Source organism: Bacillus songklensis, assembly GCF_042649685.1.
In the GTDB taxonomy this organism is placed as follows: Bacteria; Bacillota; Bacilli; order Bacillales; family Bacillaceae_H; genus Bacillus_BA; species Bacillus_BA songklensis.
Genome location: NZ_JBHRZT010000052.1, coordinates 421,874 through 513,279, shown reverse-complemented (window position 1 = coordinate 513,279; position 91,406 = coordinate 421,874). Strand labels below are relative to the sequence as shown.

The window sequence follows — 91,406 nt, the reverse complement described above, 5'->3', positions numbered from 1 at the left end:
CCCCCCCCCCGCAACATGGACCGTTATATAAATCCAGTAATACCAAGGGTTTTGATTGACGGTCCATATTGCATAAAACATAAAATCCAGCATTTTTTGAACTTATGGGTCAGCCCCTCCTGAAAATGAACCGTCATGACCATCCCGTGAAATCAAGGATTTCGTTGACGGTTCATTTCAGTTTTAAAGCAAGGTTATCATCTTTTCTGAGCTTTTTACTTATCCTTCTCTCGAAATATTTCAAATGCATGTTGGATGTCAGACCTGCTTTTTTTATATTGACGATTCTTTTCATTCTGTGATTTAATAGCAATAAATGTTAACCATTAAATAAAAAAAGTTAACAATAGGAGGTTCTCATGAAAAAATGGACAACCTACGATCTTGCGCAGATTGCCTTACTTGCTAGCTTTATAGCCATTACGGGTGCTATTAAAGTCCCTACCGGTATTCCGGGATCTGAATTTCAGCTGTCCGCCCCCATTGCAGTAGCCATCGCAGCCGTGTTCGGATTCAAGCGATACATAACCGCAGGCATCATCGCAAGCCTCATCCTTTTTCTTCTTGGAATGCACAATCTATTAAACATCGAAATAGCCATGGTGTTTCGAATCGTTGCCGGCGGTCTTGTTGCTTTATTGGGACCTTCCCTTCCTGTTTTAATGCTGGCGGGTCCGATTGGTTCTGTCGCCGCTCGCTGGGCGCTCGCCTTAAGCCTTAGCATTCCCGCCGGTCCTCTTCTTCTGGCCGCTCTTCCAGGTATGGTGTTTACCGCTTTAACCGTTTGGCCGTTAAAACAGCTTTTTGAAAAAATCAGTGAAAAAACGGAGGTTCGTCGTCATGTTAAACGAGTTTTATAGCGTAAGAATGAGAGCAGCCGAAGGAGGCGCACACGAACAGGGCGGCCGGCATATATCGGGTGGAGAGCGCCTCGGCCAAAAAGGAGATCTTCATGAGCTGGCAGCAGAGCTGCTTGCTAAATCCTTAAATCATTCACGCGGTGATTGTGATTTCATTCAAGTAGTGATCGAAAAGCTCCATGGCCAGGAAATGAAAACAATCAGCCCTCTTCCTGTTTCCACTGAGCATGTACGGAATGTTGCTGAAGGAAGAGAAAAAGCTGCATTCCTTCTTTCAACCCTTGGAATTTCCGATGAAGCCATCAAGCGAGGGCTTAACCTCCTTAAGCGGTCTACCCGCCAGAGAGGGGCCATGATTATAGACAGCCAAACAGGGCAGCGGCTTGATGAGAGGGAATTGAAGGGAGTAAGAGTATCCCGAATGGATTGGGAGGCAAAAGGCTGGGAAAAGTGGTCTGCCTCTTACCGAACTCTTAGCTCTTCACGCATCAGGGAAGCCCTTGCTCTCGCTTCAAAAGTTGCCTCTTCCCCTTATACACTAGCTGAATTATGCTGGTCGGATGATCCTGATTATGTAACGGGATATGTCGCGAGCCCTTCTATCGGCTATAGACGGATCACTCATCTTAAGGAAATCGGAGATAGCTGCGGAGGACGCATCTTCTTTGCCGAGCGAGGCTGCAATATATCAGCCTATATTGCATATTTAGAAAAAACACCTGTATGGCTTCAATACGAACCGACTAATCTCATTTCTGAAGGAGGGCAAGGGTATGAAGGATTGGGTCGATCAGGAGTTACAGCAAATCCATGAAAAAGGATTGCTTCGAACACTCCGTCGAATAGATGGAACAAATGGGGCGCAAATCAACCTTGAAGGAAGGCCTGTTCTTTTATTTTCTACTAACAATTATCTAGGTTTGGCCAATGACCCGCGCATGAAGAAAAAAGCGATTGAAGCAATCGGACAGTTCGGCACAGGGAGCGGAGGTTCCCGTTTAACGACCGGGAATTTTTCTTTACATGAAGAGCTCGAACGCACCATCGCCTCTTTTAAAGGAAAAGAGGATGCAATCGTGTTTAGCAGTGGTTTTCTTGCTAATGTCGGCACCATCTCTTCCCTGATGGGACGCGGCGATGTCATTTTAAGCGATGCCTTAAATCATGCCAGCATCATTGACGGCTGCCGTTTAAGCAAAGCCGATACACTTATTTATGATCATGTAGACATGGACGATTTAGAAAAAAAGTTACGAAATGCTGCCTCTTATCGCCGAAAGCTAATTGTAACAGATGGAGTGTTCAGTATGGATGGAAATATCGCTCCTCTTCCCGCTATCGTGTCGCTTGCGAAACAGTACGGTGCAATGGTGATGGTCGATGATGCCCATGCCACAGGCGTACTGGGATCAACAGGAGCCGGTACAGCTGAGTACTTCGGATTGACTGACCAGATTGACCTGTTAATGGGCACTCTCAGCAAATCGGTTGGGGCTGAGGGAGGATATGTTGCCGCTTCCCACTCTATTATTCAGTATTTACGCAATAGAGCTCGTTCTTTTATTTTCCAAACTTCTCTGTCCCCTGCCGTTGTCGCAGCCAGTATAGAGGGGATTCGCATCATTCGTACAGAAGGAGAACGAAGAACGCGGCTGCTCGAAAATGCTCAATTTTTACGGAAAGGATTAGCAAAAGCGGGCTTTTCTCTTGTAGATGGTTCTACCCCTATTATTGCGGTTCTGATTGGCTGTGCACATGACGCTGTCCGGTTTGCAAAAAGGTTAGAAGAAGAAGGGGTTTATGCGCCTGCCATCCGCCCCCCTACTGTACCTGAGGGAATGAGCCGCATTCGTGTGACCGTAATGGCTACCCATCAGCAAGAGCAGCTTGAATACGCCTTACATACCTTTTTGAAGATTGGAAACGAGATGGGTCTGATTTATGCAAACATTTAACCTAACTAAAAGAGCCAGCCGAACTCAAATCGGCTGGCTTTTTTAGTGAACTTGAATATGGTTCTTTTATCATTTTTCTGAAAGAAGACTCCCACTTCAAACAAAGTTAAATGGGGGTAGTTAAAATATTTCACTGTTTTTCTAGGTTATCCTGAATCAATTCCTTGTCGAGGACGATTTAGACTTACAACCGTATCTCCCGGCTCTCCTTCTAACTCTCCTTCATTCGTGAAAAATTCAATTTCACCTGAAGGTTTTAAAAGAAAGAGCAATAGTGCACCTTTATCCAGCTCTCCCACAAATTCCTTATAGTCGTACTGCTCAGTCAACTTTGTTGTTTGAAAAACATATCCGCTCTCTACTTTTGCATTTAACTCTTCCCACGAGGCATCTTCATCAAATAAGATTCGCCCTCCAATCGTAGGACCCAGGTTTTCAACGTCGTCCCACTCCGTGTGGTGGAGGCTAAGCTGGAACAAATTATTTCTACCAAACTCATGAATGAACGTTGTACAAACAAGCGCGTTATAAGAGTCTGTTTGCGTCGCCCCTAATGTGTACTTATAGGGTGTCATATCAAGACGATACTCCGTTTGTTCGGAGAGGATTTCTCCCCGATAAAAAGGAATCCCCTCCTCCCGCGCTTTAAGAAGCCGATAGAAGGAAGAATCCGTCATTTGCCGTTTTTTATTGAGAGGATTCTATACCGCTCTGGCTCATAACACTCTTGTTATTCAGGCGGTTACAAGCTATTTGGAAGCACGGAGAAAAATTTCCGAAGGAGAAGCAGGCTCCTACAGACTTTGTGTTGGCCGTATGGCTGTTATGGGTGTTCTGTCCAGAATTGAAACTGCCATTTTGGGAAATATTGTTTACCCCCGGGTTATGAATGTTGATTAAGAGCTTCATTAAGAAATCACCACCTTCGTTCCTTACTATTTTATTTATAGCTTTTCATTATGTTTGGACATATATTGACAATGGATTGCTAACTTCCGGAAAGAATTCTTTTATCTCTCCTTTATTTACAAAGATTGGTCCTCTGTTAACGCAAAGTTTTCTTTAATCCTAGTCTTACCTCGTATATAATTTACTGTGTGATGTTTTACGGTAAGTATTGATTTTATGAATATTGGCCCGCTTTAAAAGGCAGGTTTAAAACGATAAATGGAAAGGTGTAGAAACATGAGTATTTTAACAGTCAAAAACTTAAGCCACGGTTTTGGGGACCGCGCCATTTTCAACGATGTTTCATTCCGCCTTCTAAAGGGCGAACACATAGGCCTGATTGGAGCGAACGGTGAAGGTAAATCAACGTTCATGAACATTATTACCGGACAGCTGGAGCCGGATGAAGGGAAAGTGGAATGGTCGAAAAAAGTACGGGTTGGTTACCTTGATCAGCATGCCGTGCTGGAAAGAGGCATGACAATCCGTGATGTGTTGAAAGGTGCCTTTCAGTATTTATTTGATATGGAATCAGAAATGAACCAAATCTATGAGAAAATGGCAGAAGCAACACCGGAAGAATTGGAAGAAATGCTTGAAGAAGTGGGAACCATCCAAGATTCATTAACCAATAACGATTTTTACGTGATCGATTCCAAAGTGGAAGAAATTGCACGCGGCCTCGGATTGGATGATGTGGGTCTTGATCGCGATGTCCAGGATTTAAGCGGCGGGCAAAGAACAAAGGTTCTTCTCGCGAAGCTGTTGTTGGAAAAACCGGATATCCTTCTTTTGGACGAGCCGACCAACTACCTTGATGAGCAGCATATCGAATGGTTGAAGCGTTATTTACAAGAATATGAAAATGCCTTTATTTTAATCTCGCATGACATTCCATTTTTAAATAGCGTTATCAATCTAATTTATCATATGGAAAACCAGGAATTGAATCGTTATGTCGGTGACTATGATAACTTCATGCAAGTATATGAGGTTAAAAAACAGCAGCTTGAGGCGGCTTACAAAAAGCAGCAGCAAGAAATTGCTGATCTAAAAGACTTCGTGGCAAGAAACAAAGCGCGCGTTTCTACCCGAAACATGGCCATGTCCCGCCAGAAAAAGCTTGATAAGATGGAAGTGATCGAGCTGGCACAAGAAAAACCGAAGCCGGAGTTCAACTTTAAAGAAGCTAGAACATCCAGCAAATTGATTTTCCAAACAAATGATTTAGTCATCGGGTATGATGAGCCTCTTTCAAAACCATTGAACCTTCGCATGGAACGCGGCCAAAAAATCGCCCTTGTCGGTGCCAATGGAATCGGAAAAACAACGTTATTAAAGAGCATTCTAGGCGAAATCAAACCGATTTCAGGATCTGTTGAACGCGGTGAGTATCAACATATCGGTTATTTTGAGCAAGAAGTAAAAACGGCAAACTACAATACATGTATTGAGGAAGTATGGAATGAATTCCCTGGATTTAACCAAGCTGAAGTTCGTGCGGCTCTTGCTAAATGCGGTTTAACGACAAAGCATATTGAAAGCAAAGTCGAAGTATTGAGCGGAGGCGAAAAAGCGAAGGTTCGTTTATGTAAATTAATCAACAACGAAACGAACATCCTTGTTCTGGATGAGCCGACAAACCACTTGGATGTCGATGCAAAAGATGAATTAAAACGTGCTTTAAAAGCATACAAAGGCACTGTTCTCATCATTTGCCATGAACCTGAATTTTATCGTGATGTGGTAACAGACGTTTGGAATTGTGAAACGTGGACAACTAAAGTATTTTAATGAAACATCCCTCCGTTAAACGGAGGGATGTTTCATTAAAAAAACCTTCCAGTCAATGATTGGAAGGTCAAACAGGTTACAAACTGGAAGGTTGAAGGTTACATTTACATTATGGTTGCATGTTTTCATGAATAGAAGATTGTGAACATTTGATAGTGGCGGTTGATCCCTTTCATCGAGTCAACTATATAAATCCTGATATTACGAAATGGTACGGGCTTCTTCTTTATTTAATTGTTTTTCCAATTGAGCGATGCGTCCATCGATCGTACTGCGATGATAAGAAGAATTCACTTGATGTTCAAGGCGATCTAAGTATGCCTCCATGTCGTCAAAGCGAGCAAATGGTTGTGTATAGCCGTTTGTGTCTATCACTTGGTTCATACGGTGATGAGCACGGGCGACGTTCTCGCGTCCCATTAACTCCATGCGTCTAATATGCATATCTTTTAGCTTATGCTTCATTTCTTCATATTTACGCTCAAGCTCCTCTAATTGCTGCATCGCTTTTTGAAGCAAATCGTTTAATTTTGCTGCACGCTCTTCGTATTGGGCTTGCTCATTCACGGCAAATTGATAAAGCTCTGTCTCCCCTGCCTGTGAAGCAATTTCTGCCTGATGTTTGCGCTTTTGAGCCATCTCGTTGGCGTTACGGTATTCACGCGTAAACTCTTCTTTCAATAAATATTGGCGTTCAACCAGTTTCCGTACTTTTTCTGTTTCATGCTCGCATTGGCGTAAATATTGATTCAATAGTGCGATAGGATTCTTTTGTTCTTTTTGATCCAGCATGTCATGAAAATCGGCAGCGATAGAGTTTTTGATACGTGTAAATAAGTTACTCATTGTATACTCTCTCCTCTTTATTAATTTCGTTTTAACTCTGCCCATTGTTTCTCAAAATTCACAAATGGATCAGATTCTTCTTTCACGATCTCTTTATTGTCGTTCCACTTTTTATACACGATGTACAGAATGTATGCTGCTGCAACTCCAATGATCGCTGGAACGTTAGAGGCTGTAGCCATCAATGCGATGAAACCGATGACGGACCATAACACTTTACGAAACGTCGTTTCCGCTTTGAAAAATTGTTTGATCGCAAAGTATAGAACGACTAACCCAATCGCTAAGGCGATCATCGGTGCAAGATGGGTGAACAAAACAGCCGCTGCAATTCCTCCCAATAAAAGCAATCCAAATTTTTTCATCTTCGTTTTCCTCCTTTCGTATTTCCTATGTCTCTATCCTACCTATTTTTCAAAGGCGTCATAACGAGCCCCGGCTTTATTTTCATCTAAGACCTGAGCCGTATTTGGTTACAAGACCTATATAAATCCGCATAAACCTTTGTAAGTTTATTCAAGATGAAAAAACAGAAAGGCGTGAACAGAAGCAGGAATGGTAATAACTGAAAAAAAACTAAATTAGGATTATATAAAAAAATAAGGCATTCACCCGCTACTTTAGGTGAATGCCTGTGTTTTCGAATGCATATTATTTTTCGTTTAACAGTTTCTCCAGCTCGTCTAATGTTTGCTTGAAGACAGCCATGGTTTCTTCAATCGGTTGGGCAGTGGACATATCGACACCTGCCGCCTTTAAGACGCTGATAGGATCGCTGGAGTTTCCGGCTGCCAAGAAGTTGTCACGCACTCTCTCAAACGCCGGTTGGCCTTGATCAAGAATTTGTTTGGCCAACGCAGTTGAAGCTGCAAAACTAGTGGCATATTGATAGACATAGAAGTTGTAATAGAAATGGGGAATACGTGCCCATTCCATGGAGATTTCTTCATCGGAAATCATGGCAGGCCCGTAGTATTTTTGGTTGATTTCTTTATAAAGAGCTTTCAGCGCTTCGGCATTCAATGATTCGCCCTTTTGTTCTTTTTCATGAATGACTTTCTCGAATTCCGCGAATTGAGTTTGGCGGAATAACGTCGTACGGAAGTTCTCCAAACGTTGATTTAACAAGTACATTTTCTCTTCTTTTGTTTTAGCATTTTTATATTCACTTTCCCATAGCAAATGCTCATTCATCGTTGACGCGACTTCTGCCGTGAAGATTGGATAGTTGGATGAAATATACGGCTGCTTTTTATTTGTATAATAAGATTGCATCGCATGGCCAAGTTCATGGGCAATTGTCGCAACATCATCTTTTGTTCCTTCATAGTTTAATAGGACATACGGGTGGGTATCATAAGCTCCCCATTGATAAGCGCCGCTGCGTTTATCGTCTGTCGGATACACGTCAACCCATCCGCCGTTGAAGGCTTCTTCCAACAGCTTTCCATATTGTTCACCAAGCGGCTTCAACCCTGTAAGAACCATTTCTTTCGCTTGATCGTAAGGGATATAGCTGTCATTTGCCTGGACAATTGGTGTATAAATATCATACATATGTAATTCGCTTACACCAAGCATTTTCTTTTTCAATTCCATATAACGATGCATCAGCGGCAAGCTTTTATCGACTGTATCTATTAACTCGTCATATACTTTTGTCGGTACATTATTCGGAGTTAAGCTTGCCTCCATCGCCGTATCATACTTTCGCGCTTTAGCGTAAAGGTTATTTGCCTTTACTTTCCCGCCAAGCGTCTGGGCGAATGTATCTTGATATTGAGCAAGTGTTTGATAATAAGCCTCATATGCCTGCTTTCGAACTTCCCGATTCTTGCTCTCCATATAAGAAATAAAATTGGACCGTGTTAATTGTACCTCTTGTCCATTTTCATCTTTAATTTTAGGAAACTTAATATCCTTCGATAGCATTCCATATATTCCTTCAGGATTATCTGCCAAAGGAGTGGACTGTGCCAATAGCTCCTCCAAGTCTTTTGAAAGCGTATGATTTTTTGTGCGCAGTATATCCTTCACAAAATATCTGTAAGGCGCCAGTCCTTCATTTCTCAAGAAGGCCGTTATCCTAAGGGGAGCAATTGCGACGATTTCCGGCCCCAGCCACGATGTCTTCTCTTTTACCGCAACGGACATTTTTTCAGCACGATCCGCCAAGTCTTGTAATTCAGCATTCGACGTATTTACATCCAATGCCATGCTTGCATACACGTATGCCTTATCATGAATACGCATCAATGTACTGTAATCATCTAGAGCGGCTTTTAAGGATTTGGCAGATGTACTTAATTTTCCTTGATGCAAGGTAAACTGATTGGCCAAATCGGTTGCTTTTTTAATATCCGCTTCCCAGGCAGCCTTAGTCGGATAGATGTGTTCCAGCTTCCACTTGTACTGTTCAGGAATTTCGGCACGATTTTTATAAACTGGTTTGACTGATTCAGCCCTTGCCTGTACAGCCTCCATGCTGAGTACGTTAATCGGAGCCGCTACAGCTGAAAAAGTGATAGCCATTGCAGTCATGGATTTTAAAATTGTTTTTTTCATAGATTTTCCCCTTCCATCCTGTATTCACTCTATCTCGATAACTTCCATGAAGAATGGAGCTGTTATCAGGAGAAGTTCCCTGAATCTTTATTCCCGCTAATAGAGAAACACCTCTTATATTCGTCGTGAAAAGAGAAATCCCCTGTTAATTTTCAGATAATTATAATTATATCTTTACATCCTTTTAGGAAATTTACCACAACACCAGCGATGATCTTTCCGTTTCTCTCTACTTTATTCTTTTCACAGAGCCGTCATGATTACATCCGTATAACGATAGTGCTGCTTAATATACCGCAGTAACTCCAACCCGTTCATATCAGGAAAATATAAATCCAGGAGCACTAAATCCGGACGAAGAACTTCCAATTGCTCCTTTGCCTCCTGTTCGTCCATTGCCACCCCTATGACTTGGTATCCCGTTACTTTCTCCATAAACCGTCGATTAATTTCTGCAATCCTCTCATCATCTTCTATAATGAGAACCGAAATCAGTTGATTAACTTGTTTGTACACCATGTTTCTCCCCCTGTTTCACTTCTCCCCTATGCTTAGGAACCACCACTTTGACTGCTCCCACAGCAGTGGGATTCCCACCCCTAAAGGGGGTGCTATCGCACCGTAGTGGGCTTTCTCGTTCGGAAAATCTGTAATTCCTCTTGATGTCAAAAAGAAAGCTAACTGTTTCGGGTCAATGGATTGAATTTTATGGGCAATTCTGTTTAATGCCTCGTCCCAAGATAGGCGGGTAAACCGTTTTTCACCACGCTTATGTGAAAGCGGGTATGGAACCCTTCCAATCTTTCTCAACTCCGTGCTGTTCAATCTTCGCAACCCATTTATATCGCTAAATGGAGATTAACGGAAACTAATAATAAATATTCTATCTTTTTCTGTGAAAACCCATTTGTTGCAAATCACCTCTTCCCCTTGATAAATTACACTAAAATTCATTTAACTTCAGATGTTGGACCCGGCCCAATACTTCTCGCGGGAAGTCGTCTCATAAATACATATAAAATAATACTTATTTCTTTCAAAAAAAGACTTATGGCCTATTTTGATAAATGGTAATAAAAGCATATTTATTTCCTTTTTTTAACATAAGATAATGGTTTGGGGAGGGATTTACATAGTGAAAAAGAAATTGGTACAATTAACTACAGCCTTTTTACTTATTTGGGGGCTCATGGCTCCAACCAGCACAAGTGCAGCAAGCAATTTTTCTGATGTTCCATCAAATTTCTGGGCTTATAAAGAGATTCAATATTTAGTTGGGAAAGAGGTTATTAGAGGCTATCCTAATGGAACTTTTGGTCCCAATAACTCTATTAAACGTATTCAAGCCGCTTCCATGCTCGTTAAAGCGCTTGGCCTAAGCACGACTAATCATCCAAATCCCGGTTTCAAGGATTTGAAACCGGGAGATTACGGATATGAAATCGCCGCCGCGGTTGCCGATGAAGGAATATTGACCGGCAGCAATGGCTATTTCAATCCGAACGGAACACTGACAAGAGCACAGATGGCCAAGATTTTATCTGAAGCATACGGGCTTGGATATGTATTTGAAACCACTTTTAGAGACGTGACGAAATCTCACTGGGCTTTCAGATATGTCAATGCCCTTTATGGAAATGGTATTACAACAGGATATGCGGATTTCACATTCCGCCCTAATGAAAATGTCAGCCGCGCCCAATTCTCCGTCTTTATGGCCAGAGCATTAAATCCAGACTTCAAACCGGGCATTATTTTTAAGGCTGACCAGGCAAAGGCGGAATGGAAAAATGAAACAACGCTTGTGATAGAGATTCCGATGCGTAACAATTATCCTTATACCGTGACAAATATTAAATCTCAATTTGTGCTGGCAGTTGGCGAAACCATGATCGCTGAAAAATCATTCAATTTTGGTTCCGGAATCACTTTAAAATCCGGGGAAACCAAAACTGTCACTTTAGAGTTCACGACCAAAAATATGAATGAAGTAGAAGAAGGCCTGCTCTATCTGTATTGGCAATCCAACGGAGTAAGAAAATAGTCGATGGAAAACGCCGGCGTTGTAACCTGCCGGCGCTTTTTATTCCTAAACTCTTATCTTAGTTATCTCTTGGAACGGAACTCTTCTTTCACCCTTTCCAATAGCTCGGAGTTGATCAATATATCATAACCTGTCAACGCCATTGTCTTTGCTCCTAAAATCATGGCTTCGCGGCCTTGATCGCTCATGGCCGCCTCGCGAAATTCATGCGTATGGCAGGCGTATGGTTCCGAGCAAATTTGAACATATGGATGGATGGCGGGAACAACCTGGCTGACATTCCCCATATCCAATGAACCATGATCGCCCTCATCTTCATAAATATCTCCCGGGCTGACTCCTAACGCAATTAGATTGTTGTTAAATACAGTAGAGAGTTCTTCGTTTGTTACCATATCATCATATGAAAATTCGTAATTAGATATTTCCAAACGAGCTCCTGTCGCTAATGCCGCTGCCTCGGCGCAGGCTTTTACCTTTTTCACCACTTCATTTACATAGCGGCGAGTAGAGGCCCTTACATAAAATTGAGCCACTGCATATTCCGGAACGATATTGGCTGCTTTTCCCCCTTCAGGGATAATACCGTGAATACGAACATCTGATTTGACGTGCTGTCTTAATGCATTAATGCCATTAAACGTTTGAATGACCGCATCCAACGCATTGATTCCCTCGTGCGGTGCAGCTGCAGCATGAGCGGGTTTACCGAAAAACTCAAACTGAAGGGCATCCATCGCAAGGGACGTCCCGCTTTTTTGATGGATATAATACGGGTGAACCATCATGGCAACATCCAAATGATCAAAAACTCCTTCTTCTGCCATCGTCACTTTTCCGCCGCGCGTTTCCTCCGCAGGCGTTCCGTACACATACACCTTGCCTCCGCAGTGTTCCAATACGCTGCTTAATCCGATCCCTGCTGCAACAGCCATTGTTCCAATCAAATTATGTCCGCAGGCATGGCCTAATTCTGGAAGAGCGTCATATTCCGCCATAAACCCTATGGACGGACCTGGTTTCCCGCTGTCATATACGGCTGTAAAAGCAGTCGGCAAACCACACGTGCCGATTGTAACGGAAAACCCGTGTTCTTTTAACTTTTCCGATAAAATTTTACACGCTTTTACTTCCTCATGCCCCAACTCCGGGTTCTCCCCAATAAATTTACTAATCTCATAAAATTCATTTTGCAGCTCATCTATCTTCGAAATGACGATCTCTTTCATCATGCTTGTCCCCCTTTATCTCTATCGAAAATGTCATTTTTATCTTCATTTTATCCGATATAACAGAAAAAAAACCATCTTTTTATAGAAGAAGAGAGTAATAGATTTGCCTATAATCATTTTGTGCTAATAAAACTATTTTTATCTTGTAAACTATTTGTAATATAAATAGCAATAAATTGAAACATATCTGTTACATAAAACTGGTATTGTATCCTTAAGATACTATTAAAAGGAGATAACAATCTTGAAAAAAATTATTTTATCTATCAGTACAGCTATGTTGTTATCATTCGGATTTTCAGGAGCAGCCCTAGCAAATACATATACATATCAAGTAAAAAGCGGAGATACATTATGGAGCATCGCGAAAAAGAATAACGTGACAGTAGCTCAAATCAAGAGCTGGAACAAGCTTTCTTCCGATCGAATCGTTCCAAAACAGACCCTTAAGCTTTCTCCACAGAAAGCAACAGCTGCGGCAGCAAAACCCGCATCAAGCGTGAAAGGCGTGACATTTTCCAAAGAGCTTACTGTGACAGCTACAGCCTATTCGGCTGACTGTAAAGGGTGCAGCGGCATTACGGCAACGGGATTGAATTTAAAGAAGAACCCAAATGCAAAAGCCATTTCTGTCGATCCTAAAGTCATTCCTCTAGGAACAAAAGTATATGTAGAAGGCTATGGATACGCTGTAGCCGCAGATAAGGGAAGCGCGGTAAAAGGAAACAAAATTGACGTTTTCTTCCCAACTAAAAAACAAGCCTTACAATGGGGCGTTAAAAAAATAAAAGTAAAAATCGTAAAATAATAGATGTGTACTTATACAAACAGTCAGCTTTCTATCAATGAAGGCTGACTGTTTCGTGTTATAGAAAGTAGTTGCCATTGCTATATCTTCAGCCAGACACTACTAATTAAAAATAGCATCAATCAGTTTTTTATAATCCGAACGTAATTGACTGATTTTGGGACTCTGTTCCATGTTTGCAGTGGATTCATAGATAGAGTGGTGATACCAACTTTGCTTTTCTTTTCCTCTCTTGAACTTCTCCCACACTGCTTCTCCCTGTTCCTGTAAATCAAGAAGCAACGTTCGCAAATTATGGGTTTTATCGGCCAAAGTAATAATGATCGTATCCTCGCCCGCCTTCTGAAGTGATTCAATTGTGTGCGCCTTTCGTTCTTCCCACGGTAAAGTCTTATCGGGCTCACTGACGGATAAAACGAGTAATGCTACCCTTTCTCCAAACTCACGTTTAATGTCTTCCAATTCAATATCTGTATCTTCAACCGTATCATGTAAGATACCTGCTGCAATCACTTCTTCTTCGCAGCCGATTTTCTGCAGAAGAAAACCGACCGAAACGGGGTGAATAATATAAGGAATCATTGTTCCCTTCCGATATTGTCCCTCATGGGCGACCGCAGCAAATTGAATGGCTTTATCTATTAGCATTTCACTCTTCCTCTCCTTATCGGTATATTTACTATACAATAATTGGATGTTTTATATATATTCATTTTTCTGCTTTTCTTTATTTTTTACACATATTAAAACCTTTGAAAGTATTGGATAGGAATTAATCGAATCTCTCAACTTCTCTTAGCTCCAGATGTTTAATCTTTGATTTCACCTATCGATAATTATGTTAAATTAAAGTTATAACATTTCATTTTTCAAGGAAATATAGACGGGTATTCATGAACAAGGGGAGAAAAACAATGAAAAAGAATAAAATAGCAGGAAAAACAATGGAAGCCTGGAAAGAAGAATATCCTTTGCTAGATAAGCTTGTTTCAACAAAGGAAGTCTTCTGGGTAAATCCTGAATACGAATCGTTTCAAACAGCCAGTCAGCAAATCTCACTTAACGAAAACGACGTAAAAGAAGCAGAAGAGCGACTAAAGCGATTTGCCCCGTATATCGCAAAGGTGTTCCCGGAAACAAAAGAGATGGATGGCATTATTGAGTCTCCGATTGTATATATTCCTTCGATGCGGCAACAGTTGGAACAAGTGTATGAACAAAAGCTGCCGGGAGACTTTTTATTAAAGTGTGACAGCCATCTCCCTATTTCGGGGTCCATTAAAGCAAGGGGCGGTATTTATGAAGTTCTTAAACACGCTGAAGAATTAGCTTCACAGCACCAACTATTAAAAAGAGGCGATGATTATGTTATCTTGGACAGTGAGAAATTTCGAAGCCTCTTCTCGCAATACTCGATTGCAGTAGGGTCTACGGGCAATTTGGGCCTTAGCATCGGCATTATGAGTGCCAAAATGGGCTTTAACGTAACCGTTCATATGTCCGCCGATGCGAAGCAATGGAAAAAGGATTTGCTAAGAAGCAAGGGAGTAACGGTTGTTGAATACGCAGATGATTACAGCAAAGCCGTAGAAGAAGGCCGTAAACAGGCAGAGAAAGACCCGAATTGTTATTTCATTGATGATGAGAATTCCCGTGATTTATTTTTAGGCTATGCGGTTGCGGCTTCTCGTTTAAAGCAGCAATTAGAAGATTTAAAAATTACAATTGATCAAGACCATCCCCTATTTGTTTATCTGCCATGCGGGGTCGGCGGAGGGCCGGGTGGAGTTGCATTTGGATTAAAATTGATTTTCCGGGATCACGTCCATTGCTTCTTTGCAGAACCTACCCATTCACCATGTATGCTGATTGGTATGATGACAGGTTTGCATGACAAAGTCTCTGTACAAGATTTCGAAATCGACAATATCACAGCAGCAGACGGGCTTGCAGTCGGAAGGCCATCCGGCTTTGTCGGCAAAGTCATGGAGCCTTTGTTAAGCGGCAGCTATACGGTGAGTGATGATAAAATGTACAGGCTTTTGCGTTCCCTGGCAGATACAGAGAATATTTATCTGGAACCTTCTGCTTTAGCAGGCATGGCAGGGCCCGTTCATTTATGGAAGAGCACAGAAGGACAATCCTATTTAAATCATCACCAATTAACAGACAAAATGAAGAAGGCCGTTCACATCGTGTGGGCAACAGGCGGCAGCATGGTACCGAAGGAAATCATGGAAGAGTACTATAGAAAAGGACTATAGGCAAAGCCGCCTCTCAAATGAAGAAAAGCGGCCCTTACTATATGGATCTTACTTAATTTTTCAACATCAATCCTTGCCTTCGATCTTTTTCATGTTCATGTTCCTTCTGTCTCTTATCTTGAATGAGCTTACAAAGGTCTTCGTATAAGCGGCTGGCAAGAGCCCGCAAGGGAGCTTGTCAGCCGCTTATGCGTAAATAATTTAACATGAGCAAAAAACGCTCATGTTAAATTATTTATGTGGATTTATATTAGCAACAGCGGGATACTTTTCCTCCTTTTGCGTTAAAACGCGCTTCTTGCGCTTCACAAAAGAATGCTTGCCTCGATTTAATCGGTTCTTGCGGATGGTGAGATTTCATATGCTCTACGTACTTCTCATAGCTCGGTACACCAACAAGCAAACTGATGAATTGCTTGCGATATTTCATGATACTGGAAATCGTTTTAAGCATAATGTTTGAACTCTCCTTCATTACGAGGGATATAAGGAGCCTCATGAAGCTTCACGTCTTCATTTTTGATGACTTTAATCCAAATACGGGTGGCTGATATTAAAACCGCCACTACCACTAACATAAAAATTCCACAAAGAGCTGCGTCAACATAGTCATTCATGATGATTTGCTTCATTTGCTCTTTATTGGCAGCAGGAGCAAGCACTTTTCCTTCATCCAATGCTCCTTTAAATACGTTCGCATGGGCTAAAAAGCCAATTTTCGGATTTTCATGAAATAGCTTTTGCCATCCTGCCGTCATCGTAACAATTAAAATCCAAGTTGTTGGGACGAGCGTAACCCATACGTACGCCTTCTTCCCCATTTTGAACAAAATGGTCGTACCAAGCAATAACGCAATTCCCGCCAGCATCTGGTTGGCGATACCAAACAGCGGCCATAATGTGTTGATGCCTCCAAGCGGATCGATAACTCCTTGATACAAGAAGTAACCCCAGCTGAGAACACATAGAGCTGTAGCAATCATGTTGGCAGAAAGGGACTCCGTTTTTCCTAACGGCTTGTATACATGGCCCAAGATGTCCTGAATCATGAAGCGCCCTACACGTGTTCCAGCATCAATGGTCGTTAAGATAAACAGCGCTTCAAACAGAATGGCAAAATGATACCAGAAAGCCATGAGGGCTTTCCCTCCGATTACTTTTGCGAAAATGAACGCCATCCCAATCGCTAGAGTTGGTGCCCCTCCTGTACGGGATAAAATGGTTTCTTCACCGACATGATCTGCGAGCTGCGTCAGATCATCAGGAGAAACGGTAAATCCCCAGCCGGAAATCACCTGGGCGGCTTGCACCGCATCTTGGCCGATTATTGCAGGAGGACTGTTGATCGCAAAGTACGTACCCGGTGTAAGTACGCATGCTGCAATCATTGCCATAACGGCTACAAATGATTCCGTGAGCATTGCTCCGTACCCAATTGGACGCGCATGCGTTTCCCGCTCGATCATTTTCGGTGTTGTGCCCGAGGACACAAGCGCGTGGAAACCAGACACAGAACCGCAGGCAATGGTGATAAATAAGAATGGAAATAAGTTTCCTGCAAATACAGGACCTGTTCCGTCTACAAACTGTGTTACAGCCGGCATTTCCAGGTTCGGTGCAACGACTAAGATTCCTAAAGCGAGCCCTACAATCGTTCCAACTTTTAAGAAGGTACTTAAGTAATCACGAGGCGCTAAAAGCAGCCAGACAGGTAATACCGAAGCAATAAACCCGTATACAATCATCATGATGGCAATCGCTTCCCCTTTAAAGGTAAACATGCTTGCCAATGCAGGATTTTCTGCCACATATTGTCCGCCCATGATGGAAAGAAGCAATAAGATGACTCCAATGGCAGATCCTTCCCCCACTCGCCCAGGACGAATATAACGCATATAAATTCCCATGAATACAGCAATCGGAATGGTTGCTGCGATAGTAAACATTCCCCAAGGACTTCCTACAAGCGCTTTCACAACTACGAGTGCCAAAACGGCTAATAAAATAATCATAATGCCCAAAATGCCAACCATTGAGATAAGCCCTGTAACAGGTCCGATTTCTTCCTTAATGATTTCTCCAAGTGACTTACCTTTTCGGCGCATCGATCCGAATAAAATAATGAAATCTTGAACTGCACCAGCCAATACAACTCCAACCACAATCCAGATCGTCCCCGGTAAATAGCCCATCTGAGCTGCTAGAATCGGTCCTACAAGCGGCCCTGCCCCAGCGATAGCGGCGAAATGGTGACCGAACAACACCCATTTGTTTGTGGGAACATAGTCTTTTCCGTCATTGTAAGTTTCAGCAGGTGTTTGACGTTGGTCATCTAATTGAAAGACTTTTTGGGCAATGAATTTGCTGTAAAAACGATACGCAACCGCATAGACGCAGACAGCCGCCGTCAACAGCCAAATGGCGTTAATGGTTTCTCCTCTGTTCAACGCCAGTACGGCAAAACAGACAGCACCCAGAGCTGAAATCACTCCCCAAATCAAAATGGATTTCAACGCTTTCATCTGTATTCCCCCTTAATGATGTTTCTTAGGGGTAATTGTACTTAATTTTCTGAATTTTTTGTTAACAAAATCCCATGATGAACATTTTAGACCCTAACATGCTTAATTACTAGGACAACATGTCAGATTTCCAGACAATGACGTAAGCGCTTTACATAATTTCGGCTGACAGGAATCGGCTCGTTTTGACAGCCCTCTACATAAAGGTTGTACGTGCCATTGTAAAATGTTTTTAGTTCCGTTATATATCTCAGATTAACCAAATAACTTTTATGGACACGTACAAACAAATAAGTATTCAGTTTCTCTTCCAAGTATTGCAATGTGTAAGATGAAGTATAACAGTGATCCGCTGTATAAATGGAAACCATTTTATCTTCTTTATTCTTCACAATATATCGAATATCTGCAGGATTGATATATATAATAGAATCTTTACATTCAATGTGCAGCTTACGTACCCATTTGTTCGTTTGCTCTTTTTGAAATCTGGTCAATACGGCAGAAAGCTCCTGCCAGCAAAGAGGCTTTAATAGAAAATAAAAAGACTTCAACCGAAACGCAGCAACAGCGTGCTCCAGCTCACTGCTTGTTATGATCACCTTCAATTTTCTGTCAAATGACCGAATCAATTCAACTGTTTCCAACCCGCACACATCTGGTAATTGCCCATCGATAATCAGCAGATCGGGCTGAAATGCTTTCACAAGTTTAATCGTGTCTATTCCTGCTTCTGTTTCCTCGACATCGCATATTTTCGTTTCTTCTCTTATTACTTGAAGAAGCTGTTGACGTTCTTCTTTATTGCCGTTAGCAATGATTATTTTCACTAATTTGTTCTCCACCTTCCTGTCGGCCCTCATAGATTGAAATAATGGCAGTAATAATATAATTCTACTTTCCTTGGTGATGCTCCTCTTCGGTTCTGATGCAAATATTAGGGGATAGGAAAATAGTAGGATGATATGAAGTATTTGGAGGCGGTTGCCCCTTATTTTTATCAACTTCGGGGAAGATTGGTGCATCGGAAGTGCTTATAAAAGGCAAAGGCTGCAAAACCATTAGCAGCCTTTAGTTGTATTTTTCATTCAAATGTGTACAATTATTCTACCGCGTGCTTGCCCTTTTAAGATAGCAGGTAAGTTTTCAGGTAATTCTTCAAGTGTAATTTCTTTTTGAATAGAATCTAAAATGTTACCCGGTTTTAGGTCTGTTGCCATGCGATTCCAAAGCTCTTTTCGTAGTTCCATCGGGCAATAAACAGAATCAATGCCAAGTAAATTGATACCACGAAGAATAAATGGAAACACCGTGGTCGGTACGTCTGTTCCACCGGTTAATCCACTCACGGCAACAGACCCATTATAATCTATTTTACTTAAAATGGAAGCAAGCGTATCTCCTCCAACGGGATCAATCGCACCTGCCCATTGTTGTTTATCTAATGGTCTAATTTTTCCACTATAAACATCTTCCCTGGAGATGATGTCTTTTGCACCGAGCTTGTGTAAATAATCGTGCTCCGATGCTTTTCCAGTGCTTGCGACAACATGATACCCTCGTTTTGATAGCATAGAAACAGCTAAACTTCCTACTCCTCCAGTAGCCCCTGTTACAAGAACCTTACCTTTATCGGGTGATAATCCATTATCTTCCAATCTCTGAATTGATAATGCTGCTGTAAATCCTGCTGTTCCTAATGCCATAGCTTCTTTTAATGTTAAATTTTCTGGTAAAGGAACAATCCAATCTGCAGGAATTCGAGCATATTCACTATAACCGCCATAATGAGAAACACCTATTTCATAACTTGTTGCAATTACTTCATCACCTTCATGGAAGCGAGGATCTTGAGAAGAAACCACCACTCCCGCTAAATCAATTCCAGGTATAAAGGGATAAGATTTTACAATTTTACCATTAGGAATACTTGCTAAACCATCTTTGTAGTTAATACTAGAATAAGAAACTTTAATTAAAACCTCGCCATGAGGTAAATCATTTAAAGAAATATTCTTGATGTCAACCAAAAATTCACTTTCGGTTTTATCTACGATTAATGCTTTAAATCGTTCTCTCATTAAAATAGCCCCTCTACAATTATTTAGGTTAGCTTCATCAGCTATATAAATAACCCGGTCATCGTCGCTCAATTCAGGCGCATCCGCTCCCCAAGTTTTCGATCCATCCTGCCCATCTTTAAGAGCAAATTCGATTTAAGTTGTAACGTAGAAATTCTTTTGCGGGAGGAAGCCCATTTTGGTTGCGTCAAAGACAAGCTGTTCTCTAAATTTCGGATGGGCGATGTTAATCAGAGCTTCGGTGCGTTCCTGAATGGTTTTGCCTTTTAGTTCGGCTTTTCCGTACTCGGTTACGATAATATCGACATCATTTTTGGATGTGGTAACCACCGCACCCTGCGGCAGCTGTGGAACGATTTTGGAAATCGTGTCATTCTTCGCCGTGGAATACAGGCAAATAATTCCGCGTCCACTCTTCGTTAACCGCACACCCTTAGTGAAGTCCCCTTGGCCGCCCGATGAAGAATAATATTTTCCGTTGATGGTTTCTGAGTTACACTGGCCAATGAAGTCGACCTCAACGGTAGAATTCACGGATACAAGGTTATCAATTTGTGCAATATTTCGTACATCGTTGCATACGTCGCACGGGAGCATGAGAATGTCTTCATTTTCGTGAATAAAATCATACAATCGTTGCGTTCCCAGCGCAAAGGTAGCAGTGGTTTTTCCTTTGTAAAGCGTCTTGTTTTGGTTCGTAATGGCTCCTGATTCATATAAATCTACAATTTTATCGGGAAGCATTTCCGTATAGACGCCGAGGTCGCGATGATTCTCCAGAAATTCCATCACCGCGTTCGGCATCGAACCAAAACCGATTTGCAGGGTATCACCGTTTTTGATAATATCAGCAATCGTTTGTCCAATCTTATAGTCCTTTTCATTTAATTTTGGATTCGGCATCACCGGAATATTGACGTGGTTCTCAATTAGCGCCGTCACCTGACTAATGTGGATTTGGTTCTGCTCACCGAATGTACGCGGCATGTTTTCGTTCACTTCCAGAATAATCGTTTTCGCTTTGTCGATCAAGGGGCCGACGTAGGATAGGCTTGTTCCCAGCGAAAAATACCCGTTTTCATCCATTGTTGAAACCGTTGCCATAATCACGCGATTTGTTGTCGCCTGCAACAGTAAGGACGGAATGTCAGAAAAATGGTTGGGAAGCAAATCGATGGTTCCTTGCTGAAAGCCCGGACGGTCTTGACCGCTCAGAAATATGGAGACTTGCCTAATTCGTTCTTGTCCAATGTCGAAAGCCGGATGGAAAGGAAGCATTTGATAAATTCGATTTCCAGCCAGTTTTGTATGACCCGATAGCGCATTCAGCAATGCCGGAGGTCCACCGGGGGAAACGGGAGCAATAATGTCATCCCCTGGTTCAATAAAATGGATTGCTTGTTCCGCAGTAAGACACTTTGTTTGATATTCTGTATAAAAGCTCATTGTTTTTCCTCCTCTTCCCTGTTTATAAAAATAGATAAGATTGTAAGATTACAAGACCTCAACTACTACAGTTATGTCTTGCTCACCTTCTTAATTGATAGACTACCGTTACTTTCCTTGAAAGATACATGTCCGCTTTTCAAGAAATGCGGACATCCCTGCTTTTTGATCTTCGGTCGCAAAAAGCGTTCCAAACATCTCCGCTTCTAAGGACAGGGCACGTTCAAGATCCAGACCGATTCCCTCATTCACCGCTTTTTTACTGAATTGAACCCCAAGCGGTGAATTGGCCGCAATGTTATTAGCGATTTCTTTCGCTTTTGTTAATAACTCGGTTGGTTCAACCACATGGTTGACAAGGCCTATTTCGCGCGCTCTCTCTGCTGTAATTAGCTCCCCTGTAAACAGCAATTCTTTCGCTATCCCTGGACCGACAATACGTGGCAGCCGTTGGGACCCGCCGAAGCCCGCCATTATACCCAATTTGACTTCTGGCTGGCCAAACTTGGCCCGCGTACTTGCAATACGAAAGTCACATGCCATTGCCAACTCGCAGCCACCTCCAAGCGCAAATCCATTAACGGCGGCAATAATCGGCTGCGGCAAATTTTCTAATTTTGAAAAAACTTCATTGCCGAAGTGTGAGAATTCACGACCTTCTAGGACATTTTTATGTTTCATTTCACTGATATCCGCTCCCGCGACAAATGCCTTTTCACCTGCACCGGTCAGGATAACAGCGCGTATTGATGTGTCGCTCCCAATATGATCTGCCAAATCGGATAGTTCCTTTAACAATTGTGAATTGAGCGCGTTTAAATACTTCGGTCGATTAATCGTAATGATAGCTACATAATCTTCAACGGTATAAATGAGATGCTCGAATTTACTCATGGAATCCTCCTTTAATTGTACTCGTAGAACCCGCGTCCTGTTTTTAGGCCCAACCAGCCGGCCTTTACGTATTTTTTCAGCAATGGGCATGGACGGTATTTAGAATCGCCGTACCCTTCATAAAGTACTTCCATCACCGCCAGGCACACATCGAGGCCAATATAATCAGCAAGGGTGAGCGGTCCCATTGGATGATTGGCACCAAGTTTCATGACCTCATCGATGTCTTTCGGGGAAGCTATACCCTCATAAACGCAATAAATAGCTTCATTGATCATCGGAATGAGAATACGGTTCGCCGCAAAACCAGGGAAGTCTTTCACATCCACCGGAACCTTATTCATTTTTTTGGCCAAATCTACAATAACTTGGAACGTTTCGTCAGATGATGACAGACCGCGGATAACTTCCACAAGCTTCATCACTGGAACAGGATTAAAGAAATGCATGCCGATGAACTTTTCCGGTCTTCCTGTCACTGCCGCCAGCTCCGTAATTGACAATGACGATGTATTGGTGGCCAAAATCGCTTCTTTCGGCGCTATTTGATCTATTTGGCGAAAAACCTCAAGCTTAATTTCTTTATTTTCAGTCGCCGCTTCAATCACCAATTGAACATCTTTCGCATCGGCCAAATCAACGGAAACTTGAATTCGTGAAAGGATCTCTGTTTTTTCCGCTTCTGTTTTACGTCCTTTTTCCACATCGCGGCTAAGCTGCTTGGCAATTCTCTCGATTCCTTTTTGGACAAATTCTTCTTTTATATCATTTAACACAACCTGAATACCGGATTGTGCTAACACATGGGCGATACCGCTTCCCATCTGACCCGCGCCAATCACCATTCCTTTTTGAATATGCATCATCGTTGTTATTCCCCCATCTCTGTTGTTTTTAAAATAAAAACGCTTACAAAATTCGAGTGAAAAATATCTTACGGTACCATGCCCTTAAGATCACACACAAAATCATATGTCATTGGATTCCACGGCTTCACGACCGCGGATTAATTTCATTATAAGGAGAAAAAGATATCTATAATTTCAAAATCTTCCGCTCTTTCCTTTTGTTTTTTTGCTTTCATTTTCAGATTTTTCATTCAAATCTTCTGGTAACCAGATTTTTCAAAAAAAATAGCCGTTCGCTCATCCACGATCCGGCCATTTGGTAAGGTTAGAAAGCATGCTTCTGTATTCGCTGGGGGTCTGCCCTTCCTTGCGTTTAAAGGTCGTTGAAAAATAGGCTGCACTGGAAAAGCCGGTATGGCTGGCAATCACTTCTATTGGCAGCGACGTCATCTTCAGCAAATTTTTTGATTTTTCCAGCCGATAATCTGCCAGAAACTCTACAAAGGTCACTCCCGTTTCTTCCTTAAACATTCGACTGAAATGTGAAGGACTCAAGTATACAAAATTTGCTACTTCCTTTAGCGTGATTGGTTCATGATATTTTAATTTGATATAGTTCATCGCAGTTTCAATTGGATTTCCGAGGTCCGCTTCCAATGCTTTCTCCGATGACCCCTTCTGATTTTTCAAGATGGGTGCAGTTTGGTGAAGTTGCTGCGCAGTAATCAGCCGTTTAAAGGTTTGGATTAGCTCACTTTTTACGATGGGCTTTAACAAGTAAGCCGAAAAGCCCGCATTAATGCTAGCTTGTACCGTTTGAAACATTTGCAAATGCGTCACCACAACCACATGGGTGTTCGGATGGCTTTGTAACGCTTTTTTCCCGAACTCGATGCCATCCATATCAGGTAGTGACAGATCGGTCAGCAAAACAACAGGTTGTTTGTTTTTAAGCAAAGTCAACCCCTTCTCGGCTGTGTCCGCTTCCCATATAGAAAAATTCTGATAAGGGCTGTCTTTTAAGATAGAACGCATCACTTGGCGGTTTTCAACATCGTCATCCACGATCAAAATGTCATCCAAGAGAACCCTCCTTTCTAACAACTTTCAACATTTTTCTATTATAATAAAAAAGTTAACATGATGTCAGTTCCGTATAATTTCCTTCACGCAAATCACGACGTAAAACCTTGCCGGCTGAATTTCTTGGAACATCTGAAATGAACACATACTTTCTCGGCCGCTTGTAATTCGGCAATCGTTTGTGAGCTTTGCAAAAATAATCAAGCATCTGAGGCGTCAACCCCTTGCTTTCTGGAACTATAAAGGCAGTCACAATCTGCCCCCATCGCTTATCGTCTTCGCCGACAACTACCGCTTCACAAACAAGCGGATGCTCAGCAAGAACTTTTTCTACTTCCTGAGGATAGATGTTTTCTCCGCCGGAAAGAATCATATCGTCCACACGTCCGATAACATAAAGGTCGCCGTCGTCATCGATAAAGCCAGCATCCCCTGTGAAATACCATCCTTGTTTGATTGCTTTTTTAGTAGCCTCCGGACAATTCCAATAGCCTCTAAAAGCTTCCGCCGAGTTCATTTCTACAATAATTTCCCCGATTTCACCTTTCACCGGGATGGAAGTCGACAGGTTATTTCGCTTCCGACTCGGCTCAAGCAGGCTGATGCGCTGATGGATTCCAGGTTTCCCTACACAGCCCGGCTTCTTTCTCACATCTGAACAGAAGGTAAAAGTATAGATTTCCGTGCTACCGTAGTGATTATAAAAATATTGAGGTTTCAGGACCTCATCGCATTTTTGAATCAATTCCTCCGACATCGGTGCCCCAGAATAAACAATGGAATGGAGCGCTGAAAAGTCAATCTGTTTTACATTTGGATGTGAAACAAGATCATGATACATGGTCGGCGTCAAAAATAGGCAACTGATGTTTTCCTTAGCCATGGCCTTTAACCATTCATCAGAATCAAAATCGGGCAGAGCAATATAAGCTCCGTTGAGGAATGTCATCGTTAGCAGGGAACGCAACCCAATCGTATGGGATAATGCGGGAATACCAAGTGTTCGATCAAGTAGTTGATAACGATACTGTATGATGTGAGCCATGGATGAAGCGTATTCATTTCTATGAGTGCGCGGTACACCTTTTGGCTTGCCCGTAGTACCCGACGTATACAAAATGACGGCCAGATCATCATCCAAAATAGGGCAGGGTTCCACTTCAGCGGTTCCCGACTTCAACAGTTCTGCGTAGCTAATATCACCAGTTCCCTCTTCCAGACCAATTAAAAGCGGGCGCTCATTAAATTTTTGCTTCATCACCAAGTGTTTTCCAGCTTCTTCAAATACAATCAATTTTGCTTCCAGATCATTCACGCAATACTGAATATCCTCGGCCGATAAGCGTAAATTGATTGGTGAAAAAACTGCACCTACTCGTTGAACGGCCCAGAACATCACGACCATTTCAATCCGGTTTTTCAAAAGAACCATAACCCTGTCGTGTGCCTTCACTCCCAACTTTTGAAGGGAAAAAGCGACTTGGTTGACTTCCTCAGCGAGCTGAGAGTAGGTGTATTGTCTGTCTCCTTGTATCAGTGCCTTTTGATTAGGAAAGCGCTCTGCCGCAAATGAAAACATCTTATATAAATTCAAATTGGTCAGCTCCTTTAATTAGATTATCAAATTTAGTGGCAAACCGTACACAATTCCTCTTCCTCCTGCCAAATGGCAATTTATTTACCTTTAATTCACAATTGATTTCACTTATATAAATCTATTTTCTTTTTTAACATCAGCTTTGGCATTTTAGTCCGTCTTTGCACCTTAAACAGGCTGAAAAGGTAAAAATCTGACATGAATGCTTTTTGCCATGTCGGATTTCAATGTCGATTTATATAATTAAAATATTATCAATTATATAGATTTTCAAAAAAATTAATTTAAAATCCTTATCCACTTCACTTTCATTTTCTTACTTGTAATAATTCCTGAATTTTTTACCATTCCAGTGTATCAAATATAGCCAATGGACATTTATTTAAGCTAAAAAATGACCAACCAGAAATCATCTTGTTAGGGGTAAGATGGTACCTGCATTTTCTTGATTTGGTGGTGATGATGAAGGAACGTGGTCTGTTGAAAAGCCTCCTTCCAGATGGATGTCCATAATAAAAAATAAAATCAATTAAGTAATCTTTTTGAACCTCATTGAGCGTTATCTTTCTGTTTCATCTCTGTAAATCCTGTTGCTTTTACCTCTGCTTGTTTTTTCCAATTGCGGAAATCCAGCATCAGCATTTGTCCCACTTTTTCTTCTAGGGTCATATCATCCACTATTTGTTCAACTGTCGGAACCGTTGATTCTTCTGCAGAGGCTTGCCCTGTGGTAAGACTCAATAATAAGGCTTCATAAATGCGGGTCACAACACTGCTGTATTTTCCAGTATTGAACGAATCTCCGGCAAAGGTATTAGGAGCATTTATTGGATCTACAACCGGGGAATGCTTTTTATTGGTCAGCAAAGCAATACCTAAATTTTGTTCGAAGTCAATAATCGTCACTGTACCTGTCCAGCCTGTATGTCCAACAGCTGTCTCGCTTGCGTGAGGACCAAACATCCATGTCATGCTGCTGTTTCCATTTCTTCTCCAGCCAAGCCCGTATGTTGGATTTGTTTCGGACGGCCTGATGAAAGCATTAATTGTTGGCTGATCGAATATTTTCTCTTCCCCGTATCCGCCTCCGTTTAACATCACTTGCAATAATAAAGCTACATCGTCTGTGTCAGAGAAAAGACCCGCATGTCCTGAAACCCCGCCCATGGAATAAAAGGCTTTTTCATCGTGCACTTCCCCTTGCAATGTGTATGATCGGATATTCGGAAAATTTATCACTCCATCGCGAGTATTTCCCATTAACTCGGTTGCAGCAAAATCCTTTGTTTTAAAACCTTTTTGAAGAGGATTGTACATTGTATGGTTAAGGCCTAATGGTTTGTATATATTATTTTCAACATAATCGTCAAGCTTCTGTCCGGTTACTTTTTCAACGATATAACCTAACAGCATGTAATCTACATCGCTGTATATATTCTTTGTACCCGGTTTATACTGAAGTGGGGTTTTCGCCAGCATTGCCAGTGTCTTTTCACGTTCCTGCGAGTAAAGCTTACCGGCTACGGCAGGATTGTGATGTTGCGGATCAGCCGGAAAGCCTGCACTATGATGCAGGATGTCGATAATGCGCATCATGTCCTTTCCTTTAATCTCGTCTGTTGGCTCATCTTTAAATTCAGGGACATACTGCTGTACCCGGGCATTTAAATTGATCTTTCCTTCACTGACAAGCTTTTGCAGGGCATAATTTGTTGCATACATTTTTGTGTTTGAAGCAAGATCAAACATCGTATGTCTTTTTACTTTTTCTGGATTATTTAATAGATCCAACCCATCATATTTTTTGGCATAGCCGTAGGCCGTATTTTTGACAACTTTCCCGTCTTTCACAATGACGAGAGCTGCTCCTGGGAATCCACTTTTGATATCGGTCTCAATGAGTTCATCTACTTTATGAAGTTTTTCTGAGGAAAATCCAGCTTCTTCTGGTGTGTGTGCTTTTAATAAGGTTGGATATGGAATCATAATCTCCAATGATGCTCCTTTTGGTTGGATGTTTCGGACCTCGATTGTATTTTTGCCATTTACCGTGAAATGTCCGATATTGACCTTAATTGGGTTCCTGTGATGTTGGTGGAATAGCCGCGGAATCGATACGTCTTTACCATTTATGTATAATTCTGCGCTTTTCACCTCGAAGTTAGTAAAGTAAAGGGTTCCTTGCCGCTCATAAGCTTTAAAAGTACGTATATCATTCTCTATGAACTTTGGTTCAATCTGACTGTTGTTCATCATTTTATTCGTTTCATTTTCCTCCCATTTTATCTGTACATCAAGGGGTTCCTCCCCTGCCATTTCATCTTTAAATCCGAATAAGTACGTAAAGGCAAACCCAGCCGCATACGCAACGAACAAGCCGAGCAAATATAAAAGAATTTGATGGGCATGAACAAGGAAGGTCAATGGCAATCCGGAAACACCCACCGCGATTGTCGCGATCTTAAAATAGGCCTGAAACGCACCGCCAATTCCCGCTCCAAGACACGCCGTTAAAAATGGCCGGCCAAGCGGCAATGTAACGCCGAAAATTAACGGTTCACCGATGCCAAGCATTCCAGAAGGAAGCGCACCGCCAATTGCCCTTTTTAAGCGTACTTTTTTCGTTTTCATATAAATAGCAAATGCAGCACCAACTTGGCCCGCACCACCCATCGCTAAAATGGGAAGAAGCGGATCATCGCCAATTGAGTTAATGAGCTCAAGATGCACCGGTGTCAAACCTTGATGCAGTCCAGTTACAACAAGCGGCAAGAAGGTTGCCCCCAGCACAAAGCCTGCAAAAATGCCTCCGATGTCTAAAACAGCAAGCAGCCCTTTTGTAATTCCACCTGAAATCAATCCGCCGATCGGCATAAATACGACGTAGGTGACGATACCTGTAATTAATAGAGTAATAGTTGGTGTAATGATAATATCAAGCAACTGAGGAACAAAACGACGCACACGCTTTTCAACCAATGCTATGAAAATAGCCGAAAATAAAACGCCAATTAAACCGCCCCGCCCCGGCAATAACGCTTCGCCAAAAAGCTTGATGTCGGCCACAGCCGGATTGATGACCAAAATACCAGCCAGACCGCCTAATGCCGGAGAACCGCCAAACTCCTTTGCTGCATTTACCCCGACTAGTACTCCAAGGTAGGCAAACACCCCTCCTCCGATAACGGATAAGATAGTAGCAATTTGCGAGTTCACCGGCATCCATCCCGCCTGAATAACCGCCTTTGTAATACCTGTAATCAATCCTGATGCAACAAGAGCTGGAATAAGCGGAATAAAAATACTCGCAATTCGACGCAAAAACATCTTAAATGGAGTTGCATTTTTTTGTTTCAACTCTGATTTTTTCTGTGCGGCACGTTCCTCTAAACATATACCTTCAGATGCTTCTATTAACTGGCCGAACTCCTCTGTTACCTTATTTACCTTGCCAGGTCCCAAGATGATCTGCATCGTCTCTTCCTCGACAAGCCCTAATACTCCATCAATCTTTTTAATTGCCTCCCTATCAACAATCGTTGCATCTTTCGGAGTTACCCGAAGCCGAGTCATACAGTTAGTATAAGATGCAACGTTTTGAGGTCCGCCAAGCTGCTCTAATATCTTCTCTGCTAAAATACGATTTTCCCCATACATGTAAACTCCCCCTCTATGACTTATAGAAACCGTTTTTGGCAGCGTTTTCAAATATTCATAAGATTAACAACCCAGTGAGAGTGAGCGCTGTTAGAAGATTTTATATGAAGTCAGGACTATGAGGACCGGCAAACAAACTTCTCAATTACTTGCTTTCCTTTAAAAATTGTATGGCTTCTCGAGTTTTATCAATATCATCAATCGTTTCTCCATACTGCTTTGTTGCCATCCTTATTCCCCTTTACTTCTTACTGAGCTCAATTGCTTTTCTTACATAACCATGTGCCTGCTGCAGAAGTGCTGTAGATGCTTCATAATCTTGCTCTGTTCCGAGCATCACGATGGCTGTTTTGACTTCATTATTTGCTGTTTCTAATGCTTCTTTTGCTGTTTCATATGAAACACCCGTAACTTTATGAATGATGTTAATGGCGCGTTCCTTTAATTTATGATTGCTCACATGTACATCCACCATTAAATTCTCATATACCTTTCCGAGATGAACCATTGACGTTGTTGAAATCATATTTAAAATCATTTTATGTGCGGTTGCTGCTTTTAGTCTTGTTGATCCTGTCAATACTTCCGGTCCGACAACAACTTCAATGCTGTGGTCTGCAACCTGGCTAATCAGCGAGTTTTCATTGCAAGATAACGCTACGGCTTTGGATCCAACGCTGCGTGCATATTTAAGTGCACCTATTACATACGGTGTACGGCCGCTTGCCGCTATCCCGATAACCGTATCATCTGCCGTGAGATGAATAGCTTTTAAGTCTTGCTCGCCAAGCTCTTCTTTATCTTCAGCCCCCTCAACTGCTTTGACAAATGCTTTCTCCCCTCCAGCCATAATACCCTGAACCATGTGGGAAGGTGTACTAAAGGTGGGCGGGCATTCAACTGCATCTAACACTCCCAGCCTCCCGCTTGTACCAGCACCAATATAGATGACGCGCCCCCCTTTTTTTAATGACTCATAAGCAAACTTAACCGCAACTTCAACATCTGGAAGTACTTGTTGAACAGCCAAAGCAATTTTTTGATCTTCTTCGTTCATGATTCTCAAGATTTCCATCGTATCTGCAGTGTCTATATGCATTGTTCGCTCATTGCGGGATTCCGTTGTCAATGAAGGGAGTTTTTTATCCATTGATTAGTCCTCCAATTCCCAATATTATTTCAAATCCAACTGATTTATAATTAAAAAAGCATTCGTTTTTTAATTACCATATGCGTAAATAAACGGGCATGAATAAGGATTCATGCCCGTTTATTTACGTGGATTTATATTAATGGCCGCCAAGATAGGCCATCTTCACCTGATCACTTGCATTCAATTCTTCTGCTGTACCGGATAGCACGACGCGGCCTGTTTCGATAACATAAGCCCGATTGGCCACAGAAAGTGCCATATTGGCGTTTTGTTCCACTAATAAAATCGTGGTGCCTGTGGCATTGATTTCTTCGATAATCCGAAAAATCGTTTTAACAAGGAGAGGAGCGAGTCCCATGGACGGCTCGTCTAATAAAAGAAGACGAGGGCGTGCCATCAATGCCCGACCTATCGCCAGCATTTGCTGTTCCCCTCCCGACAGTGTTCCTGCCTGCTGCTTACGGCGCTCAAGAAGGCGCGGAAACAGTTGATAGACTTTCTCGAAGTCCTGACGAATTCCATCTTTGTCTTTTCGCAAAAAAGCACCCAATTCGAGGTTTTCTTCTACGCTCATATTGGCAAACACACGGCGGCCCTCCGGTACATGAGAAATCCCCTGTTTTACAATCCACTGCGCCGCTTTGCCGGCAATGGACTTATCTTCATATGAAATATCTCCTTGTTTCGGTTTCAATAATCCCGAAATAGCCTTAAGCAATGTACTCTTGCCAGCACCGTTCACACCAATTAAGGTCACGATTTCTCCCTGGTTAATTTCAAGGGAAACCTCTTTTAATGCCTGAATATTTCCATAGTATACATTGATTCCATCTACCTTTAGCATTATGAAACCTCCTCGCCCAGATACGCTTCAATTACTTTTGGATTGTTTCTGATTTCTGCAGGCGTTCCCTGTGCGATCAGCTGTCCGTGATCGAGTACGTAAATTCGTTCGCATACTCCCATCACGAGCGGCATATCATGCTCGATCAGTAAAACGGTCAAATCAAACTTTTCTCGAATAAAGGCAATTAAATTCATCAACTCATGCGTTTCTTGAGGATTCATACCTGCCGCCGGCTCATCAAGAAGCAGCAGCTTCGGATGCGCCGCCAATGCCCGTGCAATTTCTAACCGACGCTGCTGACCGTATGGCAAGTTTTTTGCCTTTTCATGGATAAAGGAATCAAGCTTGAAAATCTTCAAGAATTCAATCGCCTTATCCTCCATTTCTTTCTCCCCGGAGAAGTGCTTCGGCAAGCGGAAAATGGAGCTTAAGATAGAGTGCCTGGCGAGAGAATGATACGCGACTTTTACATTATCAAGCACGGAAAGTTCACCGAACAACCTAATATTTTGAAAGGTACGGCTAATTCCTTTTCTTGTGATTTGATACGGAGCAAGCCTATTCATTTTTTCTCCGTTTAATGCGATGCTTCCTTCTGTCGGGACATATACACCTGTCAGCAAGTTAAAGAATGTCGTCTTTCCAGCCCCGTTCGGTCCAATCAATCCCACTAATTCTCCTTTATTCAGTTCCACATTCACACCCGATACAGCCTTCAAGCCCCCGAATTGAATGCTGACGTTATCTACTTTAAGCAACGGTATGTTTGTCATTTTCCGCTCCCCCCTCAACTGCTCTTTGTCTCTTGAAGAATGATGTTAACTCTTTCGTGCCCATCAATCCCTGCGGACGATACAGCATCATCACTACGAGTACAAGGCTGTATATAATCATACGAGTCTCAGGATATTCCTGAAGGAACGTAGAAACGATTGTCAGCAAAATGGCGGCAATGACAGAACCGGACATGCTTCCCAATCCACCTAGCACTACGAAAATCAAAATATCAAAGGATTTTAGAAAGCCAAAATTTGTCGGCTGAATAATATAGAAGTTATGGGCATACAAACCGCCTGCAACCCCAGCAAAAAAAGCACCAATCGCAAAAGCTATCACTTTGTAATAAGTTGTATTGATTCCCATCGCATCCGCGGCAATTTCATCTTCCCTGATCGAAATGCAGGCACGCCCATGAGTCGAGTTGGTAAAGTTCACAATCACGATGAGAGTGATCAGCAGGAAAGTAAATACCCATGGCCATGTCGTCAGGTGGGATACCTGCATACCGCTGGCTCCGCCAACATACTCAACATTCAGCAACATGATTCTCACAATCTCTCCAAATCCGAGCGTCGCAATAGCTAAATAGTCGCCTTTTAGCCGAAGACTTGGAATACCGATAATAAGCCCTGCAATAGCTGCCGTAAGGCCGCCGACCAGCAATGCAACCGAGAATGGCATCTGCATTTTCATGGTAATAATGGCAGAGGCATAAGCACCAACCGCAAGAAAGCCGGCATGTCCAATCGAAAATTGTCCTGTAATGCCGATAATAAGATGCAGGCTTACAGCAAGAATAATATTAATGGCCATAAAAAACAACGTGTTCACATAAAAGGAATTCAGAATGCCTCCTGTGATTAAAAATTGGATTACTACAAAAACAGCAAGTGATGCTACAATAGAGAGCCAAAATCCTTTTTTCCGTTTGATTGTTGTCATCGCCCCTAGCCCTCCTTACACTTTTTCCCTTATGTTCTTTCCGAACAGGCCAGACGGTCGGAAAATCAAAATAAGAATGAGAACAATAAACGCTACCCCGTCACGCCATAGAGAATAGCCCAGAGCACTTACAAGAGATTCAATGACACCTAGAACAAGTCCCCCTACCATCGCTCCAGGGATAATGCCGATTCCGCCTAATACGGCTGCGACGAAAGCTTTCAATCCCGGGATAATCCCCATAAGCGGGTCAATTTTTACATAATAAGTACCGAAAATGACCCCTGCAGCACCTGCTAAGGCTGAACCAATCGCAAATGTCGCAGAGATGGTATTATCTACGTTAATGCCCATTAACCGCGCTGCTTCTGCATCATATGATACAGCACGCATCGCTTTTCCAATTTTGGTTTTGTGGACAATAAACTGAAGCAAAATCATTAATGCAATGGAAATGCCAAGAATGAATAACGACTGACTGCTGATGGTCACACCGAATATTTCAACACTTTTGGAGGGGAGTACATCACCCGGGTAAGCCTCGGGCTGCGCACCTCGTACATAAATGGTTCCATATTCAATGAACAGCGAGACCCCAATTGCAGTAATAAGAGCCGCAATTCTTGTGGCATTTCTTAGCGGTTTGTAAGCAATGCGCTCAATCAGCACCCCGAACAGGGCACATACTGCCATCGCCAAAATCAGCGCTGGGAAAAAGCTCAATTCTAAAAATTTAATGGAATAAAACCCTACAAATGCTCCTACCATAAATACGTCACCGTGAGCGAAGTTGATTAGCTTAACAATACCGTACACCATCGTATAACCGAGCGCGATCAACGCATATATACTGCCGAGAGATATTCCATTGACTAATTGCTGTATTAGTTCCATTTTCGCCCCTCCCTTTGGAAGTACTTTTTTGCAATAACGCAATAAAAAGTCCTATAAACTTCGAATAGGGGGACATGCCCCCTATTCGAATGATTTCACTATTCTCTTATGGATTCACTTTTGTTTTAAACTGCTGCTGGCCATCTTTATACTCGAGGATAGCGGCAGATTTTACAGGATCATGCTTCTCATCCAGAGTCAAGTTACCTGATACTAAAGCAAGATCTTTTGTTTCAGCAAGTGCTTTTTTGATTTTTTCCGGGCTTGTATCTCCTGCACGCTTGATTGCATCCGCAAGGAAGTACGCCGTATCGTAACCAAGGGCGTTAAATGCATCAGGGGATTTGTCGCTGTATTTCGCTTTAAATGCTTTCACGAATTCCTGAACCTTTGGATCTTTATCTCCAGATGAATAATGATTTGTAATATAAGTATTGTTTAATGCTTCTGCTCCTCCGATTTCAACAAGTTTCGGAGAATCCCAGCCGTCCCCGCCCATGAACGGAACGTTTAGGCCAAGTTCACGTGCCTGTTTCAAAATAAGGCCTGCTTCTTCATAGTATCCAGGCAAGAAGACAAATTCAGGATTAGAAGATTTAATACGTGTTAAAGTCGCACGAAAATCTGTATCTTTCGCAACATATGCTTCTTCTGATACAATTTTCCCTCCATTTTTCTCAAAAGAGTCTTTAAACGCAGCGGCAAGGCCTTTTGCATAATCGCTGGAACTGTCAATAAGGACGGCCGCATTTTTTACTTTCAAGTCACTTGTCGCAAAGTTTGCCGCTACTGTACCCTGAAACGGATCGATAAAGCATGTACGGAAGACAAAATCGTTTACCTTGCCGTCTTTGTTTGTAATATCAGGGTTTGTGCCTGTTGGTGTAATTAATGGCACTTTGTTATCTTGAGCCACTTGCACTTGTGCTAACGTGTTTGTACTTGTCGCTGCCCCTACGATGGCTGCCACTTGATCTTGGCTCACCAGTTTGATGGCACCGCTTGTCGCCTCTGCTGCTTCCGATTTATTATCTACTTTTACAAGCTCCAGTTTCTTACCGTTGATACCTTCTTTATTGATTTCATCAAGAGCAAGCTCCAATCCTTCAGCAATCGATTGGCCGTATGAAGCCACACCGCCGGACAGCTCAAGGTTAGCACCAATCTTGATGGTATCACCACCACCGCCTCCGGATGAACTTGTTTCAGTACTCTTCGCTCCGCCGCAACCCGCCATTACGCCGGCAGACAACATAAGCGACATAAAAACGCCTGCCAATTTTCTTTTTTTCATAAGTAATCCCCCTGTTTTGTTAAATTTGTCCGCTCTCCCACTCCTCTAATCCGTTTCCCCCTATCTAACTCCCTCCCATGTATTCCATATTCGACAAAGAAATAAACTATTTAGAATAAAAATAATATTCTGAAAACATTGTACAAGATTCCCTTATCTTCGTCTAGTCATATGTTATCGTTTTTTTTCTATAAAATTCTTATACAAATTTATTCCTTCCGATCCCCCTGAAAGGCTCCGGCACGTGAAATCCCATAAAACCAAGGACTTTTCTACCGGTTCCTTTCAGTAAAAACGTTTCTATCTATTCTTAACTTATGGGACAAGTCCTTCTCGCAAAATTAATCCTTTATCCTTGCTGCAGCGGTTTCTTGAATGGATTCATACAATTCGTGAAATTCATCCGCAGTGAGAGGCTTGCTAAACAAATATCCTTGCGCTTCGTTACAACGACGCCTGATTAAAAAATTAAGCTGTTCTGTCGTTTCTACTCCCTCCGCTATGACCTTTAGTTTCATATTGCGTGCCATCGCAATGATGGTAGAACAGATTTCTGCACTTTCTGAATCCATTCCTTTAATATCGCTAATAAAGGACCGATCAATTTTCAATGTATCAATCGGGAATTTTTTAAGATAGCTTAATGAAGAATAACCTGTACCGAAATCATCCATGGCAATGTTAATGCCAATATCTTTAAGTGCATTAAGCTTTGTAATGACATACTCCTCATTATGCATCGCAATGCTCTCCGTTATTTCCAACTCCAAGTATTTAGGATCAAGTCCGGTTTGTTCAATAATTTGAGTCACATTCTCTATCAAATTCTTTTGCTGGAATTGACGTGCCGATAAGTTAACCGAGACTCGAATTGGAGGATATCCAGCTTGCTGCCACAACACATTATGTTCGCATGCTTTACGTAAAATCCATTGTCCCATTTGAACAATTAAACCTGTCTCTTCAGCAATTGGGATGAATTCAGCCGGGGAAATCATTCCTGCCTCCGGATGCTTCCAACGTACCAATGCCTCACTCCCCACCAACTTACCCGTTTGCAAATCAATCTGCGGTTGATAGCACAGCATCAATTCATTGTATTCTAATGCCTTCCTTAATCCTTTCTCCATCTGGACTCTTTTCAAGATTGACTGATTCATCTCAACTGTAAATAATTGAAAATTGTTACGTCCTTGCTCTTTGGCACGATACATGGCTATATCCGCATTTTTGACGAGGGTTTCTGCATCCTCCCCATCCGTAGGATAAAAACTGACTCCAATGCTCGGAGTGACAAATAGTTCGTTCCCCTCAAAAATGAAAGGTGCCGATAATTCCTCAAGGATTCTTTGGGCTTTTTGAATAGCAGCTTCATGGCTGCAATCGGAAAACAACAGTACAAACTCATCTCCCCCTACCCGGGACACAACATCATGCTCTGTTGCATTTTCCAAAATTCGCTGCGCCACAGCCTTGAGTAAGTAATCCCCGACCGAGTGTCCAAACATATCATTAATTAATTTAAAACGATCTAAGTCAAGAAACATAACCGCAATTGGCTTCCTCTTACACTCTGAAAAGGCTAGTTCTCGGTTAAACCGGCGGGTAAAGGAACGAAGGTTAGGCAATCCCGTTAAAAAGTCATGATTTGCTTGATATTCAATTTCAGCATTTTTCTTCTTCAACTCTTGTGTATAGCATTTTAAGTTACGAGACATGGTGTTCACTTGCTGAGATAATAAACCAAGTTCATCCTTTCGATCAATATCCACTTGGGCCCCAAAATTCCCTTTTGCTATGTCACTCACTTTATTCAATATGTGATGGAGCGGTCTAACGATATAAACGGCTAAAAAATAGCTTATGCACATAACTAAAAGAAGAACAATAATTGAGATAATGATATTGTTAACAAGCTGTTTCTTCAATACCCCTTTGATGGTTTCATAATCGGACACCACTCCAATCACATAAGGCTTGGCGTCATTGATAGGAATGAAGCTTTTTAATATTTTTTTACTCTTTACTTTTGTTTCAAAGCTGACTGATTTCCCCGTTTTCATTGCTTTGTTTACAGCCGCTATATCTTTCTTTTTATCTTGGTAGGAGTAGTTACCGAATTGAATTTCTTGTTTCTCAAAATCAATATACTTTTGACCATTGGTTTCGGTATAGATAGGCGGCCTCCCAAACGTTTTAGGATTGAATCCTGTAATTTCGAGAATAACGTTCTGTTTCTCTAGAGCCTTTTTTACGATTGCTTCCGGACCCACCTTATGCTGGAAGTGCATGATTTGGTTATCTCTCACATAAGGATTGATAATATAATTGGTTGTTCCGTCATGGTAATATCCCCATTTATCTATATAATTGGGATTTGTATAGGAAGTATTCATCGGTCCTGACCAATAATGAGGAAGTTTTTGTCCTTGGGGAATTGTTACATGTTTTTCTTGAAACAATTGCTTAAAAGCGACAAACCAATATCCCCAATCCTTTGTACTCATGTCCCTCTCTTTCGGGTCGGACGATTTAACTCCCTTAATATCATTGCCTACAGTCTGCAATAGCGTAATGTAAGATACCTCTATCTTTTCAGCTACCTCTTTCAATTGTTCGTCTGTGACTTTCGCAATATCCGGGTCGAGAGCATATTGAGCCGCAACAGCTGCTGTTCGTAAATTTTCACCAACCAGGTCTTCTGCATACTCAGTACTGTACTGGGAGTGCTCAATCGCTATCGCAGTGACTTTCCCCAGTAATTCCATTTGTTCCTCCTGATCTTTTCTCAGCAAGCTTTCCGTGAAGAAATAGTACAGGGCATTATTTAACACAAGGATGGTTGTAACAACCAAGGCGATTATGTAGGATAATTTTTTCTGAAGCGACAAAGCACCATTCCACCTTAACTATATAGCTTGATTAGGGCCATAGTATTCAAAGTAATTTTTCTCTGTTTCCCAAAGACCGATTTTATATAATCCGGACAAGTAAGGAGAAAACATCTCCCATATGACTTTAACCATATTGTCAGAAGTGGGATTCATGTTCTTGAATTCCTCCGTATCGAGATTGAGGTGTTTATGATCAAATTTCTCTATAACAATTTGATTGACCGTCTCGTCCAATTCAGCTACCAAGTTTTCCGTTGTCGGTACCCGTTCTTGAAAGTAAGGATGTTCATGATTTAGGAACTTCCCGTTGAACTCTTCCTGGATCAACCCTTTTACCACCCTATCGATTTCTGTCGTGTTAACGACAATCCCTGACTGCTCATTTATATGTCCTCTTGCCATGACCTCCAGTACATAGTCATGTCCATGCCCATTCGGGTTACTGCATAATCCGAAAACTCGTTTATTCTCTTCTTCGCTCCAATCGGCCTTCCGATACAAATGAGCGGCGGAGAAATAAACTTTTCGAGATAAATAAATCATCCGTTCTCTCCCCCCGCTTTAAAATATCCAGGTAAACCCAAATAGGCTCTCTGCTTTTTTACAGAACCCCCTTTGGAGGAGTAAAAAGGTTCTTGTGGATTCATATAATAATCCTTTATTTATTTTTCGGTAAACAACTTTCATATATAAAGACCTATTTTCCCCCCACGCAATATTTAAGTCTAAATAACTATTAATTTCCAATAAATTGGTTATTGTCGCTTTTCTCCGGATTTGCTTCATTATTCTTTTTCTAGTAGAATGGAAAACTGTGTGTTATTTGAAGGCTTTCTATCTTCATCAAAGGCCGCACAACCTTTTCCATGCATCATAATCGGTTAAGGATCTGTCATTTCTATTCCTTATCCTTTGATTATGGAATCCAAAACCAAAACATAAGAGAGGAGTTTAAGAAAATGTTATTTAGCAGATTGAGAATGGAAGAAGAAGAGAAAAAAGATCCAATCGAATTAAAGAAAGATCTTGAAGACCTTGAATTCCAGCTCTTTCGCATGCAGGATAATTTAAAAGAAATTGCCAAAAAGGGGCAGGTAATTGGGATTGACCAATCCAAGGAGGATAAGTGGGTCATCGTATATGCAGTAGATGATGGAAACTCATGTAAAGTTATGTTGAATGAATGCGAGAGTGCATACAAGGGCGTTTGGGATTTCTCCATTCATGCCGTCTATTTCGACGACAACGCCATCCACATTGGAGATATTAAAGGTCCTGCCAACAAAGGATACGGTTCCATCTGTATGAACTACCTAAAGGATATTGCCAAAGAACAAAACATCCCATTCATTACAGGCGACATTGCCGAGAGAGACTGGGATCACCTCGATCGCCTCATTCACTTTTATGAGAAGCATCATTTCCGCGTGTCTGTCGATCGTGAAACAAAATCTGGTGAAATTAAATGGAATGATTTCTATCAATAGGCTGCAACAAGGAAATTAATTCTTGCACAGGATTAATCCGCCTATATTTTTTCTAATCAAAAGTCATTCGATTTGATTTCTATAAATCAGAAAGAACGCCTTCTTATCAGAACCTCCGGAAAATCAGGCCTAGTATCGATAGAGGGAGATGGCAGTGAAAATATTGTTTTCACTGCCATCTCCCTCTATTTTTTACCCTTCACGATCAAGAATTTCCCATCTATATTCTTTCATTTAATGTGAGAAAATGAGATGCATTCACTGCCTCCTACTGCATTCATTAACTATTTTTATAAAATCCATCATCATAAAACAGGAATTTACATATTTCGCGGGAAATTAAAATAACAATAACTTTTATAGGTGGTAAGTATGCATATCAATAAATTTGTTACTCCTGAAATTATTTTTGGCAAGAATGCCATTAAACAGGCTGGCGATGCTTGTCTCCGGCTTGGTGCAAAAAAAGTATTGATCGTAAGCGATTATGGAGTTGCAGCTGCAGGTTGGCTGGAAAAAGTCATTTCTATTTGCAAAGAGTCCCATCTGCCTTTCGCAACGTTCATTGATGTGACAACAAATCCAAAAGACGCGGAAGTTGCGAATGGGTGCCGTACTTTTATCGAAAACGAATGCGATGCCATTATCGGCGTGGGAGGCGGCAGTGCATTAGATGTGGCAAAAGCCATTGCCGTCCTTGCTGCTAACGGCGGAAAGATCAGTGATTATGAGGGTGTGGATAAAATCGAAAAACCTCTTCCTCCTATGATTATGATTATGACGACCGCCGGTTCCGGCTCTGAAGTCTCCCAATTCTCTGTTATTGTTGATTCTAATCGCCAAAAAAAAATGACTATCATTTCTAAGACATTGGTTCCTGATATTGCCATTATTGACCCTTATACACTGGTGACAAAAGAAAGCGCCTTAACCGCCGCAACAGGCATGGATGTTCTCACACATGCGGTGGAATCGTATGTCAGTATTGCCGCTACACCGCTTACAGATGTCCAGGCAAAAAATGCACTTTCCCTCGTGTCTACCTATTTACGTCCGTCAGTCGCTTCCAAAACAAACGAAGAAGCGAAAGAAGCGATGGCCATGGCAAGTTTACAGGCTGGCCTTGCTTTTTCAAATGCTATTTTAGGTGCTGCCCATGCGATTTCACATGCAATCGGCGGAAGATTTCCAATGGCCCATGGGGAAATCAACGCCATTTTGCTTCCATATGTAATGGACTTTAATTTTATCGCTGCACCTCGACGTTTTACAGAAATGGCTGAGTTTATGGGAATTGATACGAGAGGATTGACACAGCGCGAAGCCGGGAATGCAGCGATTCAATTTGTAAAGGAACTATCCCTTGATATTGGAACACCACAGCGGTTAAGTGATGTAGGAATTACGGAAGAAATGATTGATTGGACAAGTCAAACGGCACTCGAAGATGCATGTATGATTACCAATCCTCGTGACGTGACTCTTGAACATGTAAAAAGTCTATTAAAAAATGCGTTATAAGGCGGTGAACCATCATGTTAGAGGATAAACACGAGATGATAGCGCTGTTAACCGGTGTAAAGTCTTCAAAGAAAAATTATTATACCGAATTAAAGAAAACGGTCGAGCAATTGAAAAGGAAAAACATGCAGCTAGAAATCATCAATGATGTGATGAAAAGCATTAAAATTGATATGTCCTTAGAAGACATTTTGAAAAATGTTGTTGATAAATTGAGAGTGCTTGTTCACTGTGATCGTCTCAGTCTCTTATTGTTACGCAATCAGAACCTTACTTTAACGAATGTTTATCCAGAAGACAGGCATCACATTGAAATTGGATCCGTTATTCCAAATGAACACTCTCTCTATTGGTCAGCATTAAAAAACAGGCAAATCATTTTCCAACAGTTAAATGACTCTTATGCCAGCTTTTATGAAAAGGAATATTTGATAGGCCTTGATCTGCAAAGCATTTTGATATTGCCCATTTATATTAAAAATAAAGGAATCGGAATTCTAAGCCTCGGGCGTCATGATGCATCTGAGTGGAGCCTCGATGATCTTGCTTTCCTGGAACAGCTTACGGACCACCTGGCAGTCAGCATTGAAAATGCACAGTTATACAATGAAGTTTTGCGCGGAAAGCAGCAATGGGAGGATACCTTTAAAGCCGTTGATGACATGATCATTGTTTTTGATAAAGATTTAAATGTGCTTCAGTTTAATGATTCTGTCAAAGCTTTTTTTGACTTGAACGAACAATCCTCCGGCTTTCCCATCCTGGAGAAATCCTGCAAAACTCTTGTTCAAGAAACGTTTTATTCCCAAAAACCAGGATATAAGGAGATGTATTTCCAAAACAGCTCTACATGTGAAATGTATACATATCCTATAGAAAATAGCGAACAGCAAGTGTACGGGGTCATTGCCTATATCAAGGATGTAACAGAAAAGCGGAAAATGGAAGTACAACTGCTTCATTCCGGAAAACTGGCAGCCATAGGGGAAATGGCTGCGGGCATTGCACATGAATTAAACAGCCCTTTAACCGCTATTTTAGGAAACTCTCAACTTTTATTAAGAAATTCAACAAATGATGACCCGTCTTACACACTTCTAAATGATATTAAAAATTGTGGAGACCGCTGCAAACGAATTATTAAAAGTTTACTTACTTTTTCCCGACAGGATGAATATATGTTTGAATCTTGTTCTTTAAACGAGGCAGTAAGACAAGTACTTAACTTATTAAAGTATCAATTAGAAAAGAACGAGATTGTCATAAAGCAACTGCTTCAAGAAGATTTACCCTTTATCGAAGGAAGTCAGCCGCAGATTGAACAAATCATTATCAATTTGCTTTTAAATGCAAGAGATGCTCTTGAGCTGTCAAATCAAAAAAACAAAGAAATCATCATAAAGACTTCTCTTCAATTAAATGAGATTCACTTATCAGTTCAAGATAATGGCATTGGAATCGAAGAAAACAGATTATCAGAAATCTTTCACCCTTTCCATACGACAAAGGAAACTGAAAAAGGGACGGGTCTGGGTTTATCGGTAAGTATCGGCATCGCAAAAGCCCATGGGGGAACAATCAAGGTGTTCAGCAAGCTCCATACAGGCAGTACTTTCACTTTAAAGCTGCCTCTTCAGTCATCCAAAAATGCGGAGGTGACATCATGACAAATCTATTGATTGTAGACGATGAAAAAGAAGTTGGAAATTTCCTGTCTCACCTTTTCACATCCAAAGGATACTACGTCAAGGTGGCCAACAGCGGTAAAGAGTTTTCTTCCATTGATTTTACCCGGAATCATTTCCACGCTGCCATGATTGATTTAAAACTGCCTGACACGGATGGATTATCCTTATTGCAGCACTTAAAAAGACAGCAGCCAGGATGCAAAGCTGTCATCATGACAGGATACAGTACGATTAAAACCGCTATTGACGCGATGAAGCTTGGAGCAAGTGATTACATAGAAAAGCCGTTTGATGATATTGATTTACTGGAAACGCAAATTGACCAACTATTAATTTCAACCATTACTTCCACCCAACAGCATATCAACGACTTGGCAAGCGAGGTTGGATTCATTGTAGGACAAAACGAAGGAATGAATCAATTAATTCAAACTGCATACAAAGTAGCAAGAAAAAATGTAAATGTCTTAATTGAGGGTGAAACCGGGACAGGAAAAGAAGTGCTATCACGCTTTATCCATCAGGCAAGCCAGCGCAGTCATGAGTCATTTATTGGAGTGAATTGCGGGGCTATCTCCGAATCTTTGTTAGAAAGTGAATTGTTCGGCCATGAAAAAGGGGCCTTCACAGGTGCAACGCAACAGCGAAAAGGATTATTTGAAATCGCCAGTAAGGGGACTTTGTTTCTTGATGAAATTGCTGAAGCTTCCCATGCCATTCAAGTGAAATTGCTCCGTGTACTTGAAACGCGTGAGTTTATGCGCGTCGGAAGTGAGAGCATTTTACGTACAAATACCCGTTTAGTTGCTGCATCAAATGAAAACCTCCACGAAGCTGTTCAACAAAAGAAGTTCCGGGAGGATTTGTTTTATCGCTTAAATGTGGTTCACTTGAAAATCCCTCCACTTCGTAACCGAAAAGAGGATATTCCTTTACTGATTTATCATTTTCTACAGCGGCATGCAAACATAGGTGTAACTTTTTCTGATGATGCTATGGAAGTGTTGCAAAATTATGATTGGCCAGGTAACGTCCGCGAATTATCCAACTTTGTGACAAGAGTGATTACACTATCCGATTCTAATGATGCCACCATTACAGCCGATCATTTACCGTTATTCAATCACGCTGCAGTAATGTCTGCGACTATAGAACCGACAAAGCAAACTGCTGCGAAAAAACAGGAAAGTCACTTTGAGATTTACTTACAAAGATGGGTAAATGACATTCTTGTACTCTTTGAACAAGAAAATGAAATCGATTTGGAGAAAGTTCTCGCGCAGGTCAAAGAACTAGAGTCACAAGTAGGTAAAGCCTTTATTTTACGAACGTTAAAAGATACACTTGGAAATCGAAAAGAAACGGCAAAAAGATTACAAATCACCATGAGAAAGCTTCGTTACCTCTTGAACGAAAAAAAAGAAGGCGGCTCAAAAGCATAAAAACACGCTTCTGAGCCGTCCCCCTGAAAATGAAACGTTATGAAAACACCGTTAATAATCATCGTTTCTTTTATGGAAGAACAAAGACTATTATCCGAGTGTTAAGACAACACGACCGTTAATTTTTCCACTTTCCATGCGATCGAATATGTTGTTGATGCTGTCAAGAGGCTGGATTTCAATATTTGTACGTACTTTTCCTTGAGCTGCAAATTCAATAGCTTCCTGCAAATCTTTTCTTGTTCCAACAATGGAGCCTTTTACGGTTACGCCATTTAACACCGTATCAAAGATAGGAATCGGCAATTCATCATTTGGAAGACCTACAACGACTAATGTACCGCCTCTCTTTACAGAGCCATAAGCTTGTTCAAATGCTTTTTTCGTAACAGCCACACTCACAGCGGCTTGAACTCCGCCCACTTTCTCTTTAATTTCCTCAACAGGATCTACTCTTAATCCATTAATAGTTATGTCAGCACCTAATCCTCTCGCCAATTCGAGCTTGTCATCTTGGATGTCAACAGCAATGACATTGAATCCCATTGCTTTTGCATATTGAAGCGCTACATGCCCCAAACCGCCGATACCGTAAATTGCTACCCAGTCTCCCGGTTTTGCTTCTGCTACTTTTAATGCTTTATATGTCGTCACGCCTGCACAGAAAATCGGAGATACTTCATGCAAGTCAAGACCTTCCGGAATTTTCACCACATAGTTGGCAGGAGCTTTACAATATTCTGCATATCCCCCATCCACTGAATAGCCTGCATTTAATTGATCTGGACATAACGTTTCACGGCCTGTTAAGCAATATTCACATTCGCCGCAAGCAGAATATAACCATGGAATCCCGACACGATCTCCTACTTTAATGGACGTAACGCCTTCAGCTACTTCTTCAACAATTCCAACCCCTTCATGGCCCGGAATAAGAGGAAGCTTAGGCTTTACCGGCCAGTCTCCATGAGCAGCATGAAGATCTGTATGACAAACGCCACAAGCTTTAATTCTTACGAGAATTTCTCCATACTTTAGTTCAGGTACTGGAACTTCTTTGATTTCCAACTGTTGTTTAAATTCATTCACCACTGCCGCTTTCATCGTTTTGTTTGCACACATATAAAACATCCCCCTCATTTTTTCATGTTCACTTTATTTACATGCAAAAACCATGCCAATATTTCAAACGCTTTCATAATTAATGATTGACTCATGAAAACCAGTCATCGTACCGAAAAATCGGCTCATTCGAACATAAATATGGCTAAACTCTGACAAACTATCGTCATTTTAAAATGAACCTCTCCCACTTATACTAAATTCTTAATCTGATACTTATTGGAATAAAAACTCCCAACCAGGGGGAGAGATTGGGAGTCAAAGCTGAAGCAAATGATGTGATAAGAAAAGAAACATTGCTGCGTATTTAATCTTTCCCCCTACTCCAAACTTTTAAACCTATTAAAATAAGAATTTAAAAGCGAATTCCTATAGTTAAAGCACTATTCCAGAGGTAAAATCTATAATCACTTTTACTCATTATTACAAAAACGTAACATTATTAAAAAAACTGCAACTCAAAACAACCCCCTGTAACATATGATAAATCGATTGGCAATAATCATAGCACTAAGGGGGAGAGAAGAAGCCGATGAAAAAACTGTGTATCCTTTTTGTTTTGGCCTTTTTTGCATTTTTTAGTATGGGCGTGACCGCTAGCCACGCCGCAGGAAGTCAGTTCATCATTATCAACAAATCAAACAACCAGCTCGCTTACTATGAAAACAGTCAGTTAAAAAGTGTATTTAAAGTTGCAACTGGAAGGAAAGCGTCGTATACGCCGGAAGGCAAGTTTAAGATTGTCAATAAAATTGTTAACAGACCCTATTATAAGGGAAAAATTCCAGGCGGTGACCCGCGCAATCCCCTTGGCAATCGCTGGCTTGGCCTGAACCCCCGGGGAACATGGGGAACGACTTACGCCATTCACGGCAACAATAACCCAAGTTCAATCGGCAAATACATTAGCAACGGCTGTATCCGCATGTACGATAATGAAGTAGAATGGCTGTTTAATCGGGTAAAGATCGGCACTCCTGTCATTATCACAACTTCCGGAAAGTCTTTTGACTCTATTGCGGCGGCAAATGGAATGAAGACTACCCCTTCCAAAGCCGTGCCTGTTACAGGCGTAAGCAGCGAAGTTTTAATGAAAGGCAGCCGCGGTAATGCCGTTAAAGAGCTTCAGCGACTGCTTACATCCCAAGGGTATAATACAAAAGGAATCGACGGATTTTTCGGATCAAACACTGATTTCGCGGTCCGTCAATTTCAAAAAGCCCACAATTTAAAAGTAGATGGAGTCGTAGGCCCTGCTACCAAAAGAGCACTTGGAATGAGATAAAGGAAAACTCCCCGTAGGAGAAAGTCCTACCGCCAGTAGAGCAAAATCAACGAAATAGATAAAAAAGAGACGCTCTTCTCTTGAAGAAGAGCGTCTCTTTTTTTTAGGGGATTCTATTACAAAAATAATTAAAATGCGTGTATTTCCTGTGTTACAGTAATGGCTATCATGTATAATGCTTAATGGAAAAGTAATGATATATATGTTATATTTGAACTACTGCCACTTACTTGCTAGCTCTCGTTGAAGTGGGAGATTCCTGTGAACACCGAACTATCGTTCAGTTCTCTTAGCAGGCTATCCCCGTAGTTCCTACGGTTCTACATATTTTATCCTGTACTGTACGTTGGCCACGACATGCGAACCTACTCTGCTTGGTTTTCGCTACTTCGGTTCGCATTGGCGAATGTCGCTTGAACATTTTGCGGTACGAAGCATTTCTCGTACCAACCCCATATGTTCAGTTTTCAATGTACAATCCGTACAGGAATATTGCACCACACGAATGTATGTTCGTACACATCAAAAGGCGATTCATCCCTACCCTACTCGTCGGGCTATCCCCTTTATATTTCTTAAGGATGGGATCTTCTCGCCTATTTAAGATAAAATATGAAAAAGAAAAACTTTATTACATGAGAAAGGTTGAAAATTGTGGAACATAACACATCGAATTTTATTAGAGATATCATAAAAGAAGATTTAGAAACCGGTAAGCGTGACCACGTCATTACCCGTTTTCCACCAGAACCAAATGGTTATTTACATATTGGACATGCCAAATCCATTATCATAAACTTTGACCTGGCAGATGAATTTAACGGAAAAACAAATTTGCGCTTCGATGACACCAACCCATTAAAGGAAGATACCGAATTTGTTGAAGCAATAAAAGAAGATGTAAAATGGCTTGGCTATGATTGGGACGGATTATTTTTTGCTTCTGATTATTTCGAAGAAATGTATAAACGGGCAGTGTTGCTCATCAAAAAAGGAAAAGCCTATGTGGATGACCTTACACCGGATGAAATCCGCGAATACCGCGGTACACTAACGGAGCCAGGGAAAGAAAGTCCCTATCGCGACCGTTCAGTAGAGGAAAACCTTGATTTGTTCGAACGTATGCGTAAAGGTGAATTTGGAAACGGGGAAAAAGTATTAAGAGCAAAAATCGATATGGGCTCACCAAATATTAATATGCGTGACCCTGTTCTTTACCGTATTTCCCATACCACTCACCATAATACAGGAGACCAATGGTGCATTTATCCAATGTACAGCTTTGCCCATCCAATCGAAGATGCCATTGAGGGTGTGACGCATTCTATTTGTACGCTTGAATTCGAAGATCAACGTCCTTTATATAACTGGGTTGTAGAAGAATGTGAAATGGAAAGCCAACCGCAGCAAATTGAGTTTAACCGCCTAAACTTAACAAATACGGTCATGAGCAAACGGAAGTTAAAACAGTTAGTGGATGAAGGCTATGTTGATGGCTGGGATGATCCTCGCATGCCAACCATTTCAGGATTAAGAAGAAGAGGTTATACACCGGAAGCCATTCGCGCATTTTGCCGTGAGCTAGGGGTATCAAAAGTTTACAGTACGGTTGATTCCCGAATGCTTGATCATTTCGTCAGAGAAGATTTAAAGTTAAAAGCTCCACGTACAATGGGAATCCTGCGTCCGCTAAAAGTCGTTATTACGAACTATCCTGAAGGTCAAATTGAAATGTTAGAGGCGGAAATCAATCCTGAAAATCCTGAAATGGGAACAAGACAAATTCCATTCTCAAGAGAAATTTATATTGAACAAGAAGATTTCATGGAAAACCCGCCAAAGAAATATTTCCGTTTGTTCCCTGGAAATGAAGTTCGACTCAAACATGCCTATTTCATTAAATGTGAAGATGTCATTAAGGACGAAGACGGAAACGTGATTGAAGTTCATTGCACATACGATCCAGAGACAAAAAGCGGTACAGGCTTTACAGGACGCAAAGTAAAAGGAACCCTTCATTGGGTAGAGGCTACTCAGGCAATACCGGCCGAATTCCGTTTGTATGAACCTCTCATTTTAGATGAAGAAGCTCAAGACGGGGAAGAAGAAAAAACATTCCTTGACCATGTTAATCCAAATTCTTTAGAAGTGTTAAATGGCTTCGTTGAACCCAATATGAAAGATGTAAAACCACAAGATAAGTTCCAATTCTTTAGACATGGTTACTTTAATGTGGATCCAAAGCATACAACAGACGAGAAAGCTGTCTTTAATTTAATCGTGTCCCTGAAAAGTTCTTTTAAAATGTAGAAGAAAAGCGGAGGCGACTGTTCAAAAGACCTAAACCATTCCAAAAAGAATGAGTTCAGGTCTTTTTTACATGCTAAATATACATTAGTCAAGTTTCATGTCACGTCCTCTTTTTAGAACCTTCTGTTTCTCACTTTAAAAATTAATATTATCTGGATCTCCCCCCGTTCGATAGTTTTCATTTAAAGCATCGATTTGCTTCATCTCCTCCTCAGTCAATTCAAAATTGAAAATATCGGCATTTGCTGCTATGCGATTTTCGTTCACGGATTTAGGAATGGCCACAACTTCATGCTGTAAATCCCAGCGAAGAACCACCTGAGAAGTGGTTTTGTTATACTTTCCTGCAATCTGAAGCAATAAAGGATGATCTAAAATTCGCCCGCGCATGAGCGGAGCCCAGGCTTCCATTTGAATACGATTTTCTTTGCAAAATTGCAACAACTTCTTTTGGGTTAATTTAGGATGAAATTCTACCTGGTTGACGGCCGGCACAATCTCACTGTCAGCCATTAAATCTTCCAAATGGTGAATTTGAAAATTACTGACGCCGATTGTACGTACATGTCCTTCTTTATATAGCTTTTCGAGCGCTTTCCATGTTTCTTTATACTTCCCTTTTACCGGCCAATGAATCAAATAAAGATCAATATAGTCGAGATCAAGTTTTCTTCTGCTCTCTTCAAAGGCTTTTAATGTTGACTCGTATCCCTGACGGTCGTTCCACATTTTTGTCGTGATAAAGAGTTCTTCCCTTGGTATCCCAGCCTCTTTTATAGCCTTGCCTACCCCTTCTTCGTTTTGATAGAAATCAGCGGTGTCTATGCTTCGATAGCCTGTTTGAATAGCTGCTTTGATGGCTTTTTCTATTTCCTGGCCATTCCCCATCTTATAAACCCCAAGGCCAAGCCATGGCATTTTCACTCCGTTATTTAGGGTAGTGGTCTCTGAAATATTTTTCACCATAATGAAACACCCTTTCTTGGCATTTTTAGGGAATCTGCATATGTCTTCTAGAAGCTCCATCTTCTTATGCACTTCATCTCCATGAAAGAATGATAGAACTTAAGATTATCCATATCCAAATTATAGTAAATTTTATGTATTTTATTCCTTTATCTTGAATTCTTTTCCCTCTTCCTTTATAAGAAGGCCCTTTAAAGAAACCGTGTTAAATTCTAAGCCGTCTGGATCATTCCTGTAAACTGATGGTTTCTGACGAATGAACCAGGAATCAACGAATAATTTTAACACAGCCTAATAAAAAGAGACCTGACATCCATTTTGATGTCAGGTCTCTGCTTTAGTAATATATAAACTTCCCCGATAATTCACTAGTATCTTTTAAATATATTTCTATCAAAAACACTAACCTGCAACATGCGTGACTGAAAAGTACGCACTAATCCAAAATCACAACTTTCACCGTTTGGCGTCCCCATGCTAATGCGTCCGCTTTTGAGTGCATTAATACATCGATTCTATGCCCTTTAATGGCACCGCCTGTATCACCTGCAATGGCAACACCATAGCGTTCTACCCATACTTTCTTACCTAATGGGATGACATCCGGGTCAACGGCAATCAATTTCAAGCTTGGATCATTTTTAATATTGTATCCCAGTGCAGTAATATATCCATTGCCATCTGTTTCCTCATGGCTGTATGCAGTCGCAGTGACATACATCTCTTTGCCTTCAGTAGGCTCTTTACCAGATGTCTCTTTTGAAGGAGATGGACGACTAGCTGCAACCTTCGCTCTTGCTGCTGCTTTTGCTCTTGCTTGCTCCGCTAATCGGGTCTCTCTAGCGGCTTTCTCTTTTGCCGCCCGTTCCATGGCCGCCTTTGCAGCCCTTTCCCTTGCCTCTTCTTGCTCTTTCTTAATCGCCTCTTGAATCTCTTTCATTTGGGATTCAATGCTTGCCTTTTCTTGCTCAGCAAGTGCGATTTGCTTGGAAATCTGGCTGTATTTCACTTGCATCGCCGCTAATGCAGCTTGTCTTTTTTGCAAGTTTTGATCAAGCTCAGCTTGCTGTACAGCCAATTTCTCTTGTTCACTTTCTAATATTTGTTCTTGTCGGTCGATTTCTTTTTTATCTTCTTCAATCTGTCGAAGATCTTCCTGCTGCGCTGCTAAAATATCCTTATCAGCATTGAAAAGAGTCGTCACCGCACTGGCGCGGCGAATGAAATCTGCAAGACTATCAGCATCCAAGAACATATCGATTAATATATTCCTATTATCATTACGTTGAAGAGCTACGAGCCGCTCTTTCATAATATGTTTGCGGGCGAGTACCTTATCTTCAAGTACGACGATTTCTGCTTTTTTCTGTTCTATCAGACGATTTGTCGCCTCAATCTTTTGTTGAATCTTTGTTAAGTCTTCTTTATTTTTTGAGATCAGTGTATGTAATGATTGTAATTCTTGTTGAATTTTCTTTATGTCTTGATTAACAGACTGCTTTTCTTTTACTTTTTGATTCACAATCGCCTGCTTTTGCTGCAGCCTCTGCTGAGCATTTTTTAAGGTTTCCTGACTTGTTTGTGCATGAGCTGCTATTGTGCCTGATAACCCCAATAAGCTTACCAACATTGTCAAAACCATACGCCTTATCAATTGCATACGGCTCCCCCTTTCTTTATACATATAGTTATACCATGAAATATGTTTCATTCTTGTTACGAGAACATTAAAACTGTTTCACTTTTTGACCTCTGTCATCGAGCCTTCTTCTATTTGCGTTTTTCTGTTCTCTCACCTTGAGCAGGCTTACACGTAAAGAATTTGACATGGGCGTTTTTTTACTCATGTTCAATTCTTTATGTGGATTCATATATTTTCGTTCATGATCCCGGCGATGATAGATTCAGTTACTGCTTATCTTATACTCCGATTAGACAATGCAGTATCACCCCATAAAAGCATTAAAAAAATATAAAAAAACCATCATCAGTATGAAAATCCAAACAAATATAATGAAGATACCTGCAACCCAATTTTTAGGCTTCTCTTTTTTCTCGAGCTCCATGACTTTTGTTCTGTATTCACTTAGTACATATCCAGGTATTAATTTCATTGCCAGTACAATTCCCAATGGCAATAAAATAACATCATCTAAATACCCCAATATTGGAATAAAATCAGGGATCAAATCAACGGGACTAAAAGCATAAGCAACAACTACTACCGCAATTACTTTTGCATACCACGGAACCCGTTTATCTTTGTGCGCAAGATAAAGCACCATGAAATCCGACTTTACTTTTCTAGCCCAAACCGACAGTTTCTTCAGCAATTGTTTGCCCTCCCATCATACTACGCTTACTAACAGACAATTTTATGATAAGTATCTTATTTCACCTCTATTTTCTGCTTTCTTTCCATATTAAAATACAAAACCTCACACGCCAATAAATAAAGGAACTGACTCATAAGTCCCGAAAAGGAAGATAATCTTGTTTTTCAATTGAAATGAACCGTCAAGCCCCCCTTGATTTTACCGGGTTTATCATGACGGTTCATTCTCTTTATTAGATTCCTACTGCGATATCGAGATTCAATAAAAAAGACTCCCGGTCAGGAAAACCGGGAGTCTAGTCGAAGCAAGCGACATCGTATAAAGGGGTCTCGCTGCACATTTAACCTTTTCCCAAAAACAGGGACCACTAAACTTGTTTTTGAAATTTTTCTAGAGTTTAAGAAATGATAGAGTAATCTCGCTGGATCATGTGTTGTATCTAACATTTTATGTTAATCCCCGGGAAGAGCCCGCTTTATAACTTCACTTTAATAACTTCCGTTTAAAGTCATGTTCGGCCAAAGGTTTCGATATATAACCTTCCGCTTCTAAACGATAAATAATCGTTATTGCAGCATATAAACTAACAGAATGATCGACATTTAAATATCTTCTTAATGAAGAGGCGGTAACATTATCCTTAAATATTTCATATCTTTTCGCTAAGACAATTGGATACATATGATTAGCCATTTGTTTTGACATTTCAAGAATCTCCAAACGAACGACACCTCCTATTCTAAAATAAGAATATGCACGTATCTGACATTTGATGATTCCATCCTTAAAGATAGCGTTTCCAGTTTTCGTCTTACTTTTGACATGAATCGACCTTTTCATTATAGAGAACGGACAAGCCATTGTACTGGATCCCAACCCTAACTTCACATTAATAACTATTTAACTCCAAACGTATACTTAGTAATAGATCGATACACTTCCCCTTTATCTAAGATGCCAGAAGGAAAACGAGGATGATGGATGGCATCCGGTAATCCTTGTGTCTCTAAACACAAACCAAGATATTTGCGCGACTGCACACCTCTCATGCTGTAGTCGTCTTCCAGCTGACTACCTGTATACAAAACGACATCAGGCTGGTCGGTTTCAATTGTAATACATCGGCCGCTTTCTTCATCATATAGAATGACTTCTTGGTCATTATTGGTGTTCAGAAGAAATGGATGATCATATCCGCCTCCCGCAATACTATTTTGAATATGGTCTGAATTTACTCCATCTTTTATCTTTCTCCCTTTTCGAAAATCGAAAACCGTGTTTTCAACATCCAGGAAATTTCCTGTTGGAATAAGGTCTTCTCTTAATTCCACAAAGCGATCGCTTTTCATGTTGAGAGTATGATCCAAGATGTCCCGCTTCAGATTTCCGCCTAAATTAAAATACGTGTGATTCGTTAAGTTGAGCAAAGTCTTCTGCTCCGTTGTTCCTTCATACGAGATAAGAAGTTCATTTTGATCATTCAGTGTATAGATGACTTTGACAGTGACATTTCCCGGGTATCCCTCTTCACCATCCGGACTTGCATATGTAAACTCAATACTTCTTGCATCATTTTCATTTTCGATTACCTTTGTATCCCAAACGACATGACTAAACCCTCTAATACCGCCATGCAAATGGTTTCTTTGGTCATTTTGAGCCAACTTATAAGTTTTTCCGTCTAACTCAAACTCAGCGTTCGCAATTCTCCCTGCAACCCGGCCAATAACCGCGCCGAAATATGGGGAAAAATCAATATAATCCTCTATACAATCAAAGCCTAAAACGATATTTTCTAGATTCCCATCAGCATCTGGAGTCATCAATTTTGTAATGACGCAACCATAGTTAAGACAAACAACTTCTATATTATTTTTATTTTTCATCGTATAAGCATAAATGGTTTGATCGTTGAGCTGCCCAAAAGTTTCTTTCGTGATTTCCATTATTTTCTCTCCTTTTCTATTATATGTACTAATCTTTCTGTTTATATAAGCATCTTCCTTTGTATCAAAAAATCAGGGCACTGCCATAAAGTCGTTATTCCCTTCTCCCTTTACTACAGTACCCGCTGTATATTATTTCAAGTGATTTTTTGATTTAAGCTCTCATTCATTAGAATAATAGTGACAGAACCAAGTTTCATTTTACTCTTTCCTTAGATTCCATATCTTTTTTCAACCAGTAGATAAGTTCCCGTTCACGCTCTTCATTTACTCTCTGTGATTGCTCGGGGCTCCATTGATAAAACCCTTCCCCTGTTTTTTGTCCGTATTTCCCTCCATCCACGAGTGTCCTCATCATCTGAAATGTTTCTTGGTGGGTACTTAAATCCGGGAACAAGTAGCCGGAAATAGAATCAAATACATCCAGTCCTCCCATGTCGGCTGTCATGAAAGGGCCTGTAACCGGCAAACGGCGGCCGATACTGTAGCGTACTGCGGCATCAATGTCTTCCACTGACGAAATCCCTTGTTCAAGAATGTATTGGGCCTCGCGAAACAGAGCATATTGAAGCCGGTTCACAATCGATCCAAGAATATCTTTTTTTACGACAATCGGTTTTTTGTTCATACTTTCAAGCAATTGCAAAGCTCTCTGAATCGTTTCATTCGAAGTTTGTTCTCCGCGCACTACTTCTACTAGAGGGATTAAATGACCGGGATTCCAAAAATGAGTGACGACCGTTCTTTCCGGTCTTGAAGTGTGAAGGGCAATCGCTGTCGGACTCAAGCCCGAGGTGTTGCTGGCAAGAATGACGTCAGGCGAACATACCCGATCTAAATTTTGAAACATCTTCTGTTTCAGAGCAAGGTTTTCCGGAATTGCTTCAATGATGAATGTTGCATTATCAATGCTCTTTTCCAGAGAAACCATAAATTCAATACAAGACTCAATTCTCTTCACTTCACTTGATTTCACAACTTCATATTCCATCAATACCTTTAGCTTCTCGGCCACCCCTGCTTTCCCCCGTTGAATATCCTGTTCATTCGTTCCCCAAACTTTCACTTCAAATCCAGCCAAAGCTGCCGACAAAGCAATGGAATGCCCCATTGTTCCCGATCCCAGAATGGATAACTTTTCTATAGAAGTGTTCATATGGCCGTCCACCCTCCATCAACTTTAATCGTTTCTCCCGTAATAAAATTAGCCATGTCTGAAGCAAGAAATAAAACAGCTCCCGTTACATCAGAGGGCTGAGCCAGCTTCCCTAAAGGGATGCGGTTAAGTACGTCATGATAAAAATCCTGATCTTGAAACATTTTACTCGTTAAATCTGTTTGGATAAATGTAGGGGCTACCGCGTTTACTTTGACATTATATGGCGCCCATTCGACTGCTAAAGCCTTCGTTAACTGGACTGCTCCCCCTTTACTGGAACAATAGGCAGAACGTTTTATATAGCCGACAAACGCCATTTGGGAGACGATATTAATGATTCTTCCTTTTCTATTCTCCGTCATATATTTTCCTGCCCGTTGAGCACAGAAGAATGTTCCTTTTAAATTTGTATCCAATACTTGATCCCAATCTTTCTCTGTCACTTCCAGGGCTGGCTTTGGGATATTCACTCCTGCATTATTCACGAGCACATCAAGCCCTCCCAAAACAGAAACTGCTTGATCCACCATTCCATACACGCTTTGCACATCTTGCATATCGGCCACCAAATAAGAGCATCGCGGATGAATTTGTTTGAGCTCTTCCACAGCCGAAGATAAGGCGACCTCATCACGCCCTGCAATGACGACATCTGCCTCCAACTTTGCAAAAGCGACGGAGATATCTTTCCCAATCCCTTTACTTCCTCCTGTCACCACAACCTTTTGACCTTTCATTTCACTAAAATGAGACAATTCAGCCATCTCCCTTTCTATTCTTTCCTTAAAAAGAGAGGCACCGAACCATACGTCGGTGCCACCCTTAATTAATATCGAGCTGTTACCATTTTTTTGCGTGTATAAAACTCTACTCCATCGCGTCCATTGGCATGCAGATCTCCATAGAAAGAATTCTTGTAGCCGGAGAATGGGAAGAATGCCATTGGAGCTGGGACTCCAAGATTGATACCGAGCATTCCCGCATCAATGTCTTCACGGAATTGTCGAATAGCTTTCGCACTGTCTGTATATAAGCATGCCCCATTCGCAAATTCAGACTGGTTTACAATTTCAATTGCTTCATCAAGGCTTTCCGCACGCACGATGGAAAGAACAGGGGCAAAAATTTCATCCTGCCAAATAGTCATTTCTGGTTTAACATGATCAAAGATTGTCGGCCCGACAAAATAGCCGTTTGCATTTGTTGCCGTGTCTCTGCGACCATCACGAACCAGAACCGCGCCTTCCTTCTCACCGATTTCGATATATTTAACTGTACGTTCTTTGTGGGAATCACGAATAACCGGGCCAAGGAAAACATCTTCATCTAAACCGTTCCCCATCTTGATGTCCTCTGCTGCTTGACGCAAGCGGGCTACCAATTCATCAGCAACATTGCCAACAGGCACAACGACAGCACAAGCCATGCAGCGTTCACCGGCAGAACCAAAAGCCGCATTTATGATGTTAGAAACAGTATTGTCTAAATCAGCATCAGGCATGACGATCGAGTGATTTTTCGCACCCGCTAACGCCTGTACGCGTTTTCCATGAGCCGCTCCTGTTTTGTATACGTACTCGGCTACAGGCTGGGAACCAACAAATGATACAGCTTTAATATCACGATGTTCCAAAATGCCGTTCACCACATCATGGGCTCCATGCACAATGTTTAGTACTCCTTTTGGCAGCCCTGCTTCCGTGAAGAGTTCTGCGAGGCGGTTAGCTAACAGCGGAGTTCGTTCAGATGGCTTTAATACAAACGTATTTCCGCAGGCAATCGCAAGAGGGAACATCCAGCATGGAACCATCATCGGGAAGTTGAATGGGGTAATTCCTCCCACAACTCCAATCGGATAACGGTACATTCCCGATTCGACTCCTGTGGCGATATCAGGAAGCTGATTACCCATCATTAATGTCGGCGCACCTGCGGCAAACTCGACACACTCGATTCCTCTTTGTACCTCTCCATACGCTTCACCATAGCTTTTCCCGTTTTCTAATGTAACCAGTTTCGCCAACTCATCCCAGTTTTCGATTAAAAGCTGTTGATATCGGAATAAAATACGCGCGCGACGAGGCACTGCCGTTTTTGACCATGTTTTGAACGCTTCTTTAGCGGCCGCTACAGCCTTGTCCAAATCCTCACGAACAGAAATCGGCACATAAGCTAACGCTTCGCCTGTTGCAGGGTTCGGAACCACTTCTGTTTTTTCGGATGCAGACTCAACCCATTCTCCGCCAATGTAATTCTTTAATGTTTCTACTGTAATTGTTGCCATTATTCATCTTCCTCTCCTATTTATTCCGCTCTTACAGGCGGCAAAACCTCTCAGCGATTAAATTTTCTGTCTATTTATAATTATCAGACCAATCCAGTCAGGCTGTAGACTAGAATGACAAAGAAGCAGGCAAGTGTTTTAATGATGGTAACCGCAAAGATGTCCCTGTAAGACTGTTTATGTGTTAACCCTGTTACAGCAAGTATTGTAATAACGGCGCCGTTATGAGGCAGGGAGTCCATACCGCCTGATGCCATTGCGATGACACGGTGCATGACTTCAGGCGGTATATTATATTGTGCGGCAGCCTGAATATACTTTTCTCCCATGGCACTAAGGGCTATTCCCATTCCGCCTGAAGCTGAACCCGTGATCCCCGCTAATACGTTCGTTGTGACCGCTCCATTTACAAGAGGATTGGTAAACGTATTTGATATTCCATCACGTACCACACTAAAACCAGGAAGGGAAGAGATGACCCCGCCAAATCCATATTCAGAAGCCGTGTTCATCGTTGCGAGCAAAGCTCCGCCAATACTCGCATTGAGCCCTGCCTGGAAACCGGAAGCAATGCGTTTCCAATCATACGCAACGGTTGCGAGGATACCTAATACTAAAGCGATTTCCACTGACCAAATCCCTGTTACCGCTGCAAGGTCAACTTTGCCAAATGAATCTAAACCTAATTTAGAAAAATCAAATCCATCAGGGTACCATTTAGGAATGGAAAGGGTAAGAAATTTATTGGCTACTCCTACAAGAATAAGCGGGACAAATGCCAGTACCTGGCGTCCGATATTCGGCTGAGTGACTGTATTAATAGATGAAAGGTTAGTTGCCTCAGCAGCGGCAGCCATTTCGCCGCTTGCATCTCCAAAGCCGAGATAACCTTCGCCTGCAGCCTGCGCTTTTTTACGGCGCCTCTCTAAATAAGCCATTCCCAGGGTAAAGACGAATACAGATCCAATAATCCCCAAGGTTGGAGCCGCGTAAATATCTGTCTTGAAGAATGATGTCGGAATCACGTTTTGAATTTGGGGCGTTCCCGGCATCGCATCCATGGTAAAGGATAATGCCCCCAAAGCAATCGTACCTGGAATAAGCCGTTTAGGAATATTCGCTTCACGGAAAAGATTCGCCGCAAATGGATAAACCGCAAATGCGACAACGAACAAACTCACTCCGCTGTAAGTTAAAATCGCACACATTAAGACGATCGCCAGCATGGCTCTTTTCCCGCCGACTAGTTGTACGATCGTTTTGGCAATCGACTCGGCAATACCTGACATTTCAACTAATTTTCCAAAAACCGCTCCCAGCAAAAAGACCGGAAAATAATTTTTTATAAAACCAACCATCTTCTCCATAAAGATGTTGGAGAAAAACGGCAATGCGTAACTGGGCTCAGTTAACATGACTGCGAGCAGCGCACAAAGCGGCGCGAACAGGATAACAGAAAAACCGCGGTATGCAATCAGCATAAGAAGTCCTAAAGCCAGTATAATGATGACTAAATCCATTGTTGGTTCTCCTCTCTATTTGACGTGAACAAACTATTTCGCTACCTTCCTATTTGTAGAAAAGTCATATTCATAGCAATTGTAATAAAGATCAATAATCTCCTCGTGTGCAGGCACTTTAGGGTTATTTCCCGGGCTGCCGCTTGCTAGTGCATCAGTCGCCATCTTAGACACAACAAGATCGAATTTTTCTTTATCTATTCCCCATGTTTTTAAGTTCGGGATATGAAGATCATTGCATAGCTGCTTAATTTCGTTAATTAACTCTTCCACAGCTTCATGTTCTGAAAGTTCCTTTGTCTCCGGTAACACGTGTCTTGCAACGGTGGACAATCGATCGATCGCCTCTTCCTTTGAAAATTCGAGAACCGCCGGAAGCAGCATCGCATTCGATATACCATGGGGCACATGGAACATGGCGCCGATAGGACGGGACATTCCATGTACTAACGTAACAGAGGCATTCGAAAAAGCCATTCCCGCTAACATGGAACCAAGCGCCATCCCCTCCCTTACTTCGACATCTTCACCGTTTGCATAAGCGTTTCGAAGATTTCCGACAATTAGTTCAATTGCCTTTAGAGCCAATGTGTCGGTAACAGGTTGAGCCCGCCTTGAAATGAATGCTTCAATGGCATGGCATAAAGCATCCACCCCTGTTGCCGCTGTTACATTCGGAGGACAAGAAATGGTAAGCGCTGGATCAACAATAGCGATTGCAGGCAGCAATTGAGGTTGAGAAATCATCATTTTCACGTCATTTTTCGTATCGATAATAACGGTCACTTTAGTGACTTCAGAGCCAGTCCCGGCCGTAGTCGGAACAGCAATAAGCGGCAGCGGTTTTTCGTTGAATTTCTTTTTTCCTCCGCTATAGTCCCTAATATGGCCTTCATTCGTCATCATAACGGCAACAGCCTTGGCTGTATCAATACAACTTCCTCCACCGACCGCAACAATGACATCGCATTTTTCTTCTCTACAAACAGAGAGAGCATCTTCTACATGAATGTCCGTAGGTTCCGAATCAATCCCTGTATATTTGGCATAAGGAACATCATGATTTTGCAAGTGTTTTTCACAAATACTCACATTCCCTATCTTTTCCATGATTGGATCACTAATGATCAATACCTTTTTTCCAAGAGCCTTTGCCTGTTTGCCAATTTCAGCAAAGGAATCCTTTCCATACAAAATTTCGTTTGGTATGAATAATTGATGAAATGTCATCTCTAGCATCCCCCTCGTTCTATATATGACACTCTATATCTCCCATAGTGCAAGTTTCATCCCATTCCGCTTGTAAACGATTTCATTCCAATTAATTTTAGAGTTATTTTACGGTGCCGGACATACCGCCGTCCCTTCATTCCATCAAGGAATCATATTGTCTTATGAACTGAAAGCAACAAAATTTCAGCGAAATTAAAGCTTTATTGACAGCTTTCAGGAAAAACCAAACATTGATAATTCAGTGTTTATCCTTTCGAACCAGCGGTAAGACAGCCGCTTTTATAGGTGGGGAATCCCTAAATATCCGGGGTGCCCCCACTTATTGATTATTCAACCGTTACTTTTCCGTAACGTTTAACACGAAGAAGAGCCTGTTCGGCATGGCCTGCAAAATTCTCCAATTGGCAAAGTCGTGCTGCATATTCGCCAACAAATGCACTCGCTTCTTCCGTAACCTTTTGATATGTACACGTTTTAAGGAACTTACCTACCCACAGTCCTCCTGTGTATCGTGCCGCACCTTTTGTCGGAAGAGTATGGTTTGTCCCAATCACCTTATCGCCATATGCTACGTTTGTTTCGGGTCCAAGGAACAGGGCACCGTAATTTGTCATGTTATTTAAGAAATAATCAGGATCTTTTGTTAAAATTTCAACATGCTCATAAGCTAATTTATCTGCTTCAATTAATGCTTCTTCTTCATCCTCAACGAGAATGATGATACCGTTTTCCTCCCATGCTACGCGTGCCACGTCTGCGGTCGGAAGTGTTTGTAATTGGCGTTCAATTTCCTCTACAGTTTCCTGTGCCAGTTTTTCGGATGTAGTGATTAAAGCACCCGGTGACGTTGGTCCATGCTCTGCTTGACCTAAAATATCGGTCGCTATCATTTCTGCATCTGCTGTTTCGTCTGCAACTACCAGTATCTCTGTCGGACCTGCAAAAAGGTCAATTCCGACACGACCAAACAATTGGCGTTTTGTTTCTGCTACATACGCATTTCCAGGCCCTACAAGCATATCTACAGGCTGGATTGTTTCTGTACCGACAGCCATTGCAGCCATTGCCTGAATACCACCAAGGATGTAGATTTCATCTGCTCCCGCCAGGTACATTGCTGCTACGGTTGCTGCAGGAATTTCCCCTTTAATTGGAGGAGTACAAGCAATTACTCGTTTTACCCCTGCCACTTTTGCTGTGAGAACACTCATATGTGCTGATGCAACCATTGGATAGCGTCCACCTGGAATATAACATCCAACACTGTTCATCGGAATGTTTTTATGACCGAGAATGACACCCGGTAACGTTTCGACTTCAATATCAAGCATAGATTTACGTTGCTCCTCGGCGAATCGACGTACTTGTGCTTGTGCGAATTTAATATCTTCAATCGTTTGCTCTGGCACACTGCTGATAATTTCCTCAATTTGTTCCCCCGTCAACCTGAAGCTTTCCGGTGACCATTTATCAAATTGTTCAGATAATGCTCTTACGGCAGCGTCACCTTCTGTCTCAATACGCTTGATTGTTTGACTTACTATATCTGATACTTGTGCATCGTTTTTTGCAATTTCTTCTTTTGTTTTACCTTGTTTTAAATACTTGGCCACGGTAAGTCCTCCCTTGTTTTGTTGCATACGTATGCAAAAATCTGAAAATAAAAAATGCATGCGTATCCAATTCTCTGAAGTTAAAAAGAGATCATCTTTATCTCTCTCACTTAAAATAAAAACTTATTTGAAATCCGGTTAAATAGTTAGATAATTCAATATGTTCCATCTATTAATAGGATAGTCGGTACTGCCCCTATTGTCAATTATTTTTTGAAAGTGCTTACAGAACATCTTTCAATTAGCGATCCGGGAAGCAATACAGAAATAGGACCCTCATTTTCCCCTTCAATCTCATTCACCAATGTGTGGATTGTCGCTTTAATCATTTCATCTACTGGTTGCTGCCATGTCGTCAAGGAATATGGAGGCCAGGAAGCCATTGTAATATCATCAAATCCCATAACCGACACATCTTCAGGAATTGACACTTCCAAAGATTTGGCTGCATCAATCGCTCCTAATGCCATAATATCATTCGCACAAAAAATAGCGTCGGGTGGGTGGTCCCCCGTTAATAATCGCAAAGCTGCTTGATACCCGCCTTCATATGTGTAATTTCCTATCTCAGTGACAGGTTCGATTCCTTTTGGGCCAAGTACCTCACGAAATCCTTTTTCGCGATCACGACTTGTTGATGTATTCATACGACCTGCAATATAAGCGAATCGCCGATGGCCTTGTTGCACCAAGTACTCACCAATCTCCTTACCCGCAGAATAGTTATCACAGCAAACAAAATGACACGAAAAGTCTTTCGTATACCGGTTGAACAATATAACTGGTATATTGTTTTCAGAAAAATGGGAAACGACATTCGAGGACAACAAAGCGTCTGTCACAATGACACCTTCTACGTTGTATTCAAGAAATTGCGAGATTTCATTTGGTTGAATCTCATCATTTTTGGTCTGAACAAAGAGAAGGTGATATCCCTTTTCACGTAGTCCTTTTGTAAATTTATCCAAAATTTCGGGATAGAATGGGTTTTGAATGTCTCCCATTACAAGACCGATCATGTTTGTTTTATTCATGATCAACCCCCTCGCTAAAGCATTTGGGCGATACCCTAACTCTTTAGCTGCTTCCAATACCCGGCGGCGTGCCTTCTCGGACACATTCGAACCAGGAGTAAAAACCCGCGATACTGTAGACTGCGACACACCTGCCAGCCTCGCAACCTCCATGGCATTGACTTGTTTTTTTCTCAAAGTTGTACCTCCTCACAAGCTGATTTCCTCTCTCTTAAAAAAAGAAATATGGTAATGATGATAAGCAATTATATCTTTATTTTAATTGCTTACAATCAATTTGAATACCAACATTTTAATAATGGCTAAGGAACCGTTTTAACCCTCACAAACGTCTTGTTGAAAAAAGCCGACAGAATGTTCGGGCATCGCGGATAGGCTCCTGCAACCAAAAATGCTAAACCCCAAAATATGGGTTGAAAAGATAAATAGAATATATTAGTTTTAAATTGTTAGTATAAAGTATCATTACATAAAAACAGAACAAGGAGGTTGGGAAATGCTAAAGAGCAAATTAGCTTATTCATTTTTGCCTGCGTCTCTTTCTCTGTCGCTTGTTGCCTGTTCTTCTAGCGTAGTTGAAGCACCAAGGGAGGAAGAAGCCGAGAGGGAGAGGCGATTGGAAGAGACACCTGCAACTATACATCAAGAAGCCCATTGGTCTTACGAGGGAGAAACAGGCCCCGAACATTGGGGCAATTTAGACCCTGCAAACTCTACATGTGTAAATGGACAAGAACAATCCCCTATCAACATCGAAATTTCAAAAGTAAAAGCAGGTAAAAAACTGGAGAATTTAGAAATTAACTACATACCGACGAAATTTTCTTTGACAAACAACGGACATACGGTTCAAGGGAATCCTACAACAACCAATAACTCCATTATCTTAGAAGGTAAACCGTACAAACTGGCACAATTCCACTTCCACACACCAAGCGAACATCAATTTAATGGTCAAAACTTTGATATGGAATTGCACCTTGTACATAAAGATGCAAATGATCAATTAGCGGTTTTAGGGATCATGATTAGGGAAGGTGCATCAAACCCTGTGTTAGAAAAAGTATGGAGTATCTTACCTAAAGAGGAAACAACAAAGGATATTAAATTGGCCGATCCGATTGACTTCACGAGCATTCTGCCAAAAGACCAGCAATCATTTCGATATAATGGTTCTTTAACAACTCCGCCATGTTCGGAAGACGTCAAATGGATTGTGTTGGAGCAGCCAATTGAAATGTCCAAAGAACAAATTGATACATTCCGCCAGATTTTCCCGGATAACCATCGTCCTGCCCAGCCATTAAACGAACGTGAAATCATCAAGGATTAAACAAAACAGCCGGCTTTCATATGAACAAAACGACCAAGACTCTAAACATGCCGCATTAAAAGCACGATATTTCCATGCTCAAACTTTCAGACCTTGCTGGTATAAGACATGATGATTTAGTTGCGTTATCAGACGGTGATCCAAAAATTGGATATATCGAGAAAATCGCTGAGGTTTTGCAAATAGACGATATTAGGAAGATTATCGGCTTTTTGGAAGAAGACGAACAAGAAATAAACACCTTTTTAGGTGCTTATTTCTTGTTCTATTTGGCTCGGTTAAACTTTATTGCGGATTTTCGTTTTCCCTTCCCCCATTCTTTTCTCCCATTTCAAGCGGATGAGAAACATGTGATTCATAACCATAACCCGTCGAACTTATTTCAAGCGCCTCTTCATTTGCTTTTCTTTTTCGGGCTCTCTCTATAGCACTTTCATATTGATGAATATTATCTTTTTTCATGTTCAACACCTCTTACCTAGTATTCTTCGCATCCTTCAAATTATGCCACATTAATCTGTTATTGAAGTAATGTAATCTGTTCGTTTAATAAGAAAGGAAACAAAAATTCATTCACTCCTTCATCAGACTTTCCATTGGAATCCACTTTTTAAACTATCTGAATATTTATAAAAATTAATTATTTACTACAAAAACTAACAAATTTTGATCCATTCGTTTTGTTATAGTAATAATAAGCACCATGTCTCCATGTGTTAGACAAAATCTTTTTTCCTATGAGTACAATAAATACCTTGACCTATATAAATGCAGGCATTCCTTTATTTTTGTAGAGATCTATAAATATTTCAAGTAAATAAAAATAATTTACGAGGGAGGGGTAATCGTGAAAGAAGAAGTTCCAATGAATAGGTATCACTTGCTTGAGGAACAAGTTAGATATTATATGCAATGTCTATTGGTAAAGACTCCTGAACAGGTAGTACAGTATTTTGAAAAACAAGTAAAAAAGTATAGAGCTATTTTAGAAAAGAAGGACATTTATCCCGAGAGCGTAGTAGCATTTGTACAACACCTTATTACGGAATATTCTTTAAATATTACGAGAGTTAAGGAATATATGAATTATAGGCTGTCTGGCCGATATAGCGGCACAATCAAAGCCTCCAGCGGATAATTGAGGCTGCATAATCAGTCTTAAAGAATTTTAACATCAAAAGGACCCTTGCTTCATAAGGATTCTTTTGTTCAGGTGAGAAATCCATCCAAAATTGGCTCCTGAGCAATACAAAACCGAAGGGAAAATCCCTTCGGTTTATCGAAAATACAGTTTATTTTTCTGTGCCAGCTTCCGCTTCAACTGTCTCTTCTTTTGTACCTTCTTCTTGAATAGTAGAAAGAACAGCAGAGTTTGCAACGGCATGCGTTGTTGCATTCATGTTAGCACTCTCGCTTGCCGTAGACTTTGCTTTGTTTGCAACGGATGGACTAACTTCAGTTGCTTCTTTAGTCACTTCTTCTGTTGCTTCTTTAGTCACTTCTTCTGTTGCTTCTTTAGTCACTTCTTCTGTTGCTTCTTTAGTCACTTCTTCTGTTGCTTCAGTTGCTTCTTCTGTTACAGCTGCACGGACAGCAGAGTTCGAAGCTGCATTTAGTTTTGCGTTCTCGTTAGCACGCTCGCTTGCCATAGACTTTGCTTTGTTTGCAACGGATGGACTAACTTCAGTTGCTTCTTTAGTCACTTCTTCTGTTGCTTCAGTTGCTTCTTCTGTTACAACTGCACGGACAGCAGAGTTCGAAGCTGCATTTAGTTTTGCGTTCTCGTTAGCACTCTCGCTTGCCGTAGACTTTGCTTTGTTTGCAACAGATGTATTTACTTTTTCTTTAGCCTCGTTTTCATCTTCTGTAACCGCATCATCATCTTCTGTTTTCGCTTCTACATTAGAGTCAACATCAGCCGTTTCTTCAGAATCAGACTCTCCAGTTGCTTGCTCGTTTGCATCTGTGTCTTCTTTAACCGCATCTTCGTCATCTTCTTTTTTGGCTTTTACAACAGTATGAAGATCAGCTTTCTTTTTAGAATCAGACTCTTTACCTGCTTGCTCGTCTGCATCTTCATCATCTTCTGTTTTCGCTTTTACAGTAGTGTCAAGATCAGCGGCTTCTTCAGAATCAGATTCTTTAGTTGCTTCTATGTCTGCATCTTGATCATCTTCTGTTTTTACTTCTACATCAGTATCAACATCAGCAGCTTTAGCTGCGGTTTCTTCTGTTGCTTCCTCAGCTTTTGCTTCTTCTTCAGGTGCTGCACCAACGGCAGAGTTTAGAGCTGCATGCAGCTTTGCGTTTTCACTCGCACGTTCACTTGCCATAGATTTGGCTTTGTTTGCAGCAGAAGGACTTGTTTTTTCTACGTCTTTTGCTGCAGCTTCTGTTTGCTCTTCAACCGGCGCAACAGGTTTTACAGGCTTTACAGGCTTTACAGGCTTTACAGGCTTTACAGGTTTTACAGCTTCTTGAACGTCAGCCTCTACCTTTGCCTCCGCTGTTACCTGTACTGCAGAATTAACAGCTGCATGATCCCTTGCAGTTGCGCTTGCATTCACACTGCCCTGTGCTTTTGCTTTGTTTACCGCAGATGCATTCGCTTTTACACGAACTGCTTTAAAGTCGGAAGTTTGCTCAACTTTTACTGTGTTAACTTTTGCTGCGTTAACTGCATGATTTCCTTGACCTGCTGCTTCACTAATATGCCCTCCGGCGAAAACACCAACTGAAAGTACTCCTGCCAACACAAAAGATTTTACAACTGTATTTCCTTTAACGTTAAATTTCATTTTCAAATTCGCTCCTTTTTTTCTTTTAATCGTTATCCGTGATTTTTATATATGGTATACGTTAAGAAAAAAGGAGCATCCTTCGGCGGCGGTGAAGGAGGAGCATTAACCCATTGATTGCGATACACATATGCTCGAGAAACATGTGGCTGGATGAGTTTCAAATTCCAATATTTCTCCAGTTCGAGCCATTTCTCGACAAAGCTAGTTGTGCTTTGTCCATGGCCTGTCCGGTCTTTTGATGACCCCCCTGGAATTTTGGTATTTTGCGGAGAGTTTGTAACCTGGATGTCTCTAAGATATCTTTCCTGATGAGAAGGTGTGTTCTCTTTTCCTTTTGAATTCGGCTTTTCAGTGAATGAAATCTTTTCGGACACATCTTTCTTTTTCAATATAGACCGGTGTAAGTTTTTATCATGATCTAACTTCTCAACCGTTTTCGTATATTGATGGTCCATTTCTTCTCCGGAATCAACGGTATGTAAGGACTTTTCAGAAAGGGTTTCAGCTTCATTCGTTTTAGAAGGGGTTCCTTCATTATTCGATTGCGGCTTCTCCTTCTGGGCAGGCCCTTTCTTATCCCCCTGTTTAACTTCCACTCTTTCAGGCAAAGTATCTACAGCAGCCGTTTCGTTCTTTTTTACGGCAGACTGTACCGCTTGTTGAGCTTTTTTACTTGCTTGATTTGGAACTTGTACTGTCTTTTGACCCTGTTTTCTTGCCCGATTTGAAACTTGCACTATCTTTTGAGCCTGTTTTCTTGCCTCACTTGGCACTTGTACTGCTTTTTGAGCTCTTTCGATTGCCTGATCCGGCAATTGTACTGCCTTTTGAACAGGCTTTTGAACAGGCTTTTGAACAGGCTTTTGAACAGGCTTTTGAAGCTTCGCCTGTTGAGGTCGAGAATGATTGCTGGGAGCCGGATTTTGCTCAACAGCATTCTCATTTCTTATCTGAGAATTTGCCTGTGCTTGTCCATCCCCTTTAGGTGGTTCTGGATTTGCCATAGCTTTAACCTCTTCAACGGCTTTACTGCTTTGAGGATCTGGCTGTTGAGCGTGCTCAACCTTCTCAGCAAATGCATCTGTTGGAAAAAACAAGGCCGTTCCTGCGATCAACCCTTTTACAATTAAATTTCGGAAGTGCATGATTTCACCTCCTTTCAAGTAAGTAGTTCAATAATAAGTTTCATGAATACGATTCATCAGGAATCGACATTTTTTGTCCGTTCCTTATTCATAAAAAAAAAAAAGCGTTCTTTTATCCTAAGCAACCTTTACACTCCCGTCCTATATTATCAGGAATTATCAACAAAACATGGGCGCTGCATTTTTTGATTGGGCAGATCTTTCTTTATCCGTAACTATATGGTTCTGGTGCAAACAATGAGGTTTATGAGCGAGTTTTCGGTTTTCCACTAAGTCAGTAACCGAGAATCTTGGTTTACAGCTGACTTATGATACAATAAAATCAATAAGATTTTCCGGAAGGAGCATACAATGATGACAGCTAACAGTAAATTTATCGGGTATATTGGAACTTACACGAAAGGGGACAGCAAAGGGATTTACACCTTTACGCTGGATACAGAAGCAGCAAAAATCATGGATGTAAAGGCAGCAGCCAATCTGGGCAATCCTACATATTTGACAATCAGTCACGACAATCGATATCTTTATTCTGTCATAAAAGAAGGTGAATCAGGCGGTGTGGCTGCTTATTCGATTAACGGCCAAACCGGAGAGCTTAAACTACTAAACAGTCAGGTATTAGAAGGAGCATCTCCTTGTCATGTTAGTGTCGATAGTGAACATGGCAATGTAGTGACAGCCAATTACCATAAAGGGACGGTCGAGTCGTATTTAGTAAATAAAGAAAACGGAACGGTCCATCCTGCCTCATCCATTATCGAACATAAAGGTTCTGGCCCTAATAAAGAAAGACAAGAAAAACCGCACGTGCATTATGCAGGGTTTACTCCTGACGAAAAGTATGTTGCTGTTATCGATTTGGGAATCGATAAACTTATTACATATGAAGTAAATAATGGTACCCTAACAGAAGTTAGCAGCTTGTCTGTCAAGCCGGGAAGCGGTCCAAGACATCTCGACTTTCATCCAAATGGAAGATACGCCTATCTCATGACCGAGCTTAGTTCAGAAGTGATCGCTTTAACATACAAGGCTGAAGATGGCAGCTTTACAGAGTTACAATACATTTCCACCATCCCAAAAGACTTTATTGAAAACAATCAAGGCAGCGCCATTCATGTCTCTTCCGATGGCCGCTTTGTGTACGCAGCAAATCGAGGACATAACAGCATTGCCGTTTTCAGTGTGAACCAAGATTCAGGTGAGTTGACATTTATTGAACACACATCAACAGAAGGAGATTGGCCGCGAGATTTCATGTTAGATCCTACCGAAAAATTCCTTGTCGCTTCCAATCAGGAATCCGGTAATCTTGTGTTATTTTCAAGAGACGAGTCCACAGGAAAGTTAACGCTTTTACAGTCTGATGTTTTCGTTCCTTATCCAGTATGTGTTAAGTTTTTAAATGTTTAATTTGGTTATTTCTAAGCCTGCTCAAGGTGAATCAGTTTCAAAAAAAGAAAACAAAATAAAAGCAGCCTGCCGGTTTACTGCAGGCTTTTTTGCATTTATCCCAGAAGTGGATTTGCAAAGACACAGAGTGATGGAAAGGAGGAAATCGCCATTTCGATCGATATCTTTTGAGGAGTTGCACCTGGACATAAATATAAAAATCAACTTATTTAAGCTGGTTTCTTCCCGTTCGGATAGACTACTATCCGTGTTTTTTTCTGTTTTTAAAAAAAGCAACAACCAGAAGTAAAACAGGGATAATCACTTGAAAAGGAAGATGCACAAAAAGCGTTACAACCTCCAGCCCTTCCTGAATATGTTCTGGAAAATTGCTTGCCATGGTGATGGATAAAAATAAAATGACAAGTCCAATTGGATAAGTCAGCCGTGAAGTTTCTTTAATACTAAACAAGCTTGCAATACCAGTAACAGCTGCATAAAAAAACACACTGATCTTAAAGAAGCCGCCGATAACCAACGCAAGCATAAAATAAACATCAAGACGTTCCAAAAAATCGGCTACCTGAATGGTCTGTATGGTAGAAAGAAGGGGAAATTGCGAACGTGAAGTAAGATCAACACCGAGAACACCGATGTTAATAGCCATTGCAAGCGCCAGGTTGATGCCGCTTAAGCCCAAGGCGAATAAACCCGTGATTTTCGCCTTTTTCGGGTTATTCAAATACGGTAAAATCATCGCAAACACGATCGCTTCCCCAAACGGAAAGTATAAGGTTTGAGTAAAGACAACTTTCATAACCGGCGAAATGCCTTCTTCCAGTACCGGCTTTAAGTTATTCATATCGATCAAACCGGAAACAACAATCAGAATAAATCCGGTAATGGCAAGCAAATACATTAAAACAAAAAGCAATTCCCCTGCTCTTGCTAATACCTCGATTCCTTTACGGACACTGTAAATAATCACAAGCATCAATAATGCGTTCACGATGAACAAAGGCGTATCCGGATAGGCAAATGTTACCAACATCTCCCCGAAATCTCGCAGCACCCTTGCCCCGAGATATGCAAAAGCGAGTATGTAAAGAAAGGCCAGTACCCGTCCGAAAACCTTTCCCATTATTTTTTGCGCATATTCTGTTGGCAGGATATCGGGATAATATTGATAAAGACGATGATAGACTAAAAACAAGAAAAAGCCGCCTGCCATTCCAAGCAGAATGGCAAGCCAGGCATCCTGTTTCGCCTCGATCGCAAGAGGAACCAACAGGGCGCTGCCAAGTTCAAACAATAACATGAGGACAAACAGCTGGTATGCGCTGATTTTCGCCTTCTCCACTGATTTGTCACTTCCTTTTATTGATTATTTTCCATATCAGAAAGGTAAGGTTTGTTTCTTAAGCCAGTACGGCGTACAAACGCATCAACCGTCACGTCCACTTTTAATTCAGGAAAGTGACTATCGTTCCAATCATGCTTCAACTGTTTCCATGCTTCCGGCTCGGAACGGTGTACCGCTTCACCGAATCCGAAAATATCCGATTTATCTTTCTGGGCACGTTGGATGGCATCCTGTATCTCTTTCTTGATCTCTTTTTCCAATGCCTTTTCTATGTTCAACAGTACACGCGGGTCGGTTAGATCAACAGGCACCGTTACCTCGCCAATGTTTCCTTCTGCACGGACATGAATCGAAATGTTGGGTCGGCCGTTTTTCATATTAGCAGAGACTTTTGTTTTTTGGCGGACCACTTCATAAGCGATGGCCTCTTCTTCTTTCTTCCAGTTGATATTCACACCTGTTGCTTTGATTTTATCCAATATCCATACGGCCCCCCTTGCCGTTTCCCCTTGAAGCCAGTCGATCAACTTCCCTTCTTTAAAAACGGCAAGGCCGTCGGCTTGAAGGGTTGCTTCGAGAGCAGATTGTTGAATATTTTCCATTTTTTTCCCCTCTTTAAAATTCCCATTCAAGCGAAATCCGGTGAGGACTGGTTCTTTTCCGGGAGATACGAGGGAATTGATCACGTCTTGAATATTGTTATTAATATGTGCTCCCCACCTTCTTTCCGTAAATTTTAATGTTTTAATCACTTTATTAGCTGGAATTTTATCGACGGCCGTCAACGTTTTCACAATATCTGCTGCTTTTGCATCGTGGGCAATTACAACCTTCGCCGTTATCCGGAATTCAGGATCACGGTCAAAGGCATCAAAAATATTAGTGATACCTTCCTCTTTTGCCAGCTTATCACTAATGATCACCAGGTTGGTATGGGCGTAATACATCCTTCGTGAGATCTTGGTTGATGCACGGCGGCTCACTTCAACTAGATTGTCTCCGGTAGTGGAATAGACGGAAATGGCCGGGCCCTGCCCTCCTCCGCCGCCCTGCATGCCTCCTGTTACGTTTCCTGGATTGACAATTTGAAAGGTTCCGACATACCTGCCCTCTTCATTTTTATCAATGCCGAGGGCCGCGACTAACGCAAGATCGGTTAACTCCTTTTTACTCCAGCATCCCGAAAGCAACACTATGCCAGCCAACATCAAGAAAAGAAAAACCCATTTATGATTCATTCCGGTCACCTTTCTCAGTATTGCTATTTACCATTCCGCGGTTTTCAGGAGGCTGCGGCCTCTGATTTTTCCCTTTACGAACATTATTTTTATCACCGATTAATCTTGGTCTTTGCCTTAAAGTCCACCATGGTACTCGGACGATTGTATCGCCTGCGTTCGCCGGGATGAATGGTGCAAGCGGTGACATATATGGAACACCGAACGAACGCAGGCTGCATAGATGAACGATCATCATGATAATTCCGAGAATGATTCCATAGAAACCAAATGTTGCGGCACTTACCATAAATAAAAACCGGATCAAACGGGCCGAAATCGCAATCGCAAATGAAGGGGTTGCAAAACTGGCAATCGCCGTGATGGCCACGACAATCACCATGGCCGGCGAAACAATTCCAGCCTGTACTGCCGCCTGTCCGATCACAAGAGCCCCGACGATTGATACTGCCGAGCCAATGGCCTTTGGCAGCCGAATGCCTGCTTCCCGTAAAATTTCAAACGCTACTTCCATTATGATGGCTTCGATAAACGCCGGGAAAGGTACTGCTTCCCGCTGTGCCGCAATCGCGATCAACAACTGTGTTGGAATCATCTCCTGGTGAAAGGTTGTGGCAGCAACATATGCGGCAGGTCCTATAAGGGATATAAAGAAAATTAGGATCCGTAAAGAGCGAATCGCTGTTGCGATATCAAAACGGGCATAATAATCATCAGCTGACTGAAAGAATTGGATAAATACAGCCGGCGCAAGCAACACAAACGGGGTTCCATCTACAAAAATCGCAACTCTTCCTTCAAGGAGATTGCCCGCGACCATATCCGGCCTTTCTGTATGGTAAAGTGTCGGAAAGGTTGTCATGGTCTGGTCTTCAATCAGCTGTTCAATATAACCCGATTCGAGAATACTGTCTATGTCAATCCTTTTTAACCGTTTACGCACTTCTTCGACGATTTCATCATTGACAATGCCGTTTATATACATAATCGCAACATCTGTTTTCGTAACCGTGCCAATTTTCATGGACTCCAGCCATAAATCTGGATTTTTAATGATTCGGCGCACCATGGCTGTATTTGTTCCGATTGATTCAGTAAAACTTTCTCTTGAACCGCGGACCGACATCTGGGTACCCGGTTCCTGGATCGAACGTTTCTCTCCTCCTCTTGTACTCGCACTCAGTGCTTTATTGGTTCCATCGAAAAGAATAATGGTGTCACCTGACATCAAAGACAGTAACAACTCATCCCAGTTACTTACCAGTTTTACACTACCGAGAGCAACTGCCTCTTCGCCAATGATTTCCAAAGCTTCCTGTCGAATTAACTTTTCTTGTAAATCATGATTATTCGTCATCGATTCGATTAAAAAATCGTCGATGGATTGATTGTCAACAATGCCTTCAACATAAACGATGGCCGTTCTAATCTCAGAATTATTGCCGATTTTCAACGTTCGGATGACTACATCTGAGCTGTTTCCTGTTTTCTGTTTAATGATTTCAAGGTTGGCAGCCAAGGAACCATCCATGAACTCCGGTAATCTATTGTTAGACTGATCTTGGTTGTTTTCCTTTTGATCCTGACTGTTTTTCTTTTGTTTTTGCCGTTTAAAAAATGAAGGCATAGTTCAAAATACCTTTCTTTTTTCTTTACATTTTTCGCAATGTATTCTTCGATTATACATTTATGACAATTATTTCCTTATGGTATAACGATTTGGAGAAGGAAAAAAATATGTATTGGAGAGTGATAAAAAATGAAAATCTTTGGTATTACTATTTTGACGATGGGACTTTTAATGGGCTTTTCTCTAAGCATGGACATTCTTCTAGGATTTGATATAATTACTTCGCTGAAAAATGCTTTTAATCCCTTTCTTGTGATGGAAGCTGCTGAGATGTGTGTTCTCTTTTTTTTTATTTTCTTATTAGTTATTGAATCCATTCTTCTCTTTTTTCAAAAAAGAAAAGAAGAAGCAAATAAGCAAAAAAACCAACCTCAATCGTAAAAAAAGGCTAAAACCTCTTATAGCACAAGGGATTTTAGCCTTTTATGTTGATGATTCTGACTGGATTCAAAGTAAGAGATCTCTCACTTATTCTGGCAAACCATATATAACTTTCGGGTAACGGCTTTCATCATGTATGCGAACAATATGCCCTTCATCTACAAATTGGTCCAAATACTTCTCAATGACTTTATGGTTTGTTTGGAATATAGTCCCAAGTTTTACAGATGAAATGGCTGTTTTCTTTTTAGTAGATGATATGATTGCTTCCTTAACGACACGGAGTAGTTGAGTTTCTTGAATAGATAGCGGACGATCCATGTAAAGTTCGCCTCCTCATAAACATATTCCAGTTATTTTTCCAAGGGTAATTGGCGGCGGGCTACATTCGCCTTACCTTTCTCCTGCCGGGTCGGGCGAATATAGACAAACCAGTACGCCCCACCGACAAACAGGGACCCACCGACAGCATTGCCCAAAAATACCGGTACGAAGTTTCCCAGAAAATCAAGCCAGCTAAAGTAACCGGCAAAAATAGCGGCAGGAATGACAAACATGTTAGCGACAATATGCTGGAAGCCAATCGTCACAAATGCCATAATCGGAAACCAAATCCCTAAAATCTTCCCGCCTATATCCTCTGAACCGTATGCCAGCCATACGGCCAGTGCAACAAGCCAGTTGCAGCCAATCGCTGAGATAAAAGACTGCAGGAATGCTTCATTAAGTTTGTGTTCTGCGATGGACACCGTTTTTTCCAAAAATGGACCTGTTTCCGTAAGTCCAACAACATGTCCGAAGAAATAAGCAACAAAGACAGCTCCAACAAAGTTGCTGAGAGCAATCCAAAACCAGTTTCTCAGTACAAGGCTGAAAGGAATCTTTTTTGACAACCAGGCAAGCGGGAGGGCCATCATGTTTCCCGTCAGTAATTCTGCCCCTGCCACAAGCACTAAAATAAGCCCGACCGGGAATACAGCGCCGCCGAGAAAGGAAGCGAAGCTCCCCCACTCTTCAGGCAAATTGCCGACCGTTCGAATATCAAGCAAAAATCCGAGTGCAATGAAGGCGCCCGCCAAAAACCCAAGCACAAGCATATTTGGAACCGCCATATAAGCTTTGCGAACACCCGCGTCTACTGTATACTTTGCAATTTCCTGGGGTGTATGAAATGCCATATCATCACTCTCTTTTTTACTATATTAATAGATTTTTTTGATCCATACCCGGCAAACAGACTCATTCCAACACCTGAATGTTTCCGTTTTTACTGCGTCACTACCTTATCCATACTTTTTCGGCGGTCCCTTCTACAGTCTTCACAAACATAAAGGCCTTTTGTACCTGCCATTCCCTCTGTCTGCTCGTCTGGTTGTTCTTTCAGCTTTCCGCAAATTTCACACCTTTTAATCATACAGATACCTCCTTCTATCGTGTGTTGTTTGTTTCATGTACTTCTCTCTTAATCTGTTCCTTGTTCTTATCAAATTCTGTACCCATCCCTCTTAAAAAGTTAAGCAAAACGGTGATGGAAGAATTGATTTCGGGTTCCCGAAGAGCCTTCACCATTCCCCACATGCTTGTATGGTTTTCATCCTCCACAGACACTCTCTCCAGACCCTTATTCAGTCCTTCCAACAGCATATGAACTTTGAGCGGATCAAGCTTGCTTAAAAACTGCATGGCCACAATTCCGTTTTTCGCCATGGAAGGAATACCCGCTACATTTACGAATTCAAGACCTACTTTTGCTACCTCACTTTTGTTTTTCAGGAGGCCTTGTATGATGTCAAAAATCCCGGATTCGTGTACTTCTTTCACAATCTCTAGAAAGGCTGTCACCGACTCTTTATTATCACTCAATACCTTCAGGATTTCTTCAATGGAGTCCGCCTCCTGCTGAGCTTTGGATGGGATGTACTTTTCAATGTTAGTGATTGCCTTTGCCATAAGCACGCTCCTCCTTTTTTGCAGTTTCAGCAACAGGAACATATCCCGGTTTGCTCCACTTCTCTTCAACCCTTACGCCAACCTGAGAAATGCGGTGACCGAAGCGATGGTTTTGCCGCGGAAGCGGAGACTTTCCTTCTCGTTTGAGAACTTCCAGTTGCATACCCGTTTCTTTATAGTTTGGTGTGTGGGTGACATAATCATGGTGGCTGCTTGTCAATCGGTTGACGCCTTCATTGTCTTTTCTCGTGTGCATCGGTAAATAAAGCTCATTTCCTTTCACACGATCTGTAACAAGGGCCGGCACCTCAACTTGTCCATACTCGGATGTCAAACGTACCAGTGAACCGTCTTTTATGCCCCGCTCTTTTGCAAGCTCCGGTGACACTTCGAGCCAGACAGAAGGTACTTTATGACTGATCCCCTTCGATCTGTACGTCATATTTCCTTCATGGAAATGCTCAAGGATTCGCCCGTTGTTAAGGTGTAAATCATATTTTTTCTCCACCTCAAACGGTGATGTCCAATCAACAGGAAACAGCTTTGCCTTTCCATCAGGAAGACCGAATTTCTCCGTATATAACAGCGGGGTGTCTGTTCCGTCCGCTGCAACCGGCCATACCTGGCTGTTCCAGCCCTCAAGCCGCTTATAGCTTACACCGGCAAATAGAGGAGCAAGACTTGCCGCTTCCGCCATGATTTCACTTGGATGTGTGTAGTTCCAATTCGCTCCGAGACGATTGGCAATCTCCTGAATGATTTCCCAGTCAGACTTTGACTCTCCAACGGGTTCAAACACTTTATAGAAGCGCTGAATGCGCCGTTCTGTGTTTGTGAAGGTTCCATCCTTTTCGAGACTCGGAGCTGCCGGTAACACCACATCGGCAAACTGGGCGGTTTTTGAAAAGAAAATATCCTGCACGACGAAGAAGTCCAGCTTTTCAAACGCATTGTCTACATGATTGGAATTAGCATCTACAAATGCCATCTCCTCACCCATTAGATACATCGCTTTGAGCTCTCCTTTATGAATGCCTTCGACCATCTGGTGGTTATCATAGCCCGGTTCTACCGGAAGCTTGACTCCCCACGCCTGCTCATAGCGAGCACGCACCTTCTCGTCCTGTACCGGTTCATATCCCGGGAACCAGGCCGGCATAGTCCCGAAATCACAAGCGCCCTGTACGTTGTTATGTCCGCGCAGCGGATACGCTCCTGTACCCGGACGGCCGTAGTTGCCGGTAACGAGCAATAAATTTGAGATAGCGGTACTTGTATCCGTTGCGCCCACATGCTGAGTCACACCCATCGCCCAGAGGATGCAGGCAGATTTCGCTTCATGGATCATAGTTGCAAGCTTTATGATTTCTTCTTTTTTGATTCCTGTCATTTTTTCTGCATATTCCAGTGTGAATTTTTCTACTGTAGCCCTGTACTCTTCAAAACCGTTTACCCGGTTTCTTAAAAACTCTTTATCTTCCCATCCCTGGTCAATGATGTACTTCGTAACCGCAGATAATAAGATTAGGTCAGTACTGTGTTTAGGATGAAGATACAAATCAGCACGTTCGGCCAATTCATTTTTGCGGATATCCACTACAACCAATTTTTGACCGTAAAGCTTATGAGCACGCTTAATGCGTGTAGCCAAAACAGGATGGGATTCCGCCGGATTGGCACCTACCACGATAATCAGATCAGAAGCAATAATATCTTCCATGGTTCCTGAATCACCGCCGATTCCTACTGTGCGAAGAAGTCCTGCAGTAGCCGGTGATTGACAGTAACGGGAACAGTTATCCACGTTGTTGCTTTGCATCACTCCGCGGGCAAGCTTTTGGAAAAGATAGTTTTCCTCGTTGCTGCATTTGGAAGAGGAAATATAACCGATTGCCTGCGGTCCATATTGTTTTTTGATGGCAGTCATTTTTTCGGCAATTAAATCAAGGGCTTCATCCCAGGATGCTTCAACAAAAGTATCGCCTTTTCGGATGAGAGGCTTTGTTAATCGCTCTTCACTATTAACGAAATCCCAGCCCCATTTTCCTTTCATACAGGTGGAAATGCCGTTTACTGGCGCTTCCGTCTGCGGCTCAATCTTCAAGATTTGGCGGTCCTTTGTCCAAACTTCAAAGCTGCACCCTACTCCACAATAAGTACAGACCGTTTTTGTGCGTTCAATCCGTGACTTGCGCATGGCGGCTTCCATCTCAGAAACCATAAAGATTTCTCTGTATCCCGGCTCCACTTCTTTCGTTAAATCAATCATCGGCTCCAGAACATCAGCTGTGATACCCGTCAGATATCCGGCCTCGCCTAACATCGATTTTTCCATCAACGCATTGCATGGACATGCCGTTACACAATGACCGCATGATACGCAGGAGGATTGATCAATCGGAACATCGTTATCCCAAATGACACGCGGACGTTCACGCCCCCAATCAATCGTCAGCGTCTCATTGACCTGTAAATCCTGGCACGCCTCTACGCAGCGGCCGCAGAGAATGCATTGATCAGGGTCATAACGGTAGAATGGATGCGAATTATCTTCAGGGTACGGTTTTGGTTTAAACTCATACTTCTGATGCTCAAGCTCTAAATGTTCTGCGGTATTGTGCACTTTGCAATTCCCGTTGTTATTGTCACAAACCGTACAATACAGCTCATGGTTTTCCAGAATGCGTGACATTGACTCCAGCTGTGCTTCTTTCACCACATCCGAATTCGTAATAATATTCATTCCGGGTGATGGTTGGGTAGCACATGCACGCACTAACTCACCGTCTACTTCGACAAGGCACGTATCACACGTTTGAATGGCGCCCAATTGAGGATGGTAACAAATATCCGGTATGTAACAATCATGGGCTTTGGCAGCCTCAAGAATGCTCTGCCCGGGAACCGCTTTGCATTCCTTATCGTTGATACGGAAGGAAAAAAGATCATTTTTCATGTTTAACTTCACCCCGCTAGTATTTCTTTTAAATAGCTATAGCCGGTAAATAGTAGAGAAAACGAACAGGCAATCAATCTATTTACCTGCGATACTTGCCTTTTCACTTATCCTTATTCCCATACCTCTGTTCCACAAAAATAAACATAATTTTTTTCATTTACTAAAATCACTCAATTTAATATAGGGATATAAACAAAAAGAAAAAAGCTGAAATTTCTTGTGCCTTACAAGAAATTTCAGCTTTTTATCAAGTCATAATTCTGTCTCCTTTTGAACCTAAGACCTTTCCTATCTCAAATTCTTATCGTTACTTAGATTATAGCCGTTCTAGTTTTTAATGCTAATATACACTCTTTTCAAGCCGTAATGTCCCTACAGCCAAAAAGGTCAGTGCCCCATTTTTTCACTTTGAATGGGGGACTGACCACTAGAACTCTCTTGTTTAATGATTTAAAAGTATCTTCTATGCGCTCGGTTTTAAAGATGCTGGTTGTCTATATTGATTCACTTTGCATTTAACATAAGTCTGGGTTGTCCCGAACATCTCCGCTACGAACATGGTTGCACCATAAAAAGTTTTGGCTTGGGCCATCTCTCGGCTAACTATGTAATCATAAACAGCTGCCTCAACATCATCGATGAACGGTAAAATGTGACGTTTTTCTAATAAGAGTTGATAAAATTGTTTGATCAAAAATGGGCTCTGGCCAAATTCTTCTTGTAATCGTTCTACTCGGTATTCTGTAAGTGGCACTTCACTTTCAACAATACATTTTAACTCTTCCAGAAATAGTTTTTTCATGTCCATCACACCTTCACTTCTCTTTGATAATTATATTTTAACACCAATCGCCCAAAAATGAAAGCGTTTCCACTAAATTAATATTCTAAAAAAATGTGACTCCCTTCCTACATTTTCGAATATGGTGATTATGCGTAAGTATAAGAGATTTTATATTATACTTCCATTAAATTGTCACATGCTCTGACATAGATCATTTTTTTTGAGCGCTAAGTGATTATATAATTTATAAGATGACCAATTCTTTATTTAATAATTCTTTACTGCGATTCTCCTGCCACATAAAAACACAAAGTGACAGGATTGATGTATGAAAGAATGCTAAAGTTGGGAATGAACGAGGAGTGATTTATCGAAGCAAGGCTAATGCTAAATGTGGAACCGAAAATACCTATATAAGATGTGACTAAATGCGAGGCAACTCCCGTCGAACCAGGTAGATTAAAATGACTGCTACTATTCAAGCTAAATTTCTTAAACCAGTTAATCGTTCTATGAGTGAATGTCCCCTTCCTATTGGGCTGCACCCTGTACACACTTGAGGAAGGGGAATTCTTTCGGAGGTTCGTTAAAAATCGATGACCAATTTATCGGATTTAGCTCGTGACACGCATGTCAAGATAACGCCTTGGGAATTTTTTTGTTCTTCGCTCAAAAATGAATCATAATGATCAATTGTTCCCTCTATTACTTTAAGTTCACATGTCCCGCAGCGTCCAACTCGGCAAGAATACGGTGCCTTTATCCCTGCTTCGAGTAATGCTTCCAATAGGGTATGTTCTTTAGAGACATTTACTGTTACCCCGTTTGTTAATTTAACTTGAAAGGGAGCAAGTTTCTTAGGTTGAGGAGGCGTAAAGCGCTCAAAGTGAACGCTTGAACTCGGATATCCTAACTCAAGTGCCGCTTCGGTAAAGTTAGAAATAAAAGATTCCGTTCCGCAAAAATAGACGTGTGTTCCTATAGAATGGTGAAGGAGTGTACTTTTACTTATTCGCTTGGATTTTCTCTCTTGCGAAAAATAAAAATAGCATTGCTTAGAATAGTTTTCTTTTAAAAAGTTGTAAAAAGCACAGAATTCCCTTGATTTAGATGCATAATGCAGTTCAAATGAAGCTCCTCTATCCTTTAACTCAGCCATCATTGATAAAAATGGCGTAATTCCGATTCCGCCTGCATAAAACACATGGTGCTTCGCCTTAAAGCTTAACGGAAAGTGGTTTTTGGGATAACTAATCTGTAACTTGTCGCCCACTTTTACATGATGATGCCAATAGAGAGAACCACCTTTCGATGTATCGCTTAATCGAATTGCAATTTGGTAGCCGCCAGTATGGTCAGGGTGATTCGTTAAAGAATATTGCCTTTCTATTAAGCCATCACTTCCTTCAATATATGCAGTAATGTGAGATCCTCCGCTAAAAGCTGGAAGAACGGTTCCATCAACTGGAGCTAACGTAAAGCATTTAACGAGTGGAGTTTCCTTATGAATGGATTTTACATAAACGGGTATTGTTTTTTCTTTATACAATGGTGTCCACCCCTGTTTAAAGTTTAGCGACATAACCTAGATAAGCATCTCTTAATGAAGAGTAATGGTCAGAAACAACAAGTAATAAATCACAGTGACGACACATGATTTCAGGTTTTATCTTTTTCTCTTGTTGGCTTGTCTCTTGAATCTCCATTTCGGTTATTCCGTGACACCGACAGCAAAACACGTTCATCTGTTGTACACCATAGCCAACGAACTGCGCTTCTTCATCAGAAAAACCAATTTCTTCAGCCAAACGTTTTATGCTTTTAAGCATATTCCATGGTCCGGCCAAGTAAAGATAACTTCCCATCTTCTGTTGGCTTAACCACTTCGACAAATCTGCCGGAGGCAGTTCTTTTTCATGATTTTCTCCCATAAAAAGCAATTCGAAGGAAAGTTTTTCTTCGATTACCCGCTCTATAATGGGGGTTAAGATCGACATCCCCTTCTGGTCAGCACAAAATAAATATTTGCGCTTTCCAGATATGAAAGTCGCTTTTTGTATTAAATTTGATTCTTGATTTAAGCCCTCTTTATTCATAAAATTCACCTGTTTTCAATAAGCCTATCTTTCAAGTGATCTATTACTGCATCCTTGAAAAGAGAGATTCCTTTATAATCAGAAATAGGAGTAGGAAGTTCACGAAGGATGTTATAAAATTGCTCAAGCCATTCCCGTTTTGAAGCCAATTTATTTAAAGACAGCAGGTGTGTATGAATCGTAAAAAGAATGCCGCCCGTTCGCGGCAAACGGAATAACTTCTGATTCTCCACACGTAAATGAACAAAGTCACCGACATTTTCCTTTGTTACTTTTTTTCTGTCCTTTCCCCACTTATCAAATGTTTCAAGTGACGTATCTAGTCGATTCCCCGCCATTAATGACCAATTTTTTCTTCCCCATGGATTTCCTGCTTCCAATCGCAAAAGGAAATTTAGAATTCTATCATCCAAAGTCTCCTCTTTAAACCCGGGAATAGGCCTGTGTATTTCTTTGAAACTCATCCCTAAATTAAAAGCCAGCGACCAATTTGCAGGAAAACATAACTGACCCGCATCCAAAAATAAATCCTCATCTCGCTGTATCATTAAAATAAGATCTTCTTGTACATGCCTGCCGATAAAATCTAAGGGTTCGCATGGAAGTGTTGTTTCATCTCCAAATGTGAAACAATGCTTTTCTCCTAATCTTTTATTGTGAAAAGCCCATCTCTCTCCGATTTTATCTAGAGCGAACATATCAGGATAATAGGTTATTAGATGCTCAATAATTAAATCGACTATTTCCCATTGCCCTCTTAAAGTATGAGGTTGTGATTGAAAGCACCGTTCAGGATAGCGGCTGAGAAGATCACGCTTAAGCTTCATTTCCTCCCTGTAGCTCGGAGTGATCTCAACACTGTTCGGATCATCCAACGGAATGGAGTTATTTGAGTAGCGAAACACATTGTCCTTGAACGGGTAGATAAATTGTTCCAGTTCATCAACCTGCGTCATACAATCATCCTTTTTTTGAAAATTATTAATATTCATTTTAATGAAAGAGGAATGAAAATGAAAGGAAAATAAATGATTAAGCAAACGTTTGATTATTTAATCAATTTAAATGGCTGTTCTAATCCATTCGGAAAAGAGGTGTAGATAAATAACGCTCTCCAGTATCAGGTAATAGAACAACAATCGTTTTCCCTTTATTTTCAGGTCTTTTAGCAATTTGAGTTGCAGCAAATGTAGCAGCGCCGGAAGAAATACCCACAAGTAACCCTTCACTCTTGGCCAACTTGCGTGAGGTTTCAAATGCTTGTTCATTTTTCACTTTAAAAATCTCATCAACGATTGATTTATTAAAAATATTCGGTACAAAACCGGCTCCAATACCTTGAATCCCATGCGACCCTGGATTACCTCCTGAAAGAACAGGTGAATCAAAAGGTTCAACCGCAATTACCTTTACAGAAGGTTTTTTCTGCTTCAGTACCTCACCGACTCCGGTAACTGTTCCTCCGGTTCCCACACCCCCAATAAAGATATCAACTGTACCGTCAGTATCTCTCCAAATCTCTTCAGCAGTGGTTTGCCTATGAATTTCTAAATTAGCTGAATTATTAAATTGTTGTGGTATAAACGAATTCGGTGTCTGTGCGGCTAATTCTTCTGCTTTTCTGATGGCACCTCTCATTCCTTCTGATCCAGGGGTTAAAACCAATTCAGCTCCAAGTGCTTGTAGAAGCTTTCTTCGCTCAATACTAAAAGTCTCTGGTAATGTTATAATCAATTGGTATCCCAGCGCTGAAGCTACAAAGGCAAGGGCAATTCCCGTATTGCCACTAGTAGGCTCAATAATAACGGAGTCTTTATTAATTAGTCCTTTGTCCTCTGCATCTTTAATCATGGCATAACCAATTCGGTCTTTAACACTTCCTGCCGGATTAAAGTATTCCAGTTTTGCAATGATTTTTGCTTCAAGATTATTAGCTTTATTATAGTTAGACATCTCTAATAAAGGTGTATTACCAATTAAATCTGTTAAATTTCTTGCGATTTTCGGCATTGAAAATCCCCCTCAGCAAGTCATGCTTTTCTTATATATCCAATTTGTTTTGTATTAAAAATACCACTAATGGAAATTAATAACAATTATATTATAGATATTGTTCAAATAAAATTTTTATTTGATATTCTTCTTAAGATTTTGATGTATACCTGATTCATTTCCAGTTTACATAAATCAGCTTAGAGGAAATAGAGAAAGGGTTCAAAACCTCATCATAACAAGGTTTTGAACCCTTTTTCTAATTTATTAATCATAGTTGATAAATCAATCTTTCCGTCTTTTGAAAAAGCCAAAAAACTGCATAAAAACAGCTAGTTTTATATAAAAAAAGGACACCCATTCCTGCGTCCCTTCCTGGTACAGGCCCCGCCTACGCCAGATACCGCGACAGCCACCATTGCTATCCAACCTACTATTAGTATGATAGAAAACGCTTACACTTTTCAAGTGGTTATTAAAATGTGTTTGTATAAATAACCAAATTAATCTTATAAATAATCTGGACAAAATAAAAATATCCCAATAGAGCTAGCTTACCCTATTGGGACTTTTTCTTCTTAAGATAATGGGGCAGTATACCTTTTACAATTGATGAACAAATCATTATTTCTATAAGAAATCTGTCTTGGTTCATTCAAGAGAGGTTAACATAAGTGATTTTATGAACAGGAAAAAACATTTTACATGTTAAAGAAGAATCTGTTTTTTCACTGGGTTTCCCTTCGAACGGTTTGGAGTATTTTTTCCACCAGTATTTCCGGCTTGTCCGCTTCCATTGTTGTTAATTGGATGCGACAAAACGGCTTCACCCTGCATTCCAAACATCGCCTGAAGCAATCGACGATACGAACTTCCACATCGTCCTGGTAACTCCGCCGGAGAATGTCTATAGCTTCACCCGCCGGAGTTACCTTAATGTTTCGTTCACAAAACTTAGCGACTCTCACTCTCATTCTCCCTTTCATAAAATAAAGCTTTTATCAGCAAGAGTTTTCTTCCTCTCCCGCCGATGGTTAGTCAAAACAATCTGTTTTTTGAGCAGTTGATCTATCTACCAAACTCTATATTATCACTCAGAAGGCTCAGGCTTTTTTTAAAATGTGTTTTTCTAGGTCTACTTTAATATGCTCTTTTTTAGATTTTGAGCTTTATTAATTTTCATGGGAGAGGGAGATAAAAAACACCCCGAAGGGTGCTTTACTATTCTTGATCGTAATGGGTAAACTGGATATCCAATGTACGAAGGTACGTTTGAAGACCCGCGTCTTGAATTGGGATAATGAATGCAGGCTCCCCGGACTCGTTGTGGTGAGAGTGCCACAATCCTGGAGGAGTAACAAAAGCTTTCCCTGTTACCCAATCAATACGGATAGGATCGATGATTTGGCTAGTAACCGGGTCCACCTTATCTCCAACCAAGGTATAAGTACCAGGTGCAGCATAAGCGACAAAGTCAAGCGCTACCGATTTGTGGCTGTGAGGTGCTTGATTGGACCCTACAGGAACGATACCAAACATAGCCCATAGTACGTGCGTAATAGTCAGAGTTTGATCAAATCTTTGATTATTTAACAAGATAGAGATACGATTTTTTAAATGGGCATCTGGTGCATTAGCTACTTCATCTAGTTTGGCTTTAGCTTGTTCAGCTGTAAAAAGGGTCGGTTCAAAACGTGCTTCGGTCGCTTTAGCTCCCAGATAATCAAGAAGTGGCGTATCTAAAATATAATAGATTGTTGTATCTTTTGTTGCTGTATGACGGCTAACCGATCCAGATGGAAGAGTTAAGAAATCTCCCTCTTTCCAGTTGATTGTTTGGCCATTTACCTCTGTGCTTCCAGCACCAGAAATGATGTAATATAATTCACTTGTTGCATTTGGTTGCGTATTAATGGAATCCCCCGCATTAATGCGAATAAAGTGAGCAAGAAGGGATGGACTCGTTGCTTGATATTCGGTTCTCAATTCCTTAGAAAGATCCAGTGTTACCATACGAGTTTCACCTGAGTTGTATAACTCAGGGCCAAATTCTTTAGCGGGGATCGGACTGATAATGCCGCTCCCAATCGGATCGGCAGCAGTCGTATATTCATAAAAACGGGCATCCCCGGTCCAGTTTTCACTCACCGTTCCGACCGATAATTGTCCTGGCTGTGTACTGTTAGTCATTTATAAAACCCCTTTCAAACTTGTTTATAGTGCTATCCTATCTTGATTAAAAGGAATTGTACAATATATAATTTGTATTGTTATAATATATTTTGTGTATAAATAAAAAACAGGTGATAAACAATGGAGCTTCGACAATTGCAATATTTTCTTACCGTAGCCGAGGAATTAAATTTCAGTCGTGCAGCGGAACGCCTTAGAATCACACAACCTCCCTTAAGCTTGCAAATTCAAAATCTAGAGAAGGAACTAGGATTTCCACTTTTTTATCGAAACAATCGACATGTCGAATTAACAGATGCGGGAAAAGTATTTGTTGAAGAAGTTCGTAAAATTTCGGATCATCTTCATCGTGCTGTCGAGAACGCACAACGCACCCATTATGGTGAAATCGGAAATCTAACAGTAGGTTTTGTCGGGGCAGCTACCTATGACATACTTCCTGCCGTTCTGCGGGAATTTCGCAGTCTGTATCCAGACGTTCAAGTGCATCTTCTCGAACTGTCAACACCTAAACAAATCGAAGCATTACGTCAAGAAAAAATCGATGTAGGGGTTCTAAGACCCCCCATTCATGATGACACCTTATGTACCGAAATCGTTTCAACGGTCCCCTGCGCGTTGGCCGTTCCAAAACAGCACCCCTTAGTGGGGAAAAAGAACATTTCTCTTGCCGACCTCACTCCTCACGATTTCGTCATGCTGTCTCGGAAAACGTGGGCAGGTCTATATGATGAAATCCTGGGTTTATGTAATCCAATCATCCGGCAAGAGGCCTTCGAATTCCAAACCGTCATTGGTTTAGTTGCGGCTGGAATGGGGATTGCAGTGGTTCCCCAATCGGCCATAAATCTCCATACTCAAGATGTTGTATTCCTGGATATGAAAGATCAATTGCCAGTCGCTTCTATGGGTGTTTCATGGCGCAAGAACGAGCGATCACCTTTGGTGAAAACCTTTATCAGCATGGCAAAGGAACTGGGATGAATATGGAGAAAAACGGAAAGTTTTAAAAAATGCTTTTTGAAAAAGGCTTCCCAACCACCTAGCCAAGTGAGGAGAGGTGGTTGGGAATTTTCTTCATGTTACTCTTATATAGGGTTCATCGGCTCTTCATGAGTTTCATTTGTATTCCTTATACAACTCAATCAATGGTCGGATTGTAATAAAAAGCGCTGCTATAATCAACCATCCGAAAGCTAAGCAAACCCAACCTTTGAAAAACTGTAGACTATAAATATAACCCGTTGAAAACATGATGCCTGGCCAAATGACGACTAATACCAGACTCAAAGCAATAGCCCAGCGAGTGTACAACTTGGTGTCTTTCATTAACTCTTGATCGTTCATACTAGTTTCTCCTTTCTAGTTTCAGTTGCACTATCATCAAAGCTTTTAAATTTATCTTTTAAGGATTCAAAATCGAATTCCTCGGAAGATATTAAGCCATGGCCAATAGAGATAATTCCACTGAAGACAAAAACAGCTAAATTTCCAAAAAGCATGGGATATAGCTGACCTAATGAATCGATACTAACATGGCCTGTTGTTACATAGGCAGAAAGGATCCAAACAGTTACTCCACCAACCATGCCAAATAACGTACCATAAAAGGCACCTGTATTTGTTGCGCGTTTCCATATCAATCCAAGTGTGACTGGAATAACAGCCCCACTAACAAAGATGCCCATTGCCATATAAACAAATCCAAGACCTATTCCTAAGTAAAAAAGAAAGATAGAAAATAGACCCATCGTTAATCCGAAACCTAGTGTAATCCAACGGGATACACCTAGTAATTTTTCACTGCTAGCTTTTGGATTGATAGAATGACGATAAATGTCCGTAACGATAATATTGGTTACCGCAGTAAGTTCGGCAGAGCCCGCAGAAGTAACAGCCATAAATAACATTGTTAAAAATAGGATGGATCCTACAGTACCTAGTATATGAGATGCCATAATAGGCGCGACAGAATCAGGAGAAGAAACAGCAATACCAAGACCGGCTGCACTAACCCCTAGAATGGTGGCTACCGCAAATGGAATAGAAAACCAAGCAATACCTCCATAAATGTAAGCTTTGGAAGCGGCCCTATCAGTACTTGCAATTGCTCGCTGCCAATAAGCTTGGTCCACAAAAACTGTTCCAAAATTCCCTACGATATTAATAATTCCAAATAATAGCCCTGGAATGGATGCCATAGTTAGCATTTGTTTTGACTCAGGCAAAGCACGTAAACCTTCGTAAATGTTGGTAATCCCAAATTTGTAATAGACAGCTACTCCGAAAATAGCAAGTACAATAAATAAAATGACAGTGTGTAAGTAGTCCGCGATAAAGGAAGCTTTTAATCCGCCAATCATGGTATAGATTGTAAAAGTTAATGGGATCAGAAAAGCTGCAACATATAAATTCATTCCTGTTAATTGATGTAAAGTAATAGCTCCGCCAAGAATAATCATCGATGTTACGATAATATTCGTCATTAGTGCAAATACTAGCATTAATCGATGATTTTTTTTATCAAAGCGTTGTACTATAAATTCTAAAAACGTATGGGCTTGCGGTGCTTTTCGTTTTAAATGAATAGCAAGAATGGCGAATAATAAAATTTGGATTGTAGCACCAGCAGCATACCAAAAAGGCCCGCTAATTCCATATTGATATCCGGTTGATGAGGACATCATGATTGTAGCGGCCCAAGTCCAAGCGGCTACAATTGAGGCACTTGCCAACCCGACACCCACACTTCTACCGGCTGTATTAAATTGTTCTGCCGTCATCTCTTTTCCGTGACGTTTGGAATCCATACGGTGAATGATGACAGTAACTCCCGTAAATAAAACTCCGAAAATTAGTAGGATAAGATACCCGATGCTTGGTGTTAACATAATTCTCCTCCATTATCCAAATTTAATGCGTTGACAAAATAGAATACATTTTATAACAACACTATATTTTCAAAAAATAACCAAAAACTGGAAAGAACATATATAAACCTTGTAAATTCCGTGACTTTTAAAATTCGGGAGAGAAAATATATTTTTTTAATTAGCAACCATGAATTTTCGTTCGAATATATTACATTAGACGTCACAATAAATAACATTATATAGGCTGAACCATTCTTAAAAATCTTATATAATTCTAGGAATGGTTCAGCCTTTTGTTAAAGAACGTTCTGTTTGTTTTACTAAAAGTCGTTTGTTATGATCAAAACATTTTTAAGATGTATGGCTTTTTATAACATGTATAGTGGTTATTAAGCAAAGTTCATCCATCGGTTATTTGGAATTGCTGCATAAACCTCGATTCTGTTAGGAATACGCAGGAATCTTTAAAACGAACACAATCTTTGTACCAGAACCGATTAGGTTTAGGAAAAACATGATTTCCTGTCTATCAGAAATATTATTTCGAGCCAACTAAGTTGGTTTTTTCATTGGGAAGGCCCTCGATTGGACATTCTTCCGTTCCGATTGTTGGCCTTGTCATCGCCTCTACTTGCTCACGAGCTTTTTCAGGTTCGTTCACCCATGTTTTATAGAAATCGAATGGGCATTCCGCAATCCCTTTATCGCCATCACCAGAGTTGATGATACCGGTATAGCCACGGTGAAGAAGTTTGAACAGGTGGTTTTGGGATTGAGCCGTTTTACGGAAATCACGGATTTGAGACACAGAAAGCTCCGCATATTGAATACCGTTTTCCTCTGTTCCGCACTCACCAAGCGTACGGCCATCAAAACCGATAATAGCTGAATGACCGAAATAAGAATAAACGCCGTCAAAACCAGAAGCATTCGCAACTGCGACATAGCTGTTATTCGCCCATGCCATTGATTTTGAAATTCCAATTTGCTGTTCCTTTGCAGGATACATATAGCCTTGGCATCGTACGATTAATTCAGCACCTTTTGTTGCACAATCACGCCAGATTTCTGGATAGTTCCCATCGTCACAAACAATTAGGCTCACCTTCAGCCCTTTAGGTCCTTCGGATACATATGTTTGATCACCAGGATACCAGCCTTCGATTGGTGTCCAAGGGATAATTTTTCTGTACTTCTGAACAATCTCTCCCTTGTTGTTCATAAGGATAAGCGTATTATAAGGAGCTTTGTTGGGATGCTCTTCATGTTTTTCACCTGTTAATGAAAACACGCCCCATACATTTGCTTTTTTACAAGCTTCCGCAAAGATAGCCGTTTCTTCACCTGGAATGCTTGATGCTGTTTCATACATTTCCTTCTCGTCATACATGATGCCGTGTGTGCTGTATTCCGGAAAAATGACGAGATCCATTCCTGGTAAACCCTGCTTCATACCCACAATCATATTCCCAATGTTTCGGCAATTTTCTAATACTTCTTCCTTTGTGTGTAACCTTGGCATTTTATAGTTGACTACTGCCACTCCTACCGTATCATGGCTACTTGAAATATCTCCTTGCCTCATGTTCCATTCCCTCCAATATATAATCAGTTCTCCAGGAGCTCGTGTGTTAGTTTTTATAACACCTGAAGTCTACAAATAAAATATTATAAAAAGATAGAATATTTAAAAATAAGTATGTAAGGATTTCTAACATACATTTTTATCATTTTCTATTTGTGAGCGGGAAATGGGATATCTATTCCTTTAAAAGCCATTACTTAGCTGACTGTTTTTTCAACTCTCCTACTTCGTAGTTGAATAAAAAAATTAACTCGTTCTTTAAAGGACTTTTGCAAGGTAGTAGCGTTCTGGTGCAAAAACTTCAAGATAATTGCAATTAATCTCCAAATCTTGGACATACTGATACTATGACTCTAAAGAAGGCATGTGATCGATATGGAAAAACAAAGAATGTAGCTCTCATCTTCATATAACAGAACTATATAGATCGATTTAGAAAATTCGACCTGACCAAAGAACGGCCATGCCAAATTTTCTAGACCTAAGCGGCTGGC

The 91,406-nt window shown here is 41.2% G+C and carries 76 protein-coding genes and 5 pseudogenes; 19 read left to right on the top strand and 62 right to left on the bottom strand.

The features are described 5' to 3' along the window. Positions 1–359: 359 nt before the first annotated feature. The 3 genes from ACFOU2_RS13855 to bioF are packed head-to-tail and all read left to right on the top strand — an operon-like array spanning position 360 to position 2,815. Entirely contained in the window at positions 360–860 is a 501-nt protein-coding gene (locus tag ACFOU2_RS13855) for a hypothetical protein (protein ID WP_377916080.1), read from the top strand. Beyond that, positions 841–1,674, top strand: a complete 834-nt coding sequence (gene bioW / locus ACFOU2_RS13850; RefSeq protein WP_377916078.1) for a 6-carboxyhexanoate--CoA ligase — start codon at positions 841–843, stop codon at positions 1,672–1,674. The genes ACFOU2_RS13855 and bioW overlap by 20 nt, the downstream gene beginning before the upstream one ends. Beyond that, positions 1,634–2,815: an 8-amino-7-oxononanoate synthase gene (gene bioF, locus ACFOU2_RS13845; RefSeq protein WP_377916076.1), complete on the top strand. Its 1,182-nt coding sequence runs from the start codon at positions 1,634–1,636 to the stop codon at positions 2,813–2,815. Before bioW ends, bioF begins: the two co-directional genes overlap by 41 nt. 146 nt (positions 2,816–2,961) lie before the next feature. Here the strand turns inward: bioF and ACFOU2_RS13840 are convergent, their stop codons facing one another. Both ACFOU2_RS13840 and ACFOU2_RS13835 read right to left on the bottom strand, forming a co-directional pair. Then, the gene (locus ACFOU2_RS13840) at positions 2,962–3,390 is read right to left on the bottom strand and encodes a hypothetical protein (protein ID WP_377916074.1); all 429 of its coding nucleotides are present in this window, start codon (positions 3,388–3,390) and stop codon (positions 2,962–2,964) included. Between the two features lie 112 nt (positions 3,391–3,502). Further along, on the bottom strand, positions 3,503–3,724 hold the full coding sequence (locus ACFOU2_RS13835; RefSeq protein ID WP_377916072.1) for a spore germination protein: 222 nt from the start codon (positions 3,722–3,724) through the stop codon (positions 3,503–3,505). 276 nt (positions 3,725–4,000) lie between these two features. Between ACFOU2_RS13835 and ACFOU2_RS13830 the strand changes: the two genes are divergently transcribed. Beyond that, positions 4,001–5,557, top strand: coding sequence for an ABC-F family ATP-binding cassette domain-containing protein (locus ACFOU2_RS13830; protein ID WP_377916070.1), 1,557 nt, complete (start codon positions 4,001–4,003; stop codon positions 5,555–5,557). 201 nt (positions 5,558–5,758) lie between these two features. Here ACFOU2_RS13830 and ACFOU2_RS13825 read toward each other — a convergent pair whose 3' ends face one another. From ACFOU2_RS13825 to ACFOU2_RS13805, 5 genes and pseudogenes are all read right to left on the bottom strand, one after another. Beyond that, complete coding sequence (locus tag ACFOU2_RS13825) at positions 5,759–6,403, bottom strand: PspA/IM30 family protein (RefSeq protein ID WP_377916068.1); 645 nt, start codon at positions 6,401–6,403, stop codon at positions 5,759–5,761. A 20-nt stretch (positions 6,404–6,423) separates the two neighbouring features. Further along, positions 6,424–6,768 carry a lmo0954 family membrane protein gene (locus ACFOU2_RS13820; RefSeq protein ID WP_377916066.1) on the bottom strand — a complete coding sequence of 115 codons (345 nt, stop codon included), beginning with the start codon at positions 6,766–6,768 and terminating at the stop codon, positions 6,424–6,426. 286 nt (positions 6,769–7,054) lie between these two features. After that, entirely contained in the window at positions 7,055–8,968 is a 1,914-nt protein-coding gene (pepF, locus tag ACFOU2_RS13815; protein WP_377916064.1) for an oligoendopeptidase F, read from the bottom strand. A 255-nt stretch (positions 8,969–9,223) separates the two neighbouring features. Then, positions 9,224–9,487: pseudogene (locus ACFOU2_RS13810) on the bottom strand (response regulator); the annotation flags it as partial. A gap of 126 nt (positions 9,488–9,613) precedes the next feature. After that, positions 9,614–9,820 (bottom strand): annotated as a pseudogene (locus ACFOU2_RS13805) (molybdopterin-dependent oxidoreductase); the annotation flags it as partial. Between the two features lie 283 nt (positions 9,821–10,103). Between ACFOU2_RS13805 and ACFOU2_RS13800 the strand changes: the two are divergent. After that, on the top strand, positions 10,104–11,012 hold the full coding sequence (locus ACFOU2_RS13800; RefSeq protein ID WP_377916062.1) for an S-layer homology domain-containing protein: 909 nt from the start codon (positions 10,104–10,106) through the stop codon (positions 11,010–11,012). 62 nt (positions 11,013–11,074) lie between these two features. On the opposite strand, the gene ACFOU2_RS13795 is transcribed toward ACFOU2_RS13800, so the two are convergent. Beyond that, entirely contained in the window at positions 11,075–12,241 is a 1,167-nt protein-coding gene (locus ACFOU2_RS13795) for a M20 family metallopeptidase (RefSeq protein ID WP_377916404.1), read from the bottom strand. A gap of 247 nt (positions 12,242–12,488) precedes the next feature. On the opposite strand from ACFOU2_RS13795, the gene ACFOU2_RS13790 reads away from it, so the two are divergent. Further along, a complete protein-coding gene (locus tag ACFOU2_RS13790; RefSeq protein WP_377916060.1) occupies positions 12,489–13,052 on the top strand; it encodes a 3D domain-containing protein in 564 nt (187 codons plus the stop codon). A gap of 102 nt (positions 13,053–13,154) precedes the next feature. Here the strand turns inward: ACFOU2_RS13790 and ACFOU2_RS13785 are convergent, their stop codons facing one another. Then, positions 13,155–13,700: an HD domain-containing protein gene (locus tag ACFOU2_RS13785; protein ID WP_377916058.1), complete on the bottom strand. Its 546-nt coding sequence runs from the start codon at positions 13,698–13,700 to the stop codon at positions 13,155–13,157. A 266-nt stretch (positions 13,701–13,966) separates the two neighbouring features. Between ACFOU2_RS13785 and ACFOU2_RS13780 the strand changes: the two genes are divergently transcribed. After that, complete coding sequence (locus tag ACFOU2_RS13780) at positions 13,967–15,316, top strand: D-serine ammonia-lyase (RefSeq protein ID WP_377916056.1); 1,350 nt, start codon at positions 13,967–13,969, stop codon at positions 15,314–15,316. A gap of 250 nt (positions 15,317–15,566) precedes the next feature. On the opposite strand, the gene ACFOU2_RS13775 is transcribed toward ACFOU2_RS13780, so the two are convergent. The 9 genes from ACFOU2_RS13775 to ACFOU2_RS13735 form a co-directional block, all read right to left on the bottom strand. After that, positions 15,567–15,770, bottom strand: coding sequence for a YbdD/YjiX family protein (locus ACFOU2_RS13775; protein WP_377916054.1), 204 nt, complete (start codon positions 15,768–15,770; stop codon positions 15,567–15,569). Beyond that, positions 15,763–17,838 carry a carbon starvation CstA family protein gene (locus tag ACFOU2_RS13770; protein ID WP_377916052.1) on the bottom strand — a complete coding sequence of 692 codons (2,076 nt, stop codon included), beginning with the start codon at positions 17,836–17,838 and terminating at the stop codon, positions 15,763–15,765. The genes ACFOU2_RS13775 and ACFOU2_RS13770 overlap by 8 nt, the downstream gene beginning before the upstream one ends. A gap of 122 nt (positions 17,839–17,960) precedes the next feature. Beyond that, the gene (locus ACFOU2_RS13765) at positions 17,961–18,668 is read right to left on the bottom strand and encodes a LytR/AlgR family response regulator transcription factor (protein WP_377916050.1); all 708 of its coding nucleotides are present in this window, start codon (positions 18,666–18,668) and stop codon (positions 17,961–17,963) included. Positions 18,669–18,926: 258 nt separating this feature from the next. After that, positions 18,927–19,919 carry an NADPH:quinone oxidoreductase family protein gene (locus ACFOU2_RS13760; RefSeq protein ID WP_377916403.1) on the bottom strand — a complete coding sequence of 331 codons (993 nt, stop codon included), beginning with the start codon at positions 19,917–19,919 and terminating at the stop codon, positions 18,927–18,929. 135 nt (positions 19,920–20,054) lie between these two features. Further along, positions 20,055–21,365, bottom strand: a complete 1,311-nt coding sequence (locus ACFOU2_RS13755) for an acetyl-CoA hydrolase/transferase family protein (RefSeq protein ID WP_377916048.1) — start codon at positions 21,363–21,365, stop codon at positions 20,055–20,057. 108 nt (positions 21,366–21,473) lie between these two features. After that, a complete protein-coding gene (locus ACFOU2_RS13750; protein WP_377916046.1) occupies positions 21,474–22,259 on the bottom strand; it encodes an enoyl-CoA hydratase-related protein in 786 nt (261 codons plus the stop codon). Positions 22,260–22,270: 11 nt separating this feature from the next. After that, positions 22,271–23,122, bottom strand: coding sequence for a 3-hydroxybutyryl-CoA dehydrogenase (locus tag ACFOU2_RS13745; RefSeq protein ID WP_377916402.1), 852 nt, complete (start codon positions 23,120–23,122; stop codon positions 22,271–22,273). 282 nt (positions 23,123–23,404) lie between these two features. Further along, positions 23,405–24,190: a helix-turn-helix domain-containing protein gene (locus ACFOU2_RS13740; protein ID WP_377916044.1), complete on the bottom strand. Its 786-nt coding sequence runs from the start codon at positions 24,188–24,190 to the stop codon at positions 23,405–23,407. Between the two features lie 52 nt (positions 24,191–24,242). Then, complete coding sequence (locus ACFOU2_RS13735; protein ID WP_377916042.1) at positions 24,243–25,784, bottom strand: class I adenylate-forming enzyme family protein; 1,542 nt, start codon at positions 25,782–25,784, stop codon at positions 24,243–24,245. Positions 25,785–26,150: 366 nt separating this feature from the next. On the opposite strand from ACFOU2_RS13735, the pseudogene ACFOU2_RS13730 reads away from it, so the two are divergent. Further along, a pseudogene (locus ACFOU2_RS13730) lies at positions 26,151–26,267 on the top strand (IS6 family transposase); the annotation flags it as partial. A 264-nt stretch (positions 26,268–26,531) separates the two neighbouring features. Here the strand turns inward: ACFOU2_RS13730 and pbp4b are convergent. The 10 genes and pseudogenes from pbp4b to ACFOU2_RS13680 form a co-directional block, all read right to left on the bottom strand. Next, positions 26,532–27,773 (bottom strand): annotated as a pseudogene (pbp4b, locus tag ACFOU2_RS13725) (penicillin binding protein PBP4B); the annotation flags it as partial. 318 nt (positions 27,774–28,091) lie between these two features. Continuing rightward, positions 28,092–29,444 (bottom strand): annotated as a pseudogene (locus ACFOU2_RS13720) (PTS transporter subunit EIIC); the annotation flags it as partial. Between the two features lie 241 nt (positions 29,445–29,685). Beyond that, positions 29,686–30,594, bottom strand: a complete 909-nt coding sequence (gene murQ / locus ACFOU2_RS13715; protein ID WP_377916040.1) for an N-acetylmuramic acid 6-phosphate etherase — start codon at positions 30,592–30,594, stop codon at positions 29,686–29,688. A 139-nt stretch (positions 30,595–30,733) separates the two neighbouring features. Next, complete coding sequence (locus ACFOU2_RS13710; protein ID WP_377916038.1) at positions 30,734–31,441, bottom strand: ABC transporter ATP-binding protein; 708 nt, start codon at positions 31,439–31,441, stop codon at positions 30,734–30,736. Next, on the bottom strand, positions 31,441–32,217 hold the full coding sequence (locus ACFOU2_RS13705; RefSeq protein ID WP_377916036.1) for an ABC transporter ATP-binding protein: 777 nt from the start codon (positions 32,215–32,217) through the stop codon (positions 31,441–31,443). Before ACFOU2_RS13705 ends, ACFOU2_RS13710 begins: the two co-directional genes overlap by 1 nt. Next, complete coding sequence (locus ACFOU2_RS13700; RefSeq protein WP_377916034.1) at positions 32,195–33,166, bottom strand: branched-chain amino acid ABC transporter permease; 972 nt, start codon at positions 33,164–33,166, stop codon at positions 32,195–32,197. Before ACFOU2_RS13700 ends, ACFOU2_RS13705 begins: the two co-directional genes overlap by 23 nt. Positions 33,167–33,181: 15 nt before the next feature. Continuing rightward, complete coding sequence (locus ACFOU2_RS13695; RefSeq protein WP_377916032.1) at positions 33,182–34,060, bottom strand: branched-chain amino acid ABC transporter permease; 879 nt, start codon at positions 34,058–34,060, stop codon at positions 33,182–33,184. Between the two features lie 106 nt (positions 34,061–34,166). Beyond that, positions 34,167–35,354 carry an ABC transporter substrate-binding protein gene (locus ACFOU2_RS13690; protein ID WP_377916030.1) on the bottom strand — a complete coding sequence of 396 codons (1,188 nt, stop codon included), beginning with the start codon at positions 35,352–35,354 and terminating at the stop codon, positions 34,167–34,169. A gap of 341 nt (positions 35,355–35,695) precedes the next feature. Further along, positions 35,696–38,245 carry a bifunctional diguanylate cyclase/phosphodiesterase gene (locus ACFOU2_RS13685; RefSeq protein WP_377916027.1) on the bottom strand — a complete coding sequence of 850 codons (2,550 nt, stop codon included), beginning with the start codon at positions 38,243–38,245 and terminating at the stop codon, positions 35,696–35,698. Between the two features lie 18 nt (positions 38,246–38,263). Next, complete coding sequence (locus tag ACFOU2_RS13680) at positions 38,264–38,791, bottom strand: 6-carboxytetrahydropterin synthase (RefSeq protein ID WP_377916025.1); 528 nt, start codon at positions 38,789–38,791, stop codon at positions 38,264–38,266. Positions 38,792–39,207: 416 nt separating this feature from the next. Between ACFOU2_RS13680 and ACFOU2_RS13675 the strand changes: the two genes are divergently transcribed. The 4 genes from ACFOU2_RS13675 to ACFOU2_RS13660 all read left to right on the top strand — a co-directional run bounded on the left by ACFOU2_RS13675 (position 39,208) and on the right by ACFOU2_RS13660 (position 44,386). Beyond that, the gene (locus ACFOU2_RS13675; protein WP_377916023.1) at positions 39,208–39,735 is read left to right on the top strand and encodes a hypothetical protein; all 528 of its coding nucleotides are present in this window, start codon (positions 39,208–39,210) and stop codon (positions 39,733–39,735) included. Positions 39,736–40,107: 372 nt separating this feature from the next. Then, the gene (locus ACFOU2_RS13670) at positions 40,108–41,256 is read left to right on the top strand and encodes an iron-containing alcohol dehydrogenase (RefSeq protein ID WP_377916021.1); all 1,149 of its coding nucleotides are present in this window, start codon (positions 40,108–40,110) and stop codon (positions 41,254–41,256) included. A 14-nt stretch (positions 41,257–41,270) separates the two neighbouring features. Continuing rightward, on the top strand, positions 41,271–42,923 hold the full coding sequence (locus ACFOU2_RS13665; RefSeq protein WP_377916019.1) for a GAF domain-containing sensor histidine kinase: 1,653 nt from the start codon (positions 41,271–41,273) through the stop codon (positions 42,921–42,923). After that, positions 42,920–44,386, top strand: a complete 1,467-nt coding sequence (locus ACFOU2_RS13660; protein ID WP_377916017.1) for a sigma-54-dependent transcriptional regulator — start codon at positions 42,920–42,922, stop codon at positions 44,384–44,386. Before ACFOU2_RS13665 ends, ACFOU2_RS13660 begins: the two co-directional genes overlap by 4 nt. A 90-nt stretch (positions 44,387–44,476) precedes the next feature. Here ACFOU2_RS13660 and adhP read toward each other — a convergent pair whose 3' ends face one another. Further along, complete coding sequence (adhP, locus tag ACFOU2_RS13655) at positions 44,477–45,490, bottom strand: alcohol dehydrogenase AdhP (RefSeq protein WP_377916400.1); 1,014 nt, start codon at positions 45,488–45,490, stop codon at positions 44,477–44,479. A gap of 550 nt (positions 45,491–46,040) precedes the next feature. Here adhP and ACFOU2_RS13650 point away from each other — a divergent pair. Next, the gene (locus ACFOU2_RS13650; protein WP_377916015.1) at positions 46,041–46,793 is read left to right on the top strand and encodes a L,D-transpeptidase family protein; all 753 of its coding nucleotides are present in this window, start codon (positions 46,041–46,043) and stop codon (positions 46,791–46,793) included. A gap of 654 nt (positions 46,794–47,447) precedes the next feature. Next, positions 47,448–49,103: a glutamine--tRNA ligase/YqeY domain fusion protein gene (locus ACFOU2_RS13645; protein ID WP_377916013.1), complete on the top strand. Its 1,656-nt coding sequence runs from the start codon at positions 47,448–47,450 to the stop codon at positions 49,101–49,103. 135 nt (positions 49,104–49,238) lie between these two features. Here the strand turns inward: ACFOU2_RS13645 and ACFOU2_RS13640 are convergent, their stop codons facing one another. The 12 genes from ACFOU2_RS13640 to ACFOU2_RS13585 form a co-directional block, all read right to left on the bottom strand. Beyond that, entirely contained in the window at positions 49,239–50,069 is an 831-nt protein-coding gene (locus tag ACFOU2_RS13640) for an aldo/keto reductase (RefSeq protein ID WP_377916011.1), read from the bottom strand. Positions 50,070–50,505: 436 nt separating this feature from the next. Beyond that, positions 50,506–51,729: a 3D domain-containing protein gene (locus ACFOU2_RS13635; protein ID WP_377916009.1), complete on the bottom strand. Its 1,224-nt coding sequence runs from the start codon at positions 51,727–51,729 to the stop codon at positions 50,506–50,508. Positions 51,730–52,015: 286 nt separating this feature from the next. Next, a complete protein-coding gene (locus tag ACFOU2_RS13630; RefSeq protein WP_377916007.1) occupies positions 52,016–52,402 on the bottom strand; it encodes a YkvA family protein in 387 nt (128 codons plus the stop codon). Positions 52,403–52,888: 486 nt separating this feature from the next. Further along, positions 52,889–53,125 (bottom strand): hypothetical protein, encoded by a 237-nt coding sequence (locus tag ACFOU2_RS13625; protein WP_377916005.1) that lies wholly within the window; start codon positions 53,123–53,125, stop codon positions 52,889–52,891. A 176-nt stretch (positions 53,126–53,301) separates the two neighbouring features. Continuing rightward, entirely contained in the window at positions 53,302–54,351 is a 1,050-nt protein-coding gene (locus tag ACFOU2_RS13620) for an aldose epimerase family protein (RefSeq protein ID WP_377916003.1), read from the bottom strand. A gap of 196 nt (positions 54,352–54,547) precedes the next feature. Next, positions 54,548–55,507 carry a 3-hydroxyacyl-CoA dehydrogenase family protein gene (locus tag ACFOU2_RS13615; protein WP_377916001.1) on the bottom strand — a complete coding sequence of 320 codons (960 nt, stop codon included), beginning with the start codon at positions 55,505–55,507 and terminating at the stop codon, positions 54,548–54,550. Then, positions 55,504–56,265, bottom strand: a complete 762-nt coding sequence (locus ACFOU2_RS13610; RefSeq protein ID WP_377915999.1) for an SDR family NAD(P)-dependent oxidoreductase — start codon at positions 56,263–56,265, stop codon at positions 55,504–55,506. The genes ACFOU2_RS13615 and ACFOU2_RS13610 overlap by 4 nt, the downstream gene beginning before the upstream one ends. A 71-nt stretch (positions 56,266–56,336) precedes the next feature. Next, positions 56,337–57,794 carry a CoA-acylating methylmalonate-semialdehyde dehydrogenase gene (locus ACFOU2_RS13605; RefSeq protein WP_377915997.1) on the bottom strand — a complete coding sequence of 486 codons (1,458 nt, stop codon included), beginning with the start codon at positions 57,792–57,794 and terminating at the stop codon, positions 56,337–56,339. An 83-nt stretch (positions 57,795–57,877) separates the two neighbouring features. After that, complete coding sequence (locus ACFOU2_RS13600) at positions 57,878–59,314, bottom strand: GntP family permease (RefSeq protein ID WP_377915995.1); 1,437 nt, start codon at positions 59,312–59,314, stop codon at positions 57,878–57,880. Positions 59,315–59,347: 33 nt separating this feature from the next. Beyond that, on the bottom strand, positions 59,348–60,544 hold the full coding sequence (locus ACFOU2_RS13595) for an iron-containing alcohol dehydrogenase (RefSeq protein WP_377915993.1): 1,197 nt from the start codon (positions 60,542–60,544) through the stop codon (positions 59,348–59,350). Positions 60,545–60,873: 329 nt separating this feature from the next. After that, positions 60,874–62,160, bottom strand: coding sequence for a histidinol dehydrogenase (gene hisD / locus ACFOU2_RS13590; RefSeq protein ID WP_377915991.1), 1,287 nt, complete (start codon positions 62,158–62,160; stop codon positions 60,874–60,876). 206 nt (positions 62,161–62,366) lie between these two features. Further along, entirely contained in the window at positions 62,367–63,371 is a 1,005-nt protein-coding gene (locus ACFOU2_RS13585; RefSeq protein ID WP_377915989.1) for a LacI family DNA-binding transcriptional regulator, read from the bottom strand. 319 nt (positions 63,372–63,690) lie between these two features. Here ACFOU2_RS13585 and ACFOU2_RS13580 point away from each other — a divergent pair, with 319 nt between their 5' ends. Continuing rightward, on the top strand, positions 63,691–64,527 hold the full coding sequence (locus ACFOU2_RS13580) for a carbonic anhydrase (protein ID WP_377915987.1): 837 nt from the start codon (positions 63,691–63,693) through the stop codon (positions 64,525–64,527). Positions 64,528–64,812: 285 nt separating this feature from the next. Here ACFOU2_RS13580 and ACFOU2_RS13575 read toward each other — a convergent pair whose 3' ends face one another. Continuing rightward, positions 64,813–64,989 (bottom strand): hypothetical protein, encoded by a 177-nt coding sequence (locus ACFOU2_RS13575; RefSeq protein WP_377915985.1) that lies wholly within the window; start codon positions 64,987–64,989, stop codon positions 64,813–64,815. 385 nt (positions 64,990–65,374) lie between these two features. Here ACFOU2_RS13575 and ACFOU2_RS13570 point away from each other — a divergent pair, with 385 nt between their 5' ends. Continuing rightward, the gene (locus tag ACFOU2_RS13570) at positions 65,375–65,665 is read left to right on the top strand and encodes a hypothetical protein (protein WP_377915983.1); all 291 of its coding nucleotides are present in this window, start codon (positions 65,375–65,377) and stop codon (positions 65,663–65,665) included. 154 nt (positions 65,666–65,819) lie between these two features. On the opposite strand, the gene ACFOU2_RS13565 is transcribed toward ACFOU2_RS13570, so the two are convergent. Both ACFOU2_RS13565 and ACFOU2_RS13560 read right to left on the bottom strand, forming a co-directional pair. Next, on the bottom strand, positions 65,820–67,325 hold the full coding sequence (locus ACFOU2_RS13565) for a hypothetical protein (RefSeq protein ID WP_377915981.1): 1,506 nt from the start codon (positions 67,323–67,325) through the stop codon (positions 65,820–65,822). A gap of 32 nt (positions 67,326–67,357) precedes the next feature. Next, entirely contained in the window at positions 67,358–68,473 is a 1,116-nt protein-coding gene (locus ACFOU2_RS13560) for a hypothetical protein (RefSeq protein ID WP_377915979.1), read from the bottom strand. A 354-nt stretch (positions 68,474–68,827) separates the two neighbouring features. Between ACFOU2_RS13560 and ACFOU2_RS13555 the strand changes: the two genes are divergently transcribed. Beyond that, positions 68,828–69,889 carry a lactonase family protein gene (locus ACFOU2_RS13555; RefSeq protein WP_377915977.1) on the top strand — a complete coding sequence of 354 codons (1,062 nt, stop codon included), beginning with the start codon at positions 68,828–68,830 and terminating at the stop codon, positions 69,887–69,889. A 241-nt stretch (positions 69,890–70,130) separates the two neighbouring features. On the opposite strand, the gene ACFOU2_RS13550 is transcribed toward ACFOU2_RS13555, so the two are convergent. The 3 genes from ACFOU2_RS13550 to ACFOU2_RS13540 are packed head-to-tail and all read right to left on the bottom strand — an operon-like array spanning position 70,131 to position 74,096. Then, positions 70,131–71,228, bottom strand: a complete 1,098-nt coding sequence (locus ACFOU2_RS13550) for a GerAB/ArcD/ProY family transporter (protein WP_377915975.1) — start codon at positions 71,226–71,228, stop codon at positions 70,131–70,133. Positions 71,229–71,245: 17 nt separating this feature from the next. Next, on the bottom strand, positions 71,246–72,469 hold the full coding sequence (locus ACFOU2_RS13545; protein WP_377915973.1) for a Ger(x)C family spore germination protein: 1,224 nt from the start codon (positions 72,467–72,469) through the stop codon (positions 71,246–71,248). Next, positions 72,459–74,096: a spore germination protein gene (locus ACFOU2_RS13540; RefSeq protein WP_377915971.1), complete on the bottom strand. Its 1,638-nt coding sequence runs from the start codon at positions 74,094–74,096 to the stop codon at positions 72,459–72,461. The genes ACFOU2_RS13545 and ACFOU2_RS13540 overlap by 11 nt, the downstream gene beginning before the upstream one ends. A gap of 132 nt (positions 74,097–74,228) precedes the next feature. On the opposite strand from ACFOU2_RS13540, the gene ACFOU2_RS13535 reads away from it, so the two are divergent. Continuing rightward, positions 74,229–74,480, top strand: a complete 252-nt coding sequence (locus ACFOU2_RS13535) for a hypothetical protein (protein WP_377915969.1) — start codon at positions 74,229–74,231, stop codon at positions 74,478–74,480. An 87-nt stretch (positions 74,481–74,567) separates the two neighbouring features. Here ACFOU2_RS13535 and ACFOU2_RS13530 read toward each other — a convergent pair whose 3' ends face one another. From ACFOU2_RS13530 to ACFOU2_RS13475, 12 genes are all read right to left on the bottom strand, one after another. Then, positions 74,568–74,801, bottom strand: a complete 234-nt coding sequence (locus tag ACFOU2_RS13530; RefSeq protein WP_377915967.1) for a hypothetical protein — start codon at positions 74,799–74,801, stop codon at positions 74,568–74,570. Positions 74,802–74,833: 32 nt separating this feature from the next. Further along, positions 74,834–75,658 carry a formate/nitrite transporter family protein gene (locus tag ACFOU2_RS13525; protein ID WP_377915965.1) on the bottom strand — a complete coding sequence of 275 codons (825 nt, stop codon included), beginning with the start codon at positions 75,656–75,658 and terminating at the stop codon, positions 74,834–74,836. A gap of 89 nt (positions 75,659–75,747) precedes the next feature. Further along, the gene (locus tag ACFOU2_RS13520; RefSeq protein WP_377915963.1) at positions 75,748–75,894 is read right to left on the bottom strand and encodes a hypothetical protein; all 147 of its coding nucleotides are present in this window, start codon (positions 75,892–75,894) and stop codon (positions 75,748–75,750) included. Between the two features lie 14 nt (positions 75,895–75,908). Further along, positions 75,909–76,430 carry a DUF1641 domain-containing protein gene (locus ACFOU2_RS13515; RefSeq protein ID WP_377915961.1) on the bottom strand — a complete coding sequence of 174 codons (522 nt, stop codon included), beginning with the start codon at positions 76,428–76,430 and terminating at the stop codon, positions 75,909–75,911. Further along, a complete protein-coding gene (fdhF, locus tag ACFOU2_RS13510; protein ID WP_377915959.1) occupies positions 76,411–79,386 on the bottom strand; it encodes a formate dehydrogenase subunit alpha in 2,976 nt (991 codons plus the stop codon). The genes ACFOU2_RS13515 and fdhF overlap by 20 nt, the downstream gene beginning before the upstream one ends. Before the next feature lie 466 nt (positions 79,387–79,852). Further along, positions 79,853–80,191, bottom strand: a complete 339-nt coding sequence (locus ACFOU2_RS13505; protein ID WP_377915957.1) for a hypothetical protein — start codon at positions 80,189–80,191, stop codon at positions 79,853–79,855. 568 nt (positions 80,192–80,759) lie between these two features. Continuing rightward, complete coding sequence (locus tag ACFOU2_RS13500) at positions 80,760–81,722, bottom strand: PDR/VanB family oxidoreductase (protein WP_377915955.1); 963 nt, start codon at positions 81,720–81,722, stop codon at positions 80,760–80,762. 16 nt (positions 81,723–81,738) lie between these two features. Next, positions 81,739–82,269: a dimethylamine monooxygenase subunit DmmA family protein gene (locus ACFOU2_RS13495; RefSeq protein ID WP_377915953.1), complete on the bottom strand. Its 531-nt coding sequence runs from the start codon at positions 82,267–82,269 to the stop codon at positions 81,739–81,741. 5 nt (positions 82,270–82,274) lie between these two features. Next, a complete protein-coding gene (locus ACFOU2_RS13490) occupies positions 82,275–83,225 on the bottom strand; it encodes a heme-dependent oxidative N-demethylase family protein (protein WP_377915951.1) in 951 nt (316 codons plus the stop codon). Between the two features lie 118 nt (positions 83,226–83,343). Further along, positions 83,344–84,279 carry a cysteine synthase A gene (gene cysK / locus ACFOU2_RS13485; protein WP_377915949.1) on the bottom strand — a complete coding sequence of 312 codons (936 nt, stop codon included), beginning with the start codon at positions 84,277–84,279 and terminating at the stop codon, positions 83,344–83,346. A 710-nt stretch (positions 84,280–84,989) separates the two neighbouring features. Beyond that, on the bottom strand, positions 84,990–85,235 hold the full coding sequence (locus tag ACFOU2_RS13480) for a DUF1450 domain-containing protein (protein ID WP_377915947.1): 246 nt from the start codon (positions 85,233–85,235) through the stop codon (positions 84,990–84,992). 247 nt (positions 85,236–85,482) lie between these two features. Continuing rightward, the gene (locus tag ACFOU2_RS13475; protein ID WP_377915945.1) at positions 85,483–86,451 is read right to left on the bottom strand and encodes a cupin domain-containing protein; all 969 of its coding nucleotides are present in this window, start codon (positions 86,449–86,451) and stop codon (positions 85,483–85,485) included. A gap of 123 nt (positions 86,452–86,574) precedes the next feature. Here ACFOU2_RS13475 and ACFOU2_RS13470 point away from each other — a divergent pair, with 123 nt between their 5' ends. Continuing rightward, the gene (locus tag ACFOU2_RS13470; RefSeq protein WP_377915943.1) at positions 86,575–87,438 is read left to right on the top strand and encodes a LysR family transcriptional regulator; all 864 of its coding nucleotides are present in this window, start codon (positions 86,575–86,577) and stop codon (positions 87,436–87,438) included. Positions 87,439–87,573: 135 nt separating this feature from the next. Here the strand turns inward: ACFOU2_RS13470 and ACFOU2_RS13465 are convergent, their stop codons facing one another. From ACFOU2_RS13465 to ACFOU2_RS13455, 3 genes are all read right to left on the bottom strand, one after another. Beyond that, positions 87,574–87,801 carry a hypothetical protein gene (locus ACFOU2_RS13465; RefSeq protein WP_377915941.1) on the bottom strand — a complete coding sequence of 76 codons (228 nt, stop codon included), beginning with the start codon at positions 87,799–87,801 and terminating at the stop codon, positions 87,574–87,576. Next, positions 87,798–89,345, bottom strand: a complete 1,548-nt coding sequence (locus ACFOU2_RS13460; RefSeq protein WP_377915939.1) for a sodium:solute symporter family protein — start codon at positions 89,343–89,345, stop codon at positions 87,798–87,800. Before ACFOU2_RS13460 ends, ACFOU2_RS13465 begins: the two co-directional genes overlap by 4 nt. A gap of 520 nt (positions 89,346–89,865) precedes the next feature. Further along, positions 89,866–90,912, bottom strand: coding sequence for an aliphatic amidase (locus ACFOU2_RS13455; RefSeq protein ID WP_377915937.1), 1,047 nt, complete (start codon positions 90,910–90,912; stop codon positions 89,866–89,868). Positions 90,913–91,406 lie beyond the last annotated feature (494 nt).

What these genes read in the sequence shown, in the direction of transcription:
- ACFOU2_RS13855 (WP_377916080.1), top strand. Translation starts at nt 360, where the DNA reads ATGAAAAAATGGACAACCTACGATCTTGCGCAGATTGCCTTACTTGCT.
- bioW (WP_377916078.1), top strand. Translation starts at nt 841, where the DNA reads ATGTTAAACGAGTTTTATAGCGTAAGAATGAGAGCAGCCGAAGGAGGC.
- bioF (WP_377916076.1), top strand. Translation starts at nt 1,634, where the DNA reads ATGAAGGATTGGGTCGATCAGGAGTTACAGCAAATCCATGAAAAAGGA.
- ACFOU2_RS13840 (WP_377916074.1), bottom strand. Translation starts at nt 3,390, where the DNA reads ATGACACCCTATAAGTACACATTAGGGGCGACGCAAACAGACTCTTAT.
- ACFOU2_RS13835 (WP_377916072.1), bottom strand. Translation starts at nt 3,724, where the DNA reads ATGAAGCTCTTAATCAACATTCATAACCCGGGGGTAAACAATATTTCC.
- ACFOU2_RS13830 (WP_377916070.1), top strand. Translation starts at nt 4,001, where the DNA reads ATGAGTATTTTAACAGTCAAAAACTTAAGCCACGGTTTTGGGGACCGC.
- ACFOU2_RS13825 (WP_377916068.1), bottom strand. Translation starts at nt 6,403, where the DNA reads ATGAGTAACTTATTTACACGTATCAAAAACTCTATCGCTGCCGATTTT.
- ACFOU2_RS13820 (WP_377916066.1), bottom strand. Translation starts at nt 6,768, where the DNA reads ATGAAAAAATTTGGATTGCTTTTATTGGGAGGAATTGCAGCGGCTGTT.
- pepF (WP_377916064.1), bottom strand. Translation starts at nt 8,968, where the DNA reads ATGAAAAAAACAATTTTAAAATCCATGACTGCAATGGCTATCACTTTT.
- ACFOU2_RS13795 (WP_377916404.1), bottom strand. Translation starts at nt 12,241, where the DNA reads ATGAAAGAGATCGTCATTTCGAAGATAGATGAGCTGCAAAATGAATTT.
- ACFOU2_RS13785 (WP_377916058.1), bottom strand. Translation starts at nt 13,700, where the DNA reads ATGCTAATAGATAAAGCCATTCAATTTGCTGCGGTCGCCCATGAGGGA.
- ACFOU2_RS13780 (WP_377916056.1), top strand. Translation starts at nt 13,967, where the DNA reads ATGAAAAAGAATAAAATAGCAGGAAAAACAATGGAAGCCTGGAAAGAA.
- ACFOU2_RS13775 (WP_377916054.1), bottom strand. Translation starts at nt 15,770, where the DNA reads ATGCTTAAAACGATTTCCAGTATCATGAAATATCGCAAGCAATTCATC.
- ACFOU2_RS13770 (WP_377916052.1), bottom strand. Translation starts at nt 17,838, where the DNA reads ATGAAAGCGTTGAAATCCATTTTGATTTGGGGAGTGATTTCAGCTCTG.
- ACFOU2_RS13760 (WP_377916403.1), bottom strand. Translation starts at nt 19,919, where the DNA reads ATGAGAGAACGATTTAAAGCATTAATCGTAGATAAAACCGAAAGTGAA.
- ACFOU2_RS13755 (WP_377916048.1), bottom strand. Translation starts at nt 21,365, where the DNA reads ATGAGCTTTTATACAGAATATCAAACAAAGTGTCTTACTGCGGAACAA.
- ACFOU2_RS13750 (WP_377916046.1), bottom strand. Translation starts at nt 22,259, where the DNA reads ATGAGTAAATTCGAGCATCTCATTTATACCGTTGAAGATTATGTAGCT.
- ACFOU2_RS13745 (WP_377916402.1), bottom strand. Translation starts at nt 23,122, where the DNA reads ATGCATATTCAAAAAGGAATGGTGATTGGCGCGGGTCAGATGGGAAGC.
- murQ (WP_377916040.1), bottom strand. Translation starts at nt 30,594, where the DNA reads ATGGATAAAAAACTCCCTTCATTGACAACGGAATCCCGCAATGAGCGA.
- ACFOU2_RS13710 (WP_377916038.1), bottom strand. Translation starts at nt 31,441, where the DNA reads ATGCTAAAGGTAGATGGAATCAATGTATACTATGGAAATATTCAGGCA.
- ACFOU2_RS13705 (WP_377916036.1), bottom strand. Translation starts at nt 32,217, where the DNA reads ATGACAAACATACCGTTGCTTAAAGTAGATAACGTCAGCATTCAATTC.
- ACFOU2_RS13700 (WP_377916034.1), bottom strand. Translation starts at nt 33,166, where the DNA reads ATGACAACAATCAAACGGAAAAAAGGATTTTGGCTCTCTATTGTAGCA.
- ACFOU2_RS13695 (WP_377916032.1), bottom strand. Translation starts at nt 34,060, where the DNA reads ATGGAACTAATACAGCAATTAGTCAATGGAATATCTCTCGGCAGTATA.
- ACFOU2_RS13690 (WP_377916030.1), bottom strand. Translation starts at nt 35,354, where the DNA reads ATGAAAAAAAGAAAATTGGCAGGCGTTTTTATGTCGCTTATGTTGTCT.
- ACFOU2_RS13680 (WP_377916025.1), bottom strand. Translation starts at nt 38,791, where the DNA reads ATGATTTATTTATCTCGAAAAGTTTATTTCTCCGCCGCTCATTTGTAT.
- ACFOU2_RS13675 (WP_377916023.1), top strand. Translation starts at nt 39,208, where the DNA reads ATGTTATTTAGCAGATTGAGAATGGAAGAAGAAGAGAAAAAAGATCCA.
- ACFOU2_RS13670 (WP_377916021.1), top strand. Translation starts at nt 40,108, where the DNA reads ATGCATATCAATAAATTTGTTACTCCTGAAATTATTTTTGGCAAGAAT.
- ACFOU2_RS13665 (WP_377916019.1), top strand. Translation starts at nt 41,271, where the DNA reads ATGTTAGAGGATAAACACGAGATGATAGCGCTGTTAACCGGTGTAAAG.
- ACFOU2_RS13660 (WP_377916017.1), top strand. Translation starts at nt 42,920, where the DNA reads ATGACAAATCTATTGATTGTAGACGATGAAAAAGAAGTTGGAAATTTC.
- adhP (WP_377916400.1), bottom strand. Translation starts at nt 45,490, where the DNA reads ATGAAAGCGGCAGTGGTGAATGAATTTAAACAACAGTTGGAAATCAAA.
- ACFOU2_RS13650 (WP_377916015.1), top strand. Translation starts at nt 46,041, where the DNA reads ATGAAAAAACTGTGTATCCTTTTTGTTTTGGCCTTTTTTGCATTTTTT.
- ACFOU2_RS13640 (WP_377916011.1), bottom strand. Translation starts at nt 50,069, where the DNA reads ATGGTGAAAAATATTTCAGAGACCACTACCCTAAATAACGGAGTGAAA.
- ACFOU2_RS13635 (WP_377916009.1), bottom strand. Translation starts at nt 51,729, where the DNA reads ATGCAATTGATAAGGCGTATGGTTTTGACAATGTTGGTAAGCTTATTG.
- ACFOU2_RS13620 (WP_377916003.1), bottom strand. Translation starts at nt 54,351, where the DNA reads ATGGAAATCACGAAAGAAACTTTTGGGCAGCTCAACGATCAAACCATT.
- ACFOU2_RS13615 (WP_377916001.1), bottom strand. Translation starts at nt 55,507, where the DNA reads ATGAACACTTCTATAGAAAAGTTATCCATTCTGGGATCGGGAACAATG.
- ACFOU2_RS13605 (WP_377915997.1), bottom strand. Translation starts at nt 57,794, where the DNA reads ATGGCAACAATTACAGTAGAAACATTAAAGAATTACATTGGCGGAGAA.
- ACFOU2_RS13600 (WP_377915995.1), bottom strand. Translation starts at nt 59,314, where the DNA reads ATGGATTTAGTCATCATTATACTGGCTTTAGGACTTCTTATGCTGATT.
- ACFOU2_RS13595 (WP_377915993.1), bottom strand. Translation starts at nt 60,544, where the DNA reads ATGACATTTCATCAATTATTCATACCAAACGAAATTTTGTATGGAAAG.
- ACFOU2_RS13580 (WP_377915987.1), top strand. Translation starts at nt 63,691, where the DNA reads ATGCTAAAGAGCAAATTAGCTTATTCATTTTTGCCTGCGTCTCTTTCT.
- ACFOU2_RS13575 (WP_377915985.1), bottom strand. Translation starts at nt 64,989, where the DNA reads ATGAAAAAAGATAATATTCATCAATATGAAAGTGCTATAGAGAGAGCC.
- ACFOU2_RS13565 (WP_377915981.1), bottom strand. Translation starts at nt 67,325, where the DNA reads ATGAAATTTAACGTTAAAGGAAATACAGTTGTAAAATCTTTTGTGTTG.
- ACFOU2_RS13560 (WP_377915979.1), bottom strand. Translation starts at nt 68,473, where the DNA reads ATGCACTTCCGAAATTTAATTGTAAAAGGGTTGATCGCAGGAACGGCC.
- ACFOU2_RS13555 (WP_377915977.1), top strand. Translation starts at nt 68,828, where the DNA reads ATGACAGCTAACAGTAAATTTATCGGGTATATTGGAACTTACACGAAA.
- ACFOU2_RS13545 (WP_377915973.1), bottom strand. Translation starts at nt 72,469, where the DNA reads ATGAATCATAAATGGGTTTTTCTTTTCTTGATGTTGGCTGGCATAGTG.
- ACFOU2_RS13540 (WP_377915971.1), bottom strand. Translation starts at nt 74,096, where the DNA reads ATGCCTTCATTTTTTAAACGGCAAAAACAAAAGAAAAACAGTCAGGAT.
- ACFOU2_RS13535 (WP_377915969.1), top strand. Translation starts at nt 74,229, where the DNA reads ATGAAAATCTTTGGTATTACTATTTTGACGATGGGACTTTTAATGGGC.
- ACFOU2_RS13530 (WP_377915967.1), bottom strand. Translation starts at nt 74,801, where the DNA reads ATGGATCGTCCGCTATCTATTCAAGAAACTCAACTACTCCGTGTCGTT.
- ACFOU2_RS13525 (WP_377915965.1), bottom strand. Translation starts at nt 75,658, where the DNA reads ATGGCATTTCATACACCCCAGGAAATTGCAAAGTATACAGTAGACGCG.
- ACFOU2_RS13520 (WP_377915963.1), bottom strand. Translation starts at nt 75,894, where the DNA reads ATGATTAAAAGGTGTGAAATTTGCGGAAAGCTGAAAGAACAACCAGAC.
- ACFOU2_RS13515 (WP_377915961.1), bottom strand. Translation starts at nt 76,430, where the DNA reads ATGGCAAAGGCAATCACTAACATTGAAAAGTACATCCCATCCAAAGCT.
- fdhF (WP_377915959.1), bottom strand. Translation starts at nt 79,386, where the DNA reads ATGAAAAATGATCTTTTTTCCTTCCGTATCAACGATAAGGAATGCAAA.
- ACFOU2_RS13505 (WP_377915957.1), bottom strand. Translation starts at nt 80,191, where the DNA reads ATGAAAAAACTATTTCTGGAAGAGTTAAAATGTATTGTTGAAAGTGAA.
- ACFOU2_RS13495 (WP_377915953.1), bottom strand. Translation starts at nt 82,269, where the DNA reads ATGAATAAAGAGGGCTTAAATCAAGAATCAAATTTAATACAAAAAGCG.
- ACFOU2_RS13490 (WP_377915951.1), bottom strand. Translation starts at nt 83,225, where the DNA reads ATGACGCAGGTTGATGAACTGGAACAATTTATCTACCCGTTCAAGGAC.
- cysK (WP_377915949.1), bottom strand. Translation starts at nt 84,279, where the DNA reads ATGCCGAAAATCGCAAGAAATTTAACAGATTTAATTGGTAATACACCT.
- ACFOU2_RS13480 (WP_377915947.1), bottom strand. Translation starts at nt 85,235, where the DNA reads ATGAGAGTGAGAGTCGCTAAGTTTTGTGAACGAAACATTAAGGTAACT.
- ACFOU2_RS13475 (WP_377915945.1), bottom strand. Translation starts at nt 86,451, where the DNA reads ATGACTAACAGTACACAGCCAGGACAATTATCGGTCGGAACGGTGAGT.
- ACFOU2_RS13470 (WP_377915943.1), top strand. Translation starts at nt 86,575, where the DNA reads ATGGAGCTTCGACAATTGCAATATTTTCTTACCGTAGCCGAGGAATTA.
- ACFOU2_RS13465 (WP_377915941.1), bottom strand. Translation starts at nt 87,801, where the DNA reads ATGAACGATCAAGAGTTAATGAAAGACACCAAGTTGTACACTCGCTGG.
- ACFOU2_RS13460 (WP_377915939.1), bottom strand. Translation starts at nt 89,345, where the DNA reads ATGTTAACACCAAGCATCGGGTATCTTATCCTACTAATTTTCGGAGTT.
- ACFOU2_RS13455 (WP_377915937.1), bottom strand. Translation starts at nt 90,912, where the DNA reads ATGAGGCAAGGAGATATTTCAAGTAGCCATGATACGGTAGGAGTGGCA.